Genomic DNA, 115,343 nt, shown 5'->3' with positions numbered 1-115,343 from the left:
TTATCCGGCATTCTTAACTGCGTTTGAACCCAATGGAAATAAAGTGGGAGAAAAATTTCTTCCGGCAGCGTTTCGAAGAGCTGTGCCGAATGCCGTCGCCATTATATTTGGTATCATGTCTGTTTATCTGGCAGCCCCGCTGCTTGGAATCGGTGCAGGGCAAATGAATACGGCAGCGTATCTTCTGGTAGGTATTGTGAGTATTGCCGCAGTGATCAGATCCAGTGCTCCATTTACAAAACTGAGAGTTTTTGTATGCAGTACGATGACGTTTGGATTCATTGCAGCGATTACATTGTTTCATTCATTGCTCAAAATCGAAGGACTTAGCTTTGAAGCGGTACTGGTACTGGGATTTGCTTCTGTAGGAGCTCTGTTGCTGGAACGAATCGTGTCTATGATTATTCACATAAGCCAGGGGAAAAATTCAGCAGGTTCTATTTCCGGGAGAAAACAATCAGTTGGTGAAAATTAAAATAAGAGAAAAAACGCGCTGTGGTCCTGGCGCGTTTTTTTGTGATTGAGTTAGAGAGTTTGGCGATACGCGGGCATTCGCTGCGAAATCCTGATGCATTTCAAAGCTCACTGCCCACTCCCATCTTTCCGTTGCTCGATCTCCATCTACAAAGCGTCCCCTTACTCAGCTAAACCCAAATATAATGTTTTGCAACTTATATATATATTCTGTTTATGCTAACTAAAATCTTGAGTTGTTCGCGGCATATGTGCAATGCAGTACTAATTTAAATCCCTGATATATTGAATCAGATATTGATAAAAATCAGAAATTGGCTTTTTATTCATTACAACCTGTTCGTATGTGATGATTATGTCCCGGCGGCATACCGGACTGTCAATGGGAAGGAGGACTACCTGGGGGAGATCAGGCAGAGGACCCCAGGAATATTTAGGCCAGAAGCCAATTCCAAGACCGGCAGCAATCAGGTTACGGACAGCCTCGGGACTGTCGCTTTCGAATGCAATGTGCGGTGTAAAACCTGCCGCCAGACAGAACTGGTCGCAGATTGTACGGATGGGTTTGGAACCGGAGAAGCTGATATAGCCTTCGTTCCGGGTTTCTTCCAGAGAAATGGACTGGCGTAAGGAGTAGGGCGAATTTGCGGGAACAGCCAGAAAAAAGTCTTCCTGGAGCAAGAGCAGGCTTTTGCTGTCCAGTACATTTCCGGGAATAGCAGAAGAAATACTCAGATCATAGACCGTATCATTTTGATCCTGGGACAGCTGGAATATGATATCCGGATGCAGAGATTTATAAGAAATGATACAGCTGGTAACCAGTGCGGTAGCAGTAAGGAGGTTTAAGCGGATTGTCCGGCTGGCATTCTCGTTCACTGCCTGTAATTCTGCCGGGAGATGATCCAGAGCGGACATAATGGGAAGGAGGCGCTCTTCCAGCCGCTTACCCATGTCATTTAAGGCGATGCCTCTGTTCTTGCGGTCAAACAGTAAAACGCCAAGTTCTGATTCCAGCCGGTGGATGGACTGGGAGAGAGCAGGCTGTGCAATGTGCAGGACTTTTGCAGCCTGGGTAATGTGTTCGTATTTAGCAGCAGCCAAAAAATATTTTAGTTGTAGAAGTTCCATGGTATTTTATCCTCTTATATTTTCATCTTTATATGTTGGGAAAATTTCAACATATAATATTTATATTATGTAAATATAATTATTATATATTGGATATGATGGAATGACAAGAATATAATAGTAAATTGAAAAGTAATGCAAGGCAGAGGAGTGCATATAATTATGAAGAAAAAAAGGCATGGACAAATGTCAGAGTCCATACCAGTGGGAATTATACTGGCGGTTGTGGGAGGTTACCTGGATGCCTATACTTATAATGCAAGAGGACATGTATTTGCAAATGCACAGACCGGAAACATGGTTCTTCTCGGACAGAATTTGTCTCAGGGTCAGTGGACGGAAGGAATTCAATACATCATACCCATACTGGCATTTGCAGTTGGGATTTATATTGTGGAAAAAATTAAAGAGAGGTTTCAGCGGAATACGCAAATCCACTGGCGGCAAATTATTGTACTATTGGAAATAATATTGCTTCTGGCAGTGGGATTTCTGCCTCAGTCACTGAACCTGCTGGCAAATGTCTGCGTCTCCTTTGTGTGTGCTATGCAGGTAGAAAGCTTTCGAAAGGTGAAGGGAAATTCTTATGCTACAACAATGTGTACCGGCAATCTGAGAAGTGCTACAGAATTGTTTTGTGCATATAGGCAGACTAAGAATCCGGAACTCAGAAAGCGCAGTCTGCAATACTATGGGATTATCCTGGTTTTTATTATGGGAGCTATTCTGGGAGTTGTAATGACGCGGATATTTAAAGACAGAGCTGTATGGTTCTGCTGTGTCTTTTTAGCATTCGGTTTTCTGGTCATGTTTATAAAAGAAGATGCAGAGGGAGAAAATTAACGTTTGTTTCAGATGAATAAGAAAAGAAGAAGGAGCATTTTATCCGCAGGGGAAATGCTCCTTCTGTTATCTGATTTAATAGGATTTTACGGTCATGGTGCTTTTCAAGCCCTTTTTGCTAAAAAGTTTTTTATAGTATGCAGTCTTTGACTTTGGAACTTTAATTACGGCATTTGCAGGAATTCCGGACATTACTTTAAGGCCTGCTTTCCTCAGGTTCTTGGATTTTATTGTAATTGTCTTTAATTTTTTATCTCCATAGAAGGCATATCTGCCAATTGATTTTGTGGAAGACGGCAGTGTAATAGATGTCAGTGATTTACACTTCATAAATGCTTTGTCACCTATGGAAGAAACTCTGGAGGTGCCCATAGTTACTTTTTTGAGAGCCGTACAGTTGTAAAATGCATGATTACCAATTGCTGTTATGTTTTTGCTAATGGTAACTTTATGCAGTTTTTTATTTCCCTTAAATGCAGCATTGTCAATGGCAGTCACTTTCAGCGTAGTATTCAGAAACTTTACGGTGGATGGGATCGTTATGGATTTCAGGGAAACGCCCTTTTTCACACCGGTTAATTTTACTTTAGATGAAGAGGTTACTTTATAGTTTAGCTTTCCGTAGGTAAAGGTGTTGCCCGCTGCCGGCTTTTTCAAGGCCAGAGAGGATACTGCGTTTGTCAAAGCTTTCATTGCGTTGTCAACTTCACTCTGCGCAGCATTTTCTTTTGTTGAGACTGATCTGGCAGCTGCCAGGGCGTTTTGCAGTGATTTCCAGGAGGAATCGGTATAATTGCCCTGCTTTATACCTGCGGCAGATGTTATTTTCTGATTCAGTACGGTTTTGTCAGCTAATCTAACCAGCCCCTGGAAAGCTGCATTTAATTTTGCCAGGGCGCTGTCAACGCTATTTTGAGCGGCATCTTCATTGGCGGCAGTTAATTTTGCTTCTTTTAGTGCTGCTTCGAATACCGTCCAGCTGGCTTTTGTGTAACCCGAAGACTGTAATTTCGACAGGGCTGTAATCCGATTATTCAGATTTGTCATATCCGCACCAGGAACACCCTGTGTATTCGTAAGATCGGCATAGATTTCCCTGCCATCCTGTGTGCCAAGCATGATTTCACCTACTTTTACATTTTCGGTGGTTGGTCTGTCAAAGGTTATTTTTGCAAGTGCAGTGGGCTGGCTGTTATAGGATATCGTTAATTTCAACTGTCCGTTTTCGGTATCCTGGCGAAGAATGGTACCGCCTTTTGCATCAATTTTTGCAACTATTGCACCATCCAGATCTATCACGGCGTCAATCACGCGGGTCTGAGACTTCTGATTCTCTAATTTTAATATTCCGGACGTTCCAGCCCGTTCAAAGATAACTTTTTCGATATCGCGGTTTTTCTTTGCCATTTCCTCCTGCGTCAGGAAGGCACTGGTATCAAATACTTCCCCGGTCATGGTTTCGGGCTTATCAATGCGAAGTCCGTAGAGAGCAAGTGCTGCGATATCAGAATTGTCTCCACCATCCAGCTTTTTCCCGGAATCTATGGTTTGTCCTCCAAGGCCTATGAAAATGTCCATGTTGGAAGGATCGGAGGAACCGTGATTGGTGCTGTTTCCGCCGTGGTCTGAATTAGCAATGATTAAGGTATCATCATAACTGCCTTTTTCTTTTAAAGCATCTGTCACAGCCTTGAAATAATCATCATAGAGCTTTAATTCGGACCAGTAGCGGTCGTTATAATATCCGGTACTGTGGCCGATGTGATCCATATAATCGCTTTGCATATAAACTAATGCAGTATTGTTATAAGCATCACTTCTGATATAGCTGGCAACATCATAGAAGCTTTCCTGAGAAGCGGAGGATTTACCGAATACTGCTGCATCTGCTTCAATAATACCATTTAAAATAGGGTTCCATTCGGAAAATGCTGCCATAGGCCTTTCCGGTGCGGCGGCTGTAACGGCTTTAAACATCGAGGGGTAGAGCGGAGTCTCTTTCCCGAAGTCGGCATAGTATTCCTGACCGGCGCTTGTGTTGGTAAGCTGGTATTCCGGAATTACATCACCCCATGGAATGCCATGAATCATAGAGCTGTAATTTTGCCCGGATATGGAAGGTGTGACCGCCTGAGCAGTGTAGCTTGTAGCAAATTCTTTATTAAACAGATCCATTGCGTATTCATTGGTGCGTTTTGCCATAATGGCAGGATCGTTTGTTTTTGTGGGAAGTATGGAATTGGAAGTGGTATAGTAGATTGCATCGGGATTCCATACCTGTCCTCCTCCGTCTGTGGTCAGTACAACTGCATGTTTATATGGATAAATAGCAGCAGCATCGGCAACAGCTTCCTTTTGTGCCAAAGGCGCCAGTGCAACATCTCCTGCACCGATAACGCCATCACCGTTAAAATCAAGGGCATTTTTAGCGTAAACTGTAATCGTTTGTACTGCTTCCTGAGGATTCATGGCATCGGTTACATCTTTGTCATTTACATATGCATGGAAGTTTTCTACAGAAACAGTTGTGTCGGTTGTGTCTGATACGGTATTTGTTTTGAAATTCAGCTTTCCTAAACGAGTGGTGCCGTATTGCCGGAAATCATCTGTAGAAAGCGCTGCAGTTGAAGTGATTTTTAAACGGCCGGCATTACTGCTGTCTATGGTAACACCGCTCATTTTATGCTGAACATTTTCGTATGTTAAAACTGCCGGGTCGTAGACCAGGTCATAGGTTATTTTATTTACGGAACCGGACTCATCTGTGTTTGCATGGAGATTTACATTCATTTCAGAGTCTTCAGCAGCAGTGCCGGAAGAAATGATTCCCAGGTTTACCTGCTTTGGTGTTGGCTCCTGGATATCAGCGTTTTCAAAAGCTTTTTCATCTAGAGCTTTTACCTGTTCCCCGGTCAAAGCGGTATCATACAGTCTGGCAAAGCTTACAGCGGCATTTGACAAATACTCGACACCGTTGTTAGGACTGCTGTCACCCCCGATAACAAAGTTTAAGGCAGTTGTATTTGCTGTAAATTTAACGGGACCTGCAGCAGCAATTTCCCCTGCCAGTTCTCCATTTACATATAATTTAACAGATTCTCCGTCAACCACACCAATTGCATGAACCCATTGACCCGCCTGGATAGAAGCAGTGGGCTGTCTGTATGAACCACCTACATGAGCAAAGAAAGTGAGCTTTCCACCGTCCAGTCCAAGACCGATTCCGCCGCTTTGCTGGTTTGAGAAAATGTCGTGTTCACCGGATGGAAGACTATTATATTTGAACATGCACTCTATTGAAACTGCATTTGTGATTTTTGCATATTTTGCTGAGTCAAAAGGATATATATATGCGGAACTGCCATCAAAGTCAGCAATTGGTTTATGTAATTCCGGACTTTCTGAAATAACAGGATTGCCGATGGTACGATAGGAATTGGCTGTTTCCGAATGGTCGGTTGCCATCTGATCCGAAAAATCTACGTTCATCACATTGGCAGCCGGCAGCTCCGTTTGATCGGACGAAGCGGCAGATGATTCAATGCCTTTTGCAGAAGAAGTTTCATCACTCTGGAAGAGTGCTTCGGGGGAGGTTGGTGTATCTGCCGGAATAATAGATTCGGATTCCGGTGATACGGTATTTTCTTCAATGGATGCTTCTGTGATTGCAGGTTGTGACTGGTAATCTTTCTGACCAGCCTGTACGGTTGTATCGGTCTCTGCTGCCAATGCCGCCATACCGGTATTGGGGGCAGCTAAAGATACTGCAAGCAAAAATGCAACTGCTTTTCTTTTCATAATGTTTCTCCTTTACATACTTAAATTGTTTGATTTGGACAGTGCCCATTATAACAATGGGGCTTTCGAATAACAATAAAATCCAATTCAAGTTTTTGTAAAGTAATTGTAAAAATACAAGTATAAATACTGAAAATTATTGTAGAAAAACTACAAAACAGGTATATTTATCAGAAAATTACCAATTCATTTTTCTGAATTATGCATACTGACAGGAACGGTATATTTATCGATGCTTTTATAGAGTGGTGTTTTATATAACTATAGTGGGGAATAATAGTTTGTAGAAAAATTACAAAATGAAGATACGAACGGAAACAATACAAACTTTTAAAGATAAAATTGTATTAAAATAAAAACAATTAACAGAACTCGAATAAAAGCGTCATATTTTGACAAAACCCAACTTTTTATTATAGTAAGATTATAATTTTGTCGTCGTATCATATTATTCGATATTGATTAAAATTGAATTTCCAAGTACAATAAAAGAGAATCAGGGGTGAATAAAAAAGCAGTAAATGAGGCATAGGCCGGGAGGATAATTAATATTGAGAAGAAGTGACAGAGAAATTACAGACTTAAAGGAAATAATGGATGTAATGCAGAAGTGTGATACCTGCAGACTGGGATTACAGGATGAAAAAGTTCCGTATATTGTACCTCTTAATTTTGGAGTTCGTGAGGAAAACGGCAGAATTACGCTCTTTTTCCACAGCGCGCCGGAGGGAAAAAAGATTCGCCTGATGGAACAAAATGGTGCTGCCGGTTTTGAAATGGATACGGCACATGAACTGATAGAAAGTGATACTGCATGTGGATATGGAATGAATTATAAGTGCGTTCTGGGAGTGGGAACCCTTTCATTTATAGAGGATTATGAAGAGAAAAAAGAGGCACTTTCCATATTGATGAAACAGTATACAACGAATCGCGATCTGAATTTTTCGGAAAATATGATAAAAGCGGTAAAGGTAATAAGACTGGAAGTGGAGGAAATCAGCTGTAAATGCTGTAATCGGTAACAACATATGGAAAAAGAATATTATACGGTAGGTGAAGTATCTAAACTCTGCGATATACCTGTTCGGACACTGCATTATTACGATGAAATCGGCCTGTTAATCCCGGCGAAAAAAGATGGGGATACAGGCTACCGCTACTATGCTAAATCCCAGCTGCTGCATGTAAATATAATAAAGCAGTTTAAGGTACAGGGATACAATATTAAAGAAATCAAAGAGCGATTGGCCAATCATACCGCCAGCGTTAGCAGGGAAGCACTGCAGCAAAAACTGTCTGAAATAAAAGAAGACATTGAAGGTCTGATTCTTCTTGAAAAGAGATTGGAATATTACTTAAATGCATTAAATTACCAGGATCATCAGCTGCATATTCATGCAGATAAGTTACCTCCCATGAAGGTCCTTTTCATCAGAAATAAAGGGGCGGCTGACCCGGTTGGTTTCATGAAGCGCTTTGCAGGTCTGGAGGCGCTGATAAAGAAAGAAAAGTGTAATGCAGTTGGACCGGTTATGGCTGTCTATTATGATGACTACCATGTTTATGATCCGATGAATGCGGATATTGAAGTTTGTGTTCCGGTACAGGAGGCAGGGGAAGGATCTGATTATATCCGCGATTTTGGAAATGTGGAAGTTGTTTCCGCCATACATTACGGACCATACCGCAATGAGTACCAGACGTATGGACTTATGATGGAATGGATGGAAAAAGAAGGATTTGAAATGTGTGGAAATGCGATAGAAAAGTATCTCATCGATCCGGTTCTGACAGAGCATGAAGAAGAGTTTATAACAGAATTATTAATTCCGGTAAGAAAACGTTAAGAAAAAAGCTTGACCCTACAGTTACTGTAGGGTTTATTCTTTTTATGTGAAAGAAAATAGTGTTACATGAAAATAGAAAGGATATAGAAGAAAATGGTACATTTAGTTTATTGTGATGATAAAGCAAAGGTTTTGGAGAAAATTATGGAAGGAACTAAGCGTATGATTGTCCGGGGGGCAGCGGGAAGAAAGATTCCTCACAGCCGTGTATTTGAAGGGGAAACGCTGTATTTTATGAAAAAGGGAACAGGAAAGATAACTGCAAAAGCAGAAGTCGCACATGTGGATAATTATTTAAAGCTTTCGGAAGAGCAGATTATAAAAGTGCTTGCGGAAAATCAGGAAAAGTTAGACCTTACAGAGAAACAAAAAGAAAGATGGCATAAAAAGTGTCTCTGCCTGGTTGAATTTAAAAACGTTGAAGCAATCGAACCTATGGACTTTGACAGGCAGGGAAATATGGATGACTGGCTGATCATTCAGAATATTGAGGATGTAGTAGTGGGAACAAGTATTCCTTATAATTATGATAATGCTAGGTTTAAATCATAGCAGACCATTCAAATCATAGCAGGTTTTATGTGAATTTTGCCAGAGTGTTTGTGTTTGAAAATTCATTCCCGCCACCTCATTCTCTATCCGGGATATCATTTGTTGATACAAAGATTGGAAATTTATGCCATTCCGTCCAGATATTCCAATATTTCACCGGCATTTGTGTCCGGTTTTGCCTTTTCAAAGACCTTTTCAATAATTCCGCTTTCGTCGATGATATAGGTGCTGCGTACTACACCAATGCCCAATTTTCCATATAATTTCTTTTCTTTCCAGACATCGTAAGCCTGTATGGCAACGAGATCCGGGTCGGATAATAAAATAAAAGGAAGATTAAATTTTTCGGCAAATTTGATATGGGACTTTTCACTGTCCTTGCTTACACCGATTACAACAACATCCTTTTCCTGGAAACCTTGATATGCACTGGCGAATGCACATGCCTGCTTGGTACATCCAGGTGTATTATCCCTTGGATAAAAGTAAAGGACTACTTTTTTTCCGGCGAAAGAGGAAAGGGTGATGGCATTGCCGTCTTTGTCATTTAAAGTAAAATCAGGTGCTTTTGTTCCTGCTGATAACATAATAAAACCTCCTTGTTTGTTCATCTGTGTTATTTTCGAGTATTGAAAATTACAACATTACTTATTATAATAATACTTATTCTAACATATTATGGACAATTTTTGTAATTAATATTTAGAGATGGGAATGCTTTAAAGAACTGGATGCAGAGGAGTAGACAATTTTTGTAATTATATTTTGAGATGCGCTGGCGTTATGATAAGGGAAACAGAGACTATGAATGGGACATTTTTGATTTTGGAATCTGGTGTGGTATGATGATAAAAATGGGTATTTCGTTATATTTATGTGAACGAAATACCCATTTTATATTTAGCTTTCTTTGTAAAAACGAATAAAAGCAATTCCGGATGGTAAAACAGGTACTTTGACAGATTTGTTATTTGCTGTCTCAAGAAATTTAGTCGGTTCCCCCTGGATATCACAACATGCAGCAGCTGTAATGGAGAGCCCTGGGAGTGTAATTGTACAATCGCATGGCATGTCGTTAAAATTTTTTATGGCTGCCAGAATATCAGTGGTTCCGCGTATCGGCTGCAGATAAATTGGATAAACGCAAGGGTTGTCACATGATAGATATTGTGTGATCTGGGTATTTTGGCAATGGATGGCGGAACCAGTCACACATGGTGAATTAGCAAGCATTCCAAGTTCATAGGCTCTTTCTGATGTAAAAGTTTCTAATGCAGTTAATTCGTAATGAAAATGAATTTTTCCGGTTTGTTTAATCGCAAAGTTTGTATCCCAGTAATTATTCATGGGCCAGGCAAGGAGAAGAGGATTTTTACTGCGTTTCATCTCTTTTTCTTCTCTGCCAAAATGGAAACCTCCAACCTGGATAAGAGGTGCATCAGGACATGCAAGTGTTACACCGCTGCCTTTTTCAAATACAGATACTGTTTTATCTACAGTAATCCAGTCTCTGCAGGCGCTGCCCAGAATATCGGTATCGAAATGTACAAATGTATCTGCTGTATCATAAACACAGTCCCAGTCTTTTGAAAGGTTCAACGGAAATGCAAAAAAGATCCCATGAGGTGTCCTTCCATTCTTGTTGGAAAAAACAGCATCCAATAAAATACGTGGATGATTTGCGGAAAAGGAAATTGTCTGATGGATATTATCTAATCCGCAGCCTTGAAGTTCATATGCCAACGTAACTTTGTCATCTTCGCATGTTATTTTGGTGTCAAAAAGAAAAGAAGTGCTTTCGTACAATGCCGGCCAGCCGGTTGCCCACTGGCTGATATTCCGGTTTCCCAGATCTACATCCCGAGGGAAAATGGTACTGCGTTCAGGATCAGCCTGAGCAGGATCGATTTGTTCTTTTATAATATCAAAAAAGACCCATCTGCTGGTTTCGTCAATCAGCTGCTGCTTATTACTGCGGTTTTCAATTTGTTTAATCCTTTTTGTTTCAGGATCAAGTGTAACTTTATAGAAGGGCGTTGTAATGATTGTATCTGTTATTGTAATTGTATCTGCTTTTCTGCTAAGAGCTGGTATGGATTTAAATGGTACTTTCATTGAAGAAAAGGGAGGTACAGTTACATTACCAAGATAAGTCTGGTCAGGATGATTCGTGTCATAGGGCAGATAGGACTTTGCCCTTACTGCGGATAAGGTCCTTCCCGGCTGTAAATAAGAGGAGGGAACATAGAGATCCTGGTCTACAGGAAATCCGGTTGGGTTTACCAGGAAGATCCCGTCCTGGCTATCGGATTGCGCCGGATTGCAGGCGGCAGCTTCCATTTGCTGTGACAAAAGGTAAGCAGAAGTATCTGCGCATCGATAGGCAAAATCTTTTTTATGAATCTCCTGGGCAAAAGTTTCCTCTTGGTCAAATTCAGTAACCGATGTACAGGATCCCCATGTATGTTCGTCGTATAATAAAGCATTTTCATAAGATTCTGCATGTACCTTTTGGTAATGAGCATCTGAGGAGGATGGGGAAACGCATTCCAGGAAATCTGCTTTACGCAGCAGCTGCTTGGCACGCCGGTTCAGCTTTGTCTCACGGGCGGTGCTTCCGCTTCCGAAGTTCCAGTAGTCATTCCAATCGCCACGGTGAACGGGGACATTTTGGATATGGCTGCCGTACAGACGCTGATATAGCATTTCCGGTGTAATAAAACGAATAGTCTGTTCATGACCTTCGCCGTTGTATCGGCGTATCAGGTCCGCCAGGTTATGATCGGGGCAGTTGTTGTCAAATAAGGGAGGGTTTGTGGCTGTTAATACAGCGAAATCATAATTCCTGGTGCCTGATTCTAAACGTGAGACGTAATCTGTGATGCCTTTATGCATCTTTTGTGTGTCGTTTTCTGCTGTAAAGAGAAACTGACTGAAAAGAGAATAATGTTCGCCTAAAAATGTGGGCAGCTGCCTTTTGTCCGGAGTTTCCCATTCGAACAGGTAAGGGCGTGGATATGGTATTCCGCCCATATGAATGTTAATTCCAGTCATGTAAAATTCAATATGACTGTCTAACATAAAGGAGGAAAGTGTCCAGGGCTGTCCGTTAACATCGTGATTGATTGCGGTACTGACAGAGCTTCCCGTTAAAGTCCGTATCGTATTCAGGGTTGAAAGTGCCTGACTCAGCTGGAAGGAGGTACAGCCAGGAGTAGTGTGCATTGGAAGTGCGGTTATACTCATCTGCCCTCTGGCAACTAATTCACGGAAAAGGGCAATACGTTTTGGGGAAGCAGTTTCCAGCCATTTTAAAAGTGGATATGTAGCTTCGCATGTCCAGCAAAAGCGTGAAGAATCAGGATAGTCTTTTGTTATTTCGCATAGGTCGATTGCCTGTTCCAGGTAATCACATTGCAGTTCCAGCAGCATGTTTTGCGGATGCGTGTAGCCAATATCTAAGTGACTGTGATGCATACAAAGTATTTCTTTTATTTGAGACATATTTTCTCCATTCTATGTATAAATTATTTTTTATCACGATTCAGAGGGTATTTGTATATAGCATCTTAATGCAATGATTTTAAACATATTTTCGGTTAATGAGGAAGTGGTTCAAATGAGAGAAGCAGTGTTTTTATTTCATGTGGTTTAAGGGCAATTGTAATGATATTTTCTTTAAAATCGGCAGTGGATTGAGGCGCTTCCAGCAAATCACAAACGTATGCCTGATGCAGTGTAAGCGCACAGATAAGCCTGTCGGTTTTAGGGGTATCGCTATAGTTAGATAAACGTATAAGAACGTGATCCCTATTGTCTCCTGTCGGTTTTATCATTGAGATGTATAAGGCATTTTCCGCCAGGTGAAAGCCGGAGAATTGAGGGGCAGGTGTCGTGCCATTTGAATTCCGGGTAGTAAAACTGAAAGGCTGGACTCTCATTGCATCTGCCGTGTTCAGCAGTTCCACGTTTGAAGTACCTTCTGCAAAAGGCATCAGTGCGTATTCAAAAGTCAGTTCTCCTTCCAACTGCCCGTCTGGCTGTCCGTTAGTTAAAAAGGTTTTCTCAAAACTTCTAAACAAGGTGACATCAATACGGCCTTCCTTTCCCGGGTGTGCAGCAGCTTCGTGCAGTCCTCCTCCTGCCAGGAAAGCAAATCCGCTGCCATCGGTTCTTTTTCGATATAGAATATTGCCAAAAGCCTTTTCTTCGCGTTCTGCTTCTTTCCAGTTTTGCGTGGTATGATCTCTTTGAACCGGACGTTCTACAAAGGTAAAAGCCTGTTCTGCATAATAGCACTTAGACGGTATTCCTGTTTGAAGGGATAAAACAAACCGGTGATCCTTTATACTGTTTTTTACAATAGTGCGGCAATTGATAACTTTTGAATGTTGCTCCAAAGAGAGATAAGTCTTGATTTCCAATATATTTGTAAAGGCACTTCTGCGTGTAAACTGTCTGTGATAATCCATCCTGGTAGGCAGATTTAAATGGTGTGTAATACAGAATGTACTCCTGGAGGGACCGTCAGAAACAATGGCAACGCTTGAGGCAGTGCCGCAGTAAGTCACAAGATCAGGGACTGGCGGTCTGGAACTCCAGCCGTCACCTGTTTCTCCGCAGTCTTTGTAGGTGATCAGGTTCGGGTAGGTCTGATTGCAGGTGAGATCTGTCAATGTTACATTCCCGGCGGGTGAAACTTCTAATTGTAGAAATTCGTTCTCAGCAGTTAAGTTGTGGGAGGTTAAGCTGTCATAATAGCGCACAGGCGATGTCACGGGGACAATGGAGTAGCTTGTTTGACCCATAGCCGGTATAACTGCAGAAAAGCTTATCGTATAGATATCCCTGGCTGTTCCGTAAAATTCAGTGGGTTTTCTCACATTAGTATTGTTTACAATAGATTCAATCTGATAGGGGATTTCTTTGCCGTCAGCATTGAATAGCAGGAACCGATTCACAATTTCAGACGGGATCTGCTCAAAACTGGGTTTGGGATAATCCGTTGGGAATGCAATATCTGCGGTTATTACTTTATTCAGTTCGAAAGGAAGAGGGTTGAATAAAGTCAGCTGTAAATCAAACTTGTTATCCGATTCGGAAAGTATGTTTTCAGATGGAAGAAAAACATGTAATGCATTTTCGTAGATTTCCTGGCCGATTTGCCTGGACTGACGGTAGCGGTAAAGCATATCCTGATGGACTTCGTCAGTAGAACAGCCGCAAATTGAATCGTGGGCATGATTCTTAAGCAGATATTGATAAGCCAGCTTTTCAAAGCCATAGGGCAGAGCTTTTCCATACATAGACGCTAGTGCGGACAGGGGCAGGGCTTTTTTCTCCAAAAGAGTCTGGGTGTCGTCATTTGCTTTTTTTAAATCATAACGGCTGGAAAGGGTACCGGATATTAACTTATTGTGCTCCTCCATAGCATGGGCAGGTGCCTGAAGTTCCCCGGTTCGGGAAGGCATATCATTCAAATGCTGATGAAGGCATGCAAAAAATTCGGATACACCGCCGATAGAAACTTTACTGGAGTAGGTTTTCTCTAATGCTTTTGATAATCTAACTGCCTGTGGATGAATTGGTGTATGGTCCATACCATCCATAAGTATGACAAATGGAAGGGGAGAACGAAGCCTTTCAGCAGCTGCATAGACGGCAGACGCTTCGGTTTCATTCTGGATTGCCCTGTTATCAGAATATACTTCATTCCAGAAGCTTCCATAACCGCAGCTCTCCGGAACTTTATAAGTAACACAGAAACTTCCATTTGGAGATTGCCATACAAAATAAGCAGGCAGATCACACTCATTTGTGCCACGCCCCAGGATAGCATTTGAAATATGAAAGCCATTTAAAATTTGCGGCATCTGGGAAATATGCCCGAAGATATCACATAGATATCCAAGTGGGAGCACAGGAGTACCCGGTGAAAGTTTATTTGTGAGAGCATGACCCATTTGCAGGTTTGCGATAAGGCTCTCGCCACTTACGAGATTTTCATCAGGCATTGTATACCATGGGCCGATGATTAAGCGGCCGGATTTGATAAGTGCCAGGATCCGGTTTTGGTCTTGCGGCATAATTTCCAGATAATCTTCTATGAGCACTGTCTGTCCGTCGCATATAAAGGAAGTAAAAGCCGGATCTGCCTCCAGTGTAGATAAGATTTCCTGAAAAGTAACTACCAGCCGTTGACGGAAAGATTGGAAAGGCAGATACCATTCCCGATCCCAGTGGGTAGATGCAAAATATAAAATTTTGTCAATTGGTTGATTGGAATACATATATTCTCCTCTCTGTGTTTGGAATTATATTACTAACTAACTGGAAAAAGTAGTAAAATAAGAAAAGTTAGTAATTTAATTCAAACAAAATAAAATGAAATAGCAGCATTGTAGATAAAAAAAGCATATAACATGACGAAAAATAAGTCAATTAAAAACTGAAAAATAGGAGAAATACACAAAAGAAATATCTTGAAATTTACGAAAACGATAGTTAGATTACTAAGTTAGTAATGCTTAGTAACAAAAAATGAAAATCAAATATATGCAAAATGATGAAAAAATAGGTAAAAATATAAAAGTAATTGACGAATAGAACAAAATTTGGTATCGTAATAGATAACAAGACCGAAAAGAAATAAAATAGAAAAACAGAGATATATTACTAAGTACTGGTAGAATATGGAATTAAATTATGCTATACTCAAAATAAGATCGTAATAATGCACATAATAAGGAGAAAAAGTTATGATAGAAAACAGTATTCCTAAGTACCAGCAGATAGAAAAAGATATATTAGAAAAAATTTATCAGGGTGTCTATGCAAAATCATCAAAACTTCCAAGTGAAAATCAGATGGCAGAAATATATAAGACAAGTGTACCAACGGTAAGAAAAGCATTCAGTGAATTAGTACATAAGAGAGCGATTTATCGAATTAAGGGAAGTGGTACTTTTGTAAGTGCAGATGAAATGGAAGAGATACCGAATACAACCAGCAGAACAAAATCAATGCAGAATATCTGTTTTTTGGTTTTTACAGACATAACAGACAGTTCTATTATGAAAATGATCCGCGGTGCTCAGATGTATTTATTTGACAAAGGCTATTCTATGACGATACTCTGCAAAAGCCAAATGTCAGGATCAGAAAGCGAACTGATAAGGGGGTGTTTGGAAAGTAATGTAGATGGAATTATCTGCTTTGCAGAAGATCCAAAAGAGAATGCCGGAAGTTTTCGCATGATAATGCAGCACCATATTCCGGTGGTAATGCTGGACAGGGGGCCAAGTGATGTACCATTTACTCTGGTATCTGCGTATAACGTAGACGGAGGATATCAGATTGCAAAGTATTTATTAGAAATAGGGCATCGAAAGATTGTATTCGCGGCAGATACTGCCCAGCTTGTCGCTGAGAAGGATCGCTTAAAAGGATACCGCATGGCATTAGAGGAGGCGGGAATCCCATATGATGAAAAACTGGTATTAGAACAAATTCATTTATCATCCCAGCAGGATAAGTTAATGGAAATTATCAGAAAGCATGAAATTACGGCAGTACAATGCGTAAATGACAAAATGGCAGTGGAGGTGATGAGAAGATTAAAAAGTGAAGGATACCATGTACCTGAAGATATATCGGTTTGCGGTTTTGACGGTTCGGATGAATCGCAATATGCATCACCAAGAATTACTACCATAAATCACCCGTTTGAAGAAATGGGCCGTGTTGCAGCTTCAAAGCTGCTCAGTCTGCTGGGAGGGAAAAAATCTCATAGCCAGACATATCTTGCGGTAGAGCTGGAGGTTAAGGATTCCAGCTGTCCACCAAAGCAGGTTCCTGCGCCAAAGCAAGATAACTAAATACAGTAAGATGTAAGGTACAATATAATTAGGGAGGTATTTATGTACTATTTTGATGAATTAATTGCGGAAATAAGTGTTTCGGAAGGAACAGACAGTGTGGTAACACCCTTGCCTCATCTGGTACCCATAGGACGAATCCATAAAACTGGTGACAGCTGCCAGATTTCTGTTTCTGCGGACGGACAGTTATTTGAGCAGATAGAAGGACATGGAATGAACAAAACAGCCGGTTATTTAAAGGTTGAATGCAAAGGCAACTGCCGTGTTAAGTTTTTTGTTGGAAAAGGATATTGGGCGCAGGAAGAACATTTCTATACGGATGCTATGAAACAGACAAACGAATGGGCGGGGAGTGACGGGATCAATTCCTTTAACCTGGAAAATGGCAGGGATTCGTATAATGCGGATTGTGATACTACCTTATTTGTATTTGGTGATACACTGGTAAGCAGGGTGGATAAAGAGACGAATGAGAGGATACCGCCGGTTTATATGCCAAGTAATACATATGGGATTATGAATAAGCGTCCAAATGACATTCATTTTGTAATAAAGAAAAATGAAGATGGAATTCCACAGCCTGTGCTGACACCGGTGAAAAATCAGGAGGATGATGAGGGTTGGTTCTGGCTTCAGGACGGTGTTATAGCAGACGGAAATCTCTATCTGACTCCGTTAAACATGAAATCAGACCTTTCAAAGCCAGAAGGATTTCAGTTTAAAGTAGCCGGAGTAACAATGGTAAAAGTTCCGGTCAGAGATAAGTTTCCAGTTTTTGAAGACGCAGAATATTACCCTACAGCGCTGTATAGGTGTAACGGGGGCATACAATATATTGGGGGAATTGCTTACCTGCCCTATGCGCCTGAGTTTGGATATGAAGAAGGGGATGGGTTCCTGTATGTTTACGGCTATCAAAATGATGTGAATCAAATACAGGACTGCAGGGTATTCGTAGGACGGACAAGACCGGAAAATATACTGGATACGGAAAGCTGGGAATATTTTGACGGGAAAAAATTTGTTCGGGGAATGGAAAATGCGGCTGTTATTCTTGAACATGCTTCCTGTGAGATGAGTGTAATGCCTATAGCAGAAGGCGATATGAAGGGGAAATTTTTAGCAGTCTTTCAGTACGATGTTCAATCTTCCTATGTAGCATATTCTGTTGGTGAAACACCCTGGGGTCCTTTTGATACACAATGCAAAGTATATCACTGTAAAGAAAAAATATATCTATGCAATTCTATCTATACTTATAATGCGAAGGCCCATTCCCATTTATCAAAACCGGAGTCGATTCTGGTATCATATAATGTAAATACGCCGTCTATGAAAGATAATTGCAGAATAGCTGATATTTACCGGCCGAGATTTATTCTTTTGCATGATACAACCATAAAGAAAGGAAGATGGCAATGAAAAAATCTGAAATAATAAAGAAAATTATTTTGCATATTATCTTAATTCTACTGGGATTGTTTTTTGTATTTCCGCTGGTTTGGATGATTTTAACAGCCTTAAAATCACCGGCAGATCTCATAGATCCCAATAAGTTTTTTCCAACCACTCCAATTTGGGGGAATTTTAAAGCAGCACTTACTTCTATTCCGTTTTTACAATATTTTAAGAACAGTGTGTTTATTTCAGCAGTTTGTGTAGTTGGATCTGTATTTTCTTCATCATTGACAGCATATGCTTTTGCGAAACTGAAATGGCCTGGGAAGGATGTGCTGTTTGTTATAATGCTGTCTTTAATGATGATACCTTCTCAGATTATACTAATTCCCATGTTTACTATGTATGCAAAGATAGGGTTGTTAAATACTTACATACCGCTTACAGTGCCTTGCTTTTTTGGAGTGGGATGCAGTATGTATATATTCCTGCTGCGGCAGTTTTTTAACGGTATTCCAAAAGAGCTGAGTGAAAGCGGATTAATTGACGGAGCCGGACACTTCCGAATCTTCTGGAGCCTGATTCTGCCACTTGCCAAACCCGGTATGATTACCGTTTCTCTTTTTACTTTTATGTTTACCTGGAATGATTTTTTTGGTCCTTTGATTTACGTTACGGATCATACGAAATTAACGCTGGCAGTGGGATTGCGTGCATTTCAGACCCAATATGAATCACGGTATAATTTAATGATGGCAGCAGCACTCGTGGCAATGATTCCCACCGTGCTCATATTCTTTTTAGCTCAGAAAAAATTCGTAGAAGGTATTACATTTAGCGGTATTAAAGGATAACCAAATAAAAACGAACGTCAAAACACATTTTGAAAGGAGAATTATGATGAAGAAGAGAATGAAAGAAATTTTAAAAAGAGGTATTGGAATTGCAGGAGCATTGACACTTGTAATATCGATGGCAGGGTGTGGACAGGAGAAAAAAGAGGAGCCGGCATCTGGCGGAGAAACGAAAGCCCAGGAGAGTGTAAAGGAAACAACAGCTGCAAAAGCAGACGGAGAGAAAACAAAAATATCTTTCTGGCATATTTTTCCTGTGGGATCCGACGGTTATGATGAACTGGATGAGCTGATCATGAATTTCAATAACGTACAGGATAAATATGAGGTGGAGCATGTAGGTTATCCATTCCTGGATTATTTCAGCAAGATGACAACTGCTTTTGCGGGAGATGTGGCACCGGATATCTTCTTTTACACGTTGGATGATGTTCCGGTAAGAGCAGCGAATAATACCATTGCAAATTTAACGCCATTTATTGAAAGAGATAAATATGATCTGAGTGATCTCTATGAAACAGAAGTGGGATTTGGTTCTTATGACGGTCAGCAGTATGCACTTCCGGCTTCTTCCACCAGCCGTATGCTGTTTTACAATTTAGATATGTTAGAAGCAGCCGGATTAACAGAAGCAGATGTCCCCAAGACCTGGGATGAGTTATACGAGGTAGCACACAAAATGGATATCGTTGAGGATGGTGTCATTAAACAGCTGGGATATGACCCGACTGCCGGTCAATCAAACTATTTCCAAATGCTGTGGCAAACTAATTTAGATTTTTTTGATGAAGAAAATAACATTGTAATTAACGATGACGCACATAAAAAAGTATTACAGTGGATGATAGATTTTAATAAGGATTATCCATATGCACAACGTCAGGCTTTTACAGATGCAAGTAAAACACTGGGAGCGGATGCTTTTGTCAGCGGACGTCTTGCAATGATGGTTGGCACAAATGACGAATATAAAGTGCTGCAGAACAGTCAGGTTCCTTTCCGTTACGGGGTTGCAACGCAGCCAATTCCGGAAGGAGGCACCCGCGTAAACTGGAGTTCCTGCTGGTCCTATGAAATCTTCAACAGTAAAAATGAAGATAAAATTAATGGCGCGTGGGAATTTATGAAATATATGTTAACTCCTGAAAACCAGCGAGCATTTTATGACAGCCAGGGTCTTCTTACCGCATCGAAAAAAGCAAATGATACTTTAAAAACAGATGAAATTATGAGTAAAATTATTGAGGAGCTTCCATATACCAGTGAGAAAAAATACATTGATTTTGCGCCAAAATGGCATGAGGACTGGAATCAGTTTATGGAAAAAGCGGTTGCTGGTACACCTGTGGATGAAGTTATGAAGGAAGCTGAACAGTTTTATAAAGAAAAGCGGGAAAATTATAAAGCAACGAATTAGCTTTAAAGCATAGCGGCAGAAGGAGGAATAACATGAAGCGGGGTTCAAAAAAACACAATAAATTAGATGCTGAAGCAAAGGCAGGACTATTATTTGCATTGCCGTTTATTATTGGATTAGTTATATTTACGGTGATTCCCTTTGTCAGTTCTTTTATCTTCAGCTTTACAAATTACAATATGAAGACCAGTCCGGATTTTGTGGGATTGGCTAACTATAAAATAATGCTGGCAAATGATTCCTTGTTCTGGCCGTCTTTGTGGAATACGATTGTGCATGTACTGATCTCTACACCATTAAATTTGATTTTTGGTGTCATGCTGGCATTATTACTGAACAACAAATTAAAAGGTATGAACGTTTACCGCACTATATTTTATCTTCCAAATGTAGTATCCATGGTGGCAATGGCGCTTCTGTGGCTCTGGTTATTCCAACCTTCCTTTGGTTTGATCAATCAATTGCTGGGGCCCATCTACAAGTTATTGGGTGCACAGCCTATCGGATGGCTGAATGATGCGTCTACTTCCAAGCTGGCAATCGCTCTAATGGGATTATGGACCTGCGGCGGATCGATGGTTATATACCTGGCACAACTTCAGGATATTCCCAGAGATTTATATGAAGCGGCTGAAATTGATGGTGCAAACGGATGGCAGAGAATGAAACGGATTACAATACCACTTATGACTCCGGCTATTTTTTACAATTTGATAATGACGCTTATCAGCGGGTTCCAGGTATTTATGCAGTCCTTTATTATGACTAGCGGAGGTCCTGCACGCTCTACCTATTATTTCGCATATTATTTATATGATAAAGCATTTAAAGATGGGCAGATGGGTATGGCGAGTGCCATGGCATGGTTCTTACTGGTGGCAACACTGATCGTTACTATGATTGTATTTGTAACAAGCAGACGCTGGGTATTCTATATGAACGGAGAAGAAAATTAAAGAACTGCAAAAAGGCGGCCGGTAGATGCTTTTGCCGGCTGCTTTAAGAATATTTTGGGGGAATTTTATGGATAAAATAAGAGAAACGGAATTTAGCAGGAAGGTTTTTGAGAATCCGCCTGCATGGTACAGAGGTGTCCCTTTCTGGTCATGGAACTGCCTTGTGGATAAAAATAAGATAGAGCGTGATGTCCGGATTTTTAAAGAAATGGGATTTGGAGGTGCGGACATTCACAGCCGTTATGGCCTGCAAAATGAGTACTTGGGAGAAGAATTTCTGGAACTGGTGCAGTTTTCCCAGAAGGAGCTGTCAAAGGAAGGACTTTATACATGGCTGTATGATGAAGACCGATGGCCCTCAGGTGCGGCAGGAGGATTAATAGCCAGACCGGAAAATGCTTCCAGATGTCTTCTGTTTACTCCGAAGAAGCAAGGCGGCAGTTTTTGCAGGGACAGGGAAGAATTTGAGAGGTGCCAAAGATCCGGTGAAGATCCTGATGGATATTTTCTTGCAGCATACTGTGTTCAGTTGGAACAGGAATGTCTAAAAGGATATCAGAGGACAGAAACGGACCATTATAAATGTAATGACGGAGTCTTGTGGTATGCATATCTGGCGCTCGAGAGGAATGACATCTGGTATAACGGTTATGGTTATGTGGATACATTAAACCCGAGGGTGGTTCAGGAATTTACAGAAACTACCCATGAAAAATATGCAAATGTCTGTGGAAGTGCATTTGGAAAAGAAGTCCCAGTGATATTTACAGATGAACCACAGTTTGCATATAAAGAGGCATTGCCCTTTCCGATGGATAAATGTGATATTCATTTATCCTATACGGATGATTTTGATATTAAGTTCATAGCAAAATACGGTTATTCCATTTTGGATTATATTCCTGAGCTAATATGGGAACTTCCTGACGGCAATGTGTCGGTACACCGATACCGTTATCACAATTTTGTTTCTGACATTTTTGCCCAGTCTTATTTTCAGACATTGTATCAGTGGTGTGAGGAACATCATATATTGCTGACCGGACATGCCGTTGAGGAGTCCACACTATGGTCGCAGACCAGAGCGATAGGTGAGGCGATGAGATGCTATCAGTATCTGCATATACCTGGCATAGATATTTTGTGTGATGCAAGAGAGTATTTAACTGTAAAACAGGCGCAGAGCGTTTCACGCCAGGATGGCCGGGATGGTGTCATGAGCGAGCTATATGGGGTGATGAACTTGGATGTTACTTTTCGGGAGCATTTAATCCAGGGAAACTGGCAGGCAGCTATGGGCGTTACCCACAGAGTACTGCATCTTTCACTAATGTCACTGGAAGGTGGAGCAAAAAGGGATTTCCCTGTTTCCTTATCTTATCAGACGCCCTGGCATCAGGAATATAAAGTTCTGGAGGACCACTTTGCAAGGGTAAATTTTGCCATGAGCCAAGGTAAAAGCAGGGTGAGGGTAGGTGTTATTCATCCGATAGAAAGCTATTGGCTGCATTGGGGACCAATGAATCAGACCCAGCTTTATAGGGAAGAGCAGGAAGAGCGATTAAAGGAATTAATAGACTGGCTTTTATTTGGATTAATTGATTTTGATTTTTTATCAGAAGAACTTTTGTTAAAACAATACAGGGAAACAGATTTCGGATTTCAGGCAGGAGAGATGTGCTATGAGATGATTTTAATACCGGGCTGTGAGACACTGCGAAGTACTACCCTGGAGTACTTGAAGAAGTTTAAAGCACACGGAGGAAAAATTCTCTTTTTAGATCAGCCGGGGGCTTATATAGATGCCCAAAGTAGCCCAAAATTAAAATGTTTTGCCGGCAAGGAAGAAATTGTTTCTTTTTCAAAGAGTGTAATTTTGCATAAACTTGAAGTAGTAAGGGATGTGGATGTAGTTGAAGTTCAAACAGGACGCCGGGGGAAAGATCTGTTGTATCAGATGCGGGAGGAAGCAGACGGAGGTAAGTATCTATTCCTTTGTAATGTTACTCAAAATGAAATGCCAAGTTTTTTTGAAATTACGGATGATGGACTGCCTGGAAAAACGTGTGAAGTGCATTTGCGGGGAATATATCGAATTGAAAAACTTGAGACGAATACAGGAAATATTCTGCCGGTAGATTGTGTTTATCAAAATGGCATGACCATCTGGTATGAAAAAATCTATTCGGGAATGAGTTTTTTATATCATGGTATTCCTGCGGAGCAAAGTATTACAAATGGCAGGGCAGACGTTAGTAAAAAATATACAGATACACATCCGGAAATTGTATGTGAACTTGACTGCATAGGCTATCAACTGGAAGAGCCAAATGTTTTGCTTCTGGACATGCCGGCATTTTCTGTGAATGGAGAAGACATGCACCATGAAGAAGAAATTCTGAGGATAGGGAAGTATGTAAGGACAGAATTAAAGTATCAACGCAGCTATGAGCAGCCATGGCGGTTAAAAGAAAATAATAACAGGCCGGATATGGTTACCCTTCAATTTCATATAGAAAGTGAGATCGAAGGAATGCCTGTAAAGCTGGGGATCGAGCAACCCCAATATGCAGAAATTATCTGGAACAAAATACCGGTAAAAATGCAGCCGGATGGTTGGTATATAGATGAAGCGGTTAAAACAATACCGTTGGGTTTGTTACAAAAAGGCTGTAATGAATTAATCATTGAAATGAGAACCGGAGTGCAGACAGATTTTGAGCCGTTTTATTTACTGGGTGATTTTGGAGTAAAACTAGAAGGCAGAAAAGCTGTGGTAATTAAGAAACCAGGACATTTAAGTTATGGAGACATAACTTCTCAGGGATTTCCTTTTTATGGAGGGAATATAACGTATTTCTGTAATTTTCAACAGACAGGAGATGATAAAATTCTTTCTATCCATGATTTTAGTGCACCTTTGCTTAATGTGTATATGGATGGGATGAAAGAAGGAAGCATTATTTCAGCTCCGTATGAAGTGAAACTCAAAGGGGGAGATGCAGGGAAAAAGCAAATCGAAATACGGTTATATGGAAACCGTTATAATACACTGGGAGCGGTGCACAATTCAAACCCGTCCTACGATTGGTATGGAAATAATGCCTGGGAGACACAGGGAGCATATTTTGCTTATGAATATCATTTAAAACCGGCAGGAATTTTCACCAGCCCCCGGATTATTACCAAAGCGAGTTTAAAACACGCTCTAGAGCGTGTTTGAAAATTCATTCCTGCCATCTGCACGCCCCACTTTGCGGCATATTTGCCCCGAATTCAGGTTACGTAGCCCGCTACGCGCCCTTCATCCGGGACAAATCTCCCACAAACTGTGACGCACAGCTGCCAGAAAGCAATTTTAAAACACGCTCTAGGGTAAAATTAAGAAAAGAATCAGGAGGAAATTTATGACTTCAAGAGAAAGAATCAGGGCCGTTTTGAATCATCAGAAGCCCGATGTACTGCCAATTGATTTTGGCGGGCACCGTTCCAGCGGCATTAGTGCTATCGCATATAATAGGTTAAAAAAATATTTGGGATATCCACAGGAGACTACAAAGCTTTATGACGTAATGCAGCAGCTTGCAATACCCGAAGATTTTATATTAGAAAGAATGGGAGGGGACGTAGTACAGGTTAAAAGGCTTATGTCTGCATTTCAAATAAAGGGCGACCGTTACAAAATATCCGAATTACCGGACAAAAGCCCCTGCATGGTCCCCTATGACCTGAATCCCGTAGTCAATAAAAAAGGAGATTTCGAAATCCATGACATCAATACCGGAGAACTGCTGGCTGTACGTCCGAAGGATGGGACACTGTATGATTCGGTGAGATATTACCTGGAGGATGTAGAGACACTGGAAGAATTACAGGAGCAGCTGGTATTGCCTGAAGTGACCGAAGAAGAATTGGCATTTATCGAGGTTCAGGCGAGAGAATTGTATTACAATACCGATAAAGCGCTGCTTATGCATGCAGGATGCAGTGTATTCGAGCAGGGGCAGCAGGATTTTGGGTATGAGAACTGGGCTTGCCATCTTTTGCTGGAAAAGGAAATGGTGCATGAGTGGGCAGAGAAGATGACGGATGCCTATGTGGTTAATCTGCAGAAAATGCTGGGCAGGGTGGGCGAATACCTGGACGTGCTTATTTTTGGCGGGGATGATTTGGGAAACCAGATTCAGCCTCAGTTGTCACCGGAGCTGTACCGTGAAATGATAAAGCCATACCATAAAAAGATCTTCCGGTTTGTCCGGGATAATTATCCGGGGGTTAAGGTAGCGCTGCATAGCTGCGGAGCTATTTATGATCTGATTCCGGATCTGATTGAGGCAGGGGTACAGGTGCTGAATCCGGTTCAGATCTCTGCAAGGGGTATGGACCCTGTGAGACTGAAAAGAGAGTTTGGAAAAGATCTGGTATTCTGGGGAGGTGGAGCAGACATGCAGCAGTTTGTGGCTGGCACATCCAGGACAGAGGATATTTACCGCCATAGCAGCGAATTAATTGAAATATTTAATAAAGATGGAGGGTTTATTTTTAATCAGTGCCACAATATTTTGGATGAGGTATCGCCGGAGAAGATTCTGGCTATTTATCAGGCGGCATTGGATTATCGGAAGTAGAAAAAAATGAAATAATATAAAGCTGTAGGTCAAAAGTAATTGATCTATAGCTTTTTATTTTGCAGTTATAAAAGGATACAACTTAGACTATAATTTCCGCAACTTAGAAAAACCAGGTTGAAATAAAAAATGCCAGTGTGTATAGTGGGAATAGATCAAAGAGAGATTTGCGGCAGGAGGTGGAAGGGTGAAGATACATGTCAGGGAGGACAGCAGTTTAAGTGATATGGAGATTACAATTAATTGTCCAAGCGCAAATGAAAAAATAGATAAAATAATTGCCGTGTTACAAATGATGGATCATAAAATTACCGGTATCAAAGATAAACAAACCTATATATTGGATACTTCCGGAATTTTATATATTGATACCGTAGATAAAAAGACCTTTTTTTATACGGAGTCAGCAGTCTATGAGACACCAATGAAATTATATGAACTGGAAGAACAGCTTGCGGACATGGATTTTTTCCGTGCAGGGAAATCCTGTATTATAAATTTTAATCAGATTAAATCGCTGCGCCCGGATATTGATGGAAGAATTCTGGTTACTATGAATAACGGAGAAAAAGTATTTGTTTCCAGACAGTATGCAGGGACAATCAGAGAGAAGTTGGGGGTGAAATAAATGAGTGATAAAATTCTTTCAAAATACAAATTTGCTGCTCAGGTAATGATCATATTTGCAGTAGAAATCTTGGTTATTGCGATTGCAGGTGCTTTGTGGGGAGAAGAGTCAATGGATTTTTCAAATCTGTATCAGCTGGGGGGCAAAGGGATTGCGAACACCACAATTTTACAGCTTTTTATGTGTTCCATTGTACTTAATCTGGTACAGAGTATCAGTATGTCTGCTAAAATATTTCAAAATGTCATGATGCTTTGGCGTACGGTAATAATGGTTGTGCTGAGTGTGCTTGTGATTTTGATTTTTGTTATCTGCTTTGGGTGGTTTCCTTTGGATTTCTGGCCGGCTTGGGTAGGCTTTTTCATTTCTTTTGGTCTCTGCTTCCTTGGCAGTACCATACTTATGGTTATTAAGACGAAGCTGGAACAAAAGAAATACGACAGACTGTTAAAAGTTTATAAAGAGAAAAAGAAAGAAAATTAGAAGAAGGGCAGATAAGGTTGAAAGAAAATTATGATATAGAAAGGACGCCACGATGTGATTCTTTCAACCTGTTTAATTGTGGCAGTATTGCAGGCAAGCCTGTAATATGCAATGGGTATAAGGTTGAAAGAAAATTAAGATATAGAAAGGATGCCACGGTGTGATTCTTTCAACCTGTTTAATTGTGGCAGTATTGCAGGCAAGCCTGTAATATGCAATGGGTATAAATATGGGAGAGATTGTAATTCGAGATATATCGAAATCGTTCAATGAGAAATGTGTTTTGAATAATGTGAATTTAAAGATAGAAGAAGGAGAAGTGTTCGGTCTTTTGGGACCGTCAGGCGCAGGAAAAACTACATTAATTAAAATTTTAACCGGACAGTTAAAGCCGGATCTGGGGGAAGGGACCATTTTTGGAAAGTCCTGCGTACAGCTGGACAGAGAAGATTATAAGATGATCGGTATGGTCCTGGATAACAGCGGATTGTATGAGCGGTTGAGCTGTTATGATAATATGTTGTTGCCGGCACGGATATACGGAGTAGAAAAAAAGAGAATTGGTGTACTATTAAAACGTGTGGGGCTGGAAGATGCGGAGAAAAAAGCTGTGGAAAAATTGTCAAAGGGAATGCGGCAGAGGCTGGTACTGGCAAGAGCGATGCTTCATCAGCCAAAACTATTATTTTTGGATGAACCTACAAGCGGTCTGGACCCGTCGGTGACACAGACAATTCATGAGCTTTTGCAGGAACTGAAGAAGGAGGGGACAACGATATTCCTCACTACCCATAACATGGAGGAGGCTTACAAGCTCTGTGACCACGTAGCCCTGTTAAATGACGGTGGAATCGTAGAATACGGGGTACCGGAAGAACTTTGCAGAAAATACAATACCCAGAATATCATCACAATTCTGTGTAAAGATAAATCAATTGTAAAACTAAAAAATACAAGGGAAAATGCGGACAGAATTATGGAATATTTTCAGGGGGAATGCGTGGAATCTATTCATTCTTCAGAACCGGATCTGGAAACGGTATTTATGGAATTAACCGGAAGGAGGCTGTTATGAGTATACATGCAAGAGTATTACAGGCACTGTTTAGCAAACAGATAAAAGACACGGCACATAATATGCAGGTGCTGATATTATTTTTTACATTTCCGGTGATTGCAATGGTTATGACCCAGAGCATGGGAAAACAGATGGGGAATAGCGCATTTTTTATATCAATTTTTGGTGTTATGCATGGGATTTTCACACCCATCGTAGCAACTTCTTCAATGATGGCGGAAGAAAAGGAAAAAAATACACTGAGAATGCTGCTAATGTCCAACGTTAACCCAATAGAGTATCTGATTAGTACCGGTGGATTTGTGTTTCTCTGTACTATGGTTACCGGTGTGCTCTTTTTACCACTGGGAGGATATTCAGCGGCTGAAATGGTAAAATTTATGGCGGCATTGGGAATAGGAAGCATTTTATCAGTTGTTTTAGGCATGGCGATCGGTGCATATGCCAAAAATATGACGTCGGCAAACGGTCTCGCACTGCCCTTTGGGATGATCTTTGCTTTTTTACCTATGCTTGCAAAGTTTAATGACAAGATAGGACAGATTGCAAAATTTACTTATGGACATCAAATCAGCAGTTTTGTGGAAAAAATGGAAGGGATCAGCTGGGAAGGTGTACTGGTGATAGTGGTAAATTTTGCAATAATGCTCGTTGGGTTTGTAATTGTGTTCCGCAGAAACCGGTTAGATGGATAAGCTGTATAAAAGCCTGGACGGTAAATAATCCAGGCTTTTGCTATCCCCGGCAGGTTGACGCATCCCCTATAAAATAGTACAGTATATAAAAATACTGTTAACTACTTATGAAATGAGGGATGATTATGATAATCAGTGCAAGCAGAAGAACCGATATTCCATCGTATTATACCGATTGGTTTTTAAACCGGATCCAAGAAAAACAGGTCTGGGTCAGGAATCCCATGAATGCCCACCAGATCAGCCGGATTGATTTATCTCCGGAAGTAGTGGACGGCATTGTTTTCTGGACCAAAAATCCAAGACCAATGCTGAAAAGGCTGAATGAACTGAAAGAATATGCTTATTATTTTCAATATACGTTAAACCCCTACGGAAGGGAAATAGAAGAACACCTTCCACTGCTTAAGGATCGGATGAATAGCTTTCAGTGCCTTTCGGAAATGATCGGAAAGGAGCGTGTAATCTGGCGTTATGATCCGGTTATACTAAATGATACTTATACGGTGCAGTACCATGTAAAGGAATTTTCCGGTATGGCTGAAATTCTTGCTCCCTATACAAATAAATGTGTCTTCAGCTATTTGGATTTCTACACAAAAATGAAAAACAGGATGAAGCAGATGGGGATCCGGCCGGCAGTAAGAGAAGAAAAAGAATATCTGGCAGAAGCATTTTCAAAGGCGGCATCCCGCTATGGAATTGCTCTGGAAACATGTGCAGAAGATATCGATCTTCATAAATTCGGTATTGCTCACGGAAGATGCATTGATGACAGACTGCTGTCAGAGATCATAGACTGTCCCCTGAAGGTGGAAAAGGATAAGAACCAGAGGCTGGAATGTGGATGTGCGGCCAGCATTGATATCGGATTATATAATACCTGTAAAAATGGCTGCGTATATTGTTATGCTAATTTAAACCACGAACTTACTTTAGAAAATAATGCAAAGTATGATAGGGATTCGCCCTTGCTCTGCAGTAAACTGGGGGATAAAGATATTGTAAAGGACCGAAATGTAAAGAGTTTGAAGGAAAGACAGTTAAGCTTGTTCTCACGTGAATCGATAATCCTGTCCTAGAGAAAAAAGTGCTTGACATTGACGCAGCGTAAAGGTTTAACATGGATTTATCAGGAGGTGGATAGAAAATGGAATATAGCATTCAGAAACTGGCTAAACTGGCGGGAATCACTACCCGGACACTGCGCTATTATGATGGAATTGGTCTGCTGCATCCGGCATATGTGAATGAATCCGGATATCGCATATATGGAGAAAAGGAAGTGGACGCACTTCAGCAGATCCTGTTTTTTCGAGATATGGGAATGGAACTGTCCAAAATAAAAGCGATCACTGCAGATGTTTCCTTTAACCGGGTGAATATTTTGAGGGAACATCTGGATGTTTTAAAACAACGTCAGCAGCAAATTGATCTCCTGATTAAAAATGTCACTAAAACAATTGAAAAGGAAGAAGGGAATAGAAGCATGACTGACAGAGAAAAATTTGAAGGCTTAAAACAAGAAATGATACAGGAAAATGAAAAACGGTATGGTGAAGAGATCAGAAAAGCCTATGGAACAGAAGCAGTGGATAAGAGTAATGCCAAACTGATGAATCTGACCATGGAAGAATATGAAAAAATGCAGATGACAGGAAAAGAAATAAACTGTCTGCTGGAGGAAGCGGTTCAGAAGAAGGAAAATCCTTGGGGAGAACTGGGACAAAAAATTGCCGGACTTCACAAAGAATGGTTGTCATACACCTGGAGCCATTATACACCGGAGGCCCATAACGGAGTAGCTGAAATGTATGTGGCGGATGAGCGTTTTACGGATTATTATGACCAGAATGTAAAGGGATGTGCCCGTTTCTTAAGAGACGCAGTTCAGGCAATGAACCAAAGTAAAAAATAGTTTGAAAACAAAGTAAAATTCTATTGAAATTCTCACATAAACCAGATAGAATATTTAGTGCGTACAAATGATCATGTACCGTATTGGAGAAGAGAAAATGGTTGAAAATAATCTAGAAAAAGATAGTATTAGAAAACTTGTACTGCGCCTTGGAATTCCTTCCATGCTGGCGCAGTTTATTAATGTGTTATACAGCGTGGTAGACCGTATGTATATTGGGAATATTGATCAGATTGGTGAGATTGCCCTGGCGGGAGTCGGCATCTGCGGGCCGATCGTGGCACTTTTGTCCGCATTTGGGTCATTTGTGGGAGTGGGCGGCTCCCCCCTTATGAGTATCCGCATGGGAGAAAAGGATGAAAAATCAGCAAAGCAGATTCTGGCAAACAGCTTTTTACTGCTGCTAGTGGTATCGGTGGCACTGACGATCATATTGTTGCCCCTCAAAGAAAATCTGCTGCTGTGGTTCGGTGCCAGCGAGCAAAGTTTTCCCTATGCAAATGATTATTTTACCATTTATTTACTTGGTACCGTATTTGCGCTGATGTCCATCGGTATGAATCAGTTTATCATCTGTCAGGGATATGCAAAAGTCGGGATGATGTCCGTGATGATCGGTGCAGTTATGAATCTGGTATTAGATCCTGTATTTATCTTCGTTTTTGGTATGGGAGTAAAGGGTGCGGCAATTGCTACGGTCATTTCCCAGATGGTATCCTGCGGTTTCGTACTTAAATTTTTGTTTGGGAAAAAAGTTCCCATAGCAATCAGTTTTGGAGGATACAGTCTTGGGATTATAAGGAAGATTTCATTTTTGGGACTTACGCCATTTATCATTATTGTTATGGACAACGTTCTGCTGATCGCCCTGAATACCGTTTTGCAAAAGTACGGCGGCCCGGACAGGGGAGATATGCTGATTACCTGTGCAACAATTGTACAGAGCTTTATGCTTATGGTAACGATGCCGCTTGGAGGAATCACGGCCGGGACCCAGACGATACTTGGATATAATTATGGAGCACGCAAATCGGACCGGGTTTTGGAAGCGGAGAAGTGGATTGTTATTTTATGCCTGATCTTTACCACCATCATGTTTGTGACAGCTCAGAATTTTGCCAGACCTTTTGTAGGGATATTTACCCAAAACGAAACATACATTCAGTTTGCAGCAAGAGCCATCCGGGTATATACTTTAGGTATCATACCACTAGCAATTCAGTACACCTTTGTGGATGGATTTACCGGTATGGGCATTGCAAAAATGGCACTACCATTGTCTACCTTCAGAAAGATTGTGTATCTTGGCGCAGTTTTCCTGCTTCCCCTGATATATGAAATCGACCAGGTGTTTCTGGCAGAGCCTGTTGCAGACGTGATTAGTGCGGTGGTTACGGGAACCTGCTATTTTGCAATGATAAAGAAAATTTTACATAGGCGGGAAACTAATGTATAAAAAGGCATCAGAATGTATGGGAGGTGTGTGGGATGTGGGTTTTATTTGCTTTTGGATCAGCACTTTTTGCCGGCATAACGGCAGTTCTGGCAAAACTTGGAATTGAGAAGACAGATTCATACCTGGTAACTGCACTTAGAACGGTAATTGTAGTGCTCTTTGCATGGCTCATGGTTTTTGTGGCGGGATCTTTTCATACAATTGGAGAGATCGGCAGAAAAACTTTTGTGTTTTTAATCCTTTCCGGTATGGCTACCGGTGCGTCCTGGATATGCTACTTTAAGGCGCTGCAGCTGGGAGATGTAAATAAGGTAGTACCTATTGATAAATCAAGTACAATACTGACAATGCTTTTTGCATTTCTGTTTTTAAAAGAGGGGCTTGGCGGTATCAAGGTGCTTGCAATGGGCCTGATCGGAACGGGCACTTATCTGATGATTGAGAAGAAACATAAGGATCATAGGCTTCCCCGTGCTAAAACCCAAAAAGGCAGGGGCTGGCTGATATATGCTCTTCTCTCAGCAGTATTTGCAAGTCTTACGGCGATACTTGGCAAAATTGGGATAACTGGTGTAGAATCCAATCTGGGAACAGCAATCCGCACTATGGTTGTATTAATCATGGCATGGATCATAGTTTTCGGACTGCACAAACAAAAAGAAATAAAAGACATAGAGAGACGATCCTGGATATTCATTTTTTTATCCGGGCTTACAACAGGACTGTCCTGGCTTTGTTACTATCGGGCATTGCAGGACGGACCGGCAGGCGTTGTAGTGCCCATCGATAAACTGAGTATTTTAGTGACCGTCTTTTTTGCTTATTTTGTTTTAAAGGAAAAATTAAAGAAAAGGGCTGTGACAGGACTGATTTTGATTGTACTTGGTACACTTGCTTTACTTATCTAGAAAAATGGATTAAAATATGGGTAGAATCAGAAATAAATCAGCAAGGAGAATTAGTGTGAACGGTGGAAAAGGCGGAAACAGCAAGACATACCGACAGTTAAACAGGGGACTGATGTTAAAGCTGGTTGCTACGGGAGTCTGTACTTCCAGGGCAGAGCTTGCAAGAAGAACAGGTCTTACGAAAATGGCAGTTACAAATATTGTATCGGAAATGCTGGAACAGCATTTGATTGAGGAAACCAGTGTTGTGCAGAATGAGGAAGTCGGAAGGAATCCGATCCGCTTGAAAATATCCGGACAATGCCCGAAAATTATTGGCGTACTGGTATTCAGAAGCCGTCTGGAAGTTGTTATGTGTGACTTTAGTTTAAATATCATCAGGCGGGAGACCAGAGTCATGAAGGAAGCCTGTGTGACCAACAGCGATGAGCTGATGGAACAGTTATATGAGATGATCGACAGGCTGAGGAAGAAAGAGCGGAACATACTGGGAATCGGCGTGGCATCCATTGGTCCGGTAGATGTGAAAAAGGGAATGATCCTGGAACCCCTCTATTTTTGGGATATTAAAAATATCCCCATTGTGGAACTATTGACAGAGCGGTATCATCTCCCTGTCTTTTTAAACCATGACAATCAAAGCGGAGCACTTGCAGAGCTGTTATATGGATATGGAAATGAGTATAAGGATTTCCTGTTTCTGGGTCTGGGACGGGGAATCGGATGCGGGATGGTCATGAACGGAGATTTGTATGAAAACCAGAGCGGACTTCCGTCTGAAGTGGGACATACCAGCATTGATTACCAGGGGGAGCAATGTACCTGTGGAAATAAAGGATGTCTGGAATTATATGCAACCACTCCGGTAGTGGAAGAACGTCTGCAGAGAGAAACAAACAACAATTACCGTTTTACCCGGTTTTGCAGGGAAAGCAATGATCCGGCGGTGGAAGAAGTATTTGCCGATGTGATGAAGAAACTGGCTGCAGCGTTGGTAAATTATGTAAATATTTTGAATCCGGGTCTGATTCTTCTGGGGCATGATGGGATTTATCTGCCTGGAAATGCCATTGCAGTCCTGAAAGAGGAAGTAAACAGCCGCAGATTTTTTCACAATGCGCAGGAAATTGAAATCAAAAAAACACAGTTTGGGGCAGATGCGCAATTGCTGGGAGGAGCATGCCAGGTATTGCAGCAGGCATTTTTAGGAAAACTGCTATTTTAAAAAATATTTTTTTAGTTGAAATGTATATTGACTTTACTATTTTAATTAATTATAATAAACATAATTAGTAAAGGCGATTTACATATATAATATTACTATAAATAACCTTAAAACAATTGGAGGTAAAAAAATGGATGTTATTTGTGTTGGAGAAATGTTAATAGACTTTATTCCGGGAAACGAGCCGTTTAGTTATATCAGAAAGGCTGGCGGAGCGCCGGCAAACGTTGCTATTGCAATCGGTAAAAATGGTTTAAAGGCCGGATTCTGCGGCAAAATGGGAAATGATGATTTTGGACGTTTTCTGGTAGATACTTTAAAAGAAAATAATGTGGAAGCTTTATGTGAAGAGTTGACAAAGGATGCCGTTACGACTATGGCATTTGTAACTCTGGCGGAAGATGGAGACCGCTCATTTACATTTGCAAGAAAGCCGGGGGCAGATACCCTGCTTACGATAGATGACGTTAAGAACGCAAATATAGAAGACAGCAAAATGGTACATGCAGGTTCCTGTTCCCTGTCCCAGGGAACCGCAGTGGATGCTACCGTCTATGCGATGAAAGCGGCTCATGAGAACAACAAGCTGGTAAGCTTTGATGTAAATTACCGCAATGTAATGTGGGATGATGATATCGATGCATGTGCGGCTAAAGTTCGGGAAGTACTGCCTTATGTGGATCTGCTCAAGATTTCGGAAGAAGAAGTAGATATGATGGGCGGTGAAGAAAATATTCTGGCGCTTATGAAGGAAAATGGAATTACGGTTGTAATTGAGACATTAGGTGCAAAGGGGGCAAAATGCTTCTTTGGCGGTGAAGTACGCGAGATTCCCGGCAGAAAAGCGAAAGCAGTAGATGCTACCGGCGCCGGCGATGCATTCTGGGGCGGATTTTTATCCAGTATCCTGATACAGGGTGCGGAGAAAAAAGAGGATATTGCCTTAGAGAATATTTTAAAAGCAATGGAATATGGAAATGTTGCAGGATGGATCTGCGTACAGACTAAGGGGGCAATTGATTCCCTTCCTACAAGAGCTCAGATTGAGGAATATTTGTAATATTAAAATGATCTGTTAGAGGGGTTTGACACATTTGGTAACAAAATAAATAGCGGAAATGATCCGCGGATAAGTATAAGGAGAAGGCAGAATATGAAACGATCAAAAATCAATGCAGTTATTAAAGACATGGAAGCATTAATCAAAGAACATGGTTTTGAAGTCCCGCCATTTTGCAAATGGACAGCAGAAGAATGGAAAGATAAAGGAGCGGAATACGATGAAATCCGCGACAATATGCTGGGATGGGATATTACAGATTACGGACTCGGAAAATTTGATGAAGTAGGCTTTGCTTTAATCACTATCCGTAACGGTAATTTAAAAAATGATAAGTATACGAAAACCTACGCAGAAAAGCTTCTGATGGTAAATGAAGGCCAGATGGCTCCTATGCATTTCCACTGGAATAAGATGGAAGATATTATCAACCGCGGCGGCGGAAATGTCCTGATCCGTGTTTATAATTCAACGGAAGACGGAGCATTTGCAGATACGGATGTTACAGTCAACTGCGATGGAAGAGAATTTAAAGTACCTGCCGGAACCCAGGTTCGCCTGACTCCGGGAGAAAGTATTACCATTTATCCATATATGTATCATGATTTCAATGTAGAAGAAGGAACAGGCGCCGTGCTGCTGGGAGAAGTATCTATGTGCAACGATGATGAAAATGACAATCGTTTCTACGATCCGATTGGCAGATTCCCAACAATCGACGAAGATGAACCTGCCTACAGATTACTTTGTACGGAATATCCAAAGGCATAGTGCCAGCAAGTCAAAATATAATAAATTTTAGAATAGATTTTATAATAAATGGAATATAAAGTAGAGAATAAAGTAGAGAATAAGGTATACGGATATAGTAAAAAGGTATTGCGTTTAAATAAAATGCAATACCTTTTTACTATATCCGTATTTATTTTGCTGGAGTGAATCTTTTTAATAAACCATGCAACAGAAGAGGAAAATTTATACACTTATTTATAAAACAAAAGTTTTGTGTTTTAAATACAAATTCAAACAAGGGGGAAGAACAATGAAAAAGACTTGTAAGAAGATCGTTCGTATGGCGGTGTGGGCATTCGTATTGGTAATTGGCATCGGATTATGGATGAATGGATGTGAAAAAAAGCAGGAAGAGGTTAAAAAGGAAAGAATAGGGGTGATTGCTCAGATTATGCCGGGATATGAGCCGGGAAAAGGTGATCCGGATCAGGAACCACAGACCGTGCTGGGGATTTTACCGGAAGAGAAAGAAGACGAAGATGATGATGACCTGGAGGCGGTCCCTCGTGAACCGGCAAAGATACGAGGCATGTATTTGCAGCTTAGTGAAAGTGCTTATTATTTTGCAGATGTAGAAAGTAATTCCTTATTTAGTCTGGTCATGACAGATGAGAATGAAATCCATAACCTGAATGGGGAACAGATTTCTTTTGAGGAACTTAAGACAGGGAATATTGTAGATATCTATTATACAGGAGGTATGATGGAATCTTATCCCATGGTTTGCGACAGGGTTATAAAAATGCAGGTCGTAAAGGAAGGCAGTGAGGCAGATGCTGCTGCCAATCTGGAACAGGCAAAGAATTTTTATTGTGAGCCGGATCCAAATGAGAAGCCGGGGCTGCAGATTCAATACATTCCGGCGGAGGGAATGGAAGCCTCTTCCAATATTTCCTACAGGGCTTATGAGTGGACGGTTACCAATGAAGATGGAACGGAAAATGTTGAAAAAGCAGATAGTAAACCGGCAATTCAATATGAGAATCTGGAAGAAGTCGAAATTTCCGTAGATACCCAGGAACTAAAACTTGTTTTCAGTAAAGACCCGGAGGAAATAATTGTCCAAAGATGGAAGGCAGAAGACAGAGGACAGGACCAGGCTAAACCCGGTGAGCCGGTATTGGACACAAGAAGAGACAAAATATGGATGATCCCAAAAGGAGAAGCCGGGTATGTGTATGAAGTCACCGGAAAGTGGGGAGAAGATTTTGTCGTGTATGGATTTTTAATCAGGAGGCGCTAATAAATGCAGTGCTTTGAAATTCACCAGGACGTGTCTTAAAATTCATTCCCGCCATCTGCACACCCCACTTTGCGGCATATTTGCCCTGAATGCAGGTTAAGCAATTATCAGATAAGCTCTGGTCCGCCCCCTTCTCTTTCCGAGATAGCATTCGTTGATACAAAGCTGGTTTTCTCAGCATGATGCACCCCCGGGGTTGTGGCATGCCGGACGCGATTGACGTAAAGCAACTGATCTTGAGAACGGAATTTGTTTTTCATTCTCTAACCAGAAAAAGGAGCAAACTTCCATCTTCTTTTACGCAAACAGCCGAACCATACTGCGCAGCATCCAATAAAGAACAGCCCGTAACAGCCCAGGGGTTCCAACCGGCTGAGAAAACCAGCTTTGTATCAACGAATGCTATCTCGGAAAGATGGGTGTGGGAAACTGGTATGGGCGGAGGAAGCGTAGAGCAGAGCTGAGTATTTTACTTACCTTTTCGAAGTGTTTTTTGGCGGATAGTATTCGACTGGCTCCCATCGGATACTAAGCGGGTACTGAACCGAGAAATGCATCAGGATTTCTCGGTGAATACCCGCGTGCTGCCAAAAAGCGCTTCGGAAAGGTTAGAAAATACCAGTTCTGCGGCCAGCTGACGGAGCCCATGCCAGTTTTCCACACCCATCTTTCCGTACACTACCTACATCTACAAAGCGTCATTCCTCAGCTAAACCCAAATTTATGATAAAATTATTCGCTGTAGCTCTAAAGTAAAAATTTAGGATATAATTTGACGCTCTCGAAATCCTATGATAAACTAATTAAATATGGTAACAAATGAAACCTTGATACGATATCCAGGGAGCTTGTATGACAGGCTGAGAGGAAGTTATGAACTTCGACCGGTGACCTGATTTTAGGAAATAGTATCAGGGACAAGTCTTGCATCTTCCTGCAGGACTTCTTTTATTTTGCAGGATTATTTGCAGATGTATCATGGATTCTATGATTCATGTGGTTAATATAAGAAGAAATAAGGAGATACCGATTATGAAAGTTAGTGGAAGAGATCTGAAACTGTATGCAGTAACAGACCGTAAATGGGTGGGAGAGCAGTCGCTGGAAGAACAGATAGAGGAAGCGCTGGCTGCCGGGGTTACTTTTTTACAGCTCAGGGAAAAACATATGGAAAAGGACGAACTTCTGGAAGAAGCGAAGCGCATAGGTGAGATTGCAAAGCGTCATCAGGTGCCTTTTTTAATTGACGATGATGTTGAAATGGCAATTGCCTGCGGTGCAGACGGTGTACATATCGGACAAAAAGACATGCCGCCCAAAAGAGCAAGAGAACTTCTAGGAGAAGATAAAATACTTGGGGTCACCGCCAGAACATTAGAACAGGCGAAAAGCGCATGGGAGCAGGGCGCGGATTATCTTGGAGTAGGGGCTGCATTTCCCACATCTACCAAAGACGATACGGAAGTGATTACAAAAGAGACAATCCGGGAGATCTGTGAAGCAGTGCCGATTCCGGTTGTGGTGATCGGCGGCATTACAAAAGAGAAGATCAGGGAACTTCGGAACTGTAAAGCTGCCGGAGTCGCTGTGGTATCAGCGATATTTGCAAGCGAGGACATTACCGGGGCGGTGAAAAGTCTGAAAAAAGAGGTGGAAGAAAATCTATGGGCAGATTAGGAGAAATCGAAGGAGCTATTTTTGATATGGATGGAACACTACTGGATTCCATGGCCATGTGGGAAAATATGGGCAGTATTTATGTGAAAAAGAAAGGGAAAGTACCTGCTCCGGATCTGGATGAAGTTATAAAAGATATGAGCTTTGAGGAATCAGCCCGATATATAAAGGAGCAATATCAGTTCCAGGAAGATATTAAGACAATGATGGATGAAGTGAATCTAATGGTGCAGGAGAATTATCAGGGGAAAATTCAGGGGAAGCCATTTGTAAAAGAGTTTTTGGAGAGCCTGAGAAAAAAGGGGGTTCCCATGTGTGTAGCAACGGCGACGGATGAGCCGTTGGTGAAAACTTGTCTGAAACGATTAGATCTTCTGAAATATTTTAAGGAAATATTTACCTGCAGAAAAGTAGGGGCGGGGAAAGAACGGCCTGATATCTATGAAGCGGCGCTCTCAGAACTGGGAACGAGTAAGGAAAAGACGTTTGTTTTTGAAGACGTTCTTCATGCAGTTAAGACTGCAAAACAGGCGGGATTTCCGGTGGCGGCTCTCTATGATGAAAGTTCCAAAAAGGATTGGGAAGAGATTACAGGGCTGGCAGATATTTCAGCAGTATCTATGGGAGAATTTATTTCAGGATGACCTGGAGCGTGTCTTAGAATTCATTCCCGCCATCTGCACGCCCCACTTTGCGGCATATTTGCCCCGAATTCAGGTTACGTAGCCCGCTATGTGCCCTTCATCCGGGACAAATCTCCCACAAACTGTGACGCGCAGCTGTCAGAAAGCAATTATCAGACACGCTCTGGAGAATATGGACCCGGGTTTCCCAAGGAGACAGGAAATCTGGAAGTGGGCAGTGCAGCAATGAAAATATATAATGGACAGAGGACAACAAAATGAAGAAAATACTTACAATAGCAGGTTCGGACTGCAGTGGCGGAGCGGGGATACAGGCAGATATTAAAACAATCACAGTACATGGAATGTATGCCATGAGCGCTGTTACAGCGTTGACGGCACAAAATACGATGGGGGTATTTGGAATAGAAAAATGTACACCCCAATTTTTAGAACAGCAGCTGGACTGCATATTCCGGGATATTTTTCCGGATGCGGTTAAAATCGGAATGATTCCGGATGCCGGACTGATTCAGTCTGCAGCAGGAAAACTTGCGGAATATGGAGCATTTCGTATTGTTCTGGATCCGGTTATGGTCTCAACCAGCGGCAGAACGTTATTAGAAAAAGAGGCAAGAGATGCGTTCATGAAAAAATTATTGCCGCTGGCTGCTCTGGTTACACCGAATATACCGGAAGCAGAAGTGATGAGTCAGATGAAAATAGAAAGTCCAGGCGATATGGAGACAGCAGCCAGGGTGATCTCCGGTTTCTATGATGGTGCCGTGCTGATTAAGGGCGGGCATCAAAAAGAGACTGCCAATGACCTTTTGTATGAAAATGGAAAAGCAACCTGGTTTTACGAAAAGCATATGGATAATCCGAACACCCATGGAACTGGCTGTACTCTGTCATCTGCAATTGCCTGCCAGCTGGCAAAAGGATATAATATGGAAGGCAGCCTGAGGCGCGCGAAGGAGTATCTATCCGGTGCTATCCGGGCAAATCTGGATTTGGGACAGGGCGCGGGACCTTTGAACCACTGTTACCGTATTTAATAATTAATGCATGATATAGCAAGTGGAATCACGTTCAACGAAGGCAGGGCGCATTTCAATCCGGCTGATGGGAACACCTTTGATCAGGCTATCCACAAGAATAAATGCACTTTTACCAAGATCTACCCGGTTTTGGCGGACCGTAGTCAATGCCGGGGTCAGATATCTGGCCAGGGGAAGGTCATCATATCCGGTAACACTGATGTCCTCGGGAACCTTTTTCCCCATATTATAAAGTTGTTTAATTACGCCGGATGCAATAAAATCACTGGCGCAGATAATCGCAGTTGCTCCTTTTTCCAGAAAATGAGGTACATATAAGGGAGCGCAGTCTACATGGTAATCACCATAAGCAATCAGGTCTAAATCAAGATCTATTTTATTTACCCACAGAAAATGTTTGTACGCATTCAGACGGCGTTCCGTAATCATAGAATCCTGGTTACCGCAGAGCATGGCGATCCGTTTGTGCCCTTTTGCGGCTAGATGGTTAACCACACCTTTCATGCCTTCAAAATTATCGGTACCTACATATCCTACCCAGGGATTGTCTTCAATGTAATTATCTAAAAGCGCCGTAGGAACTTTGGTATGGTTCAGCTGTTTTAAATAGTCATCGTGAAGGCGGAAACCAAGAAGAAATGCTCCTGAATAGCCATTTTTTAACATAAAGGTATCATATTTCTCACGGGTCTGCATAGAAAGGTTGGTGGGAACAATCGTAACCTCATAGTCGTTGCGGACTGCGGCCTGTTCAAAGCCGGAGATAATTTCATAACCAAACTGGTCTACATTTTCATAGTTCATATCTTCAACCATAATGCAGATTTTGCGCATTACTTTGCCCTGCAGGGATTTTGGTTTATATCCCAGTTCCACCGCGGCGTCCAGTACGGACTGACGCATTTTTTCACTAATGTCGCTTGCACCGTTCAGGCCTTTGGAAACGGTGGCGGGTGAGATGCCTAATTTTTTTGCTATATCTTTAATTGTCGCCATAAGATTTCCTCCGAGTAACGAACTTTCTGGCAGTTCGAAAATTATATTGACAATATACCATAAAAATGATAATATGGCAATGAAAAGTTTCGAAAAGTTTCGAAAAAAATAATATGAAAATTACGAGAGCCATTTATGAATCAGGAGGTAATAGAATGTTAGAAAAAGAATTAAACGGATACCTGGAAGAAAAATTTCAAAAGACAATTGCAGAATGCTCTGATGAAGAAATTTATCTTGGACTCTTACAACTTACGAAGAATCACATAAAAAAATCAGGTAAAAACAGTGGGGAAAAGAAACTGTATTATATATCAGCAGAATTTTTAATTGGAAAGCTTTTATCCAACAACCTGATTAATCTGGGGCTGTATGACCAGGTAAAAGAGATTCTTTGCAAAAATAAAAAAGATCTGACACAGATAGAAGAAGCAGAACTGGAACCTTCCCTTGGAAATGGCGGACTGGGCAGACTGGCTGCCTGCTTTTTAGACTCGATTGCAACCCTTGGCTTAAATGGCGATGGAATCGGACTGAATTACCATTATGGACTGTTCCGCCAGATTTTTGAAAATAATAAGCAAAAAGAATTGACAAATCCCTGGATTACAGAGCAAAGCTGGCTGACAAAGACAGATACGCATTTTGAAGTTCCGTTCAAAGGATTTAAGCTGATTTCCAGCCTTTATGATATTGACGTTACCGGATATCATAACCACGCTAATAAACTGCATTTATTTGATATCGACATAGTGGATGAATCCATTGTAGAAGAGGGGATTCATTTTGATAAAAATGATATCCTTCACAATCTGACGTTGTTTCTGTATCCGGATGACAGTGATGAAAAGGGACAGCTGCTTCGTATTTACCAGCAGTATTTTATGGTCAGTAATGCAGCACAGCTGATTATCCGGGAATGCAGGGATAATGGCTACAGCCTTCATGATTTATACAAACACGCAGTGGTTCAGATAAATGATACCCATCCTTCTATGGTAATTCCGGAATTGATCCGCCTGTTAATAAAAGAAGGGATCTCAATGGATGAAGCCATCTGCATTGTCAGCAAAACGTGTGCATATACCAATCATACGATTCTGGCTGAGGCTCTGGAAAAATGGCCAAGATACTATCTGGAAAAAGCCGTACCACATCTGCTTCCGATTATAGATGAACTGGACAGAAGAATCAAAGAAAAATATACGGATGAAAAAGTAGCAATTATTGACAAAGACAACCGCATACACATGGCACATATGGATATTCATTATGGTTTCAGCGTAAATGGGGTTGCGGCTCTTCATACACAGATTTTAAAAGAATCTGAATTGAAGCATTTTTATGATATTTATCCTGAAAAATTTAATAATAAGACAAATGGAATTACATTCCGCCGCTGGCTGATGCATTGTAATCCGGAATTGACAGAACTGATTAGCGGACTTATCGGAGAAGGCTTTAAAGAGGATGCGGACTGTCTGAAAGAATTACGCAAATTTGCAGAAGATGAAAAAGTTTTAAAAAGCCTTCTGGAGATTAAAAACAAAGACAAAGCAGCATTAAAGGAGTATCTGAAAGAAACTCAGGGGATAGAAATTGATGAATATTCCATCTATGATATTCAGATCAAACGTCTGCACGAGTATAAAAGACAGCAGATGAATGCACTTTATATTATTCACAAATATCTGGAAATAAAGGGAGGAAAACTTCCAAAGAGACCGATTACCATGATCTTTGGTGCAAAAGCTGCTCCGGCATATGTGATAGCAAAAGATATTATTCACCTTATTTTATGCCTTCAGGAAATGATTTCCAGGGATGCCAGTGTTCGACCATACTTAAACGTGGTAATGGTGGAAAACTATAATGTAACCAAAGCGTCTAAACTGATTCCGGCCTGCGATGTATCTGAACAGATATCACTGGCGTCCAAGGAAGCCAGCGGAACCGGAAATATGAAATTCATGTTAAATGGAGCCGTAACCCTTGGTACTGAAGATGGGGCTAATGTGGAAATTCACCAGCTGGTTGGTGATGACAATATTTATATTTTTGGAAAATCAAGTGAAGAAGTCATTGCCCATTACGAGAAAGCCGATTATGTATCAAAAGATCTCTATGATACCGATGCAGCCATCAGAGAAATGGTGGATTTTATTGTGAGCAAAGAGATGATAAAGATTGGCTGTGAAGAAAACTTAAGCAGATTTCATCAGGAATTGATTCATAAAGACTGGTTTATGACACTTCTGGATATCAATGATTATATTGAGACAAAAGATAAAGCGTTTACGGATTATGAAGATAGAATGGCATGGGCTAAAAAGATGCTGGTAAATATCAGCGAAGCAGGCTATTTTTCATCTGACAGGACGATCAGGCAATATAATGAGGAGATCTGGAAATTGTAAAATAGTTTGGACATCACAAAAGTTCATACTTTTTTTACAAAAATAGATACCACATTTTAGAAAATTGTGGTATTATAGAAATTATGATGAAGAAGAAAAATAAATTTACCAAAAGGCTTACTAAGATTGCACTTGTCATAGGAGCAGAAGTTTTGCTGTTCAGTGGCTGCCTGGTGATGATATACGCTCGTGGGACAGGAGAGAGTGAGAATCAGGGAACATATCAGGAAAATGTCACATTAGGAACAAAAGAAACAAATGCAGGAGCAGAAAAACAAAGCAGTCTCCAGGCAGGAACAAATCAGGATAAGAATATTACTTCTCCGGTGAATGAACAGAAGACAGCAGGAACCGCACAGGTTTCTAATAATTATAATACGGTTGCTACAGAAAAGATGATGGAATCAGAAAGCGAAACCGAGACAGACGTTAACGATGATTCCGCTGTATCAGCAGCTAAGACAGAATCGGAAATGCTTTATGTAGAACCGATAAGTCAGCTTCCGGAACTGCCCACAGGCTGTGAGATTACATCACTGACTATGGCACTTAATTATGAAGGCTATGATATTGATAAAGAAGATCTGGCGGACAACTATCTCACCAAGGGAAGACCGGGTGTAAATAGTTATGAAGATGCTTTTCTTGGAAATCCAAGAGAAGAAGATTCTTATGGATGCTTTGCACCGGTAATTGTCAGAACAGCTAATAAGTATCTGACAGAACAGAACAGCGCAAAGCGTGCGTATGATGTCAGCGGCACAGAACTGGAAGATTTATTTGATGAGATCCGAGCTGGAAATCCGGTTATTATCTGGGGCTCTATGAATATCGATGTAGATATTGAATATACAGACGAATGGGAAATTGACGGCAAGCTGCTGCGCTGGCCTGGCAATGAACACTGTATGGTATTAAGCGGATTTGATTTAAATAATGAGACCGTCACTGTATGTGATCCGTTACGGGAAGTAGAGACGTATGATTTCGATTCCTTTGAAAGACATTTCAAACAGATGGACAAGATGGCAGTAGTGATTAAATAAAGAAATTGGTAATTGAGGACTATGGAATGTAAGAAGCCTGGCTTTTTATATTCTGTAGTCCTTTTTTATTGTTACATGCTGTTATACATGATAAAATGGAGTCAGATGCTGGTATCAATTAATACCGGATCTGATCCTGGGACAGGGGGAATATGAGATGACGGAAAAATTAGAGCAGTACCGCATCAGCAATCAGAAGATTGGGCAGACAGAGTAAGCACAGGAGGCATATAAATGTTTAAAATAGGCGAGTTTTCAAAGCTAACGCAGGTATCAATCCGAATGTTACGGTATTACGACGAGACAGGCTTGTTAAAACCAGCGGGAACCGACCATTTTACTAATTACAGATTCTATTCTGCTGATCAGATCTCTACTTTGAACAAAATCGTATTTTTGCGGGATTTAGGATTTCATGTTTCGGACATTGCAGCTGCACTCAGCCAGTGGGATGATAACTTTATTGTAAACCAGCTTGACAACAAACGTCAGGAAATCGAACGAACAATTAAAGCTGAACAGGATAAGTTATCCAAAATAGAGCAGGCAAAAAAAGATATACGTCAGGAAAAAATAGAGATACATTATAATGTTTCCATAAAATCCGTTCCTGGCGCTCAGGTGCTTTCTTTAAGACGGGTTGTTCCTTCCTATTATTCGGAAGGTCAGTTGTGGAAAGAAATGACCGCTTTTTCAGCGGAGAATAAGATTTCGGTTTCTAGCAATACGTTTGCTATTTATCATGATAGCGATTACAGAGAAAAAAATGTGGATATTGAAATATGTGCACCTGTCTCACGGATGGATAAGGATAAAGATGGTTTTACATTTCGGAATATAGAACCCGTACCAATCATGGCAAGCACTATGGTCTACGGGTCTTTTGAAAATATTTCTGGTGTATTTCTTTCCTTTGCAGGCTGGCTGGAAGAACACAGCCAGTATAAAATGCTGGGACAAAGCAGACAGTTTGTCCATCGCGGACCATGGAATGAGAAAAACAGTGATAATTTCCTCACAGAAATACAAATACCATTAGAAAAAATATAATAATAGTTTCAAACAATATGCCTGTACATTTCCTGCTGTACAGGCATATCGTAAAGTTGGATCTGAAATTTACTATGGTAAATATTCCGGTACGAAAACATATACCTTAAAATAAGTTAAAGAAGAGGAGTGCCGGTTTTGGCACTCCTCGAATCGTTACGCTTCAAACAGTTGTTCTTTAGGATTAACGATTGGTCTAAATCCAGCCCCCGTCAAACTTAATGACCTGACCGGTGAGGTAGGAATGGCTCCGGCAGAGATCGTACACCAGATCGGCAACTTCTTCCGGTTTTCCAAAACGGTCCGCAGGTATCTCTTCAATCAGGGCGGCACGCTCTTCCTGGCTTAAAAATTGATTCATTTCCGTATCAATTGCTCCACAGGCAATGGCATTCACCTGGATATTACTGGGTGCAAGTTCTTTTGCCAGCGCCATCGTAAGAGAGTTCAGCCCGCCCTTTACTGCAGAGTATGCAGCTTCACAGGAAGCTCCAACACATCCCCAAACGGAAGAAATATTAATGATCTTACCTCTCTTGTTTGAAAGCATCAGAGGAATTGCTTTTTGGCTGCAGTAAACGGCAGAAGACAGATTTGTCTGCAAAATGCGGTTCCACTCTGCAGGAGAAAGATCGGTAAAAAGTCCTACATAGGAGATGCCTGCGTTATTCACAACTACATCCAGCGTTTGAAAACGGGAAGTAATCTCACAAAAAAGGTTTCCTACAGTTTCTGCGTCGCCCATGTCTCCCACAAAGGGGAAACAGGTCACACCGTATGTTTGTTCAATGATATTCCGGGTTTCTTCTAAAAGACGGTCATTCTTCAAACAGGTAATAATAACCTGATATCCTTCGCTGGCAAGTTTTACGGCAATGGCGCGTCCGATGCCCCTGGAAGCCCCGGTGATAAGTGCGGTTCTTGGCATTACAGAGTACCTATAAAGCGCATAAAGCCTTCCCGGCCTTCTGCTGTACATTTGTAGACTCCGGCATGCTCCAGAACTTTCATAAATACCAGACCGATTTCATCGTTCAGGATTTGTTTGACATTACTTTCATCGATTTTTTCATATTTTGCAGAAAATGCTTCTGCCCAATCTGCATGTTTTTCAAGATCCTCGCTGGAACGGATATCTTTACCGGCAGTAATATAATCTGCAAGCTGTTCCATTTCTGATTTCAAACGTGCCGGAAGAACGGCAAGTCCCATAACCTCGATCAGTCCGATGTTTTCTTTTTTAATATGGTGAAGTTCTGTATGAGGATGATATACACCCAAAGGATGTTCCTCTGTAGTAATGTTGTTTCTCAGAACCAGATCTAATTCATATGCATCACCGCGTTTACGGGCTATTGGGGTAATGGTATTATGAGGTTCCCCTTCTGTATTTGCGAAGATGAAAGACGCTTCGTCCGTATATCCTCTCCAGGCATTTAAAATGTGGTCAGCCAGATCAATAATACGGCCGGCATCGGTACAGCTGATACGTATTACAGACATAGGCCATTTTACGATTCCTGCTGTGACATCTTCAAATCCTTTTATGCTGAATGAGGATTCAATGGGAGCCTTAGCCATGGCGAATTCATAGTTGCCGCCCTGGAAATGGTCATGGCTCAAAATAGATCCGCCAACAATCGGAAGATCTGCATTGGATCCTACAAAATAGTGCGGGAACTGTTTAACAAAATCCAAAAGTTTTCCAAAGGTATCCCGTTCAATTTTCATAGGGATATGTTTGGTATTGAATACGATGCAGTGCTCATTGTAATAAACGTAAGGAGAGTACTGGAATCCCCACTGGCTGTTATTAATAGTAACAGGTATAATGCGGTGGTTCTGTCTTGCAGGATGATTCACTCTTCCGGCATAGCCTACATTTTCAGGACAGAGAAGACATTTTGGGTATCCGCTCTGTTTTGCAAGTTTTGCGGCAGCAATAGCCTTAGGATCTTTTTCCGGTTTGGAAAGGTTGATTGTAATATCCAGATCTCCGTAAGGAGTAGGGGTTTCCCATTTCATATCCTTTTTAATGCGGTATCTGCGGATGTAATCAGTATCCTGACTTAATTTATAGAAATAATCGGTTGCAGCTTTGGGATCTTTTGCATACAGATCCAGGAACTTCTTTACAACTTCCGAGGGTCTCGGAACCAGACGTCCCATAATTTTTGTATCAAATAAATCACGGTATACAACACTGTTTTCTTTCATAATACCATGTTCGTAAGCATAATCCATGATGTTAGAAAGCACTTCTTCCAAGTTAATATCAGTGTAATCTTCCTGTGGTTCATCGTATTCTTCCATCTCCAGTAACTCCAATAGGGCATTGGTAGTGTAGATGCGGTCTGTCTCCTCGATCAGTCCCGTTTGAAGTCCATAGGTAACCAGTTTCTTAATGTCATTGTAGATCATTTTCTTTCCTCCGCTTATTATTATTTAGAATAAATTCTATAGGCAGGTAAAATAAGTATATATCACACCTGTAAAAGGGCAGACAGGCGAAAATACAATATATAAATATTAACATAAAATTTTATGATTTGAAATAGGAAATTGTTTAGAGTCTGGAGAAAAAAATTACACATTCATTAATTACATGTTAACAAAATAGGTATTGCTTGAAATTAAAAGTAAAGTCTGTTATCATTGTTTTACGATGCAGGATTATGCAATTTGCTAAATCGGATTTAAGGTAGTAGGTGATAAGATGAATGAGAATATAGAAATACTGGGCATTAAGATCGATAATGACAGTGTAGAAGAAGCAGTGAACAAAGTGGCAGGATTTCTGGAGAGAGATTCTCTTAGCACGGTAGGGATGATATTTGCAAATGTTCTGGTGGAAGCGGTAAAAGAGCCGGGATGGACAGACAAGATGGGGACGATGGATTTGAATATCATCGGAGACAAGGAAGTCTGGAAGGTCTGCGGCGAAGAATTAAAACAGTCATTAGAAGAGATAGAAGATAACAGTTTTCTAAAAGGCATATGCAGCTATGCGATGGAACATAATAAGACAGTCGCATTGTTAACAGAGAAAGATTCGGAAAGGTTGATTTTTCAAAAGCATATGAAAAAGCAGCACAGGGGATTAAATATCGTGGGTACTTTTTCTCTGGATGATGCAACGGAGGATGAAGACAGTATCGTAAATCTGCTGAACGCTTCGGCGGAAGACATTATCATAGCAGCAATTCCAAGCCCTTATGAAGAAGAATTTCTGATGGGGTGCAGACAGAAACTGGGTGCCAGAGTCTGGATTGGAATGGGACAAACTGCAACATCATTAATGAATGTGGAATCAAAGGTTAACTTTTTGGGCAAACTGATAGAAAAGAGGATATTTAAGAGAAAAGTATCAAAATATCAGAGCGAAAAGGGGGAGTAATCCCATGGAATTTCACAGGAAAAGACCGGTATATCTTGATTATTTAATGATGTTTGTGGGAACTGCACTGATGGCAGTTGCCATTAACTCTATCTATGAGCCGGCAGATATGGTAACCGGCGGATTTACGGGTGCGGCAATTTTACTGAAGGCCGTGACAGATCCGTTTTTAAAGGGCGGCATACCTCTCTGGCTCACAAATATAGCTTTAAATATTCCGGTTTTTATCCTGGGAATGAAAATTAAGGGGGTTCGTTTTTTAAAGCGGACATTATTTGCGACATTTACCCTGTCATTCTGGCTATATATTATGCCGGTATTTCCCTTAATGAACGAAGATTATATTCTCTCCGCATTGTTTGGCGGCGGGATTATGGGCGTGGGAATCGGACTTGTGTTCATGGCAAGGGGAACAACAGGCGGAACGGATATGGTTGCATCTCTGATACAGAATTACCTTCGCCATTATTCTATTGTCCAGATCATGCAGGTGATTGATGCATTTATCGTATTGATCGGTGCATATGTCTTCGGAATCAGCCGAGCCCTGTATGCTATAATAGCAATACTGGTTACTTCCTGGATTTCTGACCATATGATAGAAGGAATTAATTATTCAAAGATTGCTTTTATTATTACAAACCTCAGGGATGAAGTGGCACATGAAATTATGAATGAATTAGAACGGGGACTGACCGGACTGGATGCAAAGGGAATGTATTCCGGAGAGCATAAAGATATGCTGTTCTGCGTAGTCTCTAAGAAAGAAATCATTCTATTAAAAGAGAGAGTTGCATCCGTAGATCCGGGTGCTTTTGTGGTAGTTAGCGATGCAAAAGAGGTGCTTGGATTGGGTTTTTTAGAGCGTCATTTTGAAAAATGATACTTTTTTACAAAAAAGTATCATTTTTCTCTTTCTTTTTTGGTAGTTTTATATTAGAATACAAGTAGTATTAGCGTTTACAGGGAGAAGAGTGGGAGCGTAATCGTTATCAGGTTTCTTAAATTATGGGAAAAAGGAGTGACATTAGTGATATCAAATCAAATTTTACAAAATACTCTCGATGGTCTGAAGGCGATCGCAAGAGTAGATCTGTGTATTGTAGACACAGAAGGAAGCATGCTTGCAACTACATTTCCGGAGGCAGAGGAATACAGGGAGTCAGCAATGGCGTTCGTATCCTCTCCGGCAGACAGTCAGGTGCTGGCTGGACATCAGTTCTTCAAGGTTTTTGATGAGCATCAGCTTGAATATGTGCTGATTGCAGATGGCAGCAGTGAAGATGTGTACATGATCGGGAAACTGGCTGTTTTCCAGATCCAGAATCTGTTAATTGCTTATAAAGAGAGGTTTGATAAAGATAACTTTATTAAAAACCTGCTTTTAGACAACCTTTTATTGGTGGATATATACAACCGTGCCAAGAAGCTACATATTGAAACGGATGTAAGACGTGTGGTATTTATCCTGGAAACCAGTTATGAGAAAGATAATACTTCTTTAGAGAATGTACGTACTTTCCTGGGAGGCAAATCCGGAGACTTTATTACTGCGGTTGACGAGAAAAGCATCATCGTAGTAAAAGAGCTGGTGAATACAGAAGGCTATCCGGAGATGGATAAAGTGGCCAAAAGTATCATTGACTGCCTGGGACTGGAAAAACGGGAAAAGGCACATATTGCCTATGGAACAATTGTTGGAGAAATCAAGGAAGTATCCAGGTCTTATAAAGAAGCCAGAATGGCACTGGATGTAGGTAAGATCTTCTTTAGTGAAAGAAATGTGATTGCGTACAGTTCCCTTGGGATCGGGCGTCTCATTTACCAGCTGCCCATTCCACTGTGTAAGATGTTTATCCGGGAAATCTTTGATGGTAAATCACCGGATGATTTTGACGAAGAAACATTAACTACGATTAATAAATTCTTCGAAAACAGCCTGAATGTTTCAGAAACTTCAAGACAGCTCTATATTCATAGAAATACGCTTGTTTACCGTCTGGATAAGCTTCAGAAAAGTACCGGACTGGATCTGCGGGTATTCGAAGATGCAATTACCTTTAAGATTGCTTTGATGGTTGTAAAATATATGAAATATATGGAGACTCAGGATTATTAATAGAAGGGTATATGGAACTCTCTGGTAGAATTGACAGAGGGTTCTTCCTTTGCCTGGAGCGTGTAGATGGCGGGAATGAATAATTTACAAAATCTGGAATAAGATAGTTGTGAAAGAAATATGCTTTTACACACTCTTGGGGCAGAATCGCAGGATAGCCTGCGACATGCAAGGTGTCAAGTATGCAGAAGGTTTTGGAACAGGGGAGGGTACTGTTTCAAGATCTTTCTTTTAAAGGAGACGGATAATGGAAGATGACAAGCGGTTTTTTAAGGGGTTTTTGTGTGGGTTGTGTGTGACTGCGGTATTAGGACTGGCAGCATATTTTATTTCCGGTGAGATTGTGAACAGTAAATTGTTTGATCCCGGGCAGGAATCCCAGGAAGAGACATCGCAGAAAGAGAAACAGTCTGAAGAAATTTTAAAATTAGACGACGGAAAAGTCCTGAAGAAAATCGATGAGATAGAGGATGTGATCAACCAGTATTATTTAAATGAAGCCGATGCAGATTTGGTTGAGACACAGTTATACAAGGGTTTGGTGAAGGGGCTGGAAGATCCTTATTCCAATTATTATACAAAGGAAGAGATGGAACAGCTGCAGGAGTCAAATGCAGGTACATACAGTGGCATCGGTGCTGTTATGATGCAGGATAAAGTAACTAAACTGATCACTATTGCCAGGTGCTATGATGGGTTTGGGGCTGCCGAAGCAGGGATTCTGCCGGGAGACATCTTATACAAAGTGGAAAACCAGGACGTCAGCGGACTGGATCTGAACCAGGTAGTTGCGCTGATTAAAGAGAAAAAAGACGGTTCGGTAAATCTGGAATTAAAAAGAGAAGGAAGCGAAGAACCAGTTAAAGCAGAGGTCAAAGTGGGCGCAGTAGAGATGCCTACGGTAAGCAGTGAAATGCTGGATAATAAAATCGGATATATTGCCATTTCAGAGTTTGACGGTGTAACGGAGAAGCAGTTCTCCAATGCATTAGAAAAACTACAAGGCGAATCAATGGAAAAACTCATTATTGATCTTCGTAATAATCCGGGAGGCGTGCTTCAGGTTGCCTGTAAGATGCTGGATCAGATTCTGCCCGAGGGCTTAATTGTATATACGGAAGATAAATATGGAAATAAAAAAGAATATAAATCTGATGCAGAGCATCAGTTTACCAAGCCAATGGTTATACTGGTAAATGGAAACAGTGCCAGTGCATCAGAAGTATTTGCCGGTGCAGTAAAAGATTATGGACTCGGAACTCTGGTTGGCACGACTACTTTTGGAAAAGGAATCGTACAGGGATATAAAGCATTGAGTGATGGTACGACTTTGAAGTTAACGATTGAAAAATATTATACACCAAAAGGAAATAATATCCATGGGGTTGGCATTGATCCGGATGTTGAGGTGAAGCTGGATGAATCACTGGAAAAGAAAGTGGTATTAAACCATGAGGAAGATAACCAGCTTCAAAAAGCCATTTCCGTATTGGAGAAAAAATAAAACCGGATAAAGGAGTGTAAGGTTGAAAGAAAATTACGATGCAGAAAGGACGCCACGATGTGATTCTTTCAACCTGTTTGATTGTGGCAGTATTGCAGGCTTGCCTGCAATATGCAAAGGGAATAAATATGCAGGAAAAAATTATATTCCGTGAAATGCTCAGTGAATTAAAAGCTTATGCGGATACAAAAAATAATGTATTAAATAAAGAAGAAATAAAAGAGTTTTTTAAAAACGCAAATCTGACAGAAGAACAGTATGAATTCATTTATGAATATTTAAACAGCCAGAAAATCGCAGTGGAAGGGTACCAAAAAACTGCGCCTGAAATGGCAGAAGCTAAGGATACAGAGGTATCAGAGGAAGAAATGCGGCAGGTTCAGGAAGAGGAAGATGCATTTTTAAAAATGTATCTGGAAGATCTTGCGGCAAGCAATATCGAACAACTGTCAGAAGAAGAGGAACTGGTACTCTTTAACCAGGCAGCAGGCGGGGATGCCATGGCGAAAAGCCGTCTGATTGAACAGAACCTGAAAAATGTCTATGATCTGGTAATGGAATATAACAATACACAGCTTCCAAAGAGCGATCTGATCCAGGAAGGGAATGTGGGGCTGATTCTGGTAATGGATGCGCTGAAACAGCAGAAAACCCTTTCGGAGTATCGTGAATATATGAAGAAGGAAATCATTCAGGTGTTAGATGATGCGGAGCAGGAACAAAAGGATTTCAAGCACGATGACCAGCAGATAGTGGAGCAGGTAAATTATTTAAATGAAGCAATCAAAAATCTGGAAGAGGATCTGGAAAGAAAGGTCAGTCTGGAAGAACTGTCGGCTTATATTGAAATGCCCGCGGAAGAAATCGAAGCGATCCTGAAAATGGCCGGAGATGAGATTGAATTAACGGATGACAGACATCATCATCATGAAGGACACCATCACCACCATGAAGGCTGTGATCACGGTCAGGAACCGGAAGGGGTATAGAGCGAATTTAATTAAGAAATTCAAATAAAATGATAAGAAAATCATATGAGTTTTTCTGACACTTTTTGGTAAGATAGATTTACACTTGAATATTTGTAAGATTAGATATTCAGATGAATAATCAAAAAGATGGAGGGAAAACATGAAAAAACGATTAGTGGCATTGGGGTTAACATTGTGTATGGTTTGTTCCAGCATAAGTATGACAGCTTTTGCGAAGGAAGAACCGGAACCGGCAGTATCCTTGCTTTCCAGTGAGAATGAGACCGACAGAAGCATGTTGTTCAACGATGGCTGGAAGTTCTTATTGGGAGATCCAGGCGGTGCAGAAAGTAAAGATTTTGATGATACTTCCTGGCGCAGTCTGGATCTTCCTCACGATTGGAGCATTGAATTTGATTTTGATTACAATTCTCCTGCAACATCGGAATGCGGATATCTGGATGGGGGAACCGGCTGGTACCGTAAAACATTTGTATTGCCGGAATCCATGAAGGACAAAGAAATTTCCATTGATTTTGGCGGCGTCTATATGAACAGCACCACCTATGTGAATGGAAAATCAATAGGTAACTATCCATATGGCTATATGCCATTTACATATAATATTACAGATGAGCTGGTCTGCGACGGCAAGACCAAAAATGTGATTGCCGTTAAAGTTGTGAACCAGCTGCAGTCCAGCAGATGGTATTCCGGAAGTGGAATTTACCGGGATGTACATCTGACAGTGACGGATAAAGTTCATGTGGACCATTGGGGAACGCAGATCACTACACCGGATATTGCAAATGGAGCCGGTACGGTAAACGTTACTACCAAGGTGAAAAATGATACCGGTAAAGAACAGACCGTACAGGTCCGCCAGACGGTATTGGACGGGAACGGGCAGGCAGTAACAGACCCTGTGATATCAGAAGATGTAACACTTTCTTCCGGTGATACACAGCCGGTTTCCCAGAGTACTGCAGTAGCAGATCCTGCTCTTTGGTCAACAAAAGATCCAAATCTTTACTATCTGAAGACAGATATTGTAAAAGGGGACAAGGTACTGGATACCAGTGAAAGCAGATTCGGTTTCCGATATACGGAATTCACTACGGATAACGGGTTCTACCTAAATGGAGAGTGGATGAAACTATACGGTGTCTGCATGCATCATGACCAGGGCTCACTTGGGGCAGTTGCCAACTACACGGCAATAGAGCGGCAGATGCGTATTATGAAGGATATGGGTGTAAATGCTATCCGCGTTACCCATAATCCGGCAGATGATAAGCTGATTGAAATCTGTGACAAGATGGGTCTTATGGTAATCGATGAAGCCTTTGACACCTGGCAGGGCGGTAAGAAAACCTATGATTATGGCAGGTTTTTTACGAAAGAGGCAACTCATCCGGATGCAGCACCCAGACAGACCTGGGCAGAATTTGATATTAAAAATATGGTAGAACGGGGAAAGAACTTCCCATCTATTATTATGTGGTCCATCGGAAATGAGATATGGACAACGAACAGTTCACAGGGAGTGCAGACTGCCAAAAATCTTGTGAAATGGGTAAAAGAAATTGATACCACCAGACCTACAACCATCGGAGAAGACAAATTCCGTGGAAACATGGGCGATACCAGTTCCAATCTGGGTAATTCCAATATGGTAGCCGTATTTGATGCCGTAGACATACCGGGACTTAATTATAGTGAGAACCGCTATGATGCCCAGCACAGGGAAAAACCGGAGTGGGCGCTGTATGGTTCGGAAATTGCTTCTGCTACCAGCAGCCGCGGTGTTTATGCCCATCCGGATACTGTCAACAGCGGTGCGTCAATACCTTACCAGCAGTCCTCTTATGACACGGATTGTGTAGGATGGGGAAGAACGGCTCAGGATTCATTAGTAAGAGACCGGGACAGAAAGTTTATCGCTGGTGAATTTGTATGGACCGGATTTGACTATATCGGAGAACCTACACCATGGAACCAGTCTACCACTACACCGCCTAAGAGTTCTTACTTTGGTATCGTAGATACGGCAGGACTTCCAAAAGATTCCTATTATCTCTACCAGAGCCAGTGGACTGACGTAAAAGAAAATCCCATGGTTCATATCCTGCCTCATTGGAACTGGGAAGACAATAACCTGAAATCAAAAGTAACAGACAGAGACGGCAAAATTCCGGTACGGGTTTATACCAATGCACGTTCCGTAGAACTGTATTTTAAACCGGCATCAGATACCAGTGACGGAATAGGAACCCTGGTTGAACAGAAGAAGACATTTGAGACGGTTACACCGTATAAAAATGTTGCAGAAGTAAAAGACAATAAGGATAAGGAATATCAGCAGACGGCAGACGGGAAACTTTATCTGGAATGGCGGCTGAACTATGAACCTGGTACCTTAACCGCAGTTGCATATGACAAAGACGGACAGAAAATCGCTGAGGATGTTGTTTCCAGTGCCACCGATCCAGCATCGGTCAGCCTGAGTCCGGAAAAAAATGTACTTACAGCAGACGGCAGGGACATTTCTTATATCGAAGTGGATATCACGGATGCAAATGGCAATGTTGTTCCCACCGCAGATAATGAAGTTATTTTTAATGTATCAGGAAATGGAAAAATCGTAGGTGTGGATAACGGCGATGCTTCCAGTCATGAGCGGTATAAAGATACAAATGGCGTATGGAAGAGAAAAGCATTTAACGGGAAAGCAGTTGTATTAGTGCAATCCACAAAAGATGCGGGCAGCTTCACCCTGACAGCTTCATCAGAAGGGTTAAGAGGGGATTCAGTCAATGTATTTACAACAGCAACACAGGTTCCGGCAGATCAGATTCTGGGATACAATGCAAAAGCGGTAACTGCAATACTGGGAGAAAAAGTAAATTTTCCTGAAAAAGTGGAAGCCGTATATGGAGATGGAACCAAACAGAAACTGAGTGTAAAATGGGATGATATTCCCAAAGAACTTCTGGAAAAAGAAGGTGTATTCCAGGCAGCGGGTACGGTTGAAACCGGTGACCGGATTGAAATTAAAGTTACGATCATTGGAATTCTCGGTATTAAAGACGTGAGAGTCGTTACCGGTGTTAATGAAATACCACAGCTTCCGGATACAGCTGAGTTAGTATATACAGATGGCAGCCAGAAGAAAGTAAATGTGATCTGGGACGCAATAGCTCCGGAACAGGTTGCTCAGACTGGTGAATTTGAAGTTAAGGGAACTCTGGAAGGGATCGAAAAGCATAGTGCCAAAGCCATTGTAAGGGTAACAGAGGAGCTTGTCTATGCGAAAAATATTGCCACAAGAGAGGGCAGTGCGTTATATCCCAAGCCTTCCGCTTCCTACAATAATGTAGAGGACTATGTCAACAACCATGACAATAATATGTCCTCCAATATTAATGACGGCAATATTTCCAGAACACCATCCTGGAATAACTGGGTAAATGGAAACGGTGATAAGAAAGAATCCTGGGTTCAGCTGGAATTTGAACAAGCAGCTCAGATCGGAAAGGCCGGAATTCATTTCTATACCGACGGACAGACCAGGAAACCTGCAAAGGTTACGATTCAGACCAGTATGGACGGAACAACCTGGACAAATGTGGCTAATCAGGATCACGTAGATGATTTTGGTGATGCAGCAGAGGACTGGGCAAAAGAATATCCGGTTAATTTCGATCCGGTAAATGCGAAGTTTATCCGTATCCTGATGGAAGGCCAGCCAAAAGAAGGTGGTTCTAAACCGGTAGGAATTTCTGAGTTAAAAGTATACACCGGAGTTGCTGCAGTTGGTGAAACGGCGGCATTGGAAGACTTAAAAGTAAATGGTGAATCAATAGAAGGGTTTGCGGCAGATCAGTTTAATTACATGGTTACATCGGCATACCCATATGAAATCCCAACGGTTACGGCAGCAGCCGCAGATCATGGAAGTGTCTTTGTTATACCGGCACAGACTATTGATGATCAGACGAAAGTTTTGGTAAAGAGTGAATCCGGAGAAACAGAGGCAGTTTATACTATAAGCTTTGAAAAAATGCCGCTGAAATTGAGTCAGGCTGAAATAGCTGTGGCGAATACAACCATTTTGGAAAATTCCTCCGAAGTTATTACAACCAAAGCAATATTAGAAGACGGAACCGTTCTTGACAGCAGCCTTGCAGCAGTGGAGTATAAGTTATCCTCCAGAGATGGGGCAAAGGCTGAGATCAGCAAAGGTAAATTAAATGCGATCAAAGAAGGAACCGTAACAATTCAGGCAGAAGTGACCTATAACGGAGCAGTAATAAAAGCCAGTCCGGTGAAAGTCACCATAGAAAAAAATAAAGAAGAAGTACAGATTAATTCTTACGAAGAAGTGAGGGTAACCACAAAACCGGGGATTGCACCTGTATTGCCGGGTACCGTAAAAGCTTCTGTAGAAGGCAGTTTTGAAAGAGACGTGGAAGTAACCTGGGACAGTATCCCGGAAGCGGATTATTCAGAATTCGGCAGCATCAGAATCCGGGGATTTGTGGTAGGGCAGAGCCTGCGTCCTACAGCAGTAATTGAAGTGAAAGATGTGGTATCCGCTATGCAGTACGCCCTTGCCACACCGGTAAATGTAATACCATCTATGCCTGAGACAACTACCGTTTATTACAGCGATGGAACGGCAGTCTCAGAAGTTCCCGTGATATGGGAAGAAATGAACCAGGAGCAGTTTAATGTGGCTGATGATACCATTGTAACCGTACAGGGTACGGCAGAGAAAGATGGTACCACAGTTCCTGTAACGGCACAGATTCGTGTAACATCCACGGATGTGGAAACCTCAGAAAATTATTACCAGCTTAGAAACGGATATGAACTGCCGTTTGCGGTTGCATCCTTTACCAATGACGGGGCTGACTCTACAGACCGTGTATATAAACTCAATGATGGAAACATCAGTTTTGCACAGCAGGACGCAGATGGTAAAAACATCTGGTGTAACTGGCAGCGTGTCGGAAGGCCTGGTGACTGGGTTGGCGTAATCATGGCTAAAGAAGGTGATGTGGTAGAGCGGTTTGCCGACAACCTGAAAGTTGGATTTTTCAAAGAGTCGGGTTCCAACGGAATTCAATATCCTACGACCTTAAAAATAGAATACTACACAGGTCCTACGGACTTTGAGATTCCGGGATTTTCAGAGGTGAAAAATCCAAGAGGACATATTGCAGAAATAGCGGATCATCCATTTAATGATGATGCAAACTGGACGGAGGTTACTTATCTGAATGCAGACGGAGAAGTGATGGATACACCGCCGGAAATTGTGTCGGAAGACATGACAAATATTGATTTTGTTCCAGTTAAAACCTGTGTCGTACGTGTAAATATGGAGTCTGACACATCAAAGGCTTTTGGTATTACCGAGATTCAGGCGTTTGGAAAAAATGCACGGCAACAGTCGGACTACCAGGTTAAAGATTTAAAGGCAGGGGAAGCATCCATTGAAGGTTTTGATCCCGAAATCAGCGATTATGTCATGAAACTGGACAACGATACGATTCCTCAGATTTCGGCTGAATGGACTGAAGGGACTAAAAATGCTTCAGTAACAATATTACAGGCAACAAAGGCAAATCCTATTGCAAAAGTAATAACGCTTGCAGAAAATGGAATGCCGGATACAAAGAAAATCTACACGGTTAAATTTAATATCCCAACGGACAGGACAAAACTGGATAAAGCGGTTGCAGATGCAAAGTCCATGGAAGAAGGGAAATATACGAAAGCTTCTTACCGATATCTGGCGGATGCATTAAAAGATGCCGGTGAATTAAAAGCAGATGCACTCCAAGGAGAGATTAATGACGCCGTACGTGCAATTTACTCTGCCATCGACGGTTTGACGGAGAAAGCAGATGTAAAAGATCTGGTGAAGGCTCTTCAAACAGCAGATAAGATGATAGAAATGTCTGACGCCTATACACCGGATTCCTTAAGCGGACTTCCGGCAGCAATCAGTAATGCCCAGAAAATTAGGGATAAGGATACAGCTGCCCAGAAGGAAGTGAATGAAGCGGTTAAGGCATTAAATTCAGAAATACAAAAAGTACTCAAAAAGGCAGATAAAAAGAATCTGACAGCATTGGTACAGGAAGTAGAGAAAAAAGACCTGAGCAAATATACACCGGAAAGTGCGGCAGCATTTAAAAATGTGCTTGCACAGGCGCAGCATCTGCTGGTAGACGGCAATATTTCCATAAACGACCAGAAAAAGGTAGATGATATGTATCAATCACTGAAATCTGCGGAAAGTCTTCTGGTAATGGCAAATGCAGCAAAACCGGATGTTAAAGTGCAGGTTCCGGGTGCCGTAAATGGTGTGAAAGTCACCAGGACATATACAGCATCCATGAACGTGACCTGGCAGAAAGCACCGCGCGCAGAAAAGTACCGCGTTTCCGTTTACCGCTACAGTTCAAAGAAATGGAGTGTTGCAGGCGAGACGACAGGTACCAGTATGAAGATTCGAAATCTGGCACCGGGTGAAAAATACAGTGTAAAGATCGCACCGCTGAATGAAAGCGGACTAGGTGTAGAATCCTTATCCGTTAAGACAGCTACCCGGCCGTTAAAAGCAAAGATTAAATCCATTAAAAAATATGGGAAATCCTCGGCTAAGATCACCAGTGTGAAACAGTCCTGCACCGGATACGCTTTATACGAAAGAGTAAAACCGGGCAAATACACAAAAGTGACGGCAAAATCTAAAAATATGCTGATCAGAAAAGGCATGAAAAAAGGAAAAACATATACTTATAAAGTTCGGGCATATGTGAAAAATGGGGATCAGACCTATTGGGGTAAATATTCTAAGGCAATAAAGTATAAAGTGAAATAGGAAAAAGCAGCATCCTGTGTGATTCGCCATCGGCGGTAATCCACAGGATGCTGCTTTTGTATTATGTTTGGCAGACAAAAATGTTATCTCCAAAGAGGTTTATTCTTTTTCAGTTTCGTCTTCATCAGCGGGAATATCACCATCCCGTTCCTCAAAGCCGGGTTCCTGCTCCGGAAGATACAGATGGACTTTATCAATCCTGTTTTTGTCCACCGCGTCTACCACAAGGCGTATGCCGTTTTCTGCAACTACAAATTCGCCCTGCTGGGGAAGGTGGTCCAGGCGCTCGATGATATAGCCTCCGATGGAGTCATAGTCTTCGGAATCGAAGTCCAGGCCTAAGGCATCGTTTACATCATCCAGTTTCATGGATCCTTCAATTACATATTCCAGATTATTGATGCAGCGGATCAGATCTTCTTCATCTTTATCATACTCGTCCCGGATTTCCCCAACGATTTCCTCCAGAAGATCTTCCAGGGTAATCAGTCCGGCTGTTGCACCGTATTCATCCAGCACAATTGTAAAATTAATGGAATCCTGGCGCATTTCTACCATCAGTTCAGAAGTCTTCTTATATTCGTAGGTAAAATAAGGTTCACGCATGATATCGCGTATATGGAATTCTTCGGAAGGCTTGCAAAAGAGCAGGTCCTTCACATTAATGATGCCGATTACGTTATCCGGACTTTCTTCATATACCGGAAGCCTCGTAAATTTTTCTTGTTCAAAGACATCAATAATCTCATCATAGGTACTGTTAATATCAATGGAAACCATGTCTACACGGGGAACCATGATATCTTTTGCCTGAGAATCTCCAAAATCGAATACGTTGTATATCATCTGGCGCTCATCACTTTCGATTACACCTTCCTCATGACTCACATCCACGATCGTTCGTAACTCGTGTTCTGTAATAGAGTTCATTTTAGCAGAAGGGTCTATCCTCATTATGCGTAAACATACATAAGACAGCTTGTTGATCAGAAAGATTACCGGCGTCAGAACACGCATCATAAACAGGATAATACCGGCATATCCCATAGACAGCTGCTCTGCATATAAAGTAGCCAGCGTCTTAGGAGTTATTTCTCCAAATAATAAGATTAACAGCGTTAAAACTCCGGTTGCTATACCTACGGCAGCGTTGCCCCAGATATTAAGTGCAAGTGTAGTCGCAAGAGCGGAAGCGGACAGATTAACGATATTATTTCCGATCAAAATAGCGCTGAGCATTTTACCGGAATCATTAATTACCTTAAGAAGGGTAACTGCCTTTTTGTTTCCCTGGTCTGCAAGAGTTTTAATTCTGATTTTATTTACTGTTGTCAATGAGGTCTCCGCGGAAGAAAAAAATGCGGATAATCCTATCAGGGCGATCAGCACGCCCAATTGTATGGCATCACTCGAATCCAAATACATCATCTCCTTAAATCAATATAGTTAAAGTGAATATACAATATTTCCGGGTTAATTGCAAGAATTCAAAGAAATTGAAAAATATTGTTAATAATTCTGTAATAAATACTTGATAAATATGACACAAATATGTTATAATGAGCCGGATTGATTAATAGCATACAATTATAGATATAGACAAAATATTAGGAGGAAGCAGAGATATGAAATCAAGTCAACAAAAGAAAAGACGGAAAATGAGTATTTTGAGCATGATTCTGGCATTTGTACTGGCTGCGGTAAATATATTGCCGATGCAGACAGTAGAAGCAGCCGAGGGAAAAACCGTTTATTTAAATGGACAGGACGGTTCAAATGAGAATTCCGGACAAAGCAGCGAAAGTGCGGTTTCTACACTAACAAAAGCAAAAGAACTGATGGGTGAAAACGGCGGAACAATTATCGTGACAGGAACCTTAAGCGTGTCCTGGGAAACAACCTGGTCTATGCCGTCCGGAAGTGTTTTAAAAGCTGCATCTGGTCTGGAAGGACCGGTAATAGCAGTGACTAAAGACGGATCTCTGACTCTTAACAATTTTGTAATAGATGGACAAAAAGGCAATGTAATATCAAACAGCGGCTATTTGGCGCTGAAAGACAATGTAACATTACAGGCTTCCGGCAGCAGGATCAGCGCCGATTCGGCAATATATACGGCCAAAGAAGCAACGACGATGAAAGACGGTGTCCTTATTGCCGGAGTAGAAAAAAGCGAAAAAGAAACTGCATCCAGTGAATCCGGTACAGATAAAATAGAAACAGAGTACATAAAAGACTCGGAAGCCGCTGTGCCGGAAACAGCTGTAACAGAAGCACCGGGCACAGATACAGCAGGATCAGATACAACGTCGACAGAAGCAGCATCGGATAAAACTACAACAACGGAAACAGCAGCAACCGGGGCTGCGTCAACAGAACCTACAACAACAGAAACAGCAGTAAGCGGGGCTGCGTCAACAGAAACTACAACGACAGAATCTACAACAACAGAATCTACAACAACAGAACCGGCTGCAACGAAACCTGCCTCAACAGAAACTGCAGCAACGGAAATTATATCAACGGACTTAACCGGGACGGCTGCAACGGAATCAGCATCTGCGGATTCCGATATCACAGAGCAGAGCGAATCCCAGGCGGTAACAACAACGCCGTCAACCGAGCCATTTGCCTCAGAACCATCCGTTTCCAAGCCGGAAACAACCATAACGGAAACGGCAAAATCTGCAGAGCAAGGCAGCACAGGCAAGAAAAAAACGGTAAAAACAGCGGGGAATCAGAAAAGCAAAAGCCAGCCAGAGACACATACAACTGCGCCAACAGAAGACCCGATTGATAACTTTGCTACTTTCAACGAAATGGTATATTCCCTGCAGGTAGAAAGCAGAGAGGATATCAGCAGTGCAGTAGAAATTACAAAAATATATGAAGCATTGAGCGAATATGAAAAAAGCCAGGTTACAGAAGAAGCTTATAATCTTATGATTCAGGCCCAGAATACAGCAGGTGAATTAAATCACGCTCATAACGGTGTCACTGTATCCGGCAGCCTTCCCTGGTATGTGCAGTTTACAGCTGAAATCAACGATTCCAGAGACAACGGCGAAAGCGGCCAGATTATTGTTCCTTACGACCTGAAGTTGTGGGATATGTACCGCAACGTGGCATATGTACTGGAACCGGGAGAGAAAGTTACGGTGTCCATGCCGGTGCCGGATGCAGACCTATCAAATGGTTTGACCATCTATCACTATAAAGCAGATGGAACAACAGAAGTTCTGCACCCGGTCATAAATGGAGAGACCATGAGTTTTGAAACAAGCTCATTCAGTCCTTTTGATGTGGCAGGAGGTACACTACTCTCGGGTATCGGAGTCAATAACAGCAATAACTATACCGGGGGAAGTACACCTTCCTCCACGCCATCCACAAACAATAATACGAACAGCACACCGAATAATACATCAAATAACAGCAATGGGAACAACAACGGAACGAGCGGCAGTAATACAACAAATCTGAAGCCGCAGCCGGCAGGTAGTACACTAGCTGCGTCCCCGAATACAGGAGATGCCACACCGATAGCGGTAATGGTACTTGGGCTTTTGCTTTCAGCAGGAGTAATCTTCCTGGTGCTGAGAGGCAAAAGAAGAATGCAATAGTAAATTGCGATAGCGTTTATCCTGTTTATTCACAATCAAACCTGCATAAAACCTCTTCTTTTCACATATATTACTCTAGAACATGATTTAAAATTCATTGCATCAACCAGTATGTCCTGGTTTTGTGGTATGAATGTGCCCAATTTCGTCATTGCAGTCCGCTGTACTGCCCGAAGCTGACACATTTGTTGCAGAAACCGGAATTTGGGGCAAATATGCCGCATAATGGGGCATGCAGATGGCGGTAATGAATTTAAAAACACGCTCTAGGAGGAGGCGAATCTATGGATAACACTGCAACAAAAAAATCCGGAGTCATGCTGGTTATCAAATCCCTGGTAGTATCTTACCTCACAACCGGTATTCTGCTGCTGATTTTAGCTCTGTTGCTTTTTAAAATGGAATTAAATCAGAGCAAAGTGTCCATTGGCATAATCGGTATCTACATAATTGCCAGCTTCATTGGGGGATGGATCGCGGGAAAAGGTGCCGGAAAGCAGAAGTTCCTATGGGGGCTTCTCATTGGCAGCGCATATTTCTTAATGCTCACAGCGATTTCTCTGATTACAAATGGGAGCCTGCAATCTGAGCTTCCACAGCTGTTTACCACGCTGCTGCTCTGTATGGGAGGCGGTATGCTGGGCGGCATGTTATCGTAAGAAATATGGAATTAGAGACGACGCTTAAAAAACATCGTCTCTAATTTGATTTTTGGTAAAAATTGTGTTATAGTATATGAGAGTCTAATTAAGAATCAAAGTCATTTCAGACGCGAACCCCAAATCAACGCAGATTATGAATTTTAATTGTGAATCAAAAAAATCGCATATGGAAAGGAGATATTTGTAACAAAGGTTATAAATAGTACTTAAATGAGAGAAAAATATGAATCATTATCAGTAGCGGTATTGAAGGAATTGGCAAAATCCAGGGGACTTAAAAACATTTCAGCCCTGAAAAAAAGCCAGGTGATAGAACTCATGCTTGCAGAAGATGAAAAAAAAGGTGCAGTGAACGATGCAGCTCAAAATACAGAAGGTGCGTCTGCCACTATAGAAGAATCAAAAATGGAGTCATCTCAGAAGCCAGAGAATGTGCAGGGAGCAGAAATTCCCCAGAGAACAGAGAATGTACAGAGAATAGAAAACGTGCAGAGAACGGACAACACTCAGAGAGCAGAAAACGTGCAGAGAACGGACAACACTCAGAGAGCAGAAAGCGTGCAGAGAACGGACAATAATCAGAGATCCGAAAATATGCAGAGAACGGATAACACTCAAAGAGCAGAAAGCGTGCAGAGAACGGACAATAATCAGAGATCCGAAAACATGCAGAGAACAGATAATGTACAGCGCACAGACAGCGTGCAGAGAACAGACAGCAGCGTAGGTGCAGAAGGCAAAAGCACGGATATGTCACAGCTTGACAGCGGCATAACGGCAAATGGAATCCTGGAGGTACTGCCCGATGGATATGGCTTTATCCGATGTGCCAATTATCTTCCGGGAGAAAATGATGTCTATGTATCACCTTCCCAGATCCGCAGATTTAATCTGAAAACGGGAGATATTATCACCGGCAATACAAGAGTCAAGACCCAGCAGGAAAAATTCAGCGCTCTTTTATATCTGAAGAGTATCAATGGTTTCCATCCCTCAGAAGCAACAAAAAGATTAAACTTCGAAGATATGACCCCTATTTTCCCAAATAAAAGAATGCGTATGGAACGCACATCCAAAGGAACTGCAATGCGAATTGTAGATTTAATATCGCCTATCGGCAAGGGGCAGAGGGGAATGATCGTATCACCACCTAAAGCAGGTAAGACTACTTTATTGAAAGACGTAGCAAAATCCATATTACAAAATAATCCGGACATGCATCTGATCATTCTTCTGATCGATGAACGTCCTGAGGAAGTTACGGATATTAAGGAAGCAATCTGCGGCAGTAATGTAGAAGTAATTTATTCTACCTTTGATGAACTGCCGGAACACCATAAAAGGGTTTCCGAAATGGTAATGGAACGTGCAAAAAGGCTGGTAGAACACCGCAAAGAAGTTACGATTCTCCTGGACAGTATTACAAGGCTTGCAAGGGCGTATAACCTTACTGTTCCGCCAAGTGGAAGAACGTTATCCGGTGGTCTTGATCCCGCAGCGCTCCATATGCCGAAACGTTTCTTCGGAGCAGCAAGAAATATGAGAGAAGGCGGCAGCCTTACCATATTGGCAACAGCACTTGTAGATACCGGAAGCAAGATGGATGATGTAGTATATGAGGAATTTAAAGGAACCGGTAATATGGAACTTGTTCTGGACCGTAAATTGTCCGAAAGACGTGTATTCCCGGCAATTGATATTCCAAAATCGGGAACCAGAAGAGAAGATCTTCTTTTGGATCCGGAAGAACAGGAAGCAGTTTATATCATGCGTAAAGCACTTAATAGTATGAAATCCGATGATGCGGTAGAAAATATACTGAATATGTTCGTACGTACGCGAAATAATCAGGAATTCGTACAGATGGTCAAAAAGCAAAAATTCATTTAGATCATGGTAGAAATCATGGTAGAAATTAGCTAAAATATCTTGCATTTTGACATGCGGTGTGATATAATTCAAACGTTGTTTTAAAACTGTAGGGACTTACAGGGCTAGCCCGGGTTACCTTGCTGTGGAAACACCAGGAGCAGCATTGACCGGGAATTGATTTGTGCAGACCACGACCGATAGGCGGCGTAGGGAGGTAAATGTGCATAGATAAGCAGTTCACAAAATAAGAAGAAGAGGTGAAACCATCATGAAAAACGGAATACATCCAGATTACCATCAGGCAACAGTAACATGCAACTGTGGAAACACATTTGTAACAGGATCAACAAAGAAAGATATCCACGTGGAAATCTGTTCTAAATGTCATTCGTTCTACACAGGACAGCAGAAATCAGCAGCAGCTCGTGGACGTATTGATAAGTTTAACAAGAAATATGGTATTGATGCAGACAAATAGGTATGAATAAAGATAAGGTTGAGGTTGTGAAATCTCAACCTATTTTTAAATGTTGGGAACTGTGAAAGATAAATAAAATTTTGCATTTACCCGACAGGGGCCGTGAAAAATGCGGCATAAGGTGCCAGAGCGTGTCTTAAAATTCGTTCCAACCATCTGCACGCCCCACTTTGCGGCATATTTGCCCCGAATTCAGGTTACGTAGCCAGCTGCGCACCCTTTATTCGGGATAAATCTCCCGCAAACTGTGAAGCGCAGCTGTCAGAAAGCAATTTTCAGACACGCTCTAGAGTTATCACAAGTAAGCTTGCGATATCCAAGGGGGTTAATATGAAATCATCAAATATCGGCGGACAGGCGGTTATGGAAGGCGTTATGATGAAGAACGCCGACCGGTATGCAGTTGCTGTCAGAAAGCCAAACGACGAAATTGTAGTTAAAGTAGAAGACTATAAGAGTATTATCAAAAACAAGAAAATATTGTCTCTGCCGATCGTCCGTGGAGTTTTTAATTTTGTAGATTCTATGGTGCTTGGTATGAAGACATTGACATATTCGGCCAGCTTTTTTGAAGAAGATGAGGAAGCGGAGCCTACGAAGTTTGATAAGGCTCTTGAGAAGGCGACAAAGGGAAAGGGAGATTCTCTGCTTATGGGAATTACGGTTACGCTGTCGATTATATTGGCAGTTGGGCTGTTTATGGTTCTTCCTTATTTTATCTCACTGTTTTTTCATAAGTTTACGGATTCCATGACGCTGATTGCGATTGCAGAGGGCGTTGTCCGTATTTTACTATTTTTGGGATATATTCTTCTGATTTCCAGAATGAAAGATATCCAGCGTGTATTCATGTACCATGGTGCAGAGCATAAATGCATCAATTGTATCGAACACGGGCTGGAATTAAACGTAGAGAATGTTTTGAAAAGTTCCAAGCAGCACAAACGCTGTGGCACCAGTTTTCTGCTGATCGTTATGGTCATAAGTGTGATCTTCTTCATATTTATAAGAGTAGATTCTCCGGTTCTGAGAGTAGTAGTCCGGATTCTTCTGGTACCGGTAATTGCCGGTGTTTCTTATGAATTCATCAGACTGGCGGGGAGAAGCGATAATGGTTTCGTAACCATGCTCAGTAAACCGGGAATGCTGCTGCAGAATCTGACCACAAGAGAACCGGATGCCAAGATGGCAGAAGTTGCGATTGCTTCAGTAGAAGCAGTATTTGACTGGAAGGCATATCTGGCAGAGAATTTTGGAATGTCTTTTGAAGAAGAAAAAGAAGATATAGAAGATAAAGAAGAAAATCAACCTGGTCAGACAATGACAGGAGCCTATACCAAGGAAGCAATATCATGACACTGCAGGAAGTAGTTAAAAAAGGGGAAGCGTATCTGAGGGAACGGGGCGTTGACAATCCGGCTCTTGATGCCTGGTATATATTGGAGAACGTCTGCAATATTGACAAGACCTATTTTCTGCTTAACCGCGATGAGGAAATACTGCCGGTACAGTACGCCCGCTATCAGACAATGCTGGTAGCCCGGGGTAAGCGTGTGCCGCTGCAGCACCTTACCGGGGAACAGGAATTCATGGGATTGTCTTTTTTGGTAAATAATAAAGTACTGATTCCCAGACAGGATACTGAGATTCTGGTAGAGGAAGCGTTAAAAGTTTTGAGGCCGGGGATGAAGGTACTGGATGTCTGTACCGGCTCCGGCTGTATTATTATCAGTCTGATGAAGATGTCGGGCGCAGAAAAAGGCATGGCGGTTGATATTTCCCAGGATGCTTTGGAAGTAGCAGGGGAAAATGCCAGGCGGCATGGAGTCTGCATCGATTTCAGAAAAAGCGATCTGTTCAGTCAGGTGGAAGGAAAATTCGATGTTATCGTTTCCAACCCGCCTTATATTGCAACTTCTGAAATCACGAAACTGATGGCAGAAGTACGTCTGTTTGAACCCATGGCAGCGCTGGATGGAAAAGAGGACGGTCTGTATTTTTATCGGAAAATTGTAACAAAAAGCAGATCATTTTTAAATCCGGGCGGTTGGCTGCTCTTTGAGATCGGTTATGATCAGGCGGCGATGGTGACATCCATGATGCGAAGCGCAGATTATACAGATGTCAGAGTTGTAAAGGATCTTGCCGGACTTGACCGGGTAGTTTTAGGAAGAATGAATTAGGAGGAAACAACATGTTTGATAAATTGGAGGATTTATTAATCCGCTTTGAAGAGATTATGGGCGAATTAAATGAGCCTTCTGTGGTAAATGACCAGGCTCGTTTTCAAAAGTTAATGAAAGAGCAAAGTGATTTACAGCCGATCGTAGATGCTTATAAGGAGTACAAAGACAGTAAGCAGACCGTAGAGGACAGTCTCACCATGTTAGATGAAGAGTCTGACGAAGAAATGCGGGAAATGTTAAAAGAGGAATTAAATGACGCTAAAGCGCGTATAGAAGAATTAGAGCATAAATTAAAGATTTTATTACTGCCCAAAGACCCTAATGATGACAAGAACGTTATTGTTGAAATTCGTGCAGGTGCAGGCGGTGATGAAGCAGCCCTGTTTGCAGCTGAGATTTATCGTATGTATGTGAAATTTGCGGAGTCCCAGCGTTGGAAAACAGATATGATGAGCTTTAACGAAAATGGAATCGGCGGTTTTAAAGAAGTAACATTTATGATCAATGGACAGGGTGCTTATTCCAAATTAAAATACGAAAGCGGTGTTCACCGCGTACAGCGTGTTCCGGAAACAGAATCCGGCGGTCGTATCCATACTTCTACAATTACAGTAGCAATTATGCCGGAGGCGGAAGAAATTGATTTCCATCTGGATATGAATGATTGTAAATTTGATGTTTTCCGTGCGTCGGGTAACGGAGGACAGTGTGTCAATACAACTGACTCTGCAGTGCGCCTGACCCATATACCTACCGGTATTGTAATTTCATGCCAGGATGAGAAATCACAGCTTAAAAATAAAGATAAAGCATTGAAAGTACTACGTTCCAGACTTTACGAAATGGAATTGGAAAAACAGCATGATGCGGAAGCAGAAGCCAGAAGAAGCCAGGTTGGTACCGGTGACCGTTCTGAGAAGATCAGAACCTATAACTTCCCTCAGGGGCGTGTTACAGACCACCGTATCAAATTGACGTTACACAGACTGGATGGAGTCATGAATGGAGATATCTCTGAGGTAATAGACAGTCTGATAGCAGCAGACCAGGCAGCGAAGCTTGCCAATCTGCAGGATCAGTAAGCAGTGTGAATTAACGAAGTTAACCCTGATAATGAGGAGGATTAAAGTATGGGAAAATATTTTGGAACAGACGGATTCAGAGGAGAAGCAAACATTGATTTAACAGTAGAGCATGCATTTAAAGTAGGCCGTTTTCTGGGATGGTACTACGGAAGAGACCACAAAGCAAAGATTGTAATCGGCAAGGATACGAGAAGAAGCAGTTACATGTTCGAGTATTCCCTGGTGGCAGGTCTGACTGCTTCCGGTGCAGATGCATACTTACTCCATGTAACCACCACACCCAGCGTTTCTTATGTAGTCCGTACAGAAGGATTTGACTGCGGCATTATGATTTCAGCAAGCCATAATCCATTTTATGACAATGGTATCAAGATCATCAATGGTCTGGGCCAGAAGATGGAAGCAGAGGTCGAAAATCAGATCGAAGAATATATCGATGGCAAGTTAGAAGAGCTGCCGTTGGCTGTAAAAGAAAATATCGGGCGTACCGTAGACTTTGTAGCTGGCAGAAACCGTTATATCGGCTATCTGATATCACTGGCTACCCGCTCCTTTAAGAACTTCAAGGTTGGGCTGGATTGTTCTAACGGAAGTTCCTCCGCAATTGCAAAGAGCGTATTTGATGCACTGGGCGCCAAAACCTATGTCATCAATAATGAACCGGATGGAACAAACATTAACACAAACTGCGGATCTACCCATATCAATATTTTGCAGGACTATGTAAAAGACAATAAACTGGATATCGGTTTTGCCTTTGATGGTGATGCAGACCGCTGTATTGCAATTGATGAAAAGGGAAATGTTATAGACGGAGATTTAATCCTCTATGTCTGTGGAAAATATTTAAAAGAAGAAGGCAAATTGAATAATGACACTATTGTTACGACCATTATGTCAAACTTAGGCCTTTACAAGGCATGTGACAAGATTGGCATCCGGTATGAAAAAACAGCAGTAGGAGATAAATATGTTTATGAAAATATGGTTAATAATGGCCATTGCCTGGGCGGAGAACAGTCCGGACATATTATTTTCAGTAAACATGCCACAACTGGTGACGGCATTCTGACAGCGCTTATGATCATGGAAGTGGTAACAGAGAAAAAGGTAAGCCTGGGAACTCTTGCGGGAGAAGTCCGGATTTACCCACAGCTCCTTAAGAACGTCAGAGTAGCAGATAAGAAGGAAGCGAGGGAGAATCCTGCGGTTATTGCGGCAGTAGATGCGGTATCAGAAGCACTTGGTGATGACGGAAGAATTCTGGTGCGTGAAAGCGGAACAGAACCGGTAATCCGTGTTATGGTAGAAGCGGCAGATGATGATTTATGTGAGAAATATGTAAATCAGGTGATCGACGTGATGAATCAGCAGGGCTTAATAGTAGGATAAATGGATCACAAATTAAAAAAGTTATTGAAGTATTATAAACCATATAAAGGACTGTTCTGGTCCGATATGTTGTTTGCAATCCTGGGCGCCGGCGTTACGCTGGCGATCCCTCTGATTGTACGATACATTACGAATGTAGTGGTATATCTTCCGGGAAATGAGCCGCTTCATATGATACTGAAGCTGGGAATCCTGATGTTAGGGATGGTAGCCCTAGAATTTTTCTGTAATTATTATATCGCATACTATGGACATGTAATGGGAGCCAGTATGGAACATGATATGCGAAACGAGATATTTGCTCATTACCAGAAGCTGTCCTTTACCTTCTATGACAATCAGAAGGTAGGTCAGCTTTTGTCGCGCGTAACCAGCGATTTATTTGATATCAGTGAGCTGCTCCATCATGGACCGGAGGATCTTGTAATCTCTGCAATTAAGATTATAGGTTCCATTATTATTCTGGTGAATATTAATGTGACACTGACGGTAATCACCTTTGCGTTTGTTCCGGTAATGGCAGCCTACGCCTTTTACTTTAACTTCAAAATGAAGCGGGCATTTAAAGAAAACAGAGCGAAAATTGCAGATATTAACAGCCAGATTGAAGACAGTCTGAATGGTATCCGGGTGGTTAAATCTTTTGCCAATGAAGATGTGGAAATGGGCAAATTCAAAAAAGGCAACAGCCGTTTTGTAGAGAGTAAAAAAACCAGCTACCGTTATATGGGCGGATATCATTCCGGTCTTGGTGCGTTGACTACCATGGTAACAATTGTGGTGCTGGTTGCGGGAGCCATTTTGATAACCGGACAGAAAATAGCGGTAACGGACTTAATCACATTTTTGCTCTATATAAATAATTTCACCGAACCGGTGAAGAAACTGGTGAATTTTACGGAACAGTTCCAGAACGGTTATACGGGATATGAACGTTTCCTGGAAATTCTGGACGTAGATCCGGATATTGCAGATGCACCGAATGCTGTGGAATTAAAGAATGTAAAGGGAAATATCCGATTTGAAGAAGTTTCTTTTCAGTACGAAGAGAACCAGGATAAGGTACTGCATGACATTAACCTGGACATTCCGGCGGGGTCTTATATTGCCCTGGTGGGAAGTTCCGGAGGAGGAAAGACCACCCTATGCAGCCTGATACCGAGATTTTATGATGTTGCGGAAGGAAGAATTTTGTTAGACGGAACTGATATCCGCAATATTAAGCTTCAGGATCTGAGAAATCATATCGGAATTGTGCAGCAGGATGTTTATTTATTTGCAGAAAATGTAATGGAAAATATCCGTTACGGCAAACCGTCTGCAACAGATGAAGAAGTAATAAAGGCAGCAATCAGAGCAAATGCCCATGAATTTATCATGTCTTTGCAGGATGGTTACGAAACAGACATCGGTCAGCGTGGTGTCAAACTTTCCGGAGGACAAAAACAAAGATTATCAATAGCACGAGTATTTTTGAAGAACCCGCCCATACTAATCTTTGATGAGGCTACTTCAGCGCTTGACAATGAAAGCGAAAAGATCGTTCAGGACTCACTGGAAGAACTTGCAAAAGACAGAACGACTTTTGTGATTGCCCACAGGCTTTCAACGATTCAAAATGCAGAGAAAATCCTGGTTCTGACAGAAAAAGGAATCGAGGAAGAAGGTACTCACAGGGAGCTTCTGGCAAAAAATGGTGTATATGCCAAGCTCTATAACAAATAAGAAAAGAGGATTTTATGGAAATAGAATTTAAACAGCCGACGTTAGAAAACAGAGATGAGATCAACAAATATCTCAGAAGGAAAAAGACAAGAAGCTGTGAACTTACTTTTGCGAATGTTTACTTATGGTCCAGACATTATCCGGTGGAATATGCCATCGTCTGTGATACACTGGTCTTTAAGAGCATGGAACACGACCCCACATACTGTTTTCCGGTAGGAGAACCGGAAAATGTAAAAGAAGCGATAGACAGCATTATGGCGCACAGTGCGGATTTGGGAAGAAATTTCCATATGCATCTGGTAACCCCGGAACAATTTGAAGTTTTAGAATCGCTATACCCTGGCGAATTTGAAATAGAATACAACCGGGACGAAGCGGATTATGTATATGAATCCGAGAAGCTGGCGAATCTCTCCGGCAAGAAATATCATGGAAAGAAAAACCATGTAAATAAATTCAAGCGTCTCTATCCGGACTGGGTTTATGAAAGCATTACAAAGGATAATCTGGAGGACTGTTTCCAGATGGCAATTAAGTGGAGAAATTTAAACGGCTGTGAAGCTGATCCGGAGAAACATGCGGAAATCTGTGTAACGCTGAATTCCCTGCGGCTATTCGAAGAACTGGAATTGAGAGGAGGACTTCTGAGGGTACATGGAGAAGTGGTGGCATTTTGCCTTGCTGAGCCAATCTGCGACGATACCATTGTGGTTCATATCGAAAAAGCTTATGCGGATATTGAAGGTGCTTATCCCATGATCAACCAGCAGTTTGTACAGCATGAGGCTATGGATTTTAAATATGTAAACAGGGAAGACGATGTTGGCGAAGAAGGGCTGCGTCGGGCGAAGTTATCCTATCATCCCGTATTTCTGGTTGAAAAGGGATTGGTGAGAAGAAAGAAGGCATAACATGATAGCAGAAAAGATGAAGTCTTATGTAGAAAACAGTTCCGTTATCCGCGCAATGTTTGAAGAAGGCGGAAAGATGGCAGCAGTTTATGGAGCAGAAAATGTATACGATTTCAGCCTTGGTAACCCCAATGTTGCCGCACCCGTGGAAGTCAGGCAGGCAATCGAAGAGATCATAACAGGAGAAGATCCTGTTATGGTTCACGGGTATATGAGCAATGCAGGCTTTGAAGACGTCAGGACAGCGGTGGCAAATTCCTTAAACCGCCGTTTCAATACCGCCTTTCATGAAGAAAATATCATCATGACCGTAGGCGCTGCTGGCGGCATGAATGTCATCTTCCGGACAATTCTGAATCCGGGAGATGAAGTACTTACCTTTGCACCATATTTTGGAGAGTACCGTGCATACGTTTCCAATTATGATGGAATATTAAAAGCGGTAGAACCAGATACCGATACATTTCAGCCGAATCTGGAGAAGTTTGAAGAGATGATTACGGGAAGAACGAAAGCAGTGATTGTCAATTCCCCGAATAATCCAACCGGAGTGGTATATTCTGAAGATACCCTGATTAAGCTTGCAGATATACTAAGAAGAAAGCAGGAAGAACTGCAGACTGTAATCTATCTGGTGACAGACGAACCATACAGGGAACTGGCATACGACGGTGTTGCCGTACCATTTGTCACCAAATATTACGAGAATACCATTGTGGGCTATTCTTTCAGTAAATCCCTGTCTCTTCCGGGTGAACGTATTGGATATCTGGTTATTCCGGATCAGGTCTCAGACAGTGAACAGGTAATCGCTGCAGCTAATGTGGCAAACCGTATTTTGGGATATGTCAATGCACCTTCGCTGTTTCAGCGGGTAATCGGAAAATGTATTGATGCAAAAGTTGATGTGCAGTTTTATGACAAAAACCGCCGGACACTTTATGATGGCTTGAAAAAATTCGGCTTTTCCTGCATTAAGCCGGAAGGTGCTTTTTATCTGTTTGTAAAATCACCAGTAGAAGATGAAAAGGTTTTTGTAGAAGCCGCTAAGAAATACCACATACTGATTGTGCCGGGAAGCAGTTTTGCGTGTCCGGGATATGTGCGGATCGCATACTGCGTATCATTGGATACCATAGTCAATGCTTTGCCTTATTTTGAAAAACTTGCACAGGAATTTTTCGGGAGGAACGTATGAAAGCTTGGGAGATGAACATCAGAAAAGTAATACCTTATACGCCGGGGGAACAGCCAAACCAGCCGGATATGATTAAACTGAATACCAATGAAAATCCTTATCCGCCTGCACCGGAAGCAGCCAGGATGATGGCGGAATTAAACCCGGAGGAACTGCGTCTGTATCCGGATCCCTCTGCGGATGTATTAGTTTCCGCACTTGCTGATTATTACCATTTAGATAAAGACCAGGTATTTGTGGGAGTAGGATCAGACGATGTACTGGCAATGGCATTTATGACCTTCTTTAATTCCAGGCAGCCGATTTTATTTCCCGATATTACATATTCCTTTTACGATGTCTGGGCGGACCTGCTTCGCATTCCGTATAAATGCCAGCCTTTGAATGCACATTTTGAGATTGAGAAAAAGGATTATGAGCAGCCAAACGGCGGAATTGTAATTCCAAATCCGAATGCCCCAACCGGTATTTTACAGGATCTTGCAGACATAGAAGATATTATCCGCAGGAACGCAGATGTAATTGTGATCATTGATGAAGCCTATATAGATTTTGGAGGTGTTTCGGCACTTTCTCTCATTGACAAATATGAGAATCTTCTGGTAGTACAGACCTATTCCAAATCCCGTTCCATGGCTGGAATCCGCATAGGCTATGCCATGGGAAATAAAACACTGATTAAATATTTAAATGATGTAAAATATTCCTTTAATTCTTATACCATGAACCGTCCGTCACTGGAAATCGGAGCCGAAGTGTTAAAGAATGAGGTATATTTCCGGGAAGTCACTGGGAAGATTATTGCCACCAGGGAACGGGTGAAAGTGGAGATGAAAGAACTGGGATTCCATTTTGCAGACTCCCAGGCGAACTTCCTGTTTGTAACCCATGAAAAGTACTGGGCGAGAGATTTGTTCCAGGCATTGAAACTGAAACATATCTACGTAAGATATTTCAATCGTCCGCGTATCGACAATTACCTGCGTATTACGATCGGTACCGATGAGGAGATGGATGCTCTTATTGGATTTTTCAAAGAATACATGAAGGAGAACTAATATATGGAATCTTTAGTACAATGGTTTACCACCAATCTGTCCGGTGTAGTATCCAGAGAAGCAATTGTTTTTATTATTTCCATGATTCCCATTCTGGAACTGAGGGGCGGATTATTGGCAGCATCACTGTTAAAGCTGGATATGTGGAGATCGATCTGGCTGTGCGTAGCCGGTAATATCATTCCAATTCCATTTATTTTACTTCTAATTACACCGATTTTTAACTGGATGAAGCAGACGAAGCTGTTTAAGCCACTGGTGGACAAGCTTGAAGGAAAAGCGCTTGGGAAGAAAGATAAAATAGAAAAATACGAGTTTTGGGGTCTGGTTCTTTTCGTTGGAATTCCCTTACCGGGAACCGGCGCATGGACAGGAGCATTAATAGCTTCTTTACTGGGCATTAAATTTAAAAAAGCATTTCCGGCAATTATACTGGGCATTGCCCTGGCAAGTGTTATTATGACTATATTATCATTTGGTGTACTTGGAAAAATTGTAAGCTAACTTATCATTCAAAAGTTAAAAAAACTATACCAAAGTGTGTGTTTTGATTTATGGACTGTATGTGCATATCTATTTATGGCATGATCAATGCTGTGAAAGATAACCGATAATCGGGTAAAATGTGTAGGGGCAACCAATGCAGATTGCCCGGTTATTTTTATACTTTGGGTAAGGAAAGAGAATAAGGGGTGAAAGAAATGGATGCATATACAAGTTTTGCGTCGGTCTATGACCTGTTTATGGACAATGTGCCCTATGAGCAGTGGAGCGGCTATCTGGTCTCACTTCTTAAGGAGTACCGGATAGAAGATGGCCTGGTACTGGATCTGGGCTGTGGAACAGGAAGCCTGACAGAGGAACTGGCAGCAAAAGGCTATGATATGATTGGTGTAGATAATTCCTCAGAAATGCTGGAAATAGCCATGGATAAAAAATCAAAATCCGGGCTGGATATTCTTTATCTATTGCAGGATATGAGAGATTTTGAACTCTATGGAACGGTAAAGGCAGTGGTCAGCATCTGTGATTCCATGAATTACATTTTATCGGAAGAGGAACTAACCAGGGTGTTTCAGTTGGTAAATAATTATCTGGATCCGGGTGGGATTTTTATATTTGATTTAAATACCATATATAAATACAGCTGTCTGATGGGGGATACTACGATTGCCGAAAACAGGGAAGAAGGAAGTTTTATCTGGGAAAACAGCTATTATGAAGAAGACCGGATGAATGAATACGACTTAACACTATTCATAAGGCAAGAATCCGGGCTCTATGAAAAGTACGAAGAAACCCATTACCAGAAGGCTTATGAGCTGGAAACCGTGAAGCAGTTACTGACTGATGCGGGAATGGAGTACATATGCGCTTATGATGCATTTACACGGGAACAGCCCCGTGATGACAGTGAGCGTATTTATGTGATTGCCAGGGAAAAGGGCAAGCGAAAATAAAAACCTAGCCAAAATCAACAGCTAACTAAAATAAAAGGCAATCAAATAGGAACAGCAAGGATGATATACCCGACAACATGAATTTATAAATTGCTGTGATAACAGCAGGAATAAGGAGTATGGAAATGGCAGATTATATTGTAAGAGCTACTGCAGCGGATAATCAAATCAGGGCATTTGCAGCAACTACAAGGGACTTAGTTGAGAAGGCAAGGAGTGTCCACAACACGAGTCCGGTAGCTACGGCGGCACTGGGCAGACTGTTAACTGCAGGGGCGATGATGGGAACCATGATGAAAGGGGAAAAGGATATCCTGACCCTTCAGATAAAGGCGGGAGGTCCGATAAACGGAATTACGGTAACGGCAGACAGCAAAGCAAATGTAAAAGGCTACGTTGGTAAACCGGATGTGATGCTTCCGCCTAACGCAAAAGGTAAATTAGACGTGGCGGGCGCTGTAGGAGTAGGATTACTTCAGGTAATCAAGGATATGGGATTAAAAGAGCCATATGTGGGCCAGACTGTTTTGCAGACCAGTGAAATTGCAGAAGACCTGACTTATTATTTCGCCACATCCGAACAGGTGCCGTCATCGGTTGGATTAGGAGTTTTAATGGAACATGACAATACGGTAAAACAGGCAGGAGGATTCATCATCCAGTTAATGCCGTTTACAGATGATGCAGTCATTGATGCATTGGAAAAAAAGCTCTCAGAGGTGACGAGTGTTACTTCAATGCTGGATACAGGAGATACGCCTGAGATGATCCTGGATAAACTGCTGGGAGATTTCGGCGTACAGATCACGGACAAGGTACCGACCAGCTTCTGCTGTAACTGTACAAAACACAGAGTGGAAAAAGCGATTATCAGCATTGGAAAAAAAGATATTCAGGAAATGATTGATGATGAAAAGCCAATTGAAGTAAATTGTCATTTCTGCAATACAAACTATGAATTTTCTGTGGAGGAATTAAAGCAGATCCTCAAAAAAAGCAAATAGTCAGAAGAGATGTATGGAACAGTAAATCAGAGAAAGAAGAAGGGCGGGATCAGGGATGCATCACGGATTTATAAAAGTGGCTGCCGCTACGCCGGAGATAAAAGTAGCGGATTGTATCATAAACGCATCGGAAATATGCAGGCTGATTGATGAAGCATGTGTAAATGGAGCTAAAATTATTGTTTTTCCAGAACTTTGTATTACCGGATATACCTGTGGGGATCTTTTTTGGCAGGAAACGCTGCTGGATGAAGCGAAGCATGAATTGCATCGGATTATTTTCCATTCGGCAGATAGAGATGCCATCATATTTGTAGGACTTCCCTGGGAAAAAGACAATAAACTCTATAATGTCGCTGCAGTCATCAGCCATGGCAGGCTGCTTGGCCTGGTACCCAAGAGACATTTGCCAAACTATGGGGAGTTCTATGAAATGCGCCATTTTGCATTGGGGAACGAAGCAGTAGAGTGGGTAGAGTTCGAAGGTATGCCTATTCCCTTTGGTACAAAGCAGATCTTCTGCTGTAAGGAAATGGAAGGGCTGCGAATTGGAGCAGAAATCTGTGAAGACTTATGGTCCCCCAATCCCCCAAGTACCGGTCATGCACTGGCGGGAGCCACAATTATCGTTAACCTGTCTGCAAGCGATGAGACAACAGGTAAAGACCAGTACCGCCAATCTTTAATTGGAGGACAGTCTGCAAGGCTTATCTGCGGATATGTATATGCCAGTGCAGGGGAAGGGGAGTCTACTACGGATCTGGTATTCGGAGGACATAACCTGATTGCAGAAAATGGCTCCCTCTTAAGCCAGTCAAAGCGTTTCCAAAATGAAACAATATATGGAGAAATAGATATCCGAAGGCTGCGTAGTGAACGCCGGAAAAACACTACATTTATGGCAGAGAAAATGAATGAGTATGAGAAGATCGCATTCTCCCTTCAGCCGGTTGAAGTAGTGCTTACCCGGAATTTTGCTCCCTGTCCCTTCGTACCAAGTGACAAGGCTGACCGAGACAGACGCTGTGAAGAAATCCTGTGCATTCAGGCAATGGGGCTGAAAAAACGTTTGAAACATACGAATTGTAAATCTGCGGTAGTAGGTATTTCCGGTGGTCTGGATTCCACACTGGCACTTTTAGTAACGGTTAAAGCGTTTGACATGCTGGGGATGGAACGAAGCCAGATTATATCGGTAACCATGCCATGCTTTGGAACAACAGACAGGACATATACCAATGCATGTGATCTCACCCGGAAACTGGGGGCTACACTCCGGGAAGTAGATATTAAGGAAGCGGTAAACCAGCATTTTGAGGATATCGGACACGACAAAGAATCCCATGATGTGACCTACGAAAACAGCCAGGCGAGAGAGCGGACCCAGGTACTGATGGATATTGCAAATCAGTGCGGAGGCCTTGTGATCGGCACAGGGGATATGTCAGAACTGGCACTTGGATGGGCAACCTACAATGGGGATCATATGTCCATGTATGGGGTTAATGCTTCCGTTCCCAAGACGCTGGTTAGGCATCTGGTGCGCTACTATGCAGACACCTGCGGAGATGAAGTATTAAGCCGTACACTGCTGGATGTCCTGGATACACCGGTAAGCCCTGAGTTATTGCCGCCAAAGGATGGAGAAATTTCCCAGAAGACAGAAGATCTGGTAGGCCCTTATGAGCTGCATGATTTCTTCCTGTATTATATACTGCGGTTCGGATATGAGCCTGCAAAAATATTCAGGATTGCGAAAAAGGCATTTGCCGGCAGCTACGATGATGAAACCATTTTAAAGTGGATGAAAACGTTCTACCGAAGATTCTTCTCGCAGCAATTCAAGAGATCCTGTCTTCCCGATGGACCGAAAGTGGGATCTGTGGCAGTATCTCCAAGAGGCGATCTGAGAATGCCAAGCGATGCCAGTGCAAGAATATGGCTGGAAAATCTGGATCATATTTCAGCTGATTGATTTGGGTTTAGCTGATAAAAGGACGCTTTGAGATGGATGTAGTGCACGGAAAGAGAAGGGGGCGGACCATGGCAGGCGTTTGGAAGGCTTACCGCAGAACTGGCATTTTCTAACCTTCCCAGAGCGTTTTTTGGCGGCACGCGGGCATTCGCTGCGAAATCCTGATGCATTTCGCAGCTCACTGCCCGCTTAGTATCCGATGGGAGCCAGTCGAATACTATCCGCCAAAAAACACTCCGGCAAGGTAAGTAAATGCTCAGACCTGCTATACGCCGTCCAAACGCCTGCCATGGTCCGCCCCCTTCTCTTTCCGGGATGTTGTTTATTGATACAAAGCTGGTTTTCTCAGCATGGTGGGACCCCGGGTTGTGGTATGCTGTACGCTATTGGCATAGAACATATAAAACCAATAAATCAGCTGGATGTTATCACTGTGGAATGTCGCTACATTCTACTACAGTATATTTGTGGTTATAGTACCTACATCCAGTTAAGTCTGTGATAAGGAAAGCAGGTAAAAATTAGTCTTATCACATAATCATAATATAAAATTTTTATTATATCCTCTAATAGGGGTTGCGTTAATTATTTAACAATGATATAATAAGAACGAATCAAGTACATATTAACCTATTTTAAAATATAATGGAGGACTATCGTATGAACAGATTTACATTACCGAGAGACTTATACTGGGGAAAAGGTTCCCTTGAATTTTTAAAACAACTGGATGGAAAGAAAGCAATCCTGGTTCTGGGCGGCGGTTCAATGAAGAAATTCGGATTTGTTGACAAAGTGACTTCTTACTTAAAAGAAGCAGGAATAGAAGTAAAATTATTTGAAAATGTTGAGCCTGATCCTTCAGTAGAAACAGTTATGAAGGGTGCAGCAGCAATGAGAGAATTTGAGCCGGACTGGATTATTGCAATGGGCGGTGGTTCTCCAATTGATGCAGCAAAAGCTATGTGGGTATTCTATGAATATCCTGAAACTACATTTGAAGCAATTATCCAGCCATTTTCATTCCCAACATTAAGACAGAAAGCTAAATTCCTGGCAATTCCTTCCACATCGGGAACGGCTACCGAAGTTACCGCATTCTCCGTTATTACTGATTATGCAAAAGGAATTAAATATCCGCTGGCTGATTTCAACATCACACCGGATGTAGCAATTGTTGATCCTGAATTAGCAGAAACAATGCCTGCACATTTAACAGCATATACCGGTATGGATGCATTGACTCATGCAATTGAAGCATATGTTTCCACATTAAACGGACCGTTTACAGATCCTCTTGCATTAAAAGCAATTGCAATGGTAAATGACTATCTTCCAGAGTCTTACAAAGGAGATATGGCTGCAAGAGAGCAGATGCACTACGGACAATGTCTGGCTGGTATGGCATTCTCTAATGCACTCCTTGGAATCGTACATTCCATGGCGCACAAGACAGGTGCTGCATTCAGCACAGGTCATATTACACATGGTCTTGCAAATGCAATGTATCTTCCATATGTCATTCAGTATAACGCAAAAGATGCAGCAGCACTGAAGAGATATGCAGAGATCGCAAGATCAATCAATCTGAAAGGTGATACAGACGAAGAATTAATGAAAGCACTGTGTGCAAAGATCGATGCATTAAATGTTGAATTCAGCATTCCGAAGACGTTAAAAGAGTTTGGAATCAAAGAAGATGAATTCAATGAAAAGATTGCAGCAATTGCAGAACTGGCAGTAGGGGATGCTTGTACAGGTTCCAATCCAAGAGCAATTGATCCTAAGCAGATGGAACAATTGTTCAGATGTATCTATGATGGAAAAGCAGTAGAATTTTAAGAATTAGTTTTTGAGCCGGGAGGAAATATGCCTCCTGGCTTTTTTTGTTAGGGCATGGCCCTGTTCTCCATTGAGGAGTTTTTCGTTGATCCGAAAAACGGAACTTTGGAGAACAAATAAACCACCTGCTCTGCGGGTGGTTGGAATAGCTTTAGCGTTGTGTAAAAAACCTCCAATGATATAATAAAAATAGGTTCGCCAACCGTTTTATAAATCAAAGGAGGTAGTCCAAATGGACAATAATAGTTTAGCACACACAAAGTGGAATTGTAAGTACCATATAGTTTTTGCACCGAAATATAGAAGAAAAATTATATATGGCGAGTTGAAAAAGGATATTGCAAATATCTTAAGTATGTTATGCAAGCGCAAAGAAGTGCATATTGTGGAGGCAGAAATCTGTCCAGATCATGTTCATATGTTAGTAGAAATACCGCCAAAGATAAGTGTGTCAGATTTTGTAGGGTATTTAAAGGGAAAAAGTACCTTAATGATATATGAGAGACATGCTAATCTCAAATATAAGTATGGAAATAGACACTTTTGGTGCAGAGGATACTATGTAGATACAGTAGGAAAAAATGCAAAAAAAATAGAAGAGTATATTCGGAATCAACTAAAGGAAGATTTGGAATATGATCAAATGTCTTTGAAGGAGTATATTGACCCGTTTACGGGTGAGCCAGTAAACAAAAGCAAAAAGAAATAAGCCCAAGGGGCTTAGCAGGTAACTGACGTTGCGGCCGGCGAACCTTTCGATGAGTCTTTAGACTCCAGTACCGGGAACGAGCCCTTATAGGGCGGAAAACAAACCACCGGCTAAGCCGGTGGTACTGATTTATGCCCGGGACTCAAAAAGCTGCTCAAAAAATCAATGTTGAATAAGAGGATCAGATATTCATGAAATTTGCAGACTTCACATTTGCTAATGCTTACGATATAATAGGCAGTAACAGCTCTGGCGCCGCCGGTACTGACGGACTTTTGTGGGGGAAGCCTGTCAGAATGGATTATACTAAGGATATTAAAAGAAAGGAAGTTATGGTGTTTGGCTTCTATAAACATCATACAACGTAGAAATGAATATTATAATTATTGATGATGAACGCCTGGCTCTGGAGAGTCTGGCGGAGTTAATCGATTGGGAAGCACATGGATATCATCTGGCAGGTTGTCTTAAAAATGGATCCGAAGCACTTCGGATGATGAAAACCCTAAATCCGGATATAGTGATTACGGATATCAGGATGCCGATTATGGACGGAATCGACCTCAGCCGGGAATTGCAAAAGGACTACCCCCATGTAAAAGTAGTTCTGTTAACTGCCTATAAAGACTTCGAGTATGCACAGCAAGCTTTGCGATATGGGGTCACCGAATATTTATTAAAGAATCAGATTACTGAAGAAAAGCTTTTGGAACTTTTGGAACGCCTCTCTGGAGATATTTTAAAAAGCCGTCAGATTAATCTGGCGATTCAGCATAATTATTATCATGATCTGATGGCAGATATTTCGCCCCTTGATGAACTAAAGCCCATTCAGAAAAGAGAAGGAGCATTGCAGGTACTGATCAAGATAAAAGAGCCGTATTTATTGAGCGAGCTGGTATCCTTTCAGATGCCGGAAATTCGTTTGGATAAAGCAGCGTTAGTGGAAGCCGTTGCAGGAATCGGAGAGGTGAAGCTGCAGCAGATATTTGGCTTTGGACAGCAATGCTGGGGATTGTTATTTTCCACAGGACTGCCCGGGGGACAGGTGCCGGGACAAGCCTTGCTGATGGAGCTGTATGGAAGAATGAAAAAATATTTTGGAGAATTATCTCAGTTCGATATTGCAGTCCTGTATGATCATGGCGCGGATACGCCGCAAAGTATGAAAGAATCCTATCGAAATATGCTTAAGTATATGAAATATAGCATCTTCTTTCAAAGTGCCATGCCCTATGCATGCCGCAGTATGGAAAAATATTATGAGGATGTGGACAGCAATCACGGCTATGTCCAGGCAGAAATCGCAAAAGCCAAAGCGGCCATACAAAGCGGAGACTATCAGGGGATGAATCAGATCTTCGACCAGCTGAATACCTATTTTAGCAAACCGCGTTTTAATTTAGGAGGCTTTCGGTATGTGTTTCGAAAGATGATAGACTTGCTGGATGCGATTCGCGCCAATAATAATTTAAGCTCATTGATGCAATATATTGCGCTGCACCAGGAGGAGATGGAAGGCATTTCCAGTGTCTGGGAAATCTGGAATTGGATTGTCTGTGAATTTAATAAAATTGGAATTCAGATTGGGTCAAATCCTGGAAGTATTAAGGACAAAAAGATTCTTCATTCTATTGATTATATTCATAAAAATTATATGAAAAAGATCACAGTAAAAAGTGTGGCGGAAAGTGTGGATCTAAGCGAAGTATATTTTGGCAATCTCTTTAAAAAAGAAACGGGATATACCTTTCTGGAGTATTTAACAATGCATAGAATGGAAGTTGCGAAATATCTGATAGGAGAAGGTAAGTTTAAAGTCTATGAAATTGCGGAGATGACCGGATATACCTCGCCCCAGTACTTTAGCCAGATCTTCCAGAAATCAACAGGATATATGCCAAACGAATATAGCCGCAGAGGTGAGTAACATGAAGATAAGTACTAAGATTTCTTTTTATATTATTATCATAACCCTATTGATCAGCGCCGGCAGCGGAACCATGATTTACCGGTACTTTTCAGATATGATTGTTACACAGCTGAAGCTGGACAATGAAGCAAAGCTGGACCTGGTTGTCCGGGACCTGAATCATATATATGAGGAAGCTTACAAATATGGGCAGTATGTTTCCGTTAATAAAGAAGTGCAACAGTATCTTCTTAAGGATAAGAATCCATCGGTATTTGAATTGTTTTCAGAACACAGTAAGATTCGGCAGAGCTGCAACGAGCTGGTCTTCCTGTCTGAACATATTAACAGTATTGGCATTGTAAAGGATGAAGATGACATTATCTGGACTTATTTACCTTTTGATGATGCCTACACCAGTCAGGACCAAAAGAAATGGTATCAGACTTATATTGAGGGAGGCAGCGGCAAAGGTATTTTTAGTAAGCCCTATTCTTTTCAGGGCAGATACTTAGCCAACACTTTAATCAGCGTGGCTTTTCCCTGCCGTTCTGTTGACCAGGCTGGACAGGAACTTGGTACGATCGTTATTGATATAAACTGGAGCACAGTAGAACAGGTTATTCGGCGCAATCAGGGTACTTTTGATGCCATGATCTATGTAAATGGGGACAAAAGCGTAAGTGTAGGAGACCAGGAGTTAATTGACCAGAGTGAATATAAAGAAAATGAACCATTGATTTGCCGAAGTAATGACCTGAAGATCGGGGGCAGCCTGACAGCCATTCTGGATTACTCGTATCTGGCGGATTCTGTCAGACCCCGCGCAATGATGCTGGTGCTGGTCCTTGGCATTATGGTTGCTCTGATTATTGGAATATTGATACGGGTCATGCTGAATATCACAAAGCCGGTAGCGATCCTGTCCGCAGCGATGCAAAAAGTTGGAGAAGGTGATTTACAGACACATGCAGAAATTGCTACTCATGATGAATTTGAATATCTGGGCAGGGGCTTTAACAATATGGTGGATCAGATAGACCGGCAGGTGAAGGAGACTTTGCAGCATGAAAAGGATAAACATATGCTGGAGCAGGAGGTTCTGATAGCCCAGATAAATCCTCATTTTATTTACAATACGCTGAATACCATTATCCATCTGGCTCGAAAAGAACGAAACGGAGATATTATTACCCTCACCAATTCGTTTATTGAGCTGCTACAGGATGGCATACATCTTTCCCAAAATAAAATTTTCTCAAGCGTTGAGCAGGAATTGCGCATTATCCAAAACTATATGTGCATTCAGAATTATCGTTATAAAGACTTATTTTTGCTGTCTATCAGTTGCCCTGATGAGCTGATGGAGGAGTTAATTCCGGCATCCATCATTCAGCCATTAATGGAAAATGCATTATTTCATGGAATAGCCCCCCTTGGCCTGCCGGGTAAAATCTGGCTGATTCTGGAGGAAGAGGAGCTTCCCTGTCACTGTGGACTGAAAATCTCCGTGATAGATGAAGGGATAGGGATTACTCAGGATCAGGCAGACAGGATATTAACCCATGAGCCTCCAGAACAAAGCGGGCGTAATCACGTTGGCCTGTATAATGTGATAAAACGTCTTGAACTATTGTATGGAACGGATTATACCATACAGATTACACAGCGCGACGGGGGCGGTACAGTGGTTGAAATTGTTATTCCTTTGAAACAAGAAGGGTAGTACATAAAACTGTACATCTCCATTAAAAAAGTGGTTTTACAAACAGAATAGTGGGAATAGCTACTACAATCCTTTTTCTAGACATGATAAAATGATGCAAATATAAAAAGGAAAAGGTGATTATAATGGAATTAACGAAAAGAGTAGTAATTGATACTGATATCGGAGATGATGTGGATGATGCCCTTGCCATTGCTTTGGCAGTTAAGTCCGGGAAACTTCAGGTGGAAGGGGTTACCACGATATGCCGGTATGCCAGCCACAGGGCAGTGTTAGCCGCAAAGGTACTTAAGTCCTGCGGTGCGGATTTCATTCCTGTCTATGAAGGAATCGGTACATTTATAGTTGACCGCCATGATGATAACGATCATGAGCTTCCCTGCCTGTGCGAAGAGCTTGACGGCAATTATGTAAAAAATGAAATGCATGCAGTTGACTTTCTGGTGCAGACGCTGAGAAAGTATCCGGATACAACTATTTTGGCAATGGGGCCTTTGACGAATCTGGCGGCTGTGGCATTAATAGCTCCGGAAGTAATGATTGGGACTGATATCATCGTTATGGGAGGGGCATTTGAGTCTCCGTACCAGGAATGGAATATTTATTGTGATCCGGAAGCAGCTGGGATTGTACTGCGTTCAGGGGCAAATATTAAGATGGTTGGATTGGATGTAACCACAAAATGTATCTTAGAAGATGCAGACTTAAAGCGCTTGAAGGACAGTCCAAAAGAAGATGCCAGATACCTGTCTACATTGATTGAAACCTATAAAAACGCCACCGGAAAAGGAATTATGCTCCATGACCCTCTTGTAGTCGGACAGCTGTTAAATCCAAAGCTGATAAAGTATTCTGCTGTCAGGGCAGAAGTGGAACTGCGGGGAGAGTTTACCCGTGGCAGCCTGATTGTAGAAAAGAATTACTTTGGCGAAGAAGAAAAAATCCCGAATATAGAAGCGGCTGTGGAAGTAGACAGCAAGGGGTTTGCTGAGCTGATGATGAGTGTTATCTGTGGCTAGAGCGTGTTTGAAAATTCATTCCCGCCATCTGCACGCCCCACTTTGCGGCATATTTGCCCCGAATTCAGGTTGCGTAGCCCGCTACGCGCCCTTCATCCGGAACAAATCTCCCACAAAGCGTGACGCACAGCTGCCAGAAAGCAATTTTCAAACACGCTCTAGAGGAGAGGAATGTAGTTCTGTGTTACAAATCTCCCACAAACTGTGACGCACAGTTGTCAGAAAGTAATTTTCAAATACGCTCTAAGCCAAAAGTAGTTGAGTCTCTTAGCTTTTAGAGCGTGTTTGAAGAGAATGCTTATTTGGTAATCCAGGGAATTGGGTTGCCTTGCTGTATTATCCCGGGACCAAAAGGTGTTGTTTCTCCTGTTTCTGGATTGGTAGGTTGGTCAATTTGAAACAAATACCCGCTCACCCCGTATCTGCCGAGTTTGTTTTGGTCGTATCGTTCGCTATCCATACAAATATTGACGGATTTCAATGCAACTGCGACTTCCTGACTACCCTCGAAAAGCTCATGTTCCCATAAATATTCACATTCGATATTCAAAAAACACTCTTTAATTCGTGGAGCGTTGACCTTTAAGGCTTTCTCTGCCGTTAAACCGGAGGCGGTGATTTCATCTGTATCAAACTGATTATTACCAATCGTTTTAATACATCGATCGTAAATGTCATTTGAGGGGAAATTTAACACGCATACCCTTGTTTCTTTCAATGATTGATACATATGTCCGCCTTTATGGACTTTTCCCATAATACAGATGAAGTTGTCGGCTCCGCTGCCCGCAAAGTTAGTCCAGGATTGCAGACAGGCGTTTTCCTTACCGTTGGATTTCCATCCTGTAACGACGAATACTAACGACGGCATGGCTGTCACAAAATCATACCATGACATATTTCCACAGGCTGTCAAGTATTGTTCAGTTTCATATCCAGCAAGTTTTCCCGGTCTCTCAAAAATAGATATATCCTTCTTCATTATCATTCCTCCCTTTATTTTGAACCTATTAAATTATTTTCATAGTTAATCTCTCATCTCTTGACATTATAGCATAACCGCCATCATTATAGTAGCTGCAAACCTATCGGCAACAAATGTCCCTGCCATTTCCCACTCCCCCAACCTTCCGTACACAACATCCATTTACAAAGCATCATAATTCAGTATCCCCCCAATCGTTTTACAATGGTTGAGGGGATTTTTATTTCCATTATAAAAAAGTGGTATTACAAACAAAATAGTGGTAATAGCTACTACAATCTATTTTTTAATAATGCTACAATTATTTTACAAAACAAACAAAGCAGATAACCCAAATTAATAGGAGGTAACAAAATGAGAAAGTTTGTACAAATGTTTACAGCTGTATCACTGACAGTATCCTTGCTGGTTGGATGCGGACCAACACAGCAAAAGAATGAAACTACGGCAACTACAGCTCCAGAGGCAGACGATGCAAAAAAAGGTACTGCCACTGCTGCAGGAGATACCACAGCAGAGGGGGCAGAGGAGCTTTCGGGAAAGCTTACCATTTGGTGGTGGGCAGATCAGATGGAGATCATTGAGGATTTTCAGAAATTGTATCCAAACGTAGAGGTGGAACCGGTCATGATTGATGCAGGTGATTATCTTACAAAAGTGCAGAGCACCATCGCATCCGGCGGACAGTTACCGGATATTCTCATGGGGGAACTTTCTTTTAGAGGGAAGCTTTTCAGTATGGATATACTGGAAAATCTGGAGGCAGAGCCTTACAACTTTGACCGTACCCAGGTAGTTGACTATCTTATTCCGGCGATGACGGACGAGAACGACCAGGTGCTGGGCATTGAAACCTGCCAGAGTCCGGCAGGAATGGCGTACAAAAGGGATTTGGCGAAAGAATATCTGGGTACGGATGATCCGGAAGAGCTGGAAGCAATGCTGAAAGACTGGGATTCCTTTATCGAAAAAGGAAAAGAAGTTTCAGAAAAGAGCGGAAATAAGATAACGATGATACCATCTCTGGGTGATGTTTATTATATGATAAACGGACAGTCAAAGGCACCTCGTATCAGCGGAGATACGATTGATATGGCAGCAGTGACGGATACCTTTGCACAGGTTGCTAAATTCCGGGATGCAGGAATTGTGGATAAAATTGTACAGTGGACACCGGCATGGTTTTCAGCTTACGGTTCCGGCAACAGTATCTTCTACCCAACGGCATGCTGGGGCGTGGTTGACTATGTAAAAGCAAATGACGAGCAGGGCAAAGGAAACTGGGGACTGATTGTACCTCCGTCAGGTGGATTTAACTGGGGCGGAACTACCATGAGTATTACAAAGAGCAGTGAAAATAAATTAGCGGCATGGAAATTGATTGAATTTTATAACTTAACAAAAGAAGGAACGGAGACAAAAAAAGTACTGCAGTTAATACCTACTTCTAAGGACGGAGCGAGTGACCCATACTTTGCAGAGGGTGAGGATGAATTTTTTGCAGGCCAGAATATCGGTGAGGTATGGATGAACAGAGTTATTCCCACGATCCACATCAATCCCATCACCAAATACGATATTCCCGATGTAATGGCAGTGGAACTCGTTCTCAGCAGTATGAATGCGGACACTTCGATTACGGCGGAACAGGCAGCAGAACTATACAAGCAGGAAATGGAGAATGGTGCTCCTGAAATAACAGTAAAGTAACTGATTTCACAAACCGGGCGTGGTCCGTGATACAACGCCCGGTTTTGCTCTAAAAATAGAAAAGTCAGGTGATTAAAATGGTAAAAGCAAAAGTAAAAATAACCAAACGGAAATGGTTTTGGCCGCTGATGTTCCTGCTGCCTTATTGTGTGATCTATTTGATCTTCAGTGCATTTCCTATCGTACATTCGTTTATAATCAGCATTTTTGACTGGAAGGTCATGGGAGGCAGCACCTTTGTTGGACTAAAGAATTACATTGAGCTGCTGACAACGGATAAGTGGTTTTTGAAATCCTTGTTTAATACGGCATTGCTGATGGTGATGTACATACCGGCATCAATTATTGTTGCCTTGCTGCTGTCGAATTTAATATTTACCAAAGGAGTCCGCTTTAAAAAATACTTTCAGCTTGCGTATTTTTTGCCCCACGTAACGACCGCGGTGGCCATTGGACTGATGTTTGCTCTGATTTTTGACTGGCAGACAGGTATCTTAAATAAATTACTTTTACAGTTAGGATTGATTAATGAAGGGCTTAACTGGCTTGGAACGCCTGGACTTGCCCGCTTTGTAACGGCACTTATGTTGTTTTGGAGCTATTTTGGATACTGCACCATTTTTTACCTATCCGGACTCTCCGGTATACCCGAAGAGCTCTATGAAGCGGCAAAACTGGATGGGGCAGGGGGCTTTCATATATTGCGCTATATTACGATACCCATGCTAAAGCCTATTACACAATTTCTCGTTATTACAAGTATCATTTCCGGATCCCAGATTGTGGAGGAACCGATGCTGCTGCTCAATGGCTGGGCAACCGTAGGTAATGCAGTGGGAGGACCGGAGCGTTCGTGCCTGACAGCTGTGTGGTATCTATATGACACCGCATTTGGAAAAAACAGTATGATGAACTATTCCAAAGGTGCGGCAATTGGATATTTAACGTTTGTGTTTATTATGATCATTGTATTTATCAGAAACAGATTTAGCAAGGAGGATGAATATGAATAAGAAAAAAGTTATTCTCATAACTGTAGTGCTGTTTCTTCTGTCATTTGTTACAGTATTTCCATTTTACATCATGATTACGATGGGCACGAAATCCACAGAAGAACTCTTTCGAGGAATTTCTCTGATCCCGGGTACGCATTTACTTGATAATATTAAGACGATTGCAAGCGGAGCGTTTCTGCGCTTTTACATAAACAGTTTGGTGGTTTCCTTTTCCGCCATGGGCATCGGTGCATTGACCAGCTCCATGGCAGGGTTCGCACTTTCTAAATATGATTTTAAATACCGGAAAATAATTATGAACATCATTCTTTTTTCCATGATGATACCAGGGCAGATCAGCCTGATTGCCTACATAATGGAAATGCGTACCTTTGGCTTACTGGATACATTATGGCCGCTGATTATTCAATTTTCCGCAAATGCTTTTGGCGTTTACTGGATGAAACAAAGTATGGATGGAGGTATTCCGGACGAAGTAATGGAGAGTGCCCGCATCGACGGCGCATCCGAACCGCGGATCTTTTTCTCCATTGCAATGCCTTTTGTTAAGGCACCTCTGGTGACCATTTTATTATTACTGTTCTTATGGTCCTGGAACAATTACCTGGTACCGCTCATTGCCATTAACGATCCGAATATGTATACCGTACCTCTTGGCCTTGCTATGTTAAATGGGCTTCACAAGACAAATTATGCAGCGAAGATACTGGCACTGAGTTTTGGAACCATACCGCTTGTGATTATGTTTATCTTCGGATCAAAATATTTTATCAAAGGATTAACGGCAGGAGCAGTAAAGGGCTAGAGCGTGTTTGAAAATTCATTCCTGCCATCTGTACGCCCCACTTTGCGGTATATTTGCCCCGAATTCAGGTTACGTAGCCCGCTACGCGCCCTTCATCCGGGACAAATCTCCCACAAACTGTGACGCACATCTGCCAGAAAGCAATTTTAAAACACGCTCTAGTCAGCATAAGATCATACAGATATCAGAAAAATTTGGAGGAATATAAATGAAAAGACATTTATTAAGAGATGAAGTAGCAGCAGTGATTGAACGCAGGGAAGCAGCCCAGGGAATTCCCACTTTTCTTTGCAAATGGTGGGGAGATGGAACCGAAGAAAAGTATGGACAGGAACTGCAGGAAGTGGCGTCCAGATATCCGGATGACATCTTTGATGCATGGGTAACCATGCCGGGAAGTGTAGAGAGTACCACCGACAATCCCGAATACCGTTTTGGATTTAAAGAAAATTATTCAGAGGCTGCTGTTCACAGTATCGGAAAAGACGTGGAGCTTTTAGATGATTGGGATGATTTTGAAGAATTTCTGGCTAGCTTTCCCGATCCTCATGAGCCGGGTATCTTTGATCATATGGAACAAAATGTAAGTGAAGTAGACGGGCGTTATAAGCTGGGCGGATTCTGGCGCGTATTCCATGAACGCTTCTGGACGATCCGGGGCATGGAAAATCTGATGATAGACTATTATGAAGAGATGGACAATCTGAAGATCCTGGGCCAGAGGCTGGTAGATTTCTATAAAGTAATTGTGGACCGCTACGCAGAGCTTGGGTTTGACGGCATTTTTACTTCCGATGATCTGGGTCATCAAACCGGTCCTATGATGTCACCTCAGGTGTTTGAAGAATTATATCTGCCTCTTTATAAAGAGCTGATTTCCCATATTCACAGCAAAGGAATGCACTTTTGGCTGCACTCCTGCGGAGATAACAGCCTTCTTATGGACTATTTGATTGAAGCGGGACTGGATGTCTTTCACCCGGTGCAAAAAGGCTGTATGGACAGAAAAGAGACTGCCGAAAAGTTTGGTGGGAAAATCACCTTCCTGTGCGGAATCGATGTACAGCATTTAATGCCGGAAGGATCACCGGATGATGTGAGGGCAGAGATAGGGCAGATGCGGGAAACCTTTGGGCGTCCTGACGGAGGCATGATGTTTGCTGCCGGAAACGGAATCATGCCGGATACGCCTCTTAAAAATATCGAAGCAATGCTGGAAGCGGTAGTAAGTGACAGGGAGGATGTTTAGATGCTAAAAGAGATGCAGTGGGTATCCTATGCCGATAACTTAGGCGTAGAGATACGGCAATGTGAAACAGAAGGTAAAGATATCACCGGATATTATGAAAAAGCAGTTTGGCTTAAGGGTCAGGGACTTCCCTTTAAAGAGGCGGAAATAGAAGCGCTGAAACTACATGATGAACTGGCGGGTCTGCCCATAAAAGAAGATTTTGGATTTGTGGAGCCATCCGGACTTTCGGAAATACGTAAGGAGTGCGAATCTGCACCGACTCTGCCGGCGTATCATGCAAATAGAGAAGAAGCTTATGACAAAATATATGGTGCATGGCTTGGGAGATGCTGCGGCTGCCTGCTGGGACAGCCCATTGAAGGCTATGACCGGGGCTACATTGTGGGGCTGCTGAAAGATACGGGCAATTATCCCATATCCTACTATATTTCCTCTGATATCTCCAGGGAACTTCGGGAGAAATATGAGATAGTGGATGAAGGGAAGATCTATGGGAGCGCCACCGTAAACTGGATCAATAATGTAAACTACATGCCGGAGGATGATGATACAAATTATACGCTGATTGCCCTTAAGGTGATGGAAGAAAAGGGATATGATTTTACGCCGGAGGATGTGGCGGAAATCTGGTTGGACTGCCTGCCCTATGGACATGTTTGCTCCGCAGAGCGGATCGCCTACCGAAACTTTGTAAGTGTTATGGCACCTCCGGAATCGGCATCTTATCATAATCCCTACCGGGAATGGATTGGAGCCCAGATCCGCGCCGACCTGTTTGGCTATGTGACACCGGGGGATCCGGCATATGGCGCAGAGCTGGCGTTCAGGGATGCATCCATTTCTCACACTAAGAATGGAATTTATGGCGAAATGTTTGTAGCAGCCATGCTGTCTGCAGCAGCGGTAAGCGATGATATAGAAGAAATTATCCGCGCCGGTATGGCGCAGATACCCAGACGGTCCAGACTCTACGCGAAGATTATGGAAACACTGGATAACCGCATTAAATATACCGATTGGGAACAGGCGATTGATGCCGTGCATGAGGAATACGATGAGGACAGCACCCAGGATGAGAAGCATATCAGCTTTGACTGGTGCCACACCATATCCAATGCAGTGATTGTAACCATTGCCCTTTTGTATGGAAACGGTTCGTTGGAAGAATCCATAGGAATTGCAGTTGCTGCGGGATTTGACACTGACTGCAATGGAGCAACCGTAGGTTCTGTGATTGGTATGATAAACGGGGCAAAGAAGCTTCCTGGGAAATGGACTGCACCGCTTAATGATCAGATCAAATCGGGTGTAGACGGAATGGGACTGGTAAAAATCTCGGAAATTGCAGCCAGAACCTTGGCTGTGATGGAGAAAAACAAAGAAAAGGAGTGACCGATAGATGGAACTAAATATCAAAAGCATTCTGGAACAGATGACATTAGAGGAAAAAGCAAGCATGTGTTCCGGTGAGGACATTTGGCAGCTGAAAGTGATTGAGCGGTTAAACATTCCAAGGATTCGCCTGTGCGATGGACCCAGCGGACTTCGGCTTCAGAATGATGCAGACAACCATCTGGGTGTAAATGCCAGTGAAGAGATGGTGTGCTACCCGGCAGGAAGTGCTGCCGCGTCCAGCTTTGACAGGGAACTGATGAAGGAACAGGGAAGTGCTTTGGGAGAAGAGTGCCAGGCATCTAATATCGCGGTGGTTCTGGGCCCGGCTTTTAATATCAAGAGAAGCCCCCTTTGCGGGCGGAACTTTGAATACCTGTCGGAAGATCCATTTCTGGCGGGGGAAATGGCGGCAGCACAGATCAAAGGAATTCAAAGTCAGAATGTTGGCGCCTGTGTGAAGCATTTTGCCTGTAACAATCAGGAAGACTGGCGGATGTGGACGGACTCACAGGTGGATACCAGAACCCTGAGGGAAATATACCTTGCAGCCTTTGAGCGTGCCATTAAGGAGGCAAAGCCCTGGGCAGTTATGTGCAGCTACAACCGTCTGAATGGTGTTTATACAAGTGAACATCCCTGGCTCTTAACGGAAGTGCTTCGCAGCGAATGGGGATTTGAGGGACTGGTGATGAGCGACTGGGGTGCGGTAAGCGACCGGACAGCAGCCCTAAAAGGAGGACTGGATCTGGAAATGCCGGGGGGCAATAAGGACACGGATGCACAGATTGCAGCAGCAGTAAGCAGCAATGAGCTTAAGGAGCAGGTGCTGGATCAGGCAGTGGAACGGATTCTGACGATGATTTACCGCTATGCCAAAGGCAGAAACGGCATCGATACATATGATCGGGAGGCCCATCATGATCTGGCAGTGAAAATGGCACAGGAATCAGCAGTACTTTTAAAAAATGATAATCATATCCTTCCTCTTTCCAGGGAGTCAAAGACAGCCTTTATCGGGGAGTTTGCGAAAAAACCCCGTTTTCTGGGCGGTGGTAGTGCCTGTGTGAAACCATTTAAGATCAGTAATGCCCTGGATGAGGCAGCGGAATTTGCACAGATCACTTATGCACCCGGATTTTACGCCGAGAGCGATGAAAAGAATCCCGAGTGGTTAAAAGAAGCGGTTCACGCTGCAAGAGAGGCAGAAACGGTGGTAATCTTTGCAGGACTGCCTGATTCCTATGAAAGTGAATGCTGGGACCGCCATCATATGAGACTGCCCGATTGCCAGAATGAACTGATTATGGCTGTCTGCGAAGTCCAGAAAAATGTGGTTGTAGTGCTTCACAATGGCTCACCTGTTGAAATGCCGTGGATTAATAGCGTTAGCGCAGTCCTTGAGATGCATACTGCCGGCCAGGGGGTGGGAGCAGCAGCAGTAAATCTGTTATACGGAAAAGGAAATCCCTGTGGTAAATTGGCTGAGACTATGCCCATGAAATTAGAGGATAATCCCTCCTATTTAAATTTCCCTGGGGACGGAAATACAGTAGAATACCGGGAAGGCATTTACGTGGGCTACCGCTATTACGACAAGAAGAAGATGGAAGTACTGTATCCCTTTGGACATGGTATTTCTTACACGACCTTTGCGTACAGCAGCCTGCATCTGGATAAAAGTGTGGTTAAGGACAGTGAAACCGTAACCGTCAGCGTGAATATCACCAATACAGGAAAACGTCAGGGCAAAGAAATCGTTCAGCTCTATGTGTCCGATGCCACAGGAACCTTCGGGCGTCCGGAGCGGGAACTGAAAGGATTTGAAAAAATTGACCTCTCTCCCGGCGAGACGAAGACTGTCTGCTTTGTTCTGGATAAGCGCAGCTTTGCCTGGTATTGTACCGATATTCAGGACTGGTTCTGCAGCAGTGGGATTTACAAAATTCAAGTCGGTGCTTCCTCAAGGGATATGAGGCTGGAGACTGAAATTGAGCTTGTATCCAGTGTAAAACTGCCACAGAAAATTACGATGAATACCCTGATGAGTACGGTCTTTCAGTATCCCCAATTGGCAGAAGAGACAAAAAGAAGTCTTCGGGCATCCTCACCTAAGGTGGAGCAGTTTATGAGCGGTGAAGATGAAACCTCTGTATACCTGCGGGAGGAATTGATGGAACTTCCGTTCCATGCCATCCGCGGACTGTACGAAACACCACAGAGAGATTTGGATAAGCTGATTGACAGGCTGAACCAAATGCTCAATTCACCAAACCAGATACCGGCAGGCGCACAGGATGCGAAAGCCACAAAAGCATAAACGGGAGGAATCATGAACAGAGATCAAAAAGCGGGGAATAAGCAGATGCTGGGCAGTGTTATGCTTCTGATTATGGCTTTCATCTGGGGCACCTCTTTTGTCTTTCAGAAAATGGCGCTCAATGCAGATATCAGTGCAGCTGCCCTGATGTTTGGACGGTTTTTCATAGCAGCGGTGTTATGGGGAATCTTTGGAGCCAGGAAAATAAAGTCCAACTATCGGAAGGGGCAATGGAAAACAGGGGTTTTACTTGGAACCATGTTTTTTGGGGCGAATCTTGCACAAATCCTTGGCCTGCAAAGCACCACACCGGGAAATAACGCATTTATTTCCAGTGCGAATGTAGTATTTGTCCCATTTGTCTGCTGGATTGTTACGAAGAAACGTCCCAAGGCGGTGCTGATCCTGTGTGCACTTCTTAGTTTTGTGGGAATCGGCGTTCTATCAGTCAATCCGGGTAACCAGTTCTTATTTGCACCCGGGGATGTTCTGACCCTGATCGGAGCGGTACTATTTGCGGCACATATTGTTGCTGTGGGAGAAACCGCTCCCCATATCCATGTCAGTGTCCTGGCATTTATGCAGTTTTCGGTCATCGCCGTCCTGTCTTTTGTGTTTTTGCTGATAGAGGGAAATGGACTGACGGGATTTGGCAGTGCAGAAGGAATAACCGCAATGCTTTATCTGGGGGTACTGGCTACCGGTGTAGGGCTGACGGTGCAGATGATTGGACAAAAATATGTACCGCCCGCAATGGTGGGCATTATCGTTTCAACAGAGTCCCTGTTTGGATCCATTCTGTCAGTTGTGATTGGATATGACAAGCTGAGTACAGGGCTTTTGCTGGGTGGAGGAATCATGTTTGGTTCCATACTGCTGGCAAACATATGGCAGTATTTCCAGGATGCCCGTCAAAAGAAGAGGGAAAACGGGAATGGAATTATGCAGATTAAGGAGAGCTGAACGATGGAATTAAATAGTAAGGAACGATGGCTTAGAACCTTGGATTTAGAGGAAACAGACCGCCTGGTATTCTGGCCGAAGATATTTGACGGTAGCTATATGAGAGCGCAGCAGGAACCTTTTAAAAGCATGTCAGTTCGGGAAGTCCATGACTATGCGGGGACGGATATACAGATTTATCTGCCGCCCTGTGTGAAATTACGTAATCATGACTGCTCCTGTCAGGAAGTTGTAGAGAATGGAAGGATGATCCGCAGTTTTACAACACCCATTGGCACTTTAGAGGGAATTCTTCTTTATGATGCCTCCACAGATTCCTATCATCCTCATAAGCAGATTGTGGAAAACGAAAAGGACATTGAAATTCTGACCAGATATTTTCAGGATACTACCGCAGAGCCGGACATGGAGGCAGTCAGAGCCGGTCAGGAACAATATGAAATCCTTGGTCACCGGGGCTTATGTGTATCCAACATCAGTGAATCACCACTGATGGACTTTGTGGAGTGGTATGCCGGTATTGAAAATGGACAGTATCTTCTGTTTGATTATGAGGAGGAGCTTCGGGAGCTGTTTGCACAAATGCAGCGGGTAAACGTGGAAAGTACAGGTATCATGTGTGAGTACAGTCCGGCGGATGTTCTTTATTTTACCGAAAATACATCGACTTCAATCATTAGCCCCAGCCAGTTTGACGCGTATTGCCATGGTCATTTAATGGAATATGCAGACTTGTGCAGAGGGTATGATAAAAGGCTTGTGTTCCATATGTGCGGACATCTGCAGGCGGTTTTGCCGCTGCTTGGGGACATACCATTTACCGGGATCGAAGCCCTTAGCACACCGCCCATCGGAAATACTGATTTTTTTAAGGTCCGCAGTTATTTGCCGGATAAAGCACTGATCGGAGGCAGTAACTGTCTGACCTGGTTAAAACCTGTGGCGGAGATTAAAAAAGAGCTTGCGGGATATCTGGCTGATATGGAGAGCTATCGCGGGCTGGTGGTGGGTACCGGAGGCATTATTCCACCGGGCTGTACACCGGATACTTTAAAGGAAATCCGTGAGTTTTTATTTGCACTGCCAATGAAATAACAGGAGGAATACTATGCGGGCAATTATGGTTATGTTTGATTCCCTGAACCGGAATCTGTTATCACCCTACGGCTGCGACTGGACACACACGCCTAATTTTCAGCGTCTGGCAAAGAAGACAGTGGTTTTTGATCATGCATACGCCGGGAGCCTCCCGTGCATGCCGGCGAGGCGTGAATTACATACAGGCAGATACAACTTTCTTCATCGCAGCTGGGGTCCAATTGAACCTTATGACGATTCCATGCCGGAACGGTTGCAGCAAAACGGCATTTATACACATTTGATAAGTGACCATCAGCATTATTGGGAGGACGGCGGCTGTACTTACCATCACCGTTATCATACCTGGGAAATGGTGCGCGGGCAGGAAGGTGACCGGTGGAAAGGTGTTGTGAAAGAACCGCTGATTCCGGACCACTTAGGCCAGGCGTGGGTCCAGGATGTTATCAACCGCAGCTATGTCCATACCGAGAAAGAGCATCCCCAGTCCAGAGTGTTTAAGCTGGGGCTGGAATTTCTGGAAAAAAACCAGGCAGAGGACAATTGGTTCCTGCATCTGGAGACCTTTGATCCCCACGAGCCTTTCTTCGCTATGGAAAAATACAAGGTATACTATCCCCATGATTATAAGGGGCCGCAGTTTGACTGGCCTTCTTACGGTGAGGTTACGGAAGAACCGGAACAAGTGAAGCACTGCCGCTATGAATACGCAGCTTTGCTTACTATGTGTGATGCCTGGCTTGGCAAGATACTGGACTTTATGGATGAACATGATATGTGGAAAGATACCATGCTTATTGTCAATACCGACCATGGCTACCTTTTGGGGGAACATGACTGCTGGGCAAAATCGGTACATCCATTTTATGAAGAAATTGCCCATATCCCTCTTTTTCTATGGGATCCGGGAAGCCAGGTCTGCAATGTCCGAAGAGAGGCACTGGTACAGACCATTGATATCCCCGCAACCCTGCTTCAGTATTTTCAGACAGAGATTCCAGGAGAGATGGAGGGCAAGCCCCTGGCAGATACCATTTTAAAAGATACACCGGTTCGGGAGGGCGCATTGTTTGGGATGCATGGGGGACAGATCAATGTGACAGACGGACGTTTCGTATACATGAGGGACTCTGTGCCAAATAATAAACCACTGTATGAATATACCCAGATGCCCACCCATATGCGAAGTTTCTTCTCCAGGGAAGAAATGTGCACCATGGAGATTTCACCACCTTTTTCCTTTACCAGGGAAATGCCCCTCATGCGGTTTGAAGCTGTCAGAGGGCTGGGTGACGGTCCTCCACGGCACTTTGGGACAAGACTTTATGATTTGAAGCTGGATCCTTTTCAGAACAGTCCCATAAACGATGAAGAAAAGGAAGCAGAGATGCTTGCGCTGATGATTAGGCTCATGGAGAAAAATGATTGTCCGAAAGAACAGTATAGGAGAATGGGAATACAGCGATAAACAACCGTTACAGCGTGTTTTGAAATTGCTTTGGGGCAGATGTGTGTAACAGTTTGAGGGAGATTTGACCCGGATGAAGGAGAAGACTATGTTTGATAATAATAACCGATACATCATACAGGATTACCATAAGAAACCGACTTTTGCAAGCTTTCTGCCGGGACTTAACGGTATACATGGGATTCCGGTCTGGTGCTTTTATGTGAATCGCGGCCAGGGCATCACCAGCTTTGGTTTAGAAGACAAAGATCATGCCCTAATGGAATTTTACCCTGCACATCAGGCTTATCAGCGGACTAAACGAATGGGCTTTCGCACTTTTATGAAAGTAAACGGCGTTTACACGGAGGCATTTACCCGGGACGCTTACGATAAAGAAATGCGGATTGGTATGAATGATTTGACCATACGGGAGGAGAATACCGACCTGAACCTGGAAATTACCGTGAAATATTACACCTTGCCATCGGAAGAACTGGGCGGGCTGGTACGACAGGTTTACATCTGCAACAAAGGCAGCCAAAGGGCATCCATTGAGGTACTGGATGGGATGGCAGAAATGCTGCCCTACGGAATAGACTGGCAGAGTATGAAGGTGGAGGGACAGACATCCAAGGCATGGATGGAGGTATTAAATCATGAGACCGGAATTCCCTACTGTAAAATGCGTGTGAGTACCGACGACATTGCAGAAGTAAAAGAGGTGGAGGGCGGCAATTTTGGTTTTGCTTTCGCGTCTTCCGGGGAAGTGCTGCCCGCTGTGATCAATCAGGAGCATGTTTTTGGATATGACAATTCCCTGGAAAATCCACTCTGTTTTCAGGAAAAATCTTTGTCTGAACTGCTGGAAGGAAAGCAGATTGCGCAAAATATCCTGCCATGCTGTTTCTTCGCACTGGAGCGGGAAATTCTGCCGGGAGAAACCTGCTCCTTTGTGGAAGTGTTTGGGCAATCGAAAAATCAAACATTACTAAAGCGGCTGTATGAAAAGACCTTACAACCGGACTATTTTAAGAATAAAGAAGCAAAATCCTATGAAATTACCATGCAGCTAACAGACCGGATTGCCACCAAAACTGCTTCCAAAAGCTTTGATCTCTACTGCCGCCAGACTTATCTGGACAATGTACTGCGGGGCGGCTGTCCCATGATTCTGGGTGGAAACAAGCTGTTTTACCTCTATTCCAGAAAACATGGGGACGTGGAAAGGGACTATAATTTCTTCCGGATACTGCCTGAGTTCTATACTCAGGGAAACGGGAACTTCAGGGATGTCAATCAGAATAGAAGAAGTGATGTACAGTTTTCACCCTTTGTCCGGGAAGCCAATATAAAGATGTTCTACAACTGCATTCAAATAGACGGCTATAATCCCCTTGGCATTGAGAAAACCACTTACCATATGGCGGGAGAAGAAACCTCCTTTACTCCGGGACAGCTCTATCAGGAGCTGGCAGATGCATATCCTGGACAGGAAATGAAGATAGAGGAACTGTTCCACCAGAAGATGGCCCAGGCAGAAAGTGACTGTAAAACCAGTTATATGGAAGGTTATTGGTCAGATCACTGGACTTACAATTTAGACCTGGTTGAATCTTATCTGACCATATATCCGGAAAAGGAAGAAAGCCTGCTGTTTCAAGATAATACGTATCTGTACAAACAGGCGGCGGTTACTCTTTTGCCAAGGAAAAAGCGCTATGTACATACCAGGCAGGGCATTCGCCAGTATCATTACCTGAAGAAAAATCCCCAAGGGGATAAGAAGGAGTATCTGGAGGAGGAAAATGGCAGAAAAGTTACCAGTACCCTGGCTGAAAAGCTCTTTTTAATCTGTGTGGTGAAGACGGCAGCCCTTGATCTAAATGGCATGGGTATCGAAATGGAGGGAGGAAAGCCTGGATGGTATGATGCCTTAAACGGACTACCGGGACTGCTTGGCTCCTCCATGTGTGAAACCTATGAATTGGCTAGAAATTTAAGCTTCCTGCTGTCTGCACTGGAAAAGTATGATAGAAAACTTTCCGTGCCACAGGAACTGATGAACCTGGTTGTTAAGATGGTGGATGCTCAGACTACCGAGGATATGCTGACCCGCTGGAATCTGGTAAACGATGCGAAGGAGGCGTATTGGGAGAGCACCTGCGGCTGTTTATCTGGAAATAAAGCAATAATCATCCGTGAAGAAGCAGTACGTATCTTAAAAGTATTTCAAACTGCGGTTATAATGGGAATCGAAAAAGCCCTGGAGATTGGACATGGCATTAGCCCGGCTTATTTTTCTTACGAGGTGCTGGCTTATGAAGAAGACGCTTTCGGAATTCTACCGACGGAAGTCAAAGCCAAAATGCTGCCCTATTTTCTGGAAGGCCCGGTCCGTTTTCTGAAGCTGGATATGAACCGGGAAAAGAAATACCGCCTGTATCAGCAGGTAAAAGACAGTGGGCTTTACGACAGGGCATTGGGCATGTATAAGGTAAATGCCTCTTTAGAACAGGAGTCCTATGAAATCGGGCGTGCAAGAGCCTTTACCCCAGGATGGCTGGAAAATGAATCAATCTGGCTCCATATGGAGTATAAATATCTGCTGGAACTGCTAAAGTCCGGATTGTATGATGCATTTACCGGGGACTTTCAAAGAGCAGCCATTCCGTTTCAAAAAGAAGAGAGGTATGGCAGAAGCATCCTGGAAAATTCCTCCTTTATCGCCAGTTCCGCCAATCCCGACCCGAAACTGCACGGGCGTGGATTTGTCGCCAGGCTAAGCGGATCCACGGCAGAGTTCGTGCAGATGTGGCAGATCATGATGTTTGGGGAAAAGCCATTTAGAGTCTTAGATGGGACACTGACCCTGGCACTGCAGCCAATGCTTCCGGCATATCTGATTGACGAACAGAGGGAAGTGCAGGCAGCGTTTTTGGGAAGTATCCCGGTGGTGTATCATTTAGAGAACCAACAGGATTATATCCCGGGGAATTATAGTGTAAAGAAATATATCATCACAAGGAAGAACAGGGAAGTCATTGAGATATGCGGTGAGAAGCTGCAGGGAAGCATTGTGGAAGAGATACGGGAAGAAGGGGTCGATGGGATAGAGGTGTATTTATAGATGGGAAAAGACACCTGATATTGCCCCTTATGAGCCGGGCTAACGAAAAGCATCCTGCAAGACCGACAAAAATTTTTCAGCAGGCTTGGAAAACAACTGATATTTTTTCCAGATAATATTCATTTCATTATCAAGACAGGGTGAAAGAGGTCGGAAACAAAGATTACTAACTCCTGTTGTATTAATAATTCCATTAAAAGTAATCGCATATCCAAGGCCTTCATCAACCATTATGGAAGCATTAAATATCAGATTGTAAGTAGCGACAATGTTTAAGTCAGTGGCTTTTTTATTCATCCATTGTAAGATACGTCCACCTTTGTCCTCCTGCTGAGAAAAGATCAGGGGTTTTTCCCACAAATCCTCGGGTGTAATAACTTCTTTTATCGCCAACTCGGAATCTTTTCTCATCAGGACACCCCAGATGTCTTTCGCAGGCATCTTTAAAGAATTAAATTTCGTATAATCCACGGTGGAAAAGATAAGACCGAAATCAATTAATCCTTTATCCAGCCGCTCGGTAACGAATTCTGCATTCCCGCTGGATATATGATAATGAATGCCAGGATGTGATTTCTGTAAGTTTTTTGCAGCCTTTGCGATTAGGCGTATAGCATCAGTTTCGCCTGTTCCAATGTAGATATCTCCCATAAGGATATCGTCCGAAAGCGTGATTTCCTTCTCTGTTTTTTTTACAAGATCCAATATCTCTTCTGCTCGTTTGCGAAGTATCATCCCTTCCTCTGTCAGTGTAACCTTCCGAGAACCCTTTGTTCCGCGGATCAGCAGCTGCTTTCCCAGTTCTTCTTCCATATTTTTAATCTGTGTGGAAAGTGTCGGCTGAGACAGATGCAGTGATTCTGCAGCCCCCACAATACTTTGTTCTCGCGCAATTGCCAGAAAATAATTAAGCACTCGTAATTCCATCTGAAAATCTCCTTTGCAATTGAATTTATTTATACTTTTATCAATACTTTAACACGAAAATATATAGGTTTCAACTATGCTGATTAATATGATATAAGTATTGGCTATTATATTGCATCCAAAATATACTGCAAATGAAAAAGTAGCGGATAAATAAATTAATAAAGTCAGGAGAACAGAAATGATTGATATAAAAGAGTTTTTAGAATATATGGAAAGCGGAAAAATAATAACCTGTGGATCTAAGATACATGAGTGTATGCATTGGTTTTCACAGGAGGCTTTGCGTCTGACAGCAGAATTAAATGGAAGTTATCATACACCGCAGGAAATCAGAGCGCTGAATGGAACAGCTGACAGGAAGGCAGGTAGATGTAACATTCAATTTGTTTCCGCCTTTCTATACCGACTGTGGAAAGAACCTTTACATTGGTCCTTGCAACGCTGAACCACCATTTAGATCCCAGATACAGGGGGGATATGATTCCTGCCCCAATCCATATTGGGCAAAACGTCTGGGTTGGTTCCAATGCAACAATACTTTTCGGTGTCACGATAGGTGATGGGGCAGTGATTGCGGCAGGGGGCAGCTGCTGAACCTATTCCGCTAACATTGCAGCTCCCTGGATCGCCCGGTTTGCATTTGGATTCTATAGTATTATGCTGACATCCACGATTCTTGGCATTACAGTAATGCTTTTGTATAGACCCCGGACCTGGTGCGCATTCAGCCCTATGGGAACAATGACCCAGATGATATGTAAAGCGCATAATCGGAAGGAGAGGTAAAAGTTAATCCTCTCCGGGGAACAGATTGCTGTAATATTTCGTTCTTCCGGCAATAACATCATCATAAAAGGCTTGTTTCTGGTCTATGTAGTCAATGGAGCTTTGAAGTTCATCCATAGCCAGGAGCAGGTCTTTTCTCTTATTCTCCAGGATTATTTTCCTCTCAGGGACAGACGACTGGCCCTGGAGGCACAGTGTGAGAAATTCCTTCATTTCTTTCAGGCCCATACCGCACTTTTTTAAGCAGGTCAGGCTATTGATCCATGCAATATCATACTCATCAAAGATACGGCGGTTGGCACGGTCACGCTTTACGTTGGGAACCAGCCCTTCATTACAATAGAATTTCAATGCTTCATAATTCATGCCTGTCATTTCGCAGGCTTGTTTCATTGTGTACATAAGAACCTCCAAAAAATTATAAAAAAACTATTGACCGGTAGCTGCTACCGAAGAGTACAATATAAATGATAGCAATGAAAAGTCAGATTGTCAAGTCTGTGATAGCACTCCGAACTGCCAGTAATGATAATGCCAGTGATGTCACTATTGTTGCTGGTACGGTGGAGTGCCAGAGCCTGTTTGAAGTAATTTTCAGTACGCTCTGGACGGATAGACACACATAGAGAAGAGGAGGATGATAACTTGAAAGTATTGATGATTAACGGCAGTCCACACAGTAATGGAAATACATATACAGCCCTGCGGGAAATGGAGAAGATTTTCATAGGCGCAGGTATTGCAACAGAAATTGTACAAGTGGGAAACAGAGATATTCGGGGCTGTATTGCCTGTTATAAGTGTAAGGAAAAGGGCAGGTGTGTATTTGATGATATGGTTAATGAAATCGCACCTGAGTTTGAGGCATGTGATGGTTTGGTGGTAGGAAGCCCGGTTTATTATGCTTCTGCAAATGCTACCCTGATCGCATTACTAGACCGTCTGTTTTACAGTACGCACTTTGACAAGACAATGAAGGTCGGTGCAAGTGTCGTGGCGGCGAGAAGAGGCGGTCTGTCCTCAACATTTGATGAACTGAACAAATATTTTACCATTTCAGGTATGCCGGTTGCTTCCAGCCAGTACTGGAATGGGATTCATGGCAGGGACAAAGGGGAAGCAGAGAAGGATACTGAAGGGCTACAGATTATGCGGACATTGGCCAGGAATATGGCGTTTTTGATCAAGAGCATTCAGTTGGGAAAGGAAGCCTATGGGATTCCGGAAAAAGAGTCTTTTGCACCTACAAATTTTATTCGATAGGGGGGCAAAACATATAATCCAGCCATTTTTAGATCATTTAAAAAGATTATATGGAAACTAACTTATACGGGGCGATGCTGGCTGCAAAGGCGGCAGGTGTTGACAGCTGCTGGATTAATTTCTTTGATCCGGAAGTGACAGAAAAAGAGCTTGGACTGCCGGAAAATGAGGAAGTACTGATGATTCTTGATATCGGTTATGCCGCAGAGGGAACGAAACCTCTTCCTATGCATACCCAGCGTAAAGAATTATCAGAGACAGTTCGCTATATATGATAAAGGAGGAATCTAAAATGAGTAAAGCATTAGTAGCATATTTTTCAGTGAGCGGCATAACCGCAAGATTAGCAGAAAGACTGGCATCAGCGATTGGCGCGGATTTGCATGAAATTCAGCCCGCACAAAAATACACAGCTGAGGATTTGGATTGGACAAATAAAAAAAGCCGCAGCAGCGTGGAAATGAATGATAAATCATTCCGTCCGGCTATAGCCGATAAAGTAGAGAATATGGATCAGTATGATATGATTTATCTGGGTTTCCCCATCTGGTGGTATGTGGCTCCGACTATTATCAATACATTTTTAGAAGCTTATAATCTGGAAGGGAAAAAAATTATACCCTTTGCAACATCCGGCAGCAGTGGAATGGGAAGGACAAATGTGGAACTGGAAGATTCCTGTAAAGGTGCTGACCTTATGGATGGCAAACGTTTTCATGCAGATGCAGGTATAGATGAACTGAAAGCCTGGGCAGAACAATTTTAAGTAGATTCTATATATAACACATTTGGCAATGGAATAGAGAATATCTGAAAATAATATGGTAGCATAAAATAATGGGGCAGTCGGAAAAAGGTTGCGGGATCACAGAAATATATGATTTATCGTAAAACGACTTCCAAAAAAGCAAAATGGGAGAGAGTTGCCACTGTTAAATCAAATGTCAGAACATATGTGGACCGGAAGGCAAAAAAAGGAAAGAAATATTATTATGCAGTCAGGTCTTACCGCAAATCGGCTGGTTTATCCTGTTATAGCAGTTATGGAAGCAGTAAACGGGTAACTACCAGAAAATAGCGGGGTAATTAATGTAATGAGATAGAGAGTATTGCCGGGGGATTTAGGTTCCGGGCAATACTCTCTTTTTATAGGACTCAGTTATATTTAAACTTCTCGGCAAAAATCATCATAGAATCAGCAACAAAACGACATAATTCAGAATACTCACTAAAGGAAGATTCAGAGCCAAGCCAGTAACGATCCCGTTTGCCATTATTCAGCTCTATGCATAAAAAGTATTGTGTTGGATAAATGGAGTTGCTTTTTTTCCTTGGTGATGTCATCTTTACTTCCGTGATTTCATTTAAACGATAGTGCTTGTGATCTATAACAATAAATGTACCCATGTATGTAATGTTTCTCGGACAAGTTTTCCCTCTTTTATGCAGAAGATACAAACGAATAGGTTCTACCAGAAGCAATAGGATTGAAAAAAAGGTAATAACGAATCCTATAAGCGGCATGAAGCTTACATCATTTTCCATTAAGAAAATGAGAAGTATTCCGAGAAACGATAAAATTAATTCAATGATTGCTATTTTCAATATGGAGCGTTTTTCATTGTTTAAAATATCTTCCGGCAATAAATGAAAAGAATCAGGATCTCTTTGCGCTTCATAAACCATTTCAGATTTTTCCAGAGGGGAAATTGTTTCACTTAGCTGTAATCTCAATTGTTCAAAAAAAGCCTCTATATTGGAAGCGTTGAAATCGTATAGTCTTAGCATCTTTTCTTCTTTTTTCTCATTATAGTAAACAAGATATCTTCGGCGAATGGTATATTGCAGCCAATTGTATCCTATCTGTGTTCTTTTCGTATGAAACCGTATGATATCAACTTTTGGTATTTCCATGAGGTAACCAAAACGCTTAATTAAAATTACATCATCTAGCATGGTAATGCTGGTTTTTCTATAGAACGCGATGATAACAGCTATTACAAAACCCGTTACCAGACTAAAGGGCCATTCCAGGAGAATTTGGAGGAAAAAGAAAGAAATAAATCCGGCTGATAAAAATCTTAAAGCATACCAGCTAAAATATAAAATGAAACCTAATATAATTGTAAAGAACAAAATTGTTTCCAACGTCATTTTCCAACTGCTCTTTATTTCCTTTTTCTTCATTTCCATAGAGTAGTTTTCCTCTCCTGATTCATATAGTATCTTACTTTATGATGTCAATTGTAAATTTGCCGGAAGGATGCTTCCCGCTAAATATCATTCAATTATACAGTTTATGAATGTTTTATACAATACCTCAACGTTTTTATTAATTAACGAAGGGGTATCCAAACGAAGGGCATATTCTATCTGGGGCTGTTATTAATGAAGTCTAACAGATTTCCTGCTATATATTTTTCCAATGTATTGAATGTATACTTTGATGTAATGAAAAGTAAATGATATAAAGAACTTAAAAACCTATCTGAAATAAATCCACTAACATTAATAAATTACAATACAAAGATAGAGAAAACCAAATTACAATATAATAGACCTCCTTATGCCATACCATGGACAGGCTGTGACACATCACATAACGCTAAAAATGCGATGCACATCCAGACTATAATAATAGGATGGAGGTTCCCGGTGTATTCATAATATATCACACAAACACAGTATAAAATCCCGTATATTTTTAAAATTCCAATAGCTATAATAATGATAATAAACGCATAAAAATTTGCGAAAAAGAGGGAGGAATTGGTGTGAAACGACAGATTTTAACAACGGTTATGAGCTTTACACTACTTGTCTTGGCATTACCGTGTATGAACGTACATGCTGAGGAAGGGCAATTGGGAGAAAACATTGCATTAAAGGCGGTGGCTTCTGCCGAACATGAAAACACATCGGCTGCAAATGTGAATAACGGCAGTCTGGCGACGAGTGATCCTTTTACTTCATGGAATACCTGGAAGTCCGATGGCCTGCTGAATTATCCCACTCCGGTGACGTTAACCTGGGACAAAACTTACGAGATATCCGGGATGCGTGTCATGTGGTGGGCGGACAATGCCAATAAGGCAGGGTCAGATTCTGTTACATTTCCAAAGAGCTGCGAGGTGTATTATCTGGACAACAGCGACAACTGGGTTTTGATTGATAATATGACAGATGAAAATCAAAATTTAGTATCCGAAGTGGGCGTGGTGTATGATGCCAGCGACGGAAATGGTTTAAACGGCAAAAATAAATACTGGAATTGTGTAACGTTTGCAGAAACGGTTCAGACAAAGGGAGTACGCCTGGTGGTGGACCGCAACGGAACAAACCGCAATGGTATCGGGATAAGTGAATGGGAGGTATTTGGCGAAAAAGTAATATCTAAGATTGGCGAGGGTGTGAATATTGCACCAAATGCAAAAGCATCAGCAGATCGTGAAAATACGCCAGCTTCAAATGTGAACAACGGTGCATTGGCTACGGGGAATGCGCAGACCTCATGGAATACCTGGAATAACAGTGGTTCATATCCCACACCGGTTACGCTGACGTGGGAGGAGCCCTATGAAATATCCAGTATGCAAGTGATGTGGTGGGCAGATAATGCAACGCAAAATGCAAGTGGGAATGTGACGTTTCCAAAATCCTGCAAAGCTTATTACTATGATAACACACTGGACGACTGGGTGGAAATTACGGACATGCAGGACGAAAATGATGTGGATACGTCTTCTGTGGGGGTTCGGTATGATGGCAATAACGGCGGAATAAATGGTGCAAACAGTTACTGGAACGGCGTACTCCTGAAGACACCGGTCAGAACAACGCAGATGCGGCTGTACATAGACCGCAGCGGAACGGGAAGCAATGGAGTTGGAATCAGTGAATGGGAGGTGTATGGCGAACCAATTAAGGACGAACTTTTTGCTGCTAAAATCATCGGAAAAGAGCGGATCGGTCTTGGCGAAACTGCTGAGTACCAGGGATTTTGCATACCCTCAGAATTGCCTGATGTTACGTATGAATGGTCTGTTCCCGAGGCGTACAGCGAAATTCTGGAAATAACGGGTAATGATACAGATGCCAGTAAGATTACGGTAACGGCAAAAGCGGCTGGAGCTGGTGCCTTAAAATTAAAATGCACTTATGGAACTACGCAGCGGGAAGTATCCTTTCCGGTATCGGTGGAATCCATACAGAGTATTGATGATTACATCACGGCAACGGCAGCCGGAAGGGAGCCGATTCTTCCCAAAATGGTTGTTGTAAATGGAATTAGCTTCGACGATCCCACTCCTTCGCTGAAAAGTGTTAATAAGACACAGAATGGCGGAACAGAAGCGTTCGACTTTGGAGAGGAATTCAATTCCAAACTGATGCCCGTTGAATGGGAAGCAGTAGACCCTAAGCTGTATGCAGCGGATCAGGCAGGAAAGACATTTACCGTAAACGGAACAGTCAATTACGGAGGTGAGCAATGGGATGCCAAAGCACAGATCACGGTAAAGAAACCCGTTGTAGCACCGGATGCCAATAGTGCGGTAACTTTTGAAAATGTAAAACTGAATGATGAGTTCTGGCAGCCAAAGCAGAAAGTGAATGCGTTGAATTCTCTAAATGCAGGAATCAGCAGGATAGCCATGGAAGCAGGCGGAGAACCAAATTTTGATAATGCAATTAAAAAATTGAACGGGGAATCCTATGAACCTTTTCATGGATTTGTTTTCCAGGATACGGATATCTATAAATCCATCGAAGCAATTTCATATACGCTCTCAGTTATTGAGGATGACAAGGATCCGGAAATTGCAGCACAAAGAGCAAAATTAGAGGATAAATTAGCTGACTGGATCAGTAAGATTGAGCAGGTTCAATATGCAGACGGTTATATTAATACACACTTTACTTTAAGGAGCACTACATTTGCAGGAGGAAGTTCTCCCGGCACTCATCGCTTCCGGGATTTTAGCAATCATGAGATGTATATAGCAGGACATTTTTTTGAATCAGTCGTAGCGTATACCCGGTACCGGGAAGGAATCGGAGATCCTGATTACAGCCTTTATGTAGTGGGCAAGAGATTTGCAGATGATATTGTACGCCTTTTCGGACCGGACGGGCAGCGCCACGAAGTTCCGGGGCATGAGGAAATAGAACTTGCCTTGATAAAACTGGCGAAGCTTGCAGAAGAGTACGAAGGTGAGGGTGCAGGCCAGAAATATATAGATACAGCCAAACTGCTGATTGACCGGAGAGGGGAAGATCAATCCTTAAGGGAAAGCAATTACAAAGGCGGTGACTATTCCCAGGATAAAACGCCCTTTACACAGGAGAAAAACGGAGTGGGACATGCCGTTCGTGCCACATATCTCTATGCGGGAGCAACGGATGTAGCAACTTTACTGCCGGATGGAGATGCTGACAAAGAGGCCTATCTGGATACGCTGGACACTATTTGGGATTCCGTACAAAATAGAAAAACCTATATAACCGGCGGTATTGGGGTAAGATCTCATGGAGAAGACTTTGGCGGAGATTATGAGCTTCCCAATGATGATTCCTATTGTGAGACTTGTGCATCGATTGCAGTGGCTAACTGGAACCAGCGAATGAATCTGGTGCATCAGAATGCAAAATATGCGGATGTAGTGGAAAAGGCACTTTATAACGGTATACTGGTAGGAACGAATCTGGAAGGAAATCTCTTCTATTATGATTCACGCCTTGAGGTATCTAATGGAAATGCCCGTTCAGAATGGTTTGCATGCGCCTGCTGTCCTCCGAACCTAATGAGGACAATTGCTTCCCTGAGCGGTTATATGTATTCTGTCCATCAAAATGATGTCTATGTAAATATGTACATCGGAAGCGATGCAAAAGTAAATGTAGACGGCACAAAAGTGGCATTAAAGCAGGAGACAAAATACCCATGGGAGGGGAAAACAGCCATCACCGTTACACCGGAGTCAGAAAAGGAATTCACTGTTAATATAAGGATTCCGGGCTGGATTCAGGACCAGAAAAACAAAAATACGGATATCTCAGTAAATGGAGAGAATATTTCAGCAAAAGCTGTCAATGGATATGTTGCCATTAAGCGGAAATGGATGCCAGGTGATGTAATTACAGTGGATATGCCAATGGAAATAAGATTGACAGAAGCGAATCCAAATGTCAAAACAAATAGCGGGAGAGTGGCAATCGAGAGAGGGCCTCTTGTATACAGCATAGAAAAAGCCGGGAATACCAGTTTAAATCCTGAAGTCCAAAATCTGAATCCATTGAACTATGTGATTCCCAGATCCACAGAATTTACAGCGCAATATAACCCGGAGCTGCTTAAGGGCGTCGTAGAAATCACCGGAGATGTATATTACGAAGCAGGAGGAAAATTAGTTCCGGCAAAACTACAGGCAATTCCTTTTTATGCATGGAATAACCGGGGCGATGACGGTATTTACGGACAGAATAATGCGACTAAAATGCTTATATGGACAAAAGCAGATGGATTTGCGGTATCAGTCCATGCTGATAAGAATACCATCAATATCGGTGATACAGCTGCTTTGACTGGAATAGTAGCCGCTCCGGCGGATGTATCTGACAATACCTATCAATGGTCTGTCACAGAAGGCAGAAGTGTGGAAATAACAGATGGGGAAGGCAGCGCCAGGGCTACCGTAAAGGGAATAATGGCCGGGGAATCAGAGCTTACGCTGACAGTATCTAACAGCTATGGTACACAAAGCGCCACATACAGTTTGAAGGTAAATGCTCCAACAGATCCGGAAGAACCGACAGACCCGGAAGAGCCGACAGATCCGGAAGATCCGACAGAACCGACAGAACCGACAGAACCAACAGACCCGGAAGATCCGACAGAACCGACAGAACCAACAGACCCGGAAGATCCCACTGACCCCACAGAACCTGTTGATCCGGCAGTCAGAGCGGTAGAGGATTTTATTAATAAAATCGGAGATAAAATCACCATCCAAAGTGAGCAGGTGATCATAAAGGCAGAGCAGGAATATGCAGCGTTAAATGCAGTCCAGAAGACAAAGGTAACGAACTACAGTAAATTAAAACAGGCCCGTCAAACCTGTAATAATCTAAAAGCTGCTGATGCAGTTGTGATTAAAATTAATGCGGTTGGGACGGTTACTTATAGCCAGGCATCCAAAAATAAGATCGACGAGGCACAGGCTATGTATCAAAAGCTGTTCCCGGATCAGAAAAAACTGGTCACAAATTACAGCCTTCTAACCCAGGCACAGTCCAGATACAATGAACTGGAAAGGCAATATAAGGAAAAGGAAAAACAGGAAAATACCATTATCACAGGAAAGACTTATACAACAGGTACCT

General features: G+C 42.2%; 100 protein-coding genes and 5 pseudogenes (2 of these 105 only partly in view). 82 read left to right on the top strand and 23 right to left on the bottom strand.

Features of this window, described 5'->3' with window-relative positions:
• Nucleotides 1-475: the end of a cation-translocating P-type ATPase gene (locus QR40_RS09790; protein WP_052430782.1), read on the top strand. 1,898 nt of this gene lie to the left of the window's left edge; the window shows 475 of its 2,373 coding nt (coding positions 1,899-2,373); the start codon falls outside the window, past its left edge; the stop codon is at nucleotides 473-475.
• A gap of 263 nt (nucleotides 476-738) precedes the next feature.
• Here the strand turns inward: QR40_RS09790 and QR40_RS09785 are convergent, their stop codons facing one another.
• The gene (locus tag QR40_RS09785; protein ID WP_044294692.1) at nucleotides 739-1,605 is read right to left on the bottom strand and encodes a LysR family transcriptional regulator; all 867 of its coding nucleotides are present in this window, start codon (nucleotides 1,603-1,605) and stop codon (nucleotides 739-741) included.
• A gap of 162 nt (nucleotides 1,606-1,767) precedes the next feature.
• Here QR40_RS09785 and QR40_RS09780 point away from each other — a divergent pair, with 162 nt between their 5' ends.
• Nucleotides 1,768-2,448 carry a YoaK family protein gene (locus tag QR40_RS09780; RefSeq protein ID WP_044294690.1) on the top strand — a complete coding sequence of 227 codons (681 nt, stop codon included), beginning with the start codon at nucleotides 1,768-1,770 and terminating at the stop codon, nucleotides 2,446-2,448.
• 75 nt (nucleotides 2,449-2,523) lie between these two features.
• On the opposite strand, the gene QR40_RS09775 is transcribed toward QR40_RS09780, so the two are convergent.
• Nucleotides 2,524-6,246, bottom strand: a complete 3,723-nt coding sequence (locus QR40_RS09775) for a leucine-rich repeat protein (RefSeq protein WP_052430781.1) — start codon at nucleotides 6,244-6,246, stop codon at nucleotides 2,524-2,526.
• 551 nt (nucleotides 6,247-6,797) lie between these two features.
• Here QR40_RS09775 and QR40_RS09770 point away from each other — a divergent pair.
• The 3 genes from QR40_RS09770 (at nucleotide 6,798) to QR40_RS09760 (ending at nucleotide 8,648) form a co-directional block, all read left to right on the top strand.
• Nucleotides 6,798-7,271 (top strand): pyridoxamine 5'-phosphate oxidase family protein, encoded by a 474-nt coding sequence (locus QR40_RS09770; RefSeq protein ID WP_044294687.1) that lies wholly within the window; start codon nucleotides 6,798-6,800, stop codon nucleotides 7,269-7,271.
• Nucleotides 7,272-7,277: 6 nt separating this feature from the next.
• Nucleotides 7,278-8,096, top strand: coding sequence for a MerR family transcriptional regulator (locus QR40_RS09765; RefSeq protein ID WP_044294685.1), 819 nt, complete (start codon nucleotides 7,278-7,280; stop codon nucleotides 8,094-8,096).
• A 93-nt stretch (nucleotides 8,097-8,189) separates the two neighbouring features.
• Nucleotides 8,190-8,648, top strand: a complete 459-nt coding sequence (locus QR40_RS09760) for a hypothetical protein (RefSeq protein WP_044294683.1) — start codon at nucleotides 8,190-8,192, stop codon at nucleotides 8,646-8,648.
• 122 nt (nucleotides 8,649-8,770) lie between these two features.
• Here the strand turns inward: QR40_RS09760 and bcp are convergent, their stop codons facing one another.
• The 3 genes from bcp to QR40_RS09745 form a co-directional block, all read right to left on the bottom strand.
• Nucleotides 8,771-9,235, bottom strand: coding sequence for a thioredoxin-dependent thiol peroxidase (gene bcp, locus QR40_RS09755; RefSeq protein WP_044294680.1), 465 nt, complete (start codon nucleotides 9,233-9,235; stop codon nucleotides 8,771-8,773).
• Nucleotides 9,236-9,548: 313 nt separating this feature from the next.
• Nucleotides 9,549-12,152 (bottom strand): glycoside hydrolase family 38 N-terminal domain-containing protein, encoded by a 2,604-nt coding sequence (locus QR40_RS09750; RefSeq protein WP_044294678.1) that lies wholly within the window; start codon nucleotides 12,150-12,152, stop codon nucleotides 9,549-9,551.
• A gap of 95 nt (nucleotides 12,153-12,247) precedes the next feature.
• Complete coding sequence (locus QR40_RS09745) at nucleotides 12,248-14,938, bottom strand: glycoside hydrolase family 38 N-terminal domain-containing protein (RefSeq protein WP_044294676.1); 2,691 nt, start codon at nucleotides 14,936-14,938, stop codon at nucleotides 12,248-12,250.
• Nucleotides 14,939-15,406: 468 nt separating this feature from the next.
• On the opposite strand from QR40_RS09745, the gene QR40_RS09740 reads away from it, so the two are divergent.
• The 6 genes from QR40_RS09740 (at nucleotide 15,407) to QR40_RS09715 (ending at nucleotide 24,376) form a co-directional block, all read left to right on the top strand.
• Complete coding sequence (locus QR40_RS09740) at nucleotides 15,407-16,525, top strand: GntR family transcriptional regulator (protein ID WP_044294675.1); 1,119 nt, start codon at nucleotides 15,407-15,409, stop codon at nucleotides 16,523-16,525.
• A 42-nt stretch (nucleotides 16,526-16,567) separates the two neighbouring features.
• Entirely contained in the window at nucleotides 16,568-17,950 is a 1,383-nt protein-coding gene (locus QR40_RS09735) for a DUF4185 domain-containing protein (RefSeq protein WP_044294673.1), read from the top strand.
• A complete protein-coding gene (locus QR40_RS09730) occupies nucleotides 17,947-18,780 on the top strand; it encodes a carbohydrate ABC transporter permease (RefSeq protein ID WP_052430780.1) in 834 nt (277 codons plus the stop codon). The genes QR40_RS09735 and QR40_RS09730 overlap by 4 nt, the downstream gene beginning before the upstream one ends.
• Nucleotides 18,781-18,823: 43 nt before the next feature.
• Nucleotides 18,824-20,197, top strand: a complete 1,374-nt coding sequence (locus QR40_RS09725) for an ABC transporter substrate-binding protein (protein ID WP_081998841.1) — start codon at nucleotides 18,824-18,826, stop codon at nucleotides 20,195-20,197.
• A gap of 32 nt (nucleotides 20,198-20,229) precedes the next feature.
• The gene (locus tag QR40_RS09720) at nucleotides 20,230-21,153 is read left to right on the top strand and encodes a carbohydrate ABC transporter permease (RefSeq protein ID WP_044294666.1); all 924 of its coding nucleotides are present in this window, start codon (nucleotides 20,230-20,232) and stop codon (nucleotides 21,151-21,153) included.
• Between the two features lie 67 nt (nucleotides 21,154-21,220).
• Entirely contained in the window at nucleotides 21,221-24,376 is a 3,156-nt protein-coding gene (locus tag QR40_RS09715) for a glycosyl hydrolase (protein ID WP_044294971.1), read from the top strand.
• Here the strand turns inward: QR40_RS09715 and QR40_RS33625 are convergent.
• Nucleotides 24,295-24,495 (bottom strand): annotated as a pseudogene (locus tag QR40_RS33625) (DUF6783 domain-containing protein). The gene QR40_RS09715 and the pseudogene QR40_RS33625 overlap by 82 nt on opposite strands.
• Between QR40_RS33625 and QR40_RS33620 the strand changes: the two are divergent.
• The 14 genes and pseudogenes from QR40_RS33620 to QR40_RS09650 form a co-directional block, all read left to right on the top strand.
• A pseudogene (locus QR40_RS33620) lies at nucleotides 24,433-24,564 on the top strand (DUF6783 domain-containing protein); the annotation flags it as partial. The pseudogenes QR40_RS33625 and QR40_RS33620 sit on opposite strands and share 63 nt — an antisense overlap.
• Nucleotides 24,561-25,781 carry a uroporphyrinogen decarboxylase family protein gene (locus QR40_RS09710; protein WP_044294664.1) on the top strand — a complete coding sequence of 407 codons (1,221 nt, stop codon included), beginning with the start codon at nucleotides 24,561-24,563 and terminating at the stop codon, nucleotides 25,779-25,781. The pseudogene QR40_RS33620 and the gene QR40_RS09710, both read left to right, overlap by 4 nt.
• A 187-nt stretch (nucleotides 25,782-25,968) precedes the next feature.
• On the top strand, nucleotides 25,969-26,409 hold the full coding sequence (locus QR40_RS09705; protein ID WP_027296354.1) for a LytTR family DNA-binding domain-containing protein: 441 nt from the start codon (nucleotides 25,969-25,971) through the stop codon (nucleotides 26,407-26,409).
• The gene (locus QR40_RS09700; RefSeq protein ID WP_027296355.1) at nucleotides 26,410-26,892 is read left to right on the top strand and encodes a hypothetical protein; all 483 of its coding nucleotides are present in this window, start codon (nucleotides 26,410-26,412) and stop codon (nucleotides 26,890-26,892) included.
• Between the two features lie 217 nt (nucleotides 26,893-27,109).
• Nucleotides 27,110-27,967, top strand: coding sequence for an ABC transporter ATP-binding protein (locus QR40_RS09695; protein WP_044294662.1), 858 nt, complete (start codon nucleotides 27,110-27,112; stop codon nucleotides 27,965-27,967).
• Complete coding sequence (locus QR40_RS09690; protein WP_052378008.1) at nucleotides 27,964-28,665, top strand: ABC transporter permease; 702 nt, start codon at nucleotides 27,964-27,966, stop codon at nucleotides 28,663-28,665. Before QR40_RS09695 ends, QR40_RS09690 begins: the two co-directional genes overlap by 4 nt.
• Before the next feature lie 125 nt (nucleotides 28,666-28,790).
• Nucleotides 28,791-29,747, top strand: coding sequence for a DUF1848 domain-containing protein (locus QR40_RS09685; RefSeq protein WP_044294660.1), 957 nt, complete (start codon nucleotides 28,791-28,793; stop codon nucleotides 29,745-29,747).
• 68 nt (nucleotides 29,748-29,815) lie between these two features.
• Entirely contained in the window at nucleotides 29,816-30,583 is a 768-nt protein-coding gene (locus tag QR40_RS09680) for a MerR family transcriptional regulator (protein ID WP_044294658.1), read from the top strand.
• Nucleotides 30,584-30,680: 97 nt separating this feature from the next.
• A complete protein-coding gene (locus QR40_RS09675) occupies nucleotides 30,681-32,039 on the top strand; it encodes an MATE family efflux transporter (RefSeq protein ID WP_044294654.1) in 1,359 nt (452 codons plus the stop codon).
• Nucleotides 32,040-32,071: 32 nt separating this feature from the next.
• A complete protein-coding gene (locus QR40_RS09670; RefSeq protein WP_044294651.1) occupies nucleotides 32,072-32,947 on the top strand; it encodes an EamA family transporter in 876 nt (291 codons plus the stop codon).
• A 55-nt stretch (nucleotides 32,948-33,002) separates the two neighbouring features.
• Nucleotides 33,003-34,172, top strand: coding sequence for an ROK family protein (locus QR40_RS09665; RefSeq protein ID WP_052430778.1), 1,170 nt, complete (start codon nucleotides 33,003-33,005; stop codon nucleotides 34,170-34,172).
• Nucleotides 34,173-34,302: 130 nt separating this feature from the next.
• A complete protein-coding gene (locus QR40_RS09660; protein WP_044294648.1) occupies nucleotides 34,303-35,232 on the top strand; it encodes a carbohydrate kinase family protein in 930 nt (309 codons plus the stop codon).
• Between the two features lie 93 nt (nucleotides 35,233-35,325).
• Complete coding sequence (locus QR40_RS09655; protein WP_027296363.1) at nucleotides 35,326-36,003, top strand: D-lyxose/D-mannose family sugar isomerase; 678 nt, start codon at nucleotides 35,326-35,328, stop codon at nucleotides 36,001-36,003.
• 271 nt (nucleotides 36,004-36,274) lie between these two features.
• Nucleotides 36,275-37,267: a hypothetical protein gene (locus QR40_RS09650; protein ID WP_044294646.1), complete on the top strand. Its 993-nt coding sequence runs from the start codon at nucleotides 36,275-36,277 to the stop codon at nucleotides 37,265-37,267.
• Here QR40_RS09650 and QR40_RS33615 read toward each other — a convergent pair.
• On the bottom strand, nucleotides 37,254-37,418 hold the full coding sequence (locus QR40_RS33615; RefSeq protein WP_416389843.1) for a DUF6783 domain-containing protein: 165 nt from the start codon (nucleotides 37,416-37,418) through the stop codon (nucleotides 37,254-37,256). The genes QR40_RS09650 and QR40_RS33615 overlap by 14 nt on opposite strands.
• Nucleotides 37,419-37,503: 85 nt before the next feature.
• Between QR40_RS33615 and QR40_RS09640 the strand changes: the two genes are divergently transcribed.
• Nucleotides 37,504-37,731, top strand: coding sequence for a hypothetical protein (locus QR40_RS09640; protein WP_152614193.1), 228 nt, complete (start codon nucleotides 37,504-37,506; stop codon nucleotides 37,729-37,731).
• 92 nt (nucleotides 37,732-37,823) lie between these two features.
• On the opposite strand, the gene QR40_RS32525 is transcribed toward QR40_RS09640, so the two are convergent.
• The gene (locus QR40_RS32525) at nucleotides 37,824-37,946 is read right to left on the bottom strand and encodes a hypothetical protein (RefSeq protein WP_276325430.1); all 123 of its coding nucleotides are present in this window, start codon (nucleotides 37,944-37,946) and stop codon (nucleotides 37,824-37,826) included.
• 353 nt (nucleotides 37,947-38,299) lie between these two features.
• Here QR40_RS32525 and thiE point away from each other — a divergent pair, with 353 nt between their 5' ends.
• On the top strand, nucleotides 38,300-38,944 hold the full coding sequence (gene thiE / locus QR40_RS09635; RefSeq protein WP_044294640.1) for a thiamine phosphate synthase: 645 nt from the start codon (nucleotides 38,300-38,302) through the stop codon (nucleotides 38,942-38,944).
• On the top strand, nucleotides 38,932-39,588 hold the full coding sequence (locus QR40_RS09630) for an HAD family hydrolase (RefSeq protein WP_027296367.1): 657 nt from the start codon (nucleotides 38,932-38,934) through the stop codon (nucleotides 39,586-39,588). Before thiE ends, QR40_RS09630 begins: the two co-directional genes overlap by 13 nt.
• Here QR40_RS09630 and QR40_RS33610 read toward each other — a convergent pair.
• On the bottom strand, nucleotides 39,580-39,627 hold the full coding sequence (locus QR40_RS33610) for a hypothetical protein (protein WP_377146289.1): 48 nt from the start codon (nucleotides 39,625-39,627) through the stop codon (nucleotides 39,580-39,582). The genes QR40_RS09630 and QR40_RS33610 overlap by 9 nt on opposite strands.
• On the opposite strand from QR40_RS33610, the gene QR40_RS33105 reads away from it, so the two are divergent.
• Both QR40_RS33105 and thiD read left to right on the top strand, forming a co-directional pair.
• Nucleotides 39,607-39,849, top strand: coding sequence for a DUF6783 domain-containing protein (locus QR40_RS33105; protein ID WP_081998838.1), 243 nt, complete (start codon nucleotides 39,607-39,609; stop codon nucleotides 39,847-39,849). The genes QR40_RS33610 and QR40_RS33105 overlap by 21 nt on opposite strands.
• Nucleotides 39,846-40,625: a bifunctional hydroxymethylpyrimidine kinase/phosphomethylpyrimidine kinase gene (gene thiD, locus QR40_RS09625; protein ID WP_044294638.1), complete on the top strand. Its 780-nt coding sequence runs from the start codon at nucleotides 39,846-39,848 to the stop codon at nucleotides 40,623-40,625. Before QR40_RS33105 ends, thiD begins: the two co-directional genes overlap by 4 nt.
• 3 nt (nucleotides 40,626-40,628) lie before the next feature.
• Here thiD and QR40_RS09620 read toward each other — a convergent pair whose 3' ends face one another.
• Complete coding sequence (locus tag QR40_RS09620) at nucleotides 40,629-41,624, bottom strand: LacI family DNA-binding transcriptional regulator (RefSeq protein ID WP_044294636.1); 996 nt, start codon at nucleotides 41,622-41,624, stop codon at nucleotides 40,629-40,631.
• A gap of 155 nt (nucleotides 41,625-41,779) precedes the next feature.
• Between QR40_RS09620 and QR40_RS09615 the strand changes: the two genes are divergently transcribed.
• The 3 genes from QR40_RS09615 (at nucleotide 41,780) to QR40_RS09605 (ending at nucleotide 46,137) form a co-directional block, all read left to right on the top strand.
• On the top strand, nucleotides 41,780-44,041 hold the full coding sequence (locus tag QR40_RS09615) for a glycogen/starch/alpha-glucan phosphorylase (protein WP_044294635.1): 2,262 nt from the start codon (nucleotides 41,780-41,782) through the stop codon (nucleotides 44,039-44,041).
• Nucleotides 44,042-44,124: 83 nt separating this feature from the next.
• Entirely contained in the window at nucleotides 44,125-45,087 is a 963-nt protein-coding gene (locus tag QR40_RS09610) for a C39 family peptidase (RefSeq protein ID WP_081998837.1), read from the top strand.
• Between the two features lie 234 nt (nucleotides 45,088-45,321).
• Nucleotides 45,322-46,137: a MerR family transcriptional regulator gene (locus QR40_RS09605; RefSeq protein ID WP_044294633.1), complete on the top strand. Its 816-nt coding sequence runs from the start codon at nucleotides 45,322-45,324 to the stop codon at nucleotides 46,135-46,137.
• Between the two features lie 196 nt (nucleotides 46,138-46,333).
• On the opposite strand, the gene ymfI is transcribed toward QR40_RS09605, so the two are convergent.
• Together ymfI and galT are read right to left on the bottom strand one after the other, a co-directional pair.
• A complete protein-coding gene (ymfI, locus tag QR40_RS09600; protein ID WP_027296372.1) occupies nucleotides 46,334-47,065 on the bottom strand; it encodes an elongation factor P 5-aminopentanone reductase in 732 nt (243 codons plus the stop codon).
• Nucleotides 47,065-48,558, bottom strand: a complete 1,494-nt coding sequence (gene galT, locus QR40_RS09595) for a UDP-glucose--hexose-1-phosphate uridylyltransferase (protein ID WP_044294631.1) — start codon at nucleotides 48,556-48,558, stop codon at nucleotides 47,065-47,067. The genes ymfI and galT overlap by 1 nt, the downstream gene beginning before the upstream one ends.
• Before the next feature lie 295 nt (nucleotides 48,559-48,853).
• Here galT and QR40_RS09590 point away from each other — a divergent pair, with 295 nt between their 5' ends.
• From QR40_RS09590 to QR40_RS09565, 6 genes are all read left to right on the top strand, one after another.
• Nucleotides 48,854-49,534, top strand: a complete 681-nt coding sequence (locus QR40_RS09590; RefSeq protein WP_027296374.1) for a WecB/TagA/CpsF family glycosyltransferase — start codon at nucleotides 48,854-48,856, stop codon at nucleotides 49,532-49,534.
• A gap of 4 nt (nucleotides 49,535-49,538) precedes the next feature.
• Entirely contained in the window at nucleotides 49,539-50,417 is an 879-nt protein-coding gene (locus QR40_RS09585) for a YitT family protein (protein WP_027296375.1), read from the top strand.
• Between the two features lie 147 nt (nucleotides 50,418-50,564).
• A complete protein-coding gene (locus QR40_RS09580; RefSeq protein WP_027296376.1) occupies nucleotides 50,565-51,653 on the top strand; it encodes a PucR family transcriptional regulator in 1,089 nt (362 codons plus the stop codon).
• 247 nt (nucleotides 51,654-51,900) lie between these two features.
• Nucleotides 51,901-53,157, top strand: a complete 1,257-nt coding sequence (locus tag QR40_RS09575) for a S41 family peptidase (RefSeq protein ID WP_027296377.1) — start codon at nucleotides 51,901-51,903, stop codon at nucleotides 53,155-53,157.
• An 83-nt stretch (nucleotides 53,158-53,240) separates the two neighbouring features.
• Nucleotides 53,241-54,146, top strand: coding sequence for an RNA polymerase sigma factor RpoD (locus tag QR40_RS09570; RefSeq protein WP_152614192.1), 906 nt, complete (start codon nucleotides 53,241-53,243; stop codon nucleotides 54,144-54,146).
• A gap of 142 nt (nucleotides 54,147-54,288) precedes the next feature.
• Nucleotides 54,289-61,026: an Ig-like domain-containing protein gene (locus QR40_RS09565; RefSeq protein WP_044294627.1), complete on the top strand. Its 6,738-nt coding sequence runs from the start codon at nucleotides 54,289-54,291 to the stop codon at nucleotides 61,024-61,026.
• Between the two features lie 99 nt (nucleotides 61,027-61,125).
• Here the strand turns inward: QR40_RS09565 and QR40_RS09560 are convergent, their stop codons facing one another.
• The gene (locus QR40_RS09560; protein ID WP_044294625.1) at nucleotides 61,126-62,445 is read right to left on the bottom strand and encodes an HlyC/CorC family transporter; all 1,320 of its coding nucleotides are present in this window, start codon (nucleotides 62,443-62,445) and stop codon (nucleotides 61,126-61,128) included.
• A 206-nt stretch (nucleotides 62,446-62,651) separates the two neighbouring features.
• Between QR40_RS09560 and QR40_RS09555 the strand changes: the two genes are divergently transcribed.
• Nucleotides 62,652-64,649, top strand: coding sequence for an LPXTG cell wall anchor domain-containing protein (locus QR40_RS09555; RefSeq protein WP_044294624.1), 1,998 nt, complete (start codon nucleotides 62,652-62,654; stop codon nucleotides 64,647-64,649).
• 148 nt (nucleotides 64,650-64,797) lie between these two features.
• Here QR40_RS09555 and QR40_RS33605 read toward each other — a convergent pair whose 3' ends face one another.
• A complete protein-coding gene (locus tag QR40_RS33605; RefSeq protein ID WP_416389842.1) occupies nucleotides 64,798-64,902 on the bottom strand; it encodes a DUF6783 domain-containing protein in 105 nt (34 codons plus the stop codon).
• Nucleotides 64,903-64,933: 31 nt separating this feature from the next.
• Here QR40_RS33605 and QR40_RS09550 point away from each other — a divergent pair, with 31 nt between their 5' ends.
• The 3 genes from QR40_RS09550 (at nucleotide 64,934) to rpmE (ending at nucleotide 67,661) form a co-directional block, all read left to right on the top strand.
• Nucleotides 64,934-65,308, top strand: a complete 375-nt coding sequence (locus QR40_RS09550; protein WP_027296380.1) for a TIGR04086 family membrane protein — start codon at nucleotides 64,934-64,936, stop codon at nucleotides 65,306-65,308.
• Between the two features lie 213 nt (nucleotides 65,309-65,521).
• A complete protein-coding gene (gene rho, locus QR40_RS09545) occupies nucleotides 65,522-67,201 on the top strand; it encodes a transcription termination factor Rho (protein WP_044294622.1) in 1,680 nt (559 codons plus the stop codon).
• Nucleotides 67,202-67,451: 250 nt separating this feature from the next.
• Entirely contained in the window at nucleotides 67,452-67,661 is a 210-nt protein-coding gene (gene rpmE, locus QR40_RS09540; RefSeq protein ID WP_027296382.1) for a 50S ribosomal protein L31, read from the top strand.
• A 45-nt stretch (nucleotides 67,662-67,706) separates the two neighbouring features.
• On the opposite strand, the gene QR40_RS33600 is transcribed toward rpmE, so the two are convergent.
• Nucleotides 67,707-67,853: a DUF6783 domain-containing protein gene (locus QR40_RS33600; RefSeq protein ID WP_395023528.1), complete on the bottom strand. Its 147-nt coding sequence runs from the start codon at nucleotides 67,851-67,853 to the stop codon at nucleotides 67,707-67,709.
• Between QR40_RS33600 and QR40_RS09535 the strand changes: the two genes are divergently transcribed.
• From QR40_RS09535 to QR40_RS09455, 18 genes are all read left to right on the top strand, one after another.
• Nucleotides 67,803-69,017, top strand: coding sequence for a DUF1385 domain-containing protein (locus QR40_RS09535; protein WP_334291775.1), 1,215 nt, complete (start codon nucleotides 67,803-67,805; stop codon nucleotides 69,015-69,017). The two genes, QR40_RS33600 and QR40_RS09535, sit on opposite strands and share 51 nt — an antisense overlap.
• A complete protein-coding gene (gene prmC, locus QR40_RS09530; RefSeq protein WP_044294619.1) occupies nucleotides 69,014-69,844 on the top strand; it encodes a peptide chain release factor N(5)-glutamine methyltransferase in 831 nt (276 codons plus the stop codon). Before QR40_RS09535 ends, prmC begins: the two co-directional genes overlap by 4 nt.
• An 11-nt stretch (nucleotides 69,845-69,855) precedes the next feature.
• On the top strand, nucleotides 69,856-70,929 hold the full coding sequence (gene prfA / locus QR40_RS09525; RefSeq protein ID WP_027296384.1) for a peptide chain release factor 1: 1,074 nt from the start codon (nucleotides 69,856-69,858) through the stop codon (nucleotides 70,927-70,929).
• Between the two features lie 48 nt (nucleotides 70,930-70,977).
• Nucleotides 70,978-72,324 (top strand): phosphoglucosamine mutase, encoded by a 1,347-nt coding sequence (gene glmM / locus QR40_RS09520; RefSeq protein WP_027296385.1) that lies wholly within the window; start codon nucleotides 70,978-70,980, stop codon nucleotides 72,322-72,324.
• Nucleotides 72,325-74,049 carry an ABC transporter ATP-binding protein gene (locus QR40_RS09515; protein WP_044294617.1) on the top strand — a complete coding sequence of 575 codons (1,725 nt, stop codon included), beginning with the start codon at nucleotides 72,325-72,327 and terminating at the stop codon, nucleotides 74,047-74,049.
• Nucleotides 74,050-74,063: 14 nt separating this feature from the next.
• Nucleotides 74,064-74,963, top strand: coding sequence for a DUF2156 domain-containing protein (locus tag QR40_RS09510; RefSeq protein ID WP_044294615.1), 900 nt, complete (start codon nucleotides 74,064-74,066; stop codon nucleotides 74,961-74,963).
• 1 nt (nucleotide 74,964) lies between these two features.
• The gene (locus QR40_RS09505) at nucleotides 74,965-76,161 is read left to right on the top strand and encodes a pyridoxal phosphate-dependent aminotransferase (RefSeq protein WP_044294613.1); all 1,197 of its coding nucleotides are present in this window, start codon (nucleotides 74,965-74,967) and stop codon (nucleotides 76,159-76,161) included.
• Nucleotides 76,158-77,219: a histidinol-phosphate transaminase gene (gene hisC, locus QR40_RS09500; RefSeq protein ID WP_044294611.1), complete on the top strand. Its 1,062-nt coding sequence runs from the start codon at nucleotides 76,158-76,160 to the stop codon at nucleotides 77,217-77,219. Before QR40_RS09505 ends, hisC begins: the two co-directional genes overlap by 4 nt.
• Before the next feature lie 3 nt (nucleotides 77,220-77,222).
• Entirely contained in the window at nucleotides 77,223-77,723 is a 501-nt protein-coding gene (locus QR40_RS09495; protein ID WP_027296390.1) for a COG2426 family protein, read from the top strand.
• A 197-nt stretch (nucleotides 77,724-77,920) separates the two neighbouring features.
• Nucleotides 77,921-78,679 carry a class I SAM-dependent DNA methyltransferase gene (locus QR40_RS09490; protein ID WP_044294969.1) on the top strand — a complete coding sequence of 253 codons (759 nt, stop codon included), beginning with the start codon at nucleotides 77,921-77,923 and terminating at the stop codon, nucleotides 78,677-78,679.
• A gap of 125 nt (nucleotides 78,680-78,804) precedes the next feature.
• Entirely contained in the window at nucleotides 78,805-79,683 is an 879-nt protein-coding gene (gene hslO, locus QR40_RS09485; RefSeq protein WP_044294968.1) for an Hsp33 family molecular chaperone HslO, read from the top strand.
• A gap of 55 nt (nucleotides 79,684-79,738) precedes the next feature.
• Nucleotides 79,739-81,658, top strand: coding sequence for an NAD(+) synthase (locus QR40_RS09480; RefSeq protein ID WP_044294609.1), 1,920 nt, complete (start codon nucleotides 79,739-79,741; stop codon nucleotides 81,656-81,658).
• A gap of 660 nt (nucleotides 81,659-82,318) precedes the next feature.
• Entirely contained in the window at nucleotides 82,319-83,500 is a 1,182-nt protein-coding gene (locus QR40_RS09475) for an iron-containing alcohol dehydrogenase (RefSeq protein WP_027296394.1), read from the top strand.
• A gap of 232 nt (nucleotides 83,501-83,732) precedes the next feature.
• Nucleotides 83,733-84,209, top strand: coding sequence for an IS200/IS605 family transposase (gene tnpA / locus QR40_RS09470; RefSeq protein WP_027292570.1), 477 nt, complete (start codon nucleotides 83,733-83,735; stop codon nucleotides 84,207-84,209).
• 191 nt (nucleotides 84,210-84,400) lie between these two features.
• The gene (locus tag QR40_RS31730) at nucleotides 84,401-84,577 is read left to right on the top strand and encodes a hypothetical protein (RefSeq protein WP_160295794.1); all 177 of its coding nucleotides are present in this window, start codon (nucleotides 84,401-84,403) and stop codon (nucleotides 84,575-84,577) included.
• Nucleotides 84,578-84,579: 2 nt separating this feature from the next.
• Complete coding sequence (locus QR40_RS09465) at nucleotides 84,580-86,139, top strand: response regulator transcription factor (protein ID WP_044294608.1); 1,560 nt, start codon at nucleotides 84,580-84,582, stop codon at nucleotides 86,137-86,139.
• A gap of 1 nt (nucleotide 86,140) precedes the next feature.
• Nucleotides 86,141-87,847 carry a cache domain-containing sensor histidine kinase gene (locus QR40_RS09460; RefSeq protein ID WP_044294607.1) on the top strand — a complete coding sequence of 569 codons (1,707 nt, stop codon included), beginning with the start codon at nucleotides 86,141-86,143 and terminating at the stop codon, nucleotides 87,845-87,847.
• Nucleotides 87,848-87,972: 125 nt separating this feature from the next.
• Nucleotides 87,973-88,866: a nucleoside hydrolase gene (locus tag QR40_RS09455; protein WP_052430776.1), complete on the top strand. Its 894-nt coding sequence runs from the start codon at nucleotides 87,973-87,975 to the stop codon at nucleotides 88,864-88,866.
• Here QR40_RS09455 and QR40_RS33100 read toward each other — a convergent pair.
• Together QR40_RS33100 and QR40_RS33595 are read right to left on the bottom strand one after the other, a co-directional pair.
• Nucleotides 88,853-88,900 carry a DUF6783 domain-containing protein gene (locus QR40_RS33100; protein WP_334291774.1) on the bottom strand — a complete coding sequence of 16 codons (48 nt, stop codon included), beginning with the start codon at nucleotides 88,898-88,900 and terminating at the stop codon, nucleotides 88,853-88,855. The genes QR40_RS09455 and QR40_RS33100 overlap by 14 nt on opposite strands.
• A 30-nt stretch (nucleotides 88,901-88,930) precedes the next feature.
• A complete protein-coding gene (locus QR40_RS33595; protein WP_416389841.1) occupies nucleotides 88,931-89,017 on the bottom strand; it encodes a DUF6783 domain-containing protein in 87 nt (28 codons plus the stop codon).
• On the opposite strand from QR40_RS33595, the gene QR40_RS33590 reads away from it, so the two are divergent.
• On the top strand, nucleotides 88,986-89,144 hold the full coding sequence (locus tag QR40_RS33590) for a DUF6783 domain-containing protein (RefSeq protein WP_416389837.1): 159 nt from the start codon (nucleotides 88,986-88,988) through the stop codon (nucleotides 89,142-89,144). The two genes, QR40_RS33595 and QR40_RS33590, sit on opposite strands and share 32 nt — an antisense overlap.
• A gap of 20 nt (nucleotides 89,145-89,164) precedes the next feature.
• On the opposite strand, the gene QR40_RS09450 is transcribed toward QR40_RS33590, so the two are convergent.
• Complete coding sequence (locus QR40_RS09450) at nucleotides 89,165-89,848, bottom strand: flavin reductase family protein (protein WP_081998836.1); 684 nt, start codon at nucleotides 89,846-89,848, stop codon at nucleotides 89,165-89,167.
• A 357-nt stretch (nucleotides 89,849-90,205) separates the two neighbouring features.
• Here QR40_RS09450 and QR40_RS09445 point away from each other — a divergent pair, with 357 nt between their 5' ends.
• The 3 genes from QR40_RS09445 (at nucleotide 90,206) to QR40_RS09435 (ending at nucleotide 93,382) form a co-directional block, all read left to right on the top strand.
• A complete protein-coding gene (locus QR40_RS09445; protein ID WP_052430775.1) occupies nucleotides 90,206-91,561 on the top strand; it encodes an ABC transporter substrate-binding protein in 1,356 nt (451 codons plus the stop codon).
• A gap of 77 nt (nucleotides 91,562-91,638) precedes the next feature.
• Nucleotides 91,639-92,574, top strand: a complete 936-nt coding sequence (locus QR40_RS09440) for a carbohydrate ABC transporter permease (protein WP_044294606.1) — start codon at nucleotides 91,639-91,641, stop codon at nucleotides 92,572-92,574.
• Nucleotides 92,567-93,382 (top strand): carbohydrate ABC transporter permease, encoded by an 816-nt coding sequence (locus QR40_RS09435; RefSeq protein ID WP_044294604.1) that lies wholly within the window; start codon nucleotides 92,567-92,569, stop codon nucleotides 93,380-93,382. The genes QR40_RS09440 and QR40_RS09435 overlap by 8 nt, the downstream gene beginning before the upstream one ends.
• Here QR40_RS09435 and QR40_RS33960 read toward each other — a convergent pair.
• Nucleotides 93,348-93,446, bottom strand: coding sequence for a DUF6783 domain-containing protein (locus QR40_RS33960; RefSeq protein WP_334291773.1), 99 nt, complete (start codon nucleotides 93,444-93,446; stop codon nucleotides 93,348-93,350). The genes QR40_RS09435 and QR40_RS33960 overlap by 35 nt on opposite strands.
• Here QR40_RS33960 and QR40_RS33955 point away from each other — a divergent pair.
• The 7 genes and pseudogenes from QR40_RS33955 to QR40_RS09405 all read left to right on the top strand — a co-directional run.
• Nucleotides 93,411-93,494, top strand: a pseudogene (locus tag QR40_RS33955) (DUF6783 domain-containing protein); the annotation flags it as partial. The gene QR40_RS33960 and the pseudogene QR40_RS33955 overlap by 36 nt on opposite strands.
• Nucleotides 93,495-93,590: 96 nt before the next feature.
• Nucleotides 93,591-94,631 carry a methylcobamide--CoM methyltransferase gene (locus QR40_RS09430; protein WP_044294602.1) on the top strand — a complete coding sequence of 347 codons (1,041 nt, stop codon included), beginning with the start codon at nucleotides 93,591-93,593 and terminating at the stop codon, nucleotides 94,629-94,631.
• Complete coding sequence (locus tag QR40_RS09425; RefSeq protein ID WP_044294601.1) at nucleotides 94,632-96,026, top strand: ADP-ribosylglycohydrolase family protein; 1,395 nt, start codon at nucleotides 94,632-94,634, stop codon at nucleotides 96,024-96,026.
• A 7-nt stretch (nucleotides 96,027-96,033) separates the two neighbouring features.
• Nucleotides 96,034-98,346 (top strand): glycoside hydrolase family 3 C-terminal domain-containing protein, encoded by a 2,313-nt coding sequence (locus QR40_RS09420; RefSeq protein ID WP_044294599.1) that lies wholly within the window; start codon nucleotides 96,034-96,036, stop codon nucleotides 98,344-98,346.
• Nucleotides 98,347-98,358: 12 nt separating this feature from the next.
• A complete protein-coding gene (locus QR40_RS09415; protein WP_044294597.1) occupies nucleotides 98,359-99,309 on the top strand; it encodes a DMT family transporter in 951 nt (316 codons plus the stop codon).
• 3 nt (nucleotides 99,310-99,312) lie between these two features.
• Nucleotides 99,313-100,404, top strand: coding sequence for a uroporphyrinogen decarboxylase family protein (locus QR40_RS09410; protein WP_044294595.1), 1,092 nt, complete (start codon nucleotides 99,313-99,315; stop codon nucleotides 100,402-100,404).
• A 13-nt stretch (nucleotides 100,405-100,417) separates the two neighbouring features.
• Complete coding sequence (locus QR40_RS09405; protein WP_044294593.1) at nucleotides 100,418-101,875, top strand: sulfatase; 1,458 nt, start codon at nucleotides 100,418-100,420, stop codon at nucleotides 101,873-101,875.
• A gap of 33 nt (nucleotides 101,876-101,908) precedes the next feature.
• On the opposite strand, the pseudogene QR40_RS33950 reads toward QR40_RS09405, so the two are convergent.
• Nucleotides 101,909-101,989 (bottom strand): annotated as a pseudogene (locus tag QR40_RS33950) (hypothetical protein); the annotation flags it as partial.
• Between QR40_RS33950 and QR40_RS09400 the strand changes: the two are divergent.
• Nucleotides 101,964-104,984, top strand: coding sequence for a hypothetical protein (locus tag QR40_RS09400; RefSeq protein ID WP_044294592.1), 3,021 nt, complete (start codon nucleotides 101,964-101,966; stop codon nucleotides 104,982-104,984). The pseudogene QR40_RS33950 and the gene QR40_RS09400 overlap by 26 nt on opposite strands.
• A gap of 39 nt (nucleotides 104,985-105,023) precedes the next feature.
• On the opposite strand, the gene QR40_RS09395 is transcribed toward QR40_RS09400, so the two are convergent.
• The gene (locus tag QR40_RS09395) at nucleotides 105,024-105,911 is read right to left on the bottom strand and encodes a LysR family transcriptional regulator (RefSeq protein WP_044294591.1); all 888 of its coding nucleotides are present in this window, start codon (nucleotides 105,909-105,911) and stop codon (nucleotides 105,024-105,026) included.
• A 181-nt stretch (nucleotides 105,912-106,092) separates the two neighbouring features.
• Between QR40_RS09395 and QR40_RS32845 the strand changes: the two genes are divergently transcribed.
• The 3 genes and pseudogenes from QR40_RS32845 to QR40_RS33075 all read left to right on the top strand — a co-directional run.
• Nucleotides 106,093-106,359 carry a hypothetical protein gene (locus QR40_RS32845; protein WP_052430774.1) on the top strand — a complete coding sequence of 89 codons (267 nt, stop codon included), beginning with the start codon at nucleotides 106,093-106,095 and terminating at the stop codon, nucleotides 106,357-106,359.
• A 32-nt stretch (nucleotides 106,360-106,391) separates the two neighbouring features.
• Nucleotides 106,392-106,508: a DapH/DapD/GlmU-related protein gene (locus tag QR40_RS32840; protein ID WP_152614190.1), complete on the top strand. Its 117-nt coding sequence runs from the start codon at nucleotides 106,392-106,394 to the stop codon at nucleotides 106,506-106,508.
• A 27-nt stretch (nucleotides 106,509-106,535) separates the two neighbouring features.
• Nucleotides 106,536-106,700 (top strand): annotated as a pseudogene (locus QR40_RS33075) (4Fe-4S binding protein); the annotation flags it as partial.
• A 3-nt stretch (nucleotides 106,701-106,703) separates the two neighbouring features.
• On the opposite strand, the gene QR40_RS09385 reads toward QR40_RS33075, so the two are convergent.
• Nucleotides 106,704-107,102: a MerR family transcriptional regulator gene (locus QR40_RS09385; protein ID WP_044294590.1), complete on the bottom strand. Its 399-nt coding sequence runs from the start codon at nucleotides 107,100-107,102 to the stop codon at nucleotides 106,704-106,706.
• 65 nt (nucleotides 107,103-107,167) lie between these two features.
• Between QR40_RS09385 and QR40_RS31725 the strand changes: the two genes are divergently transcribed.
• From QR40_RS31725 to QR40_RS09365, 5 genes are all read left to right on the top strand, one after another.
• Nucleotides 107,168-107,326, top strand: a complete 159-nt coding sequence (locus QR40_RS31725; RefSeq protein ID WP_160295793.1) for a hypothetical protein — start codon at nucleotides 107,168-107,170, stop codon at nucleotides 107,324-107,326.
• 19 nt (nucleotides 107,327-107,345) lie between these two features.
• Nucleotides 107,346-107,963, top strand: coding sequence for a flavodoxin family protein (locus tag QR40_RS09380; RefSeq protein ID WP_044294588.1), 618 nt, complete (start codon nucleotides 107,346-107,348; stop codon nucleotides 107,961-107,963).
• A gap of 50 nt (nucleotides 107,964-108,013) precedes the next feature.
• On the top strand, nucleotides 108,014-108,238 hold the full coding sequence (locus tag QR40_RS09375) for a nitroreductase family protein (protein ID WP_044294586.1): 225 nt from the start codon (nucleotides 108,014-108,016) through the stop codon (nucleotides 108,236-108,238).
• A gap of 17 nt (nucleotides 108,239-108,255) precedes the next feature.
• Nucleotides 108,256-108,729 (top strand): flavodoxin, encoded by a 474-nt coding sequence (locus QR40_RS09370; protein ID WP_044294583.1) that lies wholly within the window; start codon nucleotides 108,256-108,258, stop codon nucleotides 108,727-108,729.
• A gap of 111 nt (nucleotides 108,730-108,840) precedes the next feature.
• Nucleotides 108,841-109,041 (top strand): hypothetical protein, encoded by a 201-nt coding sequence (locus QR40_RS09365; protein ID WP_044294582.1) that lies wholly within the window; start codon nucleotides 108,841-108,843, stop codon nucleotides 109,039-109,041.
• 77 nt (nucleotides 109,042-109,118) lie between these two features.
• Here QR40_RS09365 and QR40_RS09360 read toward each other — a convergent pair whose 3' ends face one another.
• Nucleotides 109,119-110,156, bottom strand: a complete 1,038-nt coding sequence (locus QR40_RS09360; protein WP_044294580.1) for a hypothetical protein — start codon at nucleotides 110,154-110,156, stop codon at nucleotides 109,119-109,121.
• 581 nt (nucleotides 110,157-110,737) lie between these two features.
• Here QR40_RS09360 and QR40_RS29725 point away from each other — a divergent pair.
• Nucleotides 110,738-115,343, top strand: the 5' portion of a protein-coding gene (locus tag QR40_RS29725; RefSeq protein WP_052430773.1) for a beta-L-arabinofuranosidase domain-containing protein. It continues 473 nt past the right edge of the window; the window shows 4,606 of its 5,079 coding nt (coding positions 1-4,606); its start codon is at nucleotides 110,738-110,740; its stop codon lies off the right edge, out of view.

The organism is Robinsoniella peoriensis (genome assembly GCF_000797495.1).
Classification (GTDB): Bacteria; Bacillota; Clostridia; order Lachnospirales; family Lachnospiraceae; genus Robinsoniella; species Robinsoniella peoriensis.
This window is presented reverse-complemented; position numbering and strand designations above follow the sequence as displayed.

What these genes read in the sequence shown, in the direction of transcription:
- QR40_RS09460 (WP_044294607.1), top strand. Translation starts at nt 86,141, where the DNA reads ATGAAGATAAGTACTAAGATTTCTTTTTATATTATTATCATAACCCTA.
- QR40_RS09435 (WP_044294604.1), top strand. Translation starts at nt 92,567, where the DNA reads ATGAATAAGAAAAAAGTTATTCTCATAACTGTAGTGCTGTTTCTTCTG.
- rpmE (WP_027296382.1), top strand. Translation starts at nt 67,452, where the DNA reads ATGAAAAACGGAATACATCCAGATTACCATCAGGCAACAGTAACATGC.
- QR40_RS09605 (WP_044294633.1), top strand. Translation starts at nt 45,322, where the DNA reads ATGTTTAAAATAGGCGAGTTTTCAAAGCTAACGCAGGTATCAATCCGA.
- QR40_RS09620 (WP_044294636.1), bottom strand. Translation starts at nt 41,624, where the DNA reads ATGGCGACAATTAAAGATATAGCAAAAAAATTAGGCATCTCACCCGCC.
- QR40_RS09555 (WP_044294624.1), top strand. Translation starts at nt 62,652, where the DNA reads ATGAAATCAAGTCAACAAAAGAAAAGACGGAAAATGAGTATTTTGAGC.
- hisC (WP_044294611.1), top strand. Translation starts at nt 76,158, where the DNA reads ATGAAAGCTTGGGAGATGAACATCAGAAAAGTAATACCTTATACGCCG.
- QR40_RS09445 (WP_052430775.1), top strand. Translation starts at nt 90,206, where the DNA reads ATGAGAAAGTTTGTACAAATGTTTACAGCTGTATCACTGACAGTATCC.
- galT (WP_044294631.1), bottom strand. Translation starts at nt 48,558, where the DNA reads ATGATCTACAATGACATTAAGAAACTGGTTACCTATGGACTTCAAACG.
- QR40_RS09685 (WP_044294660.1), top strand. Translation starts at nt 28,791, where the DNA reads ATGATAATCAGTGCAAGCAGAAGAACCGATATTCCATCGTATTATACC.
- QR40_RS32840 (WP_152614190.1), top strand. Translation starts at nt 106,392, where the DNA reads ATGATTCCTGCCCCAATCCATATTGGGCAAAACGTCTGGGTTGGTTCC.
- QR40_RS09395 (WP_044294591.1), bottom strand. Translation starts at nt 105,911, where the DNA reads ATGGAATTACGAGTGCTTAATTATTTTCTGGCAATTGCGCGAGAACAA.
- QR40_RS09735 (WP_044294673.1), top strand. Translation starts at nt 16,568, where the DNA reads ATGTACTATTTTGATGAATTAATTGCGGAAATAAGTGTTTCGGAAGGA.
- QR40_RS09725 (WP_081998841.1), top strand. Translation starts at nt 18,824, where the DNA reads ATGATGAAGAAGAGAATGAAAGAAATTTTAAAAAGAGGTATTGGAATT.
- QR40_RS09495 (WP_027296390.1), top strand. Translation starts at nt 77,223, where the DNA reads ATGGAATCTTTAGTACAATGGTTTACCACCAATCTGTCCGGTGTAGTA.
- QR40_RS09400 (WP_044294592.1), top strand. Translation starts at nt 101,964, where the DNA reads ATGTTTGATAATAATAACCGATACATCATACAGGATTACCATAAGAAA.
- QR40_RS09730 (WP_052430780.1), top strand. Translation starts at nt 17,947, where the DNA reads ATGAAAAAATCTGAAATAATAAAGAAAATTATTTTGCATATTATCTTA.
- bcp (WP_044294680.1), bottom strand. Translation starts at nt 9,235, where the DNA reads ATGTTATCAGCAGGAACAAAAGCACCTGATTTTACTTTAAATGACAAA.
- tnpA (WP_027292570.1), top strand. Translation starts at nt 83,733, where the DNA reads ATGGACAATAATAGTTTAGCACACACAAAGTGGAATTGTAAGTACCAT.
- QR40_RS09745 (WP_044294676.1), bottom strand. Translation starts at nt 14,938, where the DNA reads ATGTATTCCAATCAACCAATTGACAAAATTTTATATTTTGCATCTACC.
- QR40_RS09715 (WP_044294971.1), top strand. Translation starts at nt 21,221, where the DNA reads ATGGATAAAATAAGAGAAACGGAATTTAGCAGGAAGGTTTTTGAGAAT.
- ymfI (WP_027296372.1), bottom strand. Translation starts at nt 47,065, where the DNA reads ATGCCAAGAACCGCACTTATCACCGGGGCTTCCAGGGGCATCGGACGC.
- QR40_RS09660 (WP_044294648.1), top strand. Translation starts at nt 34,303, where the DNA reads ATGGATGTTATTTGTGTTGGAGAAATGTTAATAGACTTTATTCCGGGA.
- thiE (WP_044294640.1), top strand. Translation starts at nt 38,300, where the DNA reads ATGAAAGTTAGTGGAAGAGATCTGAAACTGTATGCAGTAACAGACCGT.
- QR40_RS09695 (WP_044294662.1), top strand. Translation starts at nt 27,110, where the DNA reads ATGGGTATAAATATGGGAGAGATTGTAATTCGAGATATATCGAAATCG.
- QR40_RS09375 (WP_044294586.1), top strand. Translation starts at nt 108,014, where the DNA reads ATGGAAACTAACTTATACGGGGCGATGCTGGCTGCAAAGGCGGCAGGT.
- QR40_RS09360 (WP_044294580.1), bottom strand. Translation starts at nt 110,156, where the DNA reads ATGGAAATGAAGAAAAAGGAAATAAAGAGCAGTTGGAAAATGACGTTG.
- QR40_RS09585 (WP_027296375.1), top strand. Translation starts at nt 49,539, where the DNA reads ATGGAATTTCACAGGAAAAGACCGGTATATCTTGATTATTTAATGATG.
- QR40_RS09450 (WP_081998836.1), bottom strand. Translation starts at nt 89,848, where the DNA reads ATGAAGAAGGATATATCTATTTTTGAGAGACCGGGAAAACTTGCTGGA.
- QR40_RS09510 (WP_044294615.1), top strand. Translation starts at nt 74,064, where the DNA reads ATGGAAATAGAATTTAAACAGCCGACGTTAGAAAACAGAGATGAGATC.
- QR40_RS09505 (WP_044294613.1), top strand. Translation starts at nt 74,965, where the DNA reads ATGATAGCAGAAAAGATGAAGTCTTATGTAGAAAACAGTTCCGTTATC.
- prfA (WP_027296384.1), top strand. Translation starts at nt 69,856, where the DNA reads ATGTTTGATAAATTGGAGGATTTATTAATCCGCTTTGAAGAGATTATG.
- QR40_RS09680 (WP_044294658.1), top strand. Translation starts at nt 29,816, where the DNA reads ATGGAATATAGCATTCAGAAACTGGCTAAACTGGCGGGAATCACTACC.
- QR40_RS33615 (WP_416389843.1), bottom strand. Translation starts at nt 37,418, where the DNA reads ATGCTATCTCGGAAAGAGAAGGGGGCGGACCAGAGCTTATCTGATAAT.
- QR40_RS09650 (WP_044294646.1), top strand. Translation starts at nt 36,275, where the DNA reads ATGAAAAAGACTTGTAAGAAGATCGTTCGTATGGCGGTGTGGGCATTC.
- QR40_RS09480 (WP_044294609.1), top strand. Translation starts at nt 79,739, where the DNA reads ATGCATCACGGATTTATAAAAGTGGCTGCCGCTACGCCGGAGATAAAA.
- QR40_RS09365 (WP_044294582.1), top strand. Translation starts at nt 108,841, where the DNA reads ATGATTTATCGTAAAACGACTTCCAAAAAAGCAAAATGGGAGAGAGTT.
- QR40_RS09475 (WP_027296394.1), top strand. Translation starts at nt 82,319, where the DNA reads ATGAACAGATTTACATTACCGAGAGACTTATACTGGGGAAAAGGTTCC.
- thiD (WP_044294638.1), top strand. Translation starts at nt 39,846, where the DNA reads ATGAAGAAAATACTTACAATAGCAGGTTCGGACTGCAGTGGCGGAGCG.
- QR40_RS09760 (WP_044294683.1), top strand. Translation starts at nt 8,190, where the DNA reads ATGGTACATTTAGTTTATTGTGATGATAAAGCAAAGGTTTTGGAGAAA.
- QR40_RS09420 (WP_044294599.1), top strand. Translation starts at nt 96,034, where the DNA reads ATGGAACTAAATATCAAAAGCATTCTGGAACAGATGACATTAGAGGAA.
- QR40_RS09675 (WP_044294654.1), top strand. Translation starts at nt 30,681, where the DNA reads ATGGTTGAAAATAATCTAGAAAAAGATAGTATTAGAAAACTTGTACTG.
- QR40_RS09405 (WP_044294593.1), top strand. Translation starts at nt 100,418, where the DNA reads ATGCGGGCAATTATGGTTATGTTTGATTCCCTGAACCGGAATCTGTTA.
- QR40_RS09700 (WP_027296355.1), top strand. Translation starts at nt 26,410, where the DNA reads ATGAGTGATAAAATTCTTTCAAAATACAAATTTGCTGCTCAGGTAATG.
- QR40_RS09610 (WP_081998837.1), top strand. Translation starts at nt 44,125, where the DNA reads ATGATGAAGAAGAAAAATAAATTTACCAAAAGGCTTACTAAGATTGCA.
- QR40_RS09490 (WP_044294969.1), top strand. Translation starts at nt 77,921, where the DNA reads ATGGATGCATATACAAGTTTTGCGTCGGTCTATGACCTGTTTATGGAC.
- QR40_RS09630 (WP_027296367.1), top strand. Translation starts at nt 38,932, where the DNA reads ATGGGCAGATTAGGAGAAATCGAAGGAGCTATTTTTGATATGGATGGA.
- QR40_RS31725 (WP_160295793.1), top strand. Translation starts at nt 107,168, where the DNA reads ATGATAGCAATGAAAAGTCAGATTGTCAAGTCTGTGATAGCACTCCGA.
- QR40_RS09690 (WP_052378008.1), top strand. Translation starts at nt 27,964, where the DNA reads ATGAGTATACATGCAAGAGTATTACAGGCACTGTTTAGCAAACAGATA.
- glmM (WP_027296385.1), top strand. Translation starts at nt 70,978, where the DNA reads ATGGGAAAATATTTTGGAACAGACGGATTCAGAGGAGAAGCAAACATT.
- QR40_RS09550 (WP_027296380.1), top strand. Translation starts at nt 64,934, where the DNA reads ATGGATAACACTGCAACAAAAAAATCCGGAGTCATGCTGGTTATCAAA.
- QR40_RS09720 (WP_044294666.1), top strand. Translation starts at nt 20,230, where the DNA reads ATGAAGCGGGGTTCAAAAAAACACAATAAATTAGATGCTGAAGCAAAG.
- QR40_RS09465 (WP_044294608.1), top strand. Translation starts at nt 84,580, where the DNA reads ATGAATATTATAATTATTGATGATGAACGCCTGGCTCTGGAGAGTCTG.
- QR40_RS09655 (WP_027296363.1), top strand. Translation starts at nt 35,326, where the DNA reads ATGAAACGATCAAAAATCAATGCAGTTATTAAAGACATGGAAGCATTA.
- hslO (WP_044294968.1), top strand. Translation starts at nt 78,805, where the DNA reads ATGGCAGATTATATTGTAAGAGCTACTGCAGCGGATAATCAAATCAGG.
- QR40_RS09385 (WP_044294590.1), bottom strand. Translation starts at nt 107,102, where the DNA reads ATGTACACAATGAAACAAGCCTGCGAAATGACAGGCATGAATTATGAA.
- QR40_RS09780 (WP_044294690.1), top strand. Translation starts at nt 1,768, where the DNA reads ATGAAGAAAAAAAGGCATGGACAAATGTCAGAGTCCATACCAGTGGGA.
- prmC (WP_044294619.1), top strand. Translation starts at nt 69,014, where the DNA reads ATGACACTGCAGGAAGTAGTTAAAAAAGGGGAAGCGTATCTGAGGGAA.
- QR40_RS09740 (WP_044294675.1), top strand. Translation starts at nt 15,407, where the DNA reads ATGATAGAAAACAGTATTCCTAAGTACCAGCAGATAGAAAAAGATATA.
- QR40_RS09565 (WP_044294627.1), top strand. Translation starts at nt 54,289, where the DNA reads ATGAAAAAACGATTAGTGGCATTGGGGTTAACATTGTGTATGGTTTGT.
- QR40_RS32845 (WP_052430774.1), top strand. Translation starts at nt 106,093, where the DNA reads ATGATTGATATAAAAGAGTTTTTAGAATATATGGAAAGCGGAAAAATA.
- QR40_RS09590 (WP_027296374.1), top strand. Translation starts at nt 48,854, where the DNA reads ATGAATGAGAATATAGAAATACTGGGCATTAAGATCGATAATGACAGT.
- QR40_RS31730 (WP_160295794.1), top strand. Translation starts at nt 84,401, where the DNA reads ATGAAATTTGCAGACTTCACATTTGCTAATGCTTACGATATAATAGGC.
- QR40_RS09515 (WP_044294617.1), top strand. Translation starts at nt 72,325, where the DNA reads ATGGATCACAAATTAAAAAAGTTATTGAAGTATTATAAACCATATAAA.
- QR40_RS09455 (WP_052430776.1), top strand. Translation starts at nt 87,973, where the DNA reads ATGGAATTAACGAAAAGAGTAGTAATTGATACTGATATCGGAGATGAT.
- QR40_RS09575 (WP_027296377.1), top strand. Translation starts at nt 51,901, where the DNA reads ATGGAAGATGACAAGCGGTTTTTTAAGGGGTTTTTGTGTGGGTTGTGT.
- QR40_RS09615 (WP_044294635.1), top strand. Translation starts at nt 41,780, where the DNA reads ATGTTAGAAAAAGAATTAAACGGATACCTGGAAGAAAAATTTCAAAAG.
- QR40_RS09415 (WP_044294597.1), top strand. Translation starts at nt 98,359, where the DNA reads ATGAACAGAGATCAAAAAGCGGGGAATAAGCAGATGCTGGGCAGTGTT.
- QR40_RS09750 (WP_044294678.1), bottom strand. Translation starts at nt 12,152, where the DNA reads ATGTCTCAAATAAAAGAAATACTTTGTATGCATCACAGTCACTTAGAT.
- QR40_RS09765 (WP_044294685.1), top strand. Translation starts at nt 7,278, where the DNA reads ATGGAAAAAGAATATTATACGGTAGGTGAAGTATCTAAACTCTGCGAT.
- QR40_RS09785 (WP_044294692.1), bottom strand. Translation starts at nt 1,605, where the DNA reads ATGGAACTTCTACAACTAAAATATTTTTTGGCTGCTGCTAAATACGAA.
- QR40_RS09425 (WP_044294601.1), top strand. Translation starts at nt 94,632, where the DNA reads ATGCTAAAAGAGATGCAGTGGGTATCCTATGCCGATAACTTAGGCGTA.
- QR40_RS09670 (WP_044294651.1), top strand. Translation starts at nt 32,072, where the DNA reads ATGTGGGTTTTATTTGCTTTTGGATCAGCACTTTTTGCCGGCATAACG.
- rho (WP_044294622.1), top strand. Translation starts at nt 65,522, where the DNA reads ATGAGAGAAAAATATGAATCATTATCAGTAGCGGTATTGAAGGAATTG.
- QR40_RS09440 (WP_044294606.1), top strand. Translation starts at nt 91,639, where the DNA reads ATGGTAAAAGCAAAAGTAAAAATAACCAAACGGAAATGGTTTTGGCCG.
- QR40_RS09410 (WP_044294595.1), top strand. Translation starts at nt 99,313, where the DNA reads ATGGAATTAAATAGTAAGGAACGATGGCTTAGAACCTTGGATTTAGAG.
- QR40_RS09370 (WP_044294583.1), top strand. Translation starts at nt 108,256, where the DNA reads ATGAGTAAAGCATTAGTAGCATATTTTTCAGTGAGCGGCATAACCGCA.
- QR40_RS09430 (WP_044294602.1), top strand. Translation starts at nt 93,591, where the DNA reads ATGAAAAGACATTTATTAAGAGATGAAGTAGCAGCAGTGATTGAACGC.
- QR40_RS09710 (WP_044294664.1), top strand. Translation starts at nt 24,561, where the DNA reads ATGACTTCAAGAGAAAGAATCAGGGCCGTTTTGAATCATCAGAAGCCC.
- QR40_RS09775 (WP_052430781.1), bottom strand. Translation starts at nt 6,246, where the DNA reads ATGAAAAGAAAAGCAGTTGCATTTTTGCTTGCAGTATCTTTAGCTGCC.